This is a genomic window from Caulobacter sp. FV2ps19 (assembly GCF_058681035.1).
Genome location: NZ_CM178729.1, coordinates 676,240 through 786,750 on the forward strand (window position 1 = coordinate 676,240; position 110,511 = coordinate 786,750).

Here is a 110,511-nt window from a genome sequence, read left to right on the forward strand (position 1 = left end):
GCTCGTTCAGCTGGCTTGGGAACTCCACATAGTCGCGCGCCACGTTGGTGCCCGACACCGTCGGATAGGTGGCGTTGGCGTTGAGGCCATGGATGGCGTGGCCAAATTCGTGGAACAGGGTGGTGGCGTCATCCCACGAGATCAGCACCGGCTCGCCGGGCGCGCCCTTGATGAAGTTGGAATTGTTCGAGACGATCGTGGTGATCTCGCCCCGGAACCGTTCCTGGGTGCGATAGGCGTTCATCCAGGCGCCCGAACGCTTGCCCTCGCGGGCATAGGGATCGAAGTACCACAGGCCCACATGCTTGCCGCCACGGGTCACCTCATAGACGGTGATGTCCTCGTGATAGACTGGCAGGCCTTCGACCTTGCTGTACTGGAAGCCATAGACCTCGCCCGAGGCCCAGAACATCGCCTCGCGCAGCTTGTCCAGCTGCATGTACGGCTTCACCTCGTTCATATCGAGATCGTACTTGGCCTTGCGGACCTTCTCGGCATAGTAGCGATAGTCCCACGGCTCGATCTTGAAGCCGCCGCCTTCCTGGTCGACGATGGCCTGCATGGCCGCCACGTCGATCGCCACCTGGGCGATGGCCGGCGTCCACACCGCCTCCATCAGGCCCATGGCGCTTTCAGGCGTCTTGGCCATGGCGTTTTCCAGGCGCCAGTGGGCGTGGGTCTTGTAGCCCAGCAGCTTGGCGCGCTCGACGCGCAGCTTCAGGATCTTGGCGATCAGGGCGTTGTTGTCGGTGGCCCCGCCATTGTCGCCGCGATTGACGAAGGCCTTCCAGACCTTTTCGCGGGTGGCGCGCACCGGCGAATAGGTCAGGTAAGGATCCACGCTGGAGCGGGTGTTGACGATGATCGACTTGCCCGGGAGCTTGCGCTGGGCGGCGCTGGAGGCGGCGTTGGCCTTGAGCGACTCCGGCAGGCCGACAAGGTCGGCGGCGGTCAGCTCGATGAAGGTGTTCTCATCGGCCAGCAGGTTCTGGCTGAACCTGGTGAAATAGCCGGCCATCTCGGTGTTGATCGCCGCGACCCGGGCCTTGGCGGCCGGATCCAGCTTGGCGCCGGCCCGCACGAAATTGGTGTAGTAGATCCACAGAACCCGCTGCTGTTCGGGCGTGAGCTTGGCCTTGTCCGGCGAATTGTAGACCGCCTCGATGCGTTTGAAGAGCGCGGCGTTCTGGGTGATCTTGTCGCCCAGGCTGGCCAGTTTGGTGTCGAGTTCTTCCTCAACGACCTGAAACTCGGGCGAGCTCAGGTTTCCGCCCCAGATGCCGTAGAAACAATAGAAGTCCGACAGGGCCCGGCCGCTGTCTTCCAGGGCGGCGATGGTGTTTTCAAAGGTCGGCGGCGCGGGATTGGCCGCGATGGCGTCCACCTCGGCAAGGTTCATGGCCATCGCCGCCTCGGCGGCCGGTTTGAAGTCGGACACCTTGACCTTGTCGAAAGCGGGCACGCCGCCATAGGGACCGGTCCACTTGGCGAGCATCGGGTTGGTCTCCGCGGCCAGGGTCAGGCCGGGGTTGAGGGTCGCGGCGACGCCGGTGGCGGCGGCCGAGGCGAGAAAGGTACGACGTTGCACGGAGGATCTCCGGTGGATGTTGGCCCAGACCCTAGGCCAGCCCCGGGCGCGCGTCACATGACAGGACCGTAACCTTTGCGCAAAACCGGCGGGGCCGTGGACGAAAATCCCGGGTCGGTCTAAAGCACGGGCATGTCCATCGGTGTTTTTGACTCTGGCGTAGGCGGGCTGTCCGTCCACCGCGCCCTCGTGCAACGCCTCCCGCAGGCGGACTTCACCTATCTGGCCGACCAGGCCAATGCGCCCTATGGCGGCCGGTCCGGCGAGGAGATCGTCGATCTCACCCGCGCGGGTTGCGAGCGCCTGTTCGACACCGGCGCCAGCCTGGTGGTCCTGGCCTGCAACACCGCCAGCGCCATCGCCCTGCGCCGGCTGCAGCAGACCTGGCTGCCCGGCTATCGCAAGACCCTCGGCCGCCCGGCCAATATCCTGGGCATCATCGTGCCGACCATCGAGGCGGCCACCGGCCTGCCCTGGGAGCACGAGGCCGAACGACGCGGCGACAAGGTCGAGCAGCTGGACGTGCTGGGCGTGTTCTCGACCCCGGCCACCACGCGCTCGCGGGTCTATGAGATCGAGATCGACAAGCGCAAACAGGACCTGGCGGTGTTTTCCCAGCCTTGCCCCGACCTCGTCCCGATGATCGAGGCCGACGCCGGCGTGGTCGACCTGGCCAAGGCCGTCGAGGCCCATGTCGAGACGCTGAAGAGCCGCATCGGCCGCTATCCTGACCGCGTGGTGCTGGGCTGCACCCACTATGAGATCATCGCCGACATCTTCCGCGCCGCCCTGCCGGCCGGCACCCCGCTGATCCAGCAGCCCGCCGCCACGGCCGACGCGCTGGAGCTCTATCTGTCGCGCCATCCGGAGTTTGATCCCGGAACCGGCGGCTCGCGGACCTTCCTCACCACCGGAACCCCGGGCCCGCAGAACGGCCTGGTCGAGAGCTTCTGGGGCGGCCCGCTAAGGCTGGAGGCGGCTTAGGGGCGGCCTGCGCCAGGGCTTTTCAGGCGGGAAGGCCGCCGAAGCGGCCTACCGACAGGTTCTCGCTGTCCGGTCGATGGCCCCGGCGACCGCGGCATACAGTTGGGCCGGAAGGTCGTGCCCCATGCCTCCGATGAGCATAAGCTCCGCGCCGGGAATCGACGCGGCCGTATCCTTGCCGCAGGCTGGCGGAAAAAGCGGATCATCGCTCCCGTGAATGACCAGCGTCGGCGCGGTCACCGTCGCGAGTTGCGGCCGGCGGTCGCCGGCCACGGCGATCGCCGCGATCTGCCGCCCGAAGCCCTGGCGATCGCCGGCGCGACGCAGCTCCTCGAGAAGGAGACGGCCGGCGGCGGCCTCATCGAACGGGTAGCCGCCGCCGGCGATGCGGCGCGCGAAGGCGAGGCCATGGGCCACGTATCCCGCTTCGTCCAAGATGGGGTCCGGGGTCGGGCCCGCCATCATCGCCATGACATCCGGCGCGGGCTGCGGAAGCGCTGGATTGCCGGTGCTCGACATGATCGAGGTCAGAGAAAGGACGCGGTCGGGATACTCACACGCCATGATCTGCGCAATCATGCCGCCCATGGATCGACCGACGAGGTGGGCTCGGCCGATGGCCAGGGCGTCAAGCAGCCCGACCGCATCCGCCGCCATATCGTGGAGCGTGTAGGGGACGTCCGGTAGTCGTCCGGCCCTGAGCGCGGCCGCCAGATCACCAAAATCCGGCGGGGCCCGGCCGCTGATATGCGTCGAGCCGCCGGCGTCGCGATTGTCGAAGCGGATCACATGGTAACCGCGCGCCGCGAGTTCGAGACAGAAGGGCGCGGTCCATCGGATCATTTGCGTGCCCAATCCCGCAATCAGCAGAATGGTCTCGTCGGACGGCGTTCCGAACGCGTCGCAAGCCAGTTCGACGCCATTGGTTTCCAAGCGCTTCATCGCTGGCTTCTCCTGAAGTCCCGTGACCGCTCACAGGGATGTGAATTTATTTACCCGGATAAAAACGGCCGTCAATATCATCCGGGTGAAATATCGCGGCCGAGGGCCCACAGACTCGACGTACACACCACCGCATCGCCAGGGCCGTGTTTGCGCTCGGGAACCTGAAGGCTTGCGGTCCAAGGGCGTGACGTCGGCGTTGTTCGAAGCCGTGATCGGCGATTTTCTGAATCGCCCGCAAACGAACGCCGTAAACGCCCCTTAACCCTCTTGGCGCATAACATCCGCGTTTGGACTTGGTACCTGGGGCATTTCATGGCGCGAGCGGCGCGGCGTACAACGACGGAGCTCTTCTGGGATGCGGTCCGCTATGGCTGGGATCAGCCCTGGTCGGCGCGTTTCCGGGGGGGCCTGGTCACCGTGGTCGGCGGCGGCCTGCTGCTGGCCGTCGCCACCTATAATCCCGCTGATCCCAGCCTGAACGCCTCGACCGGCGCCGACGCCACCAACGCCCTGGGCGGAACGGGCGCCGCCATCGCCGACGTCATGATCCAGTCCATGGGTCTGGCCGGCTGGGGCGCCGCCCTGCTGATGCTGGTGTTTGGCGTCACCCGGGTGTCGCAGGCCGATCCGGCCGGCGCCCGTCGCGACCTTCGCCTTCGGGCCGGGATCGGCGTCCTGGGCCTGATGGCCCTGGCCGGTCTGCTATCGGCGCCCCGCCCCCCCGCAGCCTGGCCTCTGGAAAAGGGTCTGGGCGGATTCTGGGGGGATGGTCTGCTGCACATGCTGGCCGGCGTCTTCCACTTCGCCCGCATACCGGGCGCCACCGTATTCGCCGCCCTCGTGCTGGCCATCGCCGCCGCGGTCGCCCTGGGCTACGCCATCGGCTTCCGTCGCTTTGATCCCGAAGCCATCGTCCAGGCCGTGGGCGGCGCCCTGCAGCCGCGTCTGCGGCCCGAGCCCGAGCCCGCTCCGGCCCCCAAGCCCGCTCGCGCCCGCAAGAGCGTCGAAACGCCGGCGCCGCCGCGCCGTCCCGCCCGACCGCAGGCCGAACCCCCGGAACAGGCCTATACCCCGCCGCCGGTCGTCTCTGATGATCACGATGACGACGACGATATCGACGCCATCTCGGCCCGGCCCCTGGCCATCGCCAAGCCCAAGACCTTGCCCAAGGACAGCGGCCGCGAACAGCGCGAACAGCAAAAGGCCTTCAATTTCAACGACGACGGCGGCTTCCAGCTGCCGGAACTGGCCATGCTGGCCAAGGCCAAGCCGCGCTCGTCCGAGGTCGACGCCGCCGCCCTGCGCCAGAACGCCCGCCTGCTGGAAAGCGTGCTGGCCGAGTTCGGGGTCAAGGGCCAGATCGACCAGATCCGCCCCGGCCCCGTGGTCACCATGTACGAGCTGGTGCCGGCCCCCGGCGTCAAGACCGCCCGGGTCGTGGCCCTGGCCGACGACATCGCCCGCTCGATGAGCGTCATCTCGTGCCGCGTGGCCGTGGCCCAGGGCCGCAACGCCATCGGCATCGAAATGCCCAATTCCAAGCGCGAGACCGTCTATCTGCGCGACCTGCTGTCCAGCAACGACTACGACAAGTCCACCTCGATCCTGCCCATGGCCCTGGGCGAGACCATCGGCGGGGAGCCCTATATCGCCGACCTGGCCAAGATGCCCCACCTGCTGATCGCCGGCACCACCGGCTCGGGCAAGTCGGTCGGGGTCAACGCCATCATCCTGTCGATCCTCTACAAGCTGCCGCCGGACAAGTGCCGCTTCATCATGATCGACCCCAAGATGCTGGAACTGTCGGTCTATGACGGCATCCCGCACCTGCTGGCCCCGGTCGTCACCGATCCCAAGAAGGCCATCGTCGCCCTGAAATGGACCGTGCGCGAAATGGAGGACCGCTATCGGCGGATGTCCAAGATCGGCGTGCGCAATGTCGCGGGCTTCAACGACAAGGCCAACGAGGCCCTGGCCAAAGGCGAGCACTTTGAACGCACCGTGCAGACGGGTTTCGACGACGCCGGCCGGCCGATCTACGAGACCGAGCAGATCCGTCCCGAGCCCATGCCGTATCTGGTTGTCGTCATCGACGAGGTCGCCGACCTGATGATGGTGGCGGGCAAGGATATCGAAGGCGCCGTGCAGCGTCTGGCCCAGATGGCCCGCGCCGCCGGCATCCACCTGATCATGGCCACCCAGCGCCCGTCGGTCGACGTGATCACCGGCACCATCAAGGCCAACTTCCCCACCCGGATCAGCTTCCAGGTGACCAGCAAGATCGACGCCCGCACCATCCTGGGCGAGCAGGGCGCCGAGCAACTGCTGGGCCAGGGCGACATGCTCTACATGGCCGGCGGCGGGCGGGTCACTCGTCTGCATGGCCCGTTCGTCAGCGACGGCGAGGTCGAGGCGGTGGCCAAGTTCCTGCGCGACCAGGGCACGCCCAACTATCTGGAAGAGGTCACCGCCGGCGGCGACGAAGAGCAGGAAGAGGCCATCGAGGGCGCCTTCGCCGGGGAGGGCGGGGCCAATGACCTCTATGACAACGCCGTCGCCGTGGTCACCCGCGACCGCAAGGCCTCGACCAGCTACATCCAGCGCCGTCTGCAGATCGGCTACAACCGCGCCGCGTCCCTGATGGAGCGGATGGAAAAGGAAGGCGTGGTCGGCGCCGCCAACCACGCCGGCAAGCGCGAGATCCTGGCGCCGCCGCCGCCGGGGCTTTAGCCACGGATCATTATGGCTCCGCTTGCGTTTGACAGCTCTGATCAAGCCTCAAGCGGAGTTTCGACCATGACCCCCCTGCGCAATCCGTTCCTCGCCCTGACTCTGACTCTCACGATGGCCGGCTTGGGCGCCTGCGACCGCGACGCCGGCCGCAAGCAGGAGACGGTCGGCAAGATCGAGTCCGGCGTCGGCACGGTGATCGGCGACAAGGACCTGAAGAAACAGGGCAAGACCGATCAGGTCGTCGGCAATGTGAAGCAGGGCGAGCTGAAGGACGCGGTCAAGGACGCGAAGAAGTAGGCACGGCGCTCAAACGAGCCCGAGTATTCCCAGTCTGGACGTCAGCTCGCCAAAACCCTTGGTGAGGTGCGCCTCCATGCCCGCTCTTCGCGCCGCCTGAACATTGCTCGGCGAGTCGTCGAAAAAGCAGATCGCGCCCGGCTCGACATCCAGTTCGGAGATCACGAAGTCGAAGACGTCTGGGTCGGGCTTTACCAGGCCACAGAGGTGGGACGAAAAGGCCCGATCGGCGTACGGGAGGATCGTTGAAAATCCAGCCCAGTGCAGGGCGTTGGAATTGCTGAGATAGGCGACCTGATGCCTGCGTCGCAGCGCGGTCAGGAGATCGGCGGCGCCCGGATAGAGGCCTTTGGGCCACGCGGCCACCCGGTCCAGGAAGGCGCTGGGCGTGAGCGCCAGGTTCCACTCGCTCACGAACCGTGCGGAGAACGTCACGGCGTCAATCTGGCCCCTCTCGAACTGCCGCACCGCCGGAGAGCTGAGCCAGAGGTCATGCAGATCGTTCCGGGGGAGATGATCGGGAACAAGGCTCGGCAGGTCGTCGAGGTGGGTGTTCTCGACCAGAACGCCGCCAAGATCGAACAGCAAGGTTGCGAAGCGGGGCATGTCGACCCTCCGGGACGCGTTGCCGGCTTCCGTCCCTAGGACGGAGCCATCCTTAAATCTCACGGCGAGACGATCGCAGGGCGGATCAGGTCACTCAAGGCCGACGCTTCGCGTCGCCGCGAAGCGGCCGGTCGCAGACCGGGCCTTGACTGACCTGATCCGCCCTGCACGCTGCAGCCTCCAAGAGATTTAAGGATCGCACCGACCGCGAGGGTCGGCTTGGAAACCGTTACAGATGCTGATCAGGCCAGTCACAATCAGCACGAGCTTCTAGAGATCTAATCGGTATGCATGCGCGCCGTATTCTACTGGCTGTGGGTTGGATCGCGGCCTCACCTTTGATCGTGGCGGCCGCCGCGCTGCCCCTCATTGCGGTCGCGGTGATTGTGCTTGAAATTTGGGTGGGATCCAGCACCACCGTTTTCGAACGATCTCAATCGCCAAACGGGCGCTATGAGGCGCGCATCGAGTTTAGCGACTGTGGCGCAGGCTGTTCACTTAGCCGGGACGTAGTTGTTCGGCGTGTCGACGTTCCCTTCTCGGAGTGCACCGCCTTCACCGTCCACGGTGAGTGGCCTTTATCCCTCCGGTGGCGGGACAACACTCACCTGGTGATTGGCGATCCGGCGCCTTCGACTGAACGCCGATCCCAATCTGAACGTTGCGGACCTATAGGTATCAAGGTCGAACCCAAGCGCTGAAGGCTGGCAACCCACGGCCCCGCTCCTGCGTTCCTCACCGACCCCAACCTGAACGGCGCTTCATCGCACCGCCGTCAAATGGCCCCGGATCAGTCTTTCGCTCGTCACCGCGTCAGGGCAAAGGTTCACGTTCAAGGAGATCGCATGACCGACACCCCGACCACCCGCCGCGCCCTGATCGCCGCCGCCGGCGCCAGCCTGGCCGCCGCCGCGTTCGGCGCGCCAGTGCTCGCCCAGTCTGGCGCCCCCAAGCCCGCGACCCTGACGGCCGAACAGAACGCGCTGGTCCAGAAGGCCACCGACTATATCCAGGGCCTATCGTCGGCCAAGGGCCGGTTCATTCAGACAGACCAGCGCGGCACGGTCACCCAGGGCACGCTCTATCTGCAGCGTCCCGGCAAGGCGCGCTTTGACTATGAAGGCGCGTCCGGCCTGCTGGTGGTTAGCAACGGCAATAACGTCAACATCTTCGACAGCCGCCTGAAGACCTTCGAGAGCTATCCGCTCAGCCGCACGCCCCTGGCCCTGCTGCTGGCCCGCGAGGTGCGGCTGGATCGCGGCGTGATCATCACCGATGTGCGCAAGCTGGCCGACGGCTTCACGATCGTGGCCCAGGACGCCAAGCGCCAGACCCTGGGCAAGATCAGTCTGGATTTCAGCAACGGGCCGGTCTCGCTGATCGGCTGGACCATCAATGACGTCAAGGGCGGCCAGATCCGCGTGCGTCTGGTGGATCTCGAAAAGACCGGCGCCCTGGATCCCAAGCTCTTCGTCCTGACCGATCCTCGCCGCCGCCCCTACAAGGGGTAAAATGTGACATTCTCACAACATGCAAGAATCAACGCGCTTTTCACTTGACTAAAAATTAGGCCGTGGCATATTTAACACGCATGGCGACGAGCGCCCGACCCGCTCTTCGCAAACCGTGCCGGATACTATCCCCTCCCGGCCGCGGCATGAGAGACCCCACTTTCGCCCGGACGCCTGACGCGTCCGGGCGTTTTTGTGTTCAGCGCCCGGCGACCGCGAAAACCGGCTTTCCCTTTGGCCGGTCGCGCTCTAGAGCCAGACCATGCGCCTGCGTCTCGCCACCTGGAATGTGAACTCCGTCCGCCTGCGCGCCGAGCAGGTGGCCCGCTTCGTCGACGAACAGGCCCCCGACGTTCTGTGCCTGCAGGAGATCAAGTGCCAGGAGGCCGAGTTTCCGCGCGAAGCCTTCATCGCCGCCGGCCTGCCGCACCTGAAGATCGCCGGGCAAAAGGGCTGGCATGGGGTGGCCATCGCCTCGCGCCTGCCGTTCGAGGACGTCCCGACCCTGATGAACTGCCGCGAGGGCCATGCCCGCTGCGTGGCGGTCAAGGTGGCCGGCGTCGACATCCAGAACTTCTACATCCCGGCCGGCGGCGACACGCCCGACCGGATCGGCAATCCCAAGTTCGACCACAAGCTGGACTTCTACGAGACCCTGACCGCCGCCCTGAAAAAGCGTGATCCCCGGGATCCGCTGATCGTCACCGGCGACCTCAATATCGCCCCGGGCGAGAACGACGTCTGGAGCCACCGCCAGATGTTGAAGGTGGTCAGCCACACGCCGGTCGAGCTTGAGGCCTTCGACGCGATGATCCAGTCGATGAACCTGCTGGACCTGCCCCGCCTGGCCACGCCCGAGCCGGAAAAGCTGTTTTCGTGGTGGAGCTATCGCGCCGCCGACTTCCGCAAGTCCAACCGCGGCCTGCGCCTGGACCACATCCTGGCCAGCCCCGGCCTGCGCGACGCGGCCTTTGTCGACGGCAAGGTGTCGTCGAAGGTGCATGACACGGTGCGCGAATGGGAGCGGCCCAGCGACCATGCGCCGGTGACGGCGGATCTGAAGCTTTAGACGCGCTGCGTCCTTCGAGGCTCGGCTGCGCCTCGCACCTCAGGATGAGGACTTCAGAGAACGGACCTCATCCTGAGGCGCCCGCCCCTTCTTGCTTGGGGCGGGCCTCGAAGGACGCAAGGCGGCTGAGATATCTAACGCCGCCCTCGCGCGATCAGCGCGGACAGATAGCTCTCCATCAACAGCACGAACTCGTCCTCCAGGACGGCCGGCGACAGGGCCAGGTCGGGTTCCGCCGCCGCCGCCCGCAGCAGGCTGGCCACGGCGTGGGTCAGGACAAACAAGGACTCCGGCGACAGATCCAGATTGAGCTGCGCCTTGCCGCCGATCGCCGCCAGAAAGGCCTGGTGGTGCTGCAGCATCACCGTCTCGCCGCCGCGATGGAACAGCGCGTCCAGCAGAGCCTTGCGGGTCTCGGGGGAGCCCTCGAACGTGGTCATCAGGGCCTGGACGATCGGCCGGACGCTGCCCAGCTGCGGCGCGGCGATCAGGGTCTGGGCGATCTTGCCCCGCGCCGCCTCGGCCCGACGCTGGGCCATGGCCGTCAGGATCTGCTGCTTGTCGCCGAAATATTGGTAGAGCGTGCCGATGCTCACCCCGGCCCGCTGGGCGATGTGGTTGGTGGTCAGGGCCTCGACCCCGCCGGCCTCCAGAAGTTGAAAGGTCGCGTCGAAAATCGCCTCGACCGTGGCTTCGGCGCGCGCCTGTCTCGGCGTTCGTCTATATTTTTCAGTCACTTGATCAAGGCCTTCCCGCGAAACGCGCTCGCCCGTCAAGGCGAGTAGAAACATGAGCAATGCTTACATAAGCTCGGAATCAAGGCGAGGGACCGTCTTTCATCGAGAGGATTTCGAGCATGAACGGCACGATCGCGCAGGTCCGGGCCAGGATCGCGGACCAGAAGACCCGCCAGCCCGAGCTCTATGGCGATATCGATTTCGACCACACGCCCGAGCGCTATACCGACGATCCGGCCGACAGCGTCGCGCCCAGGGGCGTGGCCGGGGCCGAGCCGACGCCCGACCAGATCGCCCTGGTCGCCGCCTATACCCTGCTGGGCGACCGGGTGGCCGACGCCTATGCCGGCCTGATGCCGCAATACGGCTTTCGCGGCCTGATCGGCATGCTGACCCTGGCCTGCGACAAGGGGATTGAGGCGGTTGCCGACGCGCCGCCGGAGCTGATCGCCTTCCTCCGCGACCTGGAGCACGTGCCCGACTGGGTGGACATGGACCTGGTGCGCGAAGGCGCCCGGCTGGACCGCAACGCCGCCGCCAATCTCTCGCCCTTCGCCATTCGCGGCGCGTTCGTCGCCACCTTCATGAACAAGTATGCGGCCCTGCCCATGGCCCTGACCGGAACCCTGGGGGCCGAAACGGCCGCCCGGCGGGTCAATGAAACCGCCAGCTTCTTCACCACCACCCTGCTGCCGGACGCGCTGGAGCGGCACGGTGAAGGCTTCAAGGCCGCCGCCATGGTGCGGCTGATGCATTCGATGGTGCGCTTCAACGCCCTGCGCCGGCCCGGCGCCTGGGATTCGAAGGTCTATGGCGTGCCGATCCCGCAGGTCGACCAGATGCCGGCCGGGCTGATCCCGATCTTCCTGCTCAGCTACAAGCTGCTGCGTCAGGGCCGAACCACCTTCACCCCGGCCGAACGCGCCAAGGTCGAGCTGAGCCGCTATCGCTGCTATCTGCTGGGCCTGCCCGAGGACCTGCTGGCCGACACGCCGGTGGGCGTCGTCCAGACCATGACCGCCCGCAACCAGACCCTGCGCCGGGGCTTTGATGACGAAACCTGCGGCGCCCTGGTGCGCGCCACCCTGGCGGCCTATCTGCCGCCCGACCGGTCCTGGCGCAATCGCCTGTTCGACACCGTCGAGCGGGGTTTCGCCAAGGCCTTCTTCCTGCGCCATTTCCTGGGGGGCGACGTGCAGGCGGCCGCCCGGATGGGCGTGCGGATCACGCTCGCTGACCGCGCCCTGTTCCTGCTCGTCGCCGCGATCATCACCAGCCGCATGGCCGCCTATGGCCTGGCGCTGAAGATCCCCGGCCTGAGAGATCTGGCCGACCGCGATCTGGTGCGCCAGCTGCGCCGCAATCTGGCGCGCTACGGCCACGCCGAATTCACCACCGACGCCGCGCAATATCGTCCGACCAAGGGCGTGGCGACGCCGGCGGCGGCCTAAGGTCTGACTGCGAAGACAGCTGTCATCCCGGACAAGCCGGGCGAAGCCGGGCGCCGATCCGGGACCGCCGGAAGCGCTGAGTTCAGGCGTCGGTCCCGGATCTTCGCGCTGCGCGCTCGTCCGGGATGACAAACGTTGTGGTCATAGGCGATAGCGCTCCCCCTTCAGGGGAGGAGCGCCGCAGGCGCGGAGGGGGCAAGAGGACGGATTGCGCCAGACGACGACCTTCAGGAGCCCACGATCAGTGCGGCAGGTTGACCAAACCCAGCTTCACCCAGACGGCCTTGTCCTTCAGGGTGGACTGGATCCATTCGACATGGATCTCGCGCTCCGCCTCGGTGGACCGAGCCGCCAGGGGCCGGGGGCGGGCGCCGTAGGCGCCGGCCGTCAGCTGGGCGGTCATCTCGGCGGTGACGACGGCGGTCAGTTCCAGGGCGCGTTCCTTGCCGCCCTGCAGCTCCAGATAGACCTCGGCCAGCAGGTGGGCGTCGATCAGGGCCCCGTGCTTGTCGCGGCTGTCCAGGCTGATCTTGTAGCGCTTACAGAGGGCGTCGAGGGAATTGTACATGCCCGGAAAACGCTTCTTGGCCATGGCCAGGGTGTCGACCCACTGGCTCTCGGGCAGAATGCCGCGTCCGCATTTCTGCAGCTCGAAATTGACGAAGCTGCGGTCGAAGGCGGCGTTGTGCGCGACCACGACGGAGTCACCGACGAACTCCAGGAACCTGTCGGCGATCGCCTCAAACTTCGGCTTGCCGGTCAGGAAGGCGCTGGACAGGCCGTGGACCTTCTCGGCCTCGGCCGGCATGTCGCGCAGGGGATCGCAATATTCGTGGAACGACTTGCCCGTGGGCATGAAGTCGAGGACCTCGATACAGCCGATTTCGACCAGACGGTCGCCCGTCTTCGGATCAAAGCCGGTGGTTTCGGTGTCGAGGATGATTTCCCGGGCCATGGCGATTCAATGGGCCGGTTCGGCGGCCCCATCAAGTCACCCAGGATGTCGCAGGCTGTGGAGGATCGCCACAACCTGTTTACGGGCGGACTCCAGGCCCTGGCTGGTGTCGATGACGAAATCGGCACGGGCCCGCTTTTCAGCGTCCGGCGTCTGGCGGGCCAGGATGGCCTCGAACTTGGCGGCGTCCATGCCCGGCCGGGCCAGGACCCGGGCTCGCTGCACCTCGGCGGGGGCCGAGACCACCACCACCTTGTCGACCTTCTTGTCGCCGCCGGTCTCATAGAGCAGCGGCACATCGAGCACGACGATATCGTGGCCGTCGGTCTTGGCGTGTTCGAAAAAGCCCAGGCGATGGGCCCCGACCAGCGGATGGACGATGGCCTCCAGCTTGGCCAGCGCCTCGGGATCGCCGACCACCGCCGCGCTGAGCCGGGCCCGGTCAATGGCCCCGTCGACCACGACCCCGGGAAAGGCCGCCTCGACCGGTCCGACCGCCGCGCCCCCTTCGGCATAGAGCGCATGCACGGCGGCGTCGGAATCATAGACCGGAACGCCCAGGGCCTCGAACATCGCCGAGGTGGTCGACTTGCCCATGCCGATCGAGCCGGTGAGACCCAGGATGATCATGGCCTAGACCTCGCCCAGATGGCGCAGGGCCATCGCCCGGACATCGACCGAAGCCGGCGGGGCCTGACCGTAAAAGGCCTCAAAAGAGGGGACCGCCTGGCGCAACAGCATCTCCAAGCCATCCACCGTGCGACGACCGGCGGCGGCCGCGCGATGCAGGAACTCGGTGCGCAGGGGCTTATAGACCATGTCGACGATCACCGCCTCGATGGGGGTCAGGTCCAGCTGAGCCGCTGGGCCATCGCCGCCGCCCAGGCCCAGGGACGTGGCGTTGATCACCAGCCCCGCCTGCGTCAGGTGATCGGCCAGGTCCTCTTCCGGCACGGCCACGACCCGCGAGCCGAAGGTTTCCACCAGCGCGTGGGCCCGGGCCAGGGTGCGATTGATCAGGCTGACCTGGGGCGCGCCGGCCAGCAGCAGGGCCGCGATGGCGCCGCGCGCCGCGCCGCCGGCCCCCAGCACCACCACCGGCGCCGAGGCGACATCATAGCCGGAGGCCTGGGCCTCGATCGCCCCCAGCAGGCCGGGACCGTCGGTATTGTCGGCGCGGATCGTTCCGTCGGCCTCGAAGATCAGCAGATTGGCCGCGCCGGCCATCCGGGCCAGGTCGCTGGCGGTGTCGGCCACGGCCAGGGCGCGTTCCTTGAAGGGGATGGTGACGTTCAGTCCGCGCACCGCCCCGCCGCGCAAACCCTCGATGAAGGTCTCGAAACGATCCGGCGTCGGCGCGAAAGGCGCATAGACCGCGTCCAGGCCGGCGGCGGCGATCCAGGCATTGTGGATCAGCGGGCTCATCGAATGGCGGATCGGCGCGCCGCACACTCCAGCGACGGTCGCCGCGCCAGTGATCGCGGGTCTAGTGATCGCGGGTCTGTCGATCGCGGCCCCAGGGGACGAACTCATGTCTCGAGGGCTCCATGAAGACGCAGGAAATCCAGCAGGCCCACCAGAGGCAGACCCAGTATGGTGAAATAGTCGCCGTCGATGGCGTCAAACAGCTGCACGCCTTCGCTTTCCAGCTCGTAGCAGCCGACGCAGTGCAGGATGTGTTCGCCGCGCCGCGCCAGATAGCCGTCGAGCCAGGCGTCGCTGAACGGCCGCACCGACAGCTTGGCGCTCTGCACCACCCGCCAGATCGGCCGGCCGCCCTGGGCCACGACCACGGCCGAGTGCAGCTTGTGGGTCTGGCCGCGCAGCTCCTGAAGCAGGGCGCGAGCCTGATCCAGGGTTTCGACCTTGTCGATCAACCGCCCGGCGAAATCCAGGGTCTGGTCGGCGCCGATCACCAGGCCCGGTCGCTTGGTCGAGACCTTGACCGCCTTCATCTCGGCCAGGGCGTCGGCGACCTCGCGCGGACTGCCGCCCTCGGCCAGCAGCCCGGCCTTGGCGGCGTCTTCGTCGACGCCAGCGACGACCGCCTCGAATTCGACGCCGGCATTGCGCAGGATCGCCTGCCGCGCGGCGCTCCTGGACGCCAGGGTGACGGCCGTGCGGCTCATCCCAGCACCTCGACCTGGCCGCGACCGCCCGACAACAGGTTGATGATCGCCGCGGCGGTCTCCTCGACCGAACGGCGGGTGACGTCGATGATCGGCCAGCCCATCTTCTCGAACAGGCGTCGGGCGGCGATGATCTCGGCGCGCACCGAGTCGGTGTCGATATAGTCGCTCTCGCGATCTTCCTTCAGGGACAGAAGCCGGTTGCGCCGGATCTGGATCAGCCGGTCTGGCGTGGTCATCAGGCCGACGATCAGGGTGTTTTTCAGCTCGAACAGCTCGCTGGGCGGCGGCCGGCCGGGCACCAGCGGCACATTGGCGGCCCGCACCCCGCGATGGGCCAGATAGATGCAGGTCGGGGTCTTGGAGGTGCGCGACACCCCCACCAGAATGACATCGGCTCGGGTCAGGTCCTGACCGCCCTGGCCGTCATCATGGGCGATGGCGTAGTCGAGGGCGTCGATCCGGTCGAAATAGTCGTTGTTCAGCGTGTGCTGCGCGCCGACCCGCGTGGAGATCCGCGCGCCCAGATAGCGCGACATGGCGCTGACCACCGGGTCCAGCGCCGCGATACAGGGCATCTCAAGCCGGCGGCAGCCTTCCTCCAGCGCGGTGCGCAGGCCCGGATCGATGATGGTGTGCATCACCACGCCGGGCGCGCCGGCGATCTCCTCGAGCGCCCGGTCAAGCTGCCGGGTGGAGCGCACCAGGGCGTAGATGTGCTCGATGGGCAGGATATCGGTAAACCGCGCGCAGACCGCGCGAGCCATGGCGTTGAGGGTCTCGCCGGTGGAGTCCGAGACCAGGTGAATATGGAAATAGGTCGCGAAACGGGGCGTGGGACTGTCGCCCTCGGCTCCGGCGCTCGCACCTTCCTGTGGATCATCCGTTAACGGTTGCTTAACCACTTGGCCTGCCTCTGGGGACACCCGGGCGCCAAAACCGTCCCTGGGCGTCATGTCCTGTCGCCGCTGTGATCAACGGCCGTTTTGACCGCGTAACATCCCCAAGCCCAGGCCGCATCCCTCGATCTTGGATCGACGTGATCCCGCGTCACGGGAAAAAAGGTTAACGAGACCCTAATCGGCCTCGGTGTCATTAATCATTCATTAAGAAACGCAAGGCCGTAGCCATCCATCCCCGGACTTCACAGGGCTTGATCCCCTTGTGGGGGATCGTGGGCAAAAGGCGGGATGGGGTGTGCGAGTCCGCCGCCGACAGCGGGTTTTCCCCAGTTCGCACTTGCCCAGCCTCTCCTGCTTCCAAACTTAAGATCTTATTAAGAAATGAAGATTGGCCTTCGGGCTTGAGCCCAAGCGCGGGACGGGATTTAACGCCCTGCATGACGCTCTCCGTAACACCCAAGCTGTTGTCGGTCCTCTCGGGCCAGTCCTTCGAGCACCCGCCCGTCTGGTTCATGCGCCAGGCGGGTCGCTATCTGCCGGAGTACCGGGCCGTGCGGGCCACCGCGCCGGATTTCATCAGCTTCTGTTTCGATCCGGAAAAGGCCGCCGAGGTGACGCTGCAGCCGATGCGGCGCTTTCCTTATGACGCGGCCATTGTCTTCGCCGACATCCTGCTGATCCCCGGCGCCCTGGGCCAGAAGGTGTGGTTCGAGCCGGGCGAAGGCCCCAAGCTGGGCGAGCTCCCTTCCCTCGAGTCGATGGCCGATCTGGCGGGTAACGCCGGCGCCGCCTTGTCCAGGGTAGGCGAGACCCTGACCCGGGTTCGCGCGGCCCTGGAGCCCGAGCGGGCCCTGATCGGTTTCGCCGGCGCGCCCTGGACGGTGGCCACCTACATGATCGAGGGCGGATCCAGCGACCGGACCGGCGCGCGGACCTATGCCTATCAACACCCCGAGGCGCTGGATCGGCTGATCGCCATCCTGGTCGAGGCGACCATCGACTATCTGGCCATGCAGGTAGCGGCTGGGGCTCAGGTGCTGAAGCTGTTCGAAAGCTGGGCCGAAGGTCTTTCCGAACCCCAGTTCGAGCGTTTGGTCATCCAGCCGCATACCGCGATCCTCAGGGGTCTGCGCGATCGCGGGATCATGGTTCCGGTCATCGGCTTCCCGCGCGGGGCCGGCGCTCTGGTCGAGGCCTATGCCGAGATCGTGCCGGTTCAGGGCGTGGCGCTGGACACCCAAATCAGCGCGGCCATGGGTCAGAGAATCCAGAAGATCAAGCCGATCCAGGGCGCCCTGGATCCGCTGCTGCTGCGGGCCGGCGGCGACCAGCTGCTGCGCCGGGTGGATCAGATGATCGAGCAGTGGGGGCAGGGCCCCTATATCTTCAATCTGGGTCACGGCATCCTGCCCGATACGCCCATCGCCCATGTCGAGCATGTCCTGGCCCGGGTGACCGGCCGATGAGCCCGCGCCGCAAGATCGCCGTCGTCCTGTTCAATCTGGGCGGACCAGACGGACCGGATGCGGTGCGGCCTTTCCTGTTCAACCTGTTTCGCGATCCGGCGATCATCGGTGCGCCAGCGATCATCCGCTATCCGATCGCCGCCCTGATCTCGACGACCCGGGAAAAGTCGGCCAAGGCCAATTACGCGATCATGGGCGGCGCTTCGCCCTTGCTGCCGGAAACGCAGAAGCAGGCGGCCGCGCTTCAGGCGGACCTGGCCAAGGTCCTGCCGGACGCCGAGACCCAGTGCTTCATCGCCATGCGCTACTGGAAGCCGTTTACCGAAGAGACGGCCAAGGCGGTGAAGGCCTGGGCGCCAGACGAGGTGGTGATCCTGCCGCTCTATCCGCAGTTTTCCACCACCACGACGGGCTCGTCCTTGAAGGCGTGGAACAAGGCCTATCGGGGTCCCGGCCAGACCCATGTGGTGTGCTGCTATCCCACCGATGAGGCGCTGATCGAGGCCCATGCCCGGCTGATCCGCGAAACCTATGAAAAGGCGGGCAGCCCCAAGCCCGCTCGACTGCTGTTTTCGGCCCATGGCTTGCCGGAGAAGGTGATCGAGGGCGGCGATCCCTATCAAAAGCAGATCGAGGCCACCGCAGCTGCGGTCGCCGCTCGTTTGGGCGAGGGCTGGGACTGGAAGGTCAGCTATCAGAGTCGGGTCGGGCCGCTGAAATGGATCGGCCCCTCGACCGATGACGAGATCCGCGCCGCGAGCCAGCAGGGTCTGGCCCTGGTGGTGACGCCTATCGCCTTCGTCTCCGAGCATATTGAGACCCTGGTCGAACTGGATCACGAGTATCGCGAACTGGCGATCAAGGACGGTTGCCCCGCCTATATCCGGGTCCCGGCCCTGGGCGTTGAGCCCGGCTTTGTCGCGGGTCTGGCCAGGGCGGTGGTCGAAGCCCTGCCCCGGGACGGCGTACAGCCGGCCTGCGCCTGGCGCTGCAGCGCCGATTTGACGAAATGCCCTCGCAAGACTGGAGCCACGGCGTGATCGATTTTCTGGTCCAGCATTTCAACCTGGTGCGCGGCCTGCATATCATCTCGGTCATCGCCTGGATGGCCGGTATGCTGATGCTGCCCCGGATCTTCGTCTACCACATGAGCGTCGAGCCCGGCACGAAGATGGACACGGTGTTCAAGGAAGCGGAACGGCGGATCCTGCGGATCATCATCAATCCCGCCATGATCCTGTCCCTGCTGTTCGGGCTGGGCCTGATCTTCGCCGATAGCGCCATTCGCGGCTGGGGTTTCCTGCTCCAGCCCTGGATGCTGACCAAGATCGCCGCCCTGCTGTTTCTGTTCGGCTGGCACGGCTTCATGGCCGGCGCGCGCCGCAAGTTCGCCAATGACCAGAACACCCGCACGGAAAAGTTCTGGCGGATGACCAATGAACTGCCCTTTATCGCGGCGATCATCATCGTGTTGTCGGTGACGACCAAGTTCCTGAACCATTAGCGTTCAGGACGGGGAACAGCGGGCGCCGCTTGACCCGACCTCTGGCTTGTGGTTCCCATCACCGTCGGACCTGACGGCACGCGTTTGGTCTGATGTCTTTCACGGACTGGCGCCCGTCCTGGCGCGCCCCCTGGAGCCTGGCTCCGAAGGTCCGTTCCCCAATCGATCCGCGTCGTCGTCATGACGCGCTCGCCGAGCTTTAGGGTTTGGCGTGAGAATGAAATCCTTTTCGGCCGGACCGTGTCTCGCGCGGTTCGCGCCCCCGTTTGAGTCTGACCATGACCGAGAACACCGAAAACGAAGTTTCCGAGACTGTGGAAACGCCCGTCGACACCACCACCCTGGCCGAAGCGCCCGGCGCCGAGTCCGAGGACGGCGGCGACGACGACAGCTCGGGCGTCAGTGACGCCATCGCCGCCCTGGGCCTGAAGACCATGTCGCTGCAGGAGCTGAAGGAGAAATCCCCGGCCGACCTGCTGGCCTTCGCCGAGACCTTCGAGGTCGAGAACGCCAATTCCATGCGCAAGCAGGACATGATGTTCGCGATCCTCAAGACCCTCGCCGAGGAAGGCGTGGAGATCTCGGGCTCGGGCACCATGGAAGTCCTGCAGGACGGTTTCGGCTTCCTGCGCTCGCCTGAGGCCAACTACCTTCCGGGTCCTGACGATATCTATGTCTCGCCCTCGCAGATCCGCAAGTATGGCCTGCGCACCGGCGACACGGTCGACGGCGCCATTCGAGCCCCGCGCGAAGGCGAGCGCTATTTCGCCCTGACCGGCGTCGGCCTGATCAATTTCGAGAGCCCCGACAACGTCAAGCACAAGATCCACTTCGACAACCTGACGCCGCTCTATCCTGAAGAGCGTCTGAACATGGAGCTGCCCGATCCGACCGTGAAGGATCGCTCGGGCCGGATCATCGATATCGTTGCGCCCCTGGGCAAGGGTCAGCGCTGCCTGATCGTCGCCCCGCCGCGGGTCGGCAAGACGGTGATGCTGCAGAACATCGCCAAGTCGATCGAGACCAATCACCCCGAGTGCTATCTGATCGTCCTGCTGATCGATGAGCGCCCGGAAGAAGTCACCGACATGCAGCGCACCGTGAAGGGCGAGGTGATCGCCTCGACCTTCGACGAACCGGCCACCCGCCACGTTCAGGTGGCCGAGATGGTCATCGAAAAGGCCAAGCGCCTGGTCGAGCACAAGCGCGACGTCGTCATCCTGCTGGACTCGGTGACGCGTCTGGGCCGGGCCTACAACACCACCGTCCCGTCGTCGGGCAAGGTGCTGACCGGCGGCGTCGACGCCAACGCTCTGCAACGGCCCAAGCGCTTCTTCGGCGCGGCGCGGAATGTGGAGGAGGGCGGCAGCCTGTCGATCATCGCCACCGCCCTGATCGACACCGGCAGCCGCATGGACGAAGTGATCTTCGAAGAGTTCAAGGGCACCGGCAATTCGGAAATCATCCTGGACCGCAAGGTCGCCGACAAGCGGATCTTCCCGGCCATCGATGTGCTGAAGTCCGGCACCCGCAAGGAAGAACTGATCACCCCACGCGATCAGCTGCAGAAGACCTATGTCCTGCGCCGCATCCTCAACCCGATGGGCGCCTCGGACGCCATCGAGTTCCTGCTTGAGAAGATGCGCCAGTCCAAGACCAATGGCGACTTCTTCCAGTCGATGAACACCTGACCGGTCACGGTAGGGCTGAAATGCAAAGCGCCGGGGTCATACCCCGGCGCTTTTTTCTTGGACGGACCGGTCAGGTCCTACGGCAAAAGCAGGGTAGCGCCGGTCGTACGCCGGCCTTCGAGCGCTTCATGCGCGGCCCGGGCCTCGGCGAGCGGGAAGGTCTGGCCGATATCGATCTTCACCGCGCCGGACGCCAGAACCGCGAACAACGCCTGGGCGCTTTCGTCCAGTTCCTCGGTCGTGACGATGTAGTCGAATAGTCGGGGGCGGGTCACGAACAGGGACTTGGGGCCCAGATCCAACGGCGAGAAGGGCGGTACGGCCCCTGAAGCATTGCCGAAGGTGGCCAGAACGCCGCGTCGCGCCAGGCTCTTGAGACTGGCGTCGAACGTATCCTTGCCGACGCCGTCATAGACCACGGCCACGCCCTGTCCGCCGGTGATCTCCGACACCCGGGCGGCGACGTCTTCGTCGCGGTAGAGGATCACGTGATCAGCGCCGAGGTCGCGGACGATGGCGGCCTTGTCTGGCGAGCCGACCGTGGTGATGACAGTGGCCCCCAGGGCCTTGCACCATTGCACCAGGATCTGGCCGACCCCGCCCGCGCCGGCATGGATCAGAACCGTGTGGCCCTGTTCCACGTGAAAACATCGTCGGACCAGGAACTCGGCGGTCATGCCCTTGAGCAGAACCGCGGCCGCGATCTCGAGGCTGACGGCGCCGGGAACCTTGACGGCGCGATCGGCCGGAACGACGGCTGCCTGGCTATAGGCCCCGATCGTCCCGTTATAGGCGACGCGATCGCCGACGGCGAAACGGCTGACGTCTGGGCCGAGCGCCTCAACAACCCCGGAGGCCTCAAGTCCCAGAACGGCCGGTAGCTTCATCGGATAGAGGCCCGAGCGGTGATAGGTGTCGATAAAGTTCAGACCGACGGCCTGGTGGCGGATCAGGATCTGGCCCGCGCCGGGCGTGGGGACGGGAAGGTCGACGACTTCCAGCACCTCGGGGCCGCCGGTCTTGTGGATCTGGATGGCTTGCATCGGTTCAGGCCAGGTTGGTCTTGAAGAAGGTCAGGCTGCGGCCGTTGGCCTTGGCGGCGTCAGCGGCGTCATAATGCGCGCCGCCCTCCCGGGCGAAGGCGTGGTCGCGACCGGCATAGGTATGGATCTCGATCTGCGGATGATCCTTCAGCGCGGCGAGGATCACCTGCTGGGCTTCCGGCGGCACGAACTGGTCCTTTTCGGCGATGTGCATCAGCAGCGGCCGAGCCAGCTTGTCGGCTTCGCCCACGTGCTTCTCCAGGCCTACGCCGTAATAGGAGACGCAGGCGTCGGCGTCCGTCCGGGTTGCGGTCAGGAAAGCGAGCAGGCCGCCCAGGCAATAGCCGACCGCGCCGACCTTGCCCGACACGCCGGGCATCGCGCGCGCGGCGGCGATGGTCGCGGCGATGTCCGCCACACCGGCGTCCACGTCGAACGCGTTGAACAGCTCAAAGGCGCGCTTCCATTCGGCTTCGGACTGGTCGGTGATGTCGATGCCGGGCTCGATCCGCCAGAACAGGTCCGGACAGATCGCGATGAAGCCCGCGGCGGCTAGGCCGTCGCAGATGTCGCGCATCACCTTGTTGACGCCGAAGATCTCCTGGATCACGACGATGGCGGGTGCAGGACTTGACGGGGGCCGCGCCACATAGGCCGAGAAGGCGCCGTCAGGCGTGGTGATGGTGAGGGTGTCGCTCATCGGGGCTCTCCGTCGGATGGGGTCGATGTGACTTTCGACCAAAGCGCTCTAACGTGACATGCCGGGCCTGGCCCATAACAATATCGTGCCCCGACCTAAGGGAACCGCCATGAAGATGACCATTGAGATCGATTGTACGCCGGTGGAGGCGCGCGCCTTTCTGGGCCTGCCCGACGTCAGCAGCCTCAACGACCATCTGGTCAAGGAGATGCAGTCGCGCATGGACGCCAATATGGCGATGCTGGCCCCTGAGGAGCTGATGAAGAACTGGATGGCGTTCGGGGCCGGGGCCCAGGACCAGTTCCGCAAGCTGATGACGGCTGCGGCGGGCGCGGCGGCGACCAAGCGCGACTGATGATCCAGACGATCTTTGCCCCGGCCACGGCGGCCGGGCGCGCGGCGGTGGCTGTGGTGCGCGTATCAGGACCCGCCACCCGTAAAGTCGTGGCGGCGCTCGCGGGCAAGGTCCCGCCGCCCCGTCAGGCCGCCCTCCGGCGTTTGCGCCATGACGGGGTCGAGCTCGACGAGGCTCTGGTGCTCTTTTTCGAAGGACCGGCCAGCTATACGGGCGAGGACGCCGCCGAGTTTCACGTGCATGGCGGACGGGCTGTGGTCGAGGCGGTCCTCGAAGCCCTGGCCGCTCATGGCTTGCGTCTGGCCGAGCCGGGCGAGTTCACGCGCCGCGCCTTCGAGAACGGCAAGCTGGACCTGGCCCAGGCCGAGGGCGTCGCCGATCTGATCGACGCCGAGACCGAGGCCCAGCGGCGGCAGGCCCTCGGCCAGGTCGGCGGGGCGTTGAGCCAGCGTTACGACCGGTGGCGCGACCTGTTGATACAGGCCCTCGCCATGCTGGAAGCGGCCGTCGACTTTCCCGACGAAGATCTTCCGGAGGACGTGGCGGCGCGCGCCCGGCCGGGGCTGGATGTTTTGAAGGCCGAGATCGGTGCCGCTCTGGCGGATGCGTCACGGGGAAGACGGGTGCGGGACGGCTATCGCATCGCCCTCGTCGGTGCGCCCAATGCCGGCAAGAGCACCTTGCTCAATGGTCTGGCCCAGCGCGAAGCCGCGATCGTCACCGATATTGCCGGAACGACCCGGGACATCATTGAGGTCCCGATGGTGCTCGGGGGCTATCGGGTGCTTCTGGCCGACACCGCAGGGCTACGCCAGACCGGCGATGCGATTGAGGCCGAGGGGGTTCGCCGCGCCCGCGCCTGGGCGGCTGAGGCGGATCTGCGGATCTGGGTGGTCGACGGCTCCCACGGGGAACGGCTGGACGGAGAGGGACGGGACCTTCTGACGCCGGGCGACTGGGTGGCGATCAACAAGCTCGATATCGCCGAGCCCGGCTTGGTGGCGAAAGCGGAAGGCGACCCTGCCGCTCAGGGACTGACCGTGGAGCGGCTCACCGCGCGCTCTGCCGACGCGGTCGACGCCTTCAGGACGCGCCTGACGACCCACGTGGTTTCAGCCCTGTCGGGATCAGAGTTTCCGGCCGCCACCCGGCTGAGGCATGCGGAACGTCTTCGGGAGGCGCGAACCTATTTGGAGCGCGCCTTGTCTGATGTGGGTCTGGCGGTGGAGCTGGCCGCTGAAGATGTGCGGCTGGCGGCGCGATCCCTGGCCAAGATCACGGGGCGCATCGACTCTGAGGATGTCTTGGATCGGGTGTTTTCAAGCTTCTGTATCGGCAAATAGTGTTCCACGTGAAACATCGACAGCTTATCCACAGGCTGATCACAGCATCGCGCACCGGTGTTTCACGTGAAACACCCTCGACTCGCGTCGACCTTTTCGCCTGGAGCGCGTATATGTGACTCCAGCGCCCCCGCCAGACCCGGGGGCGTTCGCATTGAGGCGCGTAACTTTGTCCAGTACCTGGGATGTTATTGTCATCGGCGGCGGCCACGCCGGCTGCGAGGCGGCCTGCGCCGCCGCGCGCACGGGCGCCCGCACCCTGCTGCTGACCCACAAGCTTGAGACCATCGGCGAGATGTCCTGCAACCCGGCCATCGGTGGTCTGGGCAAGGGGCATCTGGTCCGCGAGATCGATGCTCTGGATGGCGTCATGGGGCGCATGGCCGACAAGGCGGGCATCCAGTTCCGGATGCTCAATCGCTCCAAGGGGCCTGCCGTGCGCGGACCCCGCGCCCAGATTGATCGCAAGCTTTACCGCGAGGCCATGCAGGCCGAGCTGAACGCCACGTGTAACCTCGACATCATCGCTGCGGCCGCCGAGGACCTGATCGTCGAGGACGGCAAGGTCGCCGGTGTCGTCGACGGGGCAGGGGTGTCCTATCGTGCGCCCCGCGTCGTGCTGACCACCGGCACCTTCCTGAAGGGCCTGATCCATCTGGGCGAGACCCGCACACCGGCCGGCCGGGTGGGCGACGCCCCCTCCATCGGTCTGTCGGACCGGCTGTATGGCCTCGACTTCCACATGGGACGACTGAAGACCGGGACGCCGGCGCGGCTGGACGGTTCGACCATTGCCTGGGACCAGCTGGAGATGCAGGCGGCTGACGCCGAGCCGATCCCGTTCTCGTTCCTGACCGACAAGATCGACGTGCCGCAGATCCAGTGCGGCATCACCTATACGACCGCCGCCACCCACCAGATCATCGCCGATCGTCTGGGCGAGTCCGCCGTCTATGGCGGCCGCGCCACAGGGATCGGTCCGCGCTATTGCCCGTCGATCGAGGACAAGGTCGTGAGGTTCGCCGACAAGACCAGCCACCAGGTGTTCCTGGAGCCTGAGGGCCTGGACGACACCACGGTCTATCCGAACGGCATCTCGACCTCGGTCTCGGAAGAGACCCAGCTTCTCTTTCTGCGCACTATTCCCGGTCTCGAGAATGTCGAGGTCAAGCGCTACGGCTACGCGATCGAATATGACTACGTGGACCCTCGCGAGCTGTATCCCACGCTGGAAACCAAGCGCTTGCTGGGCCTGTATCTCGCCGGCCAGATCAACGGCACGACGGGCTATGAGGAAGCTGGAGCTCAGGGCCTGGTCGCTGGCCTGAATGCCGCCCTGGCCGCGCAGGGCAGGGAGCCTGCCGTCTTCGCGCGGGACGAGGCCTATATCGGCGTGATGATCGACGACCTCGTCACCCGGGGCGTCACCGAACCCTATCGGATGTTCACCAGCCGGGCCGAGTTCCGCCTCACGCTGCGCGCCGACAATGCCGATCAGCGCCTGACCGATCGCGGGATCGCTCTGGGCGTCGTGGGTCCGGTTCGCGCAGAGGCCTGGGCCGGCAAGAAGGCTCAACTGGAAGCCGCCCGCGTCTTTGCCCGTTCGGTCAGCCTGACCCCGCCCGAGGCGATCAAGGCCGGGTTCAAGGTCAATGCCGACGGTCAGCGCCGCGACGTCTTCGCCATGCTGGCCTATCCGGATGTCACCCTCGACGACCTTTCCCGTGTCTGGCCCGAGGTTTCCACGTGGAACATCATGGTCCGCGAGCAGATCGAGATCGAGGCCGCCTATGCCGGCTATCTGGATCGTCAGCGGGCCGACGCCGAATCCTTCCGCAAGGAGGAGGACCTGCGTTTGCCGGCCGACCTCGACTACCGCGCGGTAGGCAGCCTTTCCAACGAGGTCCGTGAGAAGCTTGAACGCGTGAAGCCCCTGACCCTGGGCCAGGCGGCCCGTATTGAAGGCGTGACGCCGGGTGCGCTGAGCGCCTTGCTGGCCCACGTGCGACGCCATGCAGCCTGAGCCCATGACCCTCGACACCGCCCTCGCGCCCGAGCCTGTTCTGGACGCCGCCGGCTATCAGGCCCTGAGCGGCGTGACAGACCATCAGCTGGCCGATCTGGCCCAGTTCCAGACCTTGCTGGCCGACTGGAACGCGGTGATGAACCTCGTCGGGCCGGCCACAATCGCCACCTACTGGACGCGCCACGTGCTCGACAGCGCCCAGCTTCTGGCCCTCGCGCCCGGGGCCAGGACCTGGGCCGACCTCGGCGCCGGCGCGGGTCTGCCCGGGGTCGTACTGGCCATACTGCTGAAAGACACACCCGGCGCGAAAGTCCATCTGGTCGAGAGCATGGCCAAGCGCTGCCGCTTCCTGTCCGAAGTCTGCGCCGCCCTCGACCTTCCGGCCGAGGTGCACAATGCCCGGGCCGAGGATCTGGCCCTGAAGGTGGATGTCGTCACGGCCCGGGCCTGCGCGCCGATGACCAAGCTGTTCGGTTTCGCCTCGCCCTATCTGCAACGCGGCGCCCTGGGCCTGTTCCTGAAGGGACAGGATGTCGCCGCCGAGCTGACCGAGGCCGAAAAGGCCTGGAAATTCGACGCTGAATTGCGACCCAGTCAAAGCGACCCTCGCGGTCGGATTGTTCAAGTTAAGAGGCTGTCCCGTGTCCGTTAAGCCCTCCCAGCCGCGCCCGCCGCTTCGCGTTTTTGCCGTCGCCAACCAGAAGGGCGGAGTGGGCAAAACCACGACGGCCATCAATCTGGGCACCGCCCTGGCCGCCTGCGGCGAGCGGGTTCTGCTGATCGACGCCGATCCCCAGGGCAATTGTTCGACCGGCCTGGGCATCACCCGCCAGCAACGGCGCACCACCCTCTATGATGTGCTGATGGGGGAGTCGCCGGTGGTGGACGCCGCCGTCGCCACCAGCCTTCCGGGCCTGGACGTCGTACCGGCTGACGCCGATCTGTCTGGCATCGAGCTGGAACTGGGTCAGACCGCCCGGCGGTCCTACCGCCTGCGCGACGCCCTGGAGCCCCTGCGGGCCAGCGGCGATTACAGCTATGTGCTGATCGACTGCCCGCCGTCGCTGAACGTCCTGACCGTCAACGCCATGACCGCGGCCGACGCTGTGTTCGTGCCGCTGCAGTGCGAGTTCTTCGCCCTGGAAGGCCTGACCCAGCTGATCCGCACGATTGAGCGGGTGCGCGGCAGCCTCAATCCGAACCTGGAAATCCAGGGCGTGGTGCTGACCATGTATGATCGGCGAAACAGCCTGTCCGAACAGGTGGCCAAGGATGTTCGCGCCCACTTCGGCGACAAGGTCTATGACGCCGTGATCCCGCGCAATGTCCGGGTGTCGGAAGCCCCGTCCTTCGGCAAGCCGGTCCTGCTCTACGATCTGAAGTGCGCGGGCAGCCAGGCCTATCTGAAGCTGGCGCGCGAGGTGCTGAGCCGGGAACGCGTCCGCCAGGCCCAAGCCGCCTGAGATCAGCCGCCTTACTGAGCCGATAATCGAAATTTGTTGTGATGGAGTTCGCCGTGGTGGGAGAGCCAGGTATGGCCGAAGGGCGCAGGGGTTTGGGACGCGGTCTGTCCGCCCTCCTGGGCGAGGTGGATGCGGCCCCGGTCCAGGCGCCGGGCGAGCGCCTGGGCGGGGCCAATGAGGCGCCGATCGAACTGCTGCGCCGCAATCCCGACCAGCCCCGCCGGACCTTCCGCGAGGAGGATCTGGTCGAGCTCTCCAATTCGATCCGCGAAAAGGGCATCCTTCAGCCCATCCTGGTGCGCCCAGCGCCAGGCGCGGCGGGGGAATACCAGATCGTCGCCGGGGAGCGCCGCTGGCGGGCCGCCCAGCGCGCCGGCCTGCGCAGCGTGCCGATCCTGGTTCGCGACCTGGATGATCTGGCCGTCCTCGAGATCGGCATCATCGAGAACGTTCAGCGCTCTGACCTCAACATCCTGGAAGAGGCGCTGTCCTACCGGATCCTGATGGACAAGTTCGAGCGCACCCAGGAAAACATCGCCCAGACCATCGGCAAGAGCCGCAGCCACGTGGCCAATACCCTGCGGCTGTTGGCCCTACCGGATGAAGTCCAGGCGCACCTGGTCAGCGGCGAGCTGACCGCCGGTCATGCCCGCGCCATCGCCGCCGCCGAGGATCCCGCCCAGCTGGCGCGCGAGATCATTGAACGCGGCCTGTCGGTTCGCGACACCGAAGCCCTGGCCCGCAAGACGCCCGACACCCGTCCGGCCAAGAGCAAGGGAGGCCGGCCGCCGCGGGTGAAGGACACCGACACCCAGGCGCTGGAAAGCGATCTCTCCTCGGTGCTGGGCCTCGAGGTCGTCATCGACCATCGCGACGGCGCCGGCTCTCTGACCATCAGCTATGCGACGCTGGAACAGCTCGACGACCTCTGCAACCGCCTGACGCGCGGAGTCTGATCGGACGCACGCAATGCGCTCTCAAAAGGTGTGAAGCCACACTTTTTGGACGGCCTCTGTCGCGCACAGAACGGCGCCTTTCCGTACTCCGGGAGGCGCCGTTTTCGTGAGGCGAGGGCGATTTTCGGGTTTTTCGCCGCAAGGCCCTGTTCCATAAGGCTTTCCGGAAACTCATCCACAGGTGCGCAAAGCCCCCTATTTCGGGGTCTTTCGGGCCTAGAGCCCCAAACGTCGCGCGCGGCCGGCGATCATCAGGGCGAGGCGCTCGGAAATCAGCTGGTCGGGCGAACCAGAGGTCTTGCAGGCGCGATCCGCCGAGAGGATCTCGCCCTGGATGTCCAGAAGCGTCTCCAGGGTCCAGGCGCGGGCCTGACGCAGGAACTCCCGCTCTTGCTTCCAGAACACGCCGGAGGCCTTGGCGGCGGCGGCGAGGTCGATGCCGTTCTTGTGCAGTGTCAGGGTGCGGCGCAGACGGCCCAGATAATAGCCCATGGCCCGTACGGCGGCCGGACCGCCTTCGCCCTCGGCGGCCGCGCGTCTGAGGCCGGCCTGGGCGGGGCCCAGGCGACCGCCAAAGGCGTCCGCCGCGGCGTCGCTCAGCGAGGCCTCGGGCTCGACGCCCAGAAAGTCTGTCAGATCCGCCGCCGTGGCGTTGGCGCCGCTGCCGGGGCCCAGGAACAGCGCCAGGCGCTCGATCTCCATCCGGGCCACGCCGCGTTCCTTGGGCAGGCGTGAAACAAACAGGTCGAGCGCCTCGCTGTTGAGGCTGACCTTGTCCTTGGCCAGGGTCTCGCGGGCGAGGCGCGCCATGTCGCCGGCCTCATCCTCGTAGCAGGGGATCACCGCGCAGCCGCCGGCCTTTTCGCCGGCCTTGCGTAGGGCGGAGTCACGGCCCAGGGCGCCGGCCTCGATGATGAACAGGGCCTCGGGATTGAGTTCGCCGGCGGCATGCCGCACCAGGGCCTCGGCCGTCGCCTTGTCGGGCCCGGCCTTCTCGCCGGTCAGGCGCAGGCGCACCAGGCGCCGGCCGCCCATCATCGACAGGGCCGAAAGCTCTTCCTCGAGCTTGCCGGGGCTGGACTCGACGTCGCTTTCGGTGAGTTGGGCGGTGTCAAACGGATCGTCGGGGCGGGCAAAGAGCCGTTTGGCCAATTGGTCGGCCCGGTCGCGGACCACGCCGCGGTCGCGACCATAGATCACGACCGCCCGGATATCCGGGGCGGGGTCCTTGAGGAAGCGTTCGACGTCCGGCCGCTTGGACAGGATCATGGCGTGGGGGCGACGCCCTTGGCCTTGACGGCTATCCAGGTGGCCAGCTCCAGCTGGATCTTGCGGGCCGCCTCGGCGGCGGCGCGCTCCTGGCCATCGTTCTGGGCCGTGATCGCCGCATAGGGCTGGTCGGCCGAGTCATAGGTCACGGACGCCTCGGTTCGGCCCTTGCGGATCTCTGCCCCGGTCTTGGCGTCGGCCAGACGCCAGTTCACCGTCATCTGCAGCTCATAGCGGTTGGCGATGTTGTCGACCCGCACGCCGCGCGCATAGCGCTTCTCGTCGACCCCCAGGGTGAGCCGATAGGCAGGCTGGGTGTCGGAGCGGTACGCAAAGGCGTCGTCCAGCTGCTCGCGCAGCAGGAAGCCGGCGCGACCGTCCGGAGCGATGGTCTGGATCGAGGCCAGGCCGGGGGTGACGCCAGGCGTCGCGTACAGCGGCGTGAAGCCACAGCCGGATGATGCGACGGCGACTACGGCGAGCGCGCCGGCCAGGAAAATGCGTTTCATCGGTCAGTTGGCCACGATGTTGACGATACGGTCCTTGACCACGATCACCTTGCGGACCGTGACCCCTTCAAGGTGGGCCAGAACGGCCGGATCGGCCAGCGCGATCTTCTCGACTTCGGCCTCGGCCAGCCCGGCCTTGACCTTGATCTCGCCACGACGCTTGCCGTTGATCTGGATCGGCAGCACACGCTCGTCGTCCGCAGCCAGGGCGGGATCGGCCTTGGGCCAGGGCGCATCGACCACCAGACCTTCGCCGCCCATCGACGCCCAGGCTTCTTCCGCCAGGTGCGGCGTAAACGGCGCCACCAGACGGGCCAGGATCGACAGCGCCTCCTTGCGGGCCGCCAGGACGCCCTGGGAGGCGCCTTCAGCCGGAGCCGCCTTCAGGGCGTTCAGGAACTCGTACAGGCGCGCTACGCCGCTGTTGAAGCGGAAGCCTTCGATGCTGTCGGTGACAAAGCCGATCAGCTTGTGGGCGGACTTGCGCAAGGTCAGGGCCGCTTCATCCGAGGCGTCCTGGGCGAAATCGCCGGCCGGTTGGCTGTCAAATTCGTTCCAAAGACGGTGGGTGAAGCGCCAGGAGCCCTCGACGCCCGAATTGGTCCACTGCACGTCACGCTCGGGCGGGCTGTCGCTCATCACGAACAGGCGCGCGGCGTCGACGCCGTAGGCTTCGAAGATATCCTCGGGCGCGACGACGTTCTTCTTGGATTTCGACATCTTCTCGATGTCGCCGATCAGGATCTCTTCATCGGTATGGACGTGGCGAGCGCGGCGATTGCCGCCATCGGCATAGATCTTGACGTCGGCCGGCTCGACCCATTCGCCGGTCAGCGATTTGTAGGCCTCGTGGGTGACCATGCCCTGGGTGAACAGACCCGCGAACGGCTCCTCCACCGACAGCATCCCCTCGTCCTTCAGGGCGCGGGTGATGAAGCGGGCATAGAGCAGGTGCAGAATCGCGTGTTCCACGCCTCCGATATACTGGTCGACCGGCATCCAGTGATCGGCGGCCGCCTTGTCCACCGGCTCGGCGGCGTCGGGATTGGCGAAGCGCGCGAAGTACCACGAACTGTCCATGAAGGTGTCGAGCGTGTCGGTCTCGCGCTCGGCCGCGCCGCCGCAGGTGGGGCAGGTGGTGTGCTTCCAGGTCGGGTGGCGCACCAGCGGATTGCCCGGCTTATCGGCCTCGAAGGTGACGTCCTCGGGCAGCACCACCGGCAGCTGGTCGTCCGGCACGGGAACCGGGCCGCAGATCGGGCAGTGGATGATGGGGATCGGGCAGCCCCAATAGCGCTGGCGCGAGACACCCCAGTCGCGCAGGCGATAGACTGTCGCGCCCTGGCCCTGGTCCATGGCCTCGATACGGGAGACGACTTCGGACTTGGCCGACTCGATGTCCATCCCGTCCAGGAATTGCGACCTATAGATCGCGCCGGGGCCGACATAGGCTTCCTTGCCGACCGTGAAGGTCGCCGGATCCTCACCGGGCGGCAGAACCACCGGCAAAACCGGGAGGTCGTACTTGCGGGCGAAGTCCAGATCGCGCTGGTCATGGGCCGGGCAGGCGAAGATCGCGCCGGTCCCGTAGTCCATCAGGATGAAGTTGGCGATCCAGACGGGCAGGGTGATGGACGGATCCAGCGGATGGACCACGCGCAGACCGGTGTCGCGGCCCAGCTTTTCGGCGCCTTCGATATCGGCTTCCGACGTGCCGCCCTTGCGGCATTCGGCGATGAAGGCCTGCAGGTCGGGGTTCTCGACCGCCAGCTGTTCGGCCAGCGGATGTTCGGGCGCGATGCCCACGAAGCTGGCGCCAAACAGGGTGTCAGGGCGCGTGGTATAGACCTCCAGGCCTTCGGCGTGGCCATCCGGTGCTTCAGCGCCATTGGAATTGTTGGCGAACTTGAAGGTGAAGCGCAGGCCCTTGGATCGGCCGATCCAGTTTTCCTGCATGATCCGGACCTTCTCAGGCCAGCGATCCAGGGTTTTCAGACCGTCGATCAGGGCGTCGGCATAGTCGGTGATGCGCAGGAACCACTGGGTCAGCTTGCGCTTCTCAACCGGGGCGCCCGAGCGCCAGCCCTTGCCGTCGATGACCTGCTCATTGGCCAGGACGGTCATGTCGACCGGATCCCAGTTGACCGAGGCTTCCTTGCGATAGACCAGGCCGCGTTTCAGCAGCTTCAGGAACCAGGCCTGCTGCTTGCCGTAATATTCGGGGTCGCAGGTGGCGAATTCGCGCGACCAGTCGATCGACAGGCCCAGGGCCTTCAGTTGCTCGCGCATGGCGGCGATGTTGTCGTAGGTCCAGCCCTTGGGATGAACGCCGCGCTCCATGGCGGCGTTCTCGGCGGGCATGCCAAAGGCGTCCCAGCCCATCGGGTGCAGAACACTGAAGCCCTGGGCGCGCTTGTAGCGGGCCACGACGTCGCCCATGGCGTAGTTGCGCACATGGCCCATATGGATGCGCCCCGACGGATAGGGGAACATCTCGAGCACATAGTACTTCGGCCGCCCGTCCGAGATCTCCGCCGTCTTGAAGACGTCGGCCTTGGCCCAGGCGTTACGCCATTTGGGCTCGGTGTCTTTGGGATTGTAGCGGGCCATGGAAACCAGTGTCTTGATATGCGGAAGCGCCCCGGTGGGCGCGGCCGCGAGACAATAAGCGGTTTCGCGGCCGGAGCGCGCTGAAAGTACGGGCGATGAAACCTCCGCCGCGAGCGGCGGAGGTCAGATCGGGGCCGTTTAGCCCTTGATGTTCGACAGTCGAAGCTGACGCGCGCGCGTCAGGATCGCGTTCTCGATGTCGGTCGCCGTCTGGTCAGCGGTCGGGGCGTCGGTCCATTCGCCGGCGGCGTCCTTGGCCTGCTTGAACACGGTCACGTTCAGGCCATCGGCGCGGAGGCGGGTGTCCAGAATGTAGATGGTCGCCTTGAAGCGCTCATCGGGCTTTTCCGGGTTCACGTACCAGTCCGTGAGGATCACGCCGCCGTAAGGGTCGGCAGACGCCAGGGGCATGAAGGCCACGGTGTCGAGCGAAGCCCGCCACAGATAGCCGTTGACCCCGATCGAGCCTTCGCTCTCGGGGGCCTTCTTGCTCTTGCCCAGGCCCAACAGGCTGAAGCCGCTGTCTTCCTGGCTGGTAAAAGTCTTGGGCCCCTTGGTGCTGCCGCAGGCGGACACGCCCAGAACCGATAGCGCCAGTACGCCGGCGGCGACGCCGCGCAACATTGACCCACGTTCAAACGCCATAGTACCTCGCTCCAATGTCTCGCCGGCGCGGTCGCGCACTCGGGCGCGCCCCCGCAGCCGGAGCCCGTCTATAGCATGGCCGCGCTGCCTCAAAACAGGAATCGCGTGACACGTCCGCCACAGGCGTCCTGATAATCGCGGTGATTGCAGCTTGATGCGACTAAACGCCGGTTGACCGCGTTAGACCCTAGCCTTTAATCGAATTGTAGGGCGCGCCTTCCTATATTGAGGGCGTGGGGTTTGGGACAGGTGACGAGTAGCGATGACCGCGACGCGTTTCATTACAGCCGGTGCAGCAGCGTTGATCCTGACAGGATCGGCGACGATGGCCCATGCGCAGCTCAAGACCCGCTCGGCGACGCCTGATTTCACCGTCAAGAACGACTTCACCACCACGCCCAAGGGCGTTTTCTCGCCGCAAGCCGGCAAGAAGACGCTGCAATGGGACGCCAGCAAGGGTCGGTGGGGTCTCAAGCTCGACCTTGACCAGCCCGTCGGGCGTGAAATGGAACTGAAGGACGTCGAAGCCGGCGCCTATTTCAAGGTCACGCCGTCGATCCGCGTCGGCGGCGCCGTCGCTCTGGGCGACGCCAACCCCGCCCTGGCCGCCCGCAAGGCCGAGCCGGCCGAGCCGGCGCCGCGCGTGCGTCTGGAAACCGCCTTCAAGTTCTAGAGCGCCAGCGCCTCCACGGCCGCGAGGCCGACAATCCCCGTATTTTTCAGCCGTTCCACCGTTTTGGCCCGGATTCCGCCCAGGGCGTAGACCGGCTTGTCTGTGGCGGCGACCAGCGCGCGCAGGCCTTCGACACCCAGGGGCGTTCCGGCCGACGGGCTGTTGCTCTCGAAAATCGGCGAGATCACCAGGGCGTCGATATCCCCGCCGCGTCCCGCCAGCACTGCGTCCCGATCATGGGCGGCCAGGGTGGTCAGCCCGTTCGGCCGCTTCGCTCGCCAGGCGGCGGCTGTGTCGCGCAGCCGTTCGGGCAGGTGGAGGCCGTCCGCGCCGATCGCTTCAGCCAGATCAATGTCAGCGCCGACCAGCAGGATAAGGCCCCGGGCGTCGCTGATGGCTCTCAGTCTCAGGCCTCGCTCATGGGCGTCAGCGGCCCCGAAGGCGCGAAACACCACCCCCGCGCCGCGCGGCAGGCGTTGAGCCACCGCTTCCGGCTCGGCGATGCGGGCGGGATCGGTGAAGAAAAGCAGGGATGGCAGCCGGAGTCCGCGCGCTGTCCTTGGCGGAAAGGTCGCAGCCGTCCTAGACAGGATCTCCAGTTCACCCGCCGCGCTCAAGCGATCCCCCTCATGTCCGACGCCCTTGCCTCCATCCAGTCCCGCATCGCCGTCGCCGAAACGGCCGCCGGGCGCCCAGGCGGCGCTGTCACCCTGGTGGCGGTGTCCAAGACCCAGCCCTGGGACCATATCGCCCCGGTTCTGGCCGCTGGCCAGCGGGTCTTTGGTGAAAATCGCGTTCAGGAGGCGATGGAGCGCTGGACGCCGCACCGTCAGAGCGTCGAACTGCATCTGATCGGACCGCTGCAGACCAACAAGGTCCGTGACGCGGTGGCGTTCTTTGATGTCATCGAAACTGTCGATCGCGAGAAGCTGGCGCGGGCCCTGGCCGGCGAAATGGCCCATCAGGGCAAGGCCGTGCGCCTCTACATCCAGGTCAATATCGGCCAAGAGCCGCAAAAGGCCGGGGTGGCGCCCGCGGAGGCGGACGCCTTCATCGCCCTGTGTCGCGGCGCGCTGGGCCTGACCCTCGAGGGCCTGATGTGCATTCCGCCTGCCGGGGAGGATCCCGCGCCCTATTTCAGGCAGTTGCGTGCCCTCGCAGAGCGCAATGGCCTGGCCAGGCTGTCGATGGGCATGAGCGACGATTTCGAGATCGCCATACGCGAGGGCGCGACCTCGGTGCGGGTGGGCTCGGCGATCTTTGGATCGCGAACCTATCCGCCGTCCTAGTCGGCGGCGATCTCGATCGCGTCTCCGGGCCTGGCGATGGCCAGCAGGGCTTCAAGATCGTCCCGCGCCAGGGCCACGCAGCCTTCGGTGCCCGGATAGCCGTCTCGCGCCAGGTGCAGGAAGATCGCCGAGCCCAGGCCCGGAACCGGCGGATCGTCGTTGTGGGCCAGTACGCCCACCAGGTCATAGACGGCGTCGTCGCGCCACATCCGCTCGGCGCTGGCCGGATAGGGCAGCTTGATCAAACGGTTATAGGCGGGGTCGTCGGGCGCGTCACACCAGCCATCGTCAGCCGCCATCGGCTTGACCGGCAGGGCGGTGGTTGGACCCTCGGGATAGACATCGGGCCGATACAGCACCTGGCGGATCGCCCAGACGCCCACAGGGCTGCGATTGTCGCCCTCGCGCTTGTCGTCTGCGGCGACGACGCCGGCCTTGCCCAGAGCGCATCGAACACGGCGCCCGTTGAGCTCGATATGGCCGTCCGGCCGGGCCTTGAAGATCATCGACGGCTTCTCTTGCTCGCAAGGCTTGGCGCCAGGGCCCGCAGCGGTGCATGTTCCGGCCCATGACGCAACGCAAGACCCTTCTGCTCATCGACGACGACGACGATCTGCGCGGAGCGCTGGCCGAGCAACTCGCCCTCCATGAGGAGTTCGCGGTCGCCGAGGCCGCCACGGCGGGCGAGGGCGTGCGTATGGCGCGCGAGATCAAGCCCGACCTGATCCTGCTCGACGTCGACCTGCCCGACATGGACGGCCGCGAGGCCTGCCGGCTGATGCGCAAGAACGGGGTGATGGCCCCGGTGATCATGCTGACGGCGGCGGCCAGCGACTCCGACGCCATATTGGGCCTGGAGTCCGGGGCCAATGACTATGTCACCAAGCCTTTCCGCTTCGGGGTGCTTCTGGCCCGCATTCGGGCCCAGCTGCGCAGCTACGAGGCCTCGGAGGATGCTCTCTTCCGCATCGGTCCTTATGAATTCCGCCCGTCGGCCAAGCTGCTGGTCGACGAAAAGCAGAAGAAGGTGCGGTTGACCGAAAAGGAAACCAATATCCTGAAGTACCTCTATCGGGCCGGCTCCAAGCCGGTGTCCCGCGAGGAGCTGCTGACCGAGGTGTGGGGCTATAATGCCGGGGTCACCACCCACACCCTGGAAACCCATGTCTATCGGCTGCGCCAGAAGATCGAGCCTGATCCGGCCATGGCCAAGATCCTGATCACCGAGATGGGCGGCTATCGGCTGCAGCCTTAAGGTCGATCAAAAAAGAAAAACCCCGGCCGCATCGCTGCGCCGGGGTTTCTCAAATCTCTCAGATCGATTGAACGCCTCAGGCGTTGCCGATCACCACGCCTTCGGCCTGGGCCTTGCGGGCGGCATAGACGCCGGCGAAGTCGATCGGGTCGATCAGGAAGGGCGGGAAGCCGCCTTCGCTGGTGATGTCGGCGATCACCCGGCGGGCGAACGGGAACAGGAAGCGCGGGCATTCGATCAGCAGAACCGGCTCGAGATCGGCTTCCGGCACGCCGGCGATGTGGAACAGGCCGCCATAGACCACTTCGACATGGAAAACCGGCTGGTCTTCGCGCGTGGCGCGGGCCGACAGCTTCAGATCCACCTCGAACAGGCCGTCAGGACGACCCCGGGCGTTCATCTCGACGCCCATGTCGATGGCCGGCTGGGCGGCGCCCGAACGCAGGCTGTCGGGGGCGTGAGGGCTCTCGAACGAGAAATCACGAATGAACTGCGCCATGATGCGGATGCCCGACTGAGCGGCCGCGTTATCGTCTGCAAGGCCCTCGGGGGCGGCGGTCGTGTCGGTCATTAGCAATAATTCCGTACTCGGCGTCTAAAAAGGCCGCTAGGAGAGAGCGGCGCTGCTAACACGCGGGAAGGCTTGGCGCAACGCTAGGCGCCTGACGCGGGAGCTCGCTTCGCCTATATAGGCATGACACCCAGCGTGTCGAACCAACCGCGGATACCCAAGTGTTCATTCAGATTCTCGTTCTTGCGGTCATCGCCGCCGTCGTTCTCTACCAGCTCTACGCGACGCTGGGCCGCCGTGTCGGGCGTCAGCCCGAAGATGCGACCCCAATGGCCAAGACGGTTCCCGCCACTGCGGGGCCCGTCGACCCCGGGCTCAAAGCGCCCCTGGAGGGTGTCGCCGCCCTGCGGGCGCGTCAGCCCGACTTTGACACAGCCCGATTCCTGGGCGGCGCCAGCGCCGCCTATGAGATGATCGTCAAGGCGTTCGCCACGGGCGATCGCGAGACGCTGAAGCCTCTTCTGGCGGATGACATCATGGCCAATTTCGAGACGGCCATGGTGGAGCGCGAGGCGGAGGGGCGCACAGAGGTCATCGAGATCCTGTCGCCGCCGCGGGTCGATCTGGAAACCGTCACGGTCGTGGGCGATCTGGCCCGGGCGAGCGTTCGGATCCTGGCCGAGGTTCGGGCCCGCTCGACCAGCGCCGCCGGCGACGCGGTCGACGATCGCCGAACCGCCGAACTCTGGACCTTCGAGCGCGACCTGAAATCCGCCAACCCCAACTGGGATCTCGTCCACGTCGCCGCCGCGGAGGCCTGAATGTCGCGCCTGGGTCTGATCGCCGTCTTCGCCGCCCTGGCCCTGGCGGGCTGTACGACCACGTCGCCGCCGCCGCCGATCGCAACTGGGCCGACACAGCTCCCCATCTCACAAGCCCCAACCGGGCCAACCCTGACCCTGGCCGCCCTGACCGGCTGGTCGGAAGAAGACCATCTGGCGGCGCTTGACGCCTTTCGGGCCGGCTGCGGCGTCGCGCGCGACCCGGACATGGCCCGCGTCTGTCGATCCGCCCGGGAAAGCGGTCTGCGCGACGAGCAGGGCGCGCGTCTGTTCCTGGAGGCCAATTTTCGGCCCCAGGCCGTGGGCGACCAGGGCCTTCTGACCGCCTATTTCGCCCCAAAATATGAGGCGCGCATGTCGCGCTCGGCCGAGTTCAGCGCCCCTGTGCGCGGGCTTCCCGCCGATCTGGTGTCGATCAATCTGGGCGCTTTCGATCCTGCTCTGGCCGGCAAGCGGATCGTCGGCCGCATGAACGGCGGCAAGTTCGAGCCCTATCCCGACCGCGCCGCCATCGAAACCTCGCCGATCGAGACGCCCCTGGCCTGGATGCGGCCCGAGGAGCTGTTTTTCCTGCAGATCCAGGGCTCGGGCGTCCTGGTTCTGCCGGATGGCCGGCGTGTCCGCGCCGCCTATGCCGGCGGCAATGGCCGGCCCTATTTCGGCATCGCCATCGTCATGCGCGACCGGGGCCTGCTGCCCGACAACAACACCTCTGGCGACACGATCCGCGCGTGGCTGGCGGATAATCGCGGGCCCAAGGCCGACGAAATCATGCGCCTGAACACCAGCTATGTGTTTTTCAGGGTCAGCGAGGATGACGGCAAGGAACCGGTCGGGTCAGCCGGCGTGCCGCTGCCGGTCGGTCGCGCCATCGCTGTCGACCCCAGCCGTCACGCCATGGGCGGGCTCTACTGGCTGGACGCCAGCGCGCCCAAGCTGGCGGGGGCCTTTCCGGTCTATCGCCGCCTGGCCGTGGCGCTGGACGTCGGCGGGGCGATCAAGGGCGATGTCCGGGCCGATCTCTATACCGGCAGCGGGCCTGACGCCGGGGCTGAGGCGGGCCGGGTTCGCCACGATCTGCGGCTTTACCGCCTGATCCCGTTTTCCCCTGGTTCTGGCCCCAAGTCCTGAACGATGAAACGGCCGCCGCGACCGGAAGAGCTGCGCCTGTGGGGCATGGTCGCCGACACGGTGCGCATTCGGCCGGGTGAGAAGCCGCTCAAGCTGAGGGCCAAGGCCAAGGTCAAGCCGGTCAAGGGCCCCAAGGTCGCGGCGGCGCATCCCACCTATCTGGCCTCGATCGCGCCGCTGCGCATCGATCCGTCGGAGATCCGGCCGTCGCCGGCCAGGATCGCCAAATCGGCGCCGGAACACATTGAACCCAACCGCCGTCGCCGCCTGATCAAGGAGCATGATCCGATCGGCGCCCGTCTGGACCTTCACGGCTTCGATCAGGATCAGGCTCGCCCGGCCCTGGAAGCCTTCATCCGACGCGCCTATCACGACCGCCATCGCGCCGTTCTGATCATCACCGGCAAGGGCAAGATCGGTCACGGGGTGTTGAAGAAGCGCACGCCCGAATGGCTTTCGGCCCCGGCCCTGCGTGAGATGATCGCCGGGGTCTCCCAGGCCGACCAGCGACACGGGGGCGAGGGCGCGCTGTACGTGGCGCTGAAACGCCGGCCTTAGGGCCTACGCGCGTTATTGAGGCCGCGACGCCTTCTCAGCCAAACCCGAGGTCCCCTCGCGGGCCGCCAGCTTGTCGGCCACGGCGTCCAGCGAGACTCCCGAGGCGGCCAGCAGCACCAGCCAGTGATACAGCAGGTCAGCGCTCTCCGAGGCCAGGGCATCGGGGCCCTGGGCTACAGCGGCGATGACGGTCTCGACCGCTTCCTCGCCCAGCTTCTTGGCGGCCAGAGACGGATCGGCCAGCAGCTTGGCGGTGTACGACGCGGCCGGATCGCCGCCCTTGCGGCTTTCGATCGTCGCCGCCAGGCGCTCGAGGGTCTCGAACAGCTTGGTCATGCCGCGCCTTTCAGATCGTCCAGGCGCACGGGGATGCCGGCGTCGGCCATGGCCCGCTTGGCCTCGCCGATGCTGATTTCGCCGAAGTGGAAGATCGAGGCGGCCAGAACGGCGGCGGCGTGGCCGTCGCGGGCGGCTTCGACCAGGTGCGCAGGGCTACCGGCCCCGCCCGAGGCGATCACGGGCACGTTCACGGCGCCGGTCACAGCCTTGAGCAGGGGAATGTCATAGCCGATCTTGGCGCCGTCGCGGTCCATCGAGGTCAGCAGGATCTCGCCCGCGCCGCGCTCGACCACCTTGGCGGCCCAGTCGACGACGTCGAGACCGGTGTCCTTGCGGCCGCCATAGGTCCAGACATTCCAGCCCGAACCGTCCGGGCGCAGCTTGGCGTCGATGGCCACGACCACGCATTGCGCGCCGAACGCGTCGGCGCCGGCGGCGATCAGGTCGGGGTTTTCGACGGCGGCGGTGTTGGTCGAGACCTTGTCGGCCCCGGCCAGCAGCAACCGGCGCATGTCCGACACCTGCCGCACGCCGCCGCCGACCGAGACCGGCATGAAACAGACCTCGGCGGTGCGGGAAATCACGTCCAGGATCAGGCCGCGGCCTTCGCTGGAGGCGGTGATGTCCAGGAACATCAGCTCGTCGGCCCCGGCGGCGTCATAGGCCCTGGCCTGCTCTACCGGATCGCCGGCGTCGCGCAGGGCGACGAAATTGACGCCCTTGACCACCCGCCCGTCCTTCACGTCGAGGCAGGGAATGATCCGGGTCTTCAGCATCAGGCGGCCGCCACCGTCAGGGCCTCGGCCGGCCGGATGGTGCCGGCATAGAGCGAGCGACCCAGGATGGCCCCGGCGATCTTGACGCCCTTGCGGGCCTTCAGGCGTTCGATATCGGCCACGGCGGCGACGCCGCCCGAGGCGATGACCGGGATCGAAACGGCGTCGGCCAGTTCGCCCACGCCCTCGACATTGACGCCGGTCAGGGCGCCGTCGCGGCTGATGTCGGTGATGATCAGGGCCGCCACGCCGGCGTCCTCGAAGCGACGCGACAGGTCGATGGCCGAAAGCTCCGACAGGCCGGTCCAGCCGTCGACCGCCACCTTGCCGTCGCGCACGTCGACGGCCACGGCGATCTGCTCAGGCCACAGGCGGGCGGCTTTCCTGACCAGGTCCGGGTCATGCACGGCCACGGTGCCCAGGATCACGCGCGACACGCCGGCCTCGATCCAGGCCTCGATGCCTTCCAGGGTGCGAATGCCGCCGCCGAGTTGGACGGGGATCGAGATCGATTCCAGGATCGACTGCACGGCGGCCGTATTGACCGACTTGCCCTCGATGGCGCCGTTCAGATCAACCACATGCAGCCAGGAGAAGCCGTCCTTGACGAAGCGTTCGGCCTGGTCGGCGGGCGAGGTGTTGAACACCGTGGCCTTGTCCATGTCGCCGTGCAGCAGACGCACGCATTGGCCGTCCTTCAGGTCGATGGCGGGATAGAGGATCATGGGCGCCATTCCAGGAAGTTGGCGAGCAGGGCGAGCCCGGCACTTTGTGATTTTTCAGGGTGAAACTGTACGCCGGCCACATTGTCCTTGACCACCGCCGCCGTGAACGGGCCGCCGTGGTCAGTGGTCGCCAGGACGTCGGCCGGATCGGTCGGCGTCAGGGCGAAGGAGTTGGCGTAGTACATGTGGGCGCCGTCGGCGACGCCCGAAAACAGTGGGTGATCGCGTGTCAGTTTGATCGCGTTCCAGCCCATGTGCGGAATGGTCAGGGACGGGTCGCCGGGCGCCAGTTTCCTGACCTCTCCGGCGATCCAGTCCAGGCCCGGCGTGACGCCGAATTCCAGGCCGCGCGTGGCCAGCAGCTGATGGCCGACGCAGATGCCCAGGAACGGCGCGCCCTTGCCGTGGACGGCGGCGTTCATGGCCTCATAGACGCCAGAGGCGTCCAGGCCGGCGCGGCACGACGCGAACGCCCCCACGCCGGGCAGGACCACCCGGTCGGCGTTGGCGACAATATCGGGATCGGCCGTGACAACGATGTCAGCGGCGATCCCCTGGCGACGGGCCGCCTCGCGCAGGGCCTTTTCGGCCGAACGCAGGTTGCCCGACCCGTAATCGATCAGGGCGACGGTCTGCATGAAATCAGCTTCCTACAGCACGCCCTTGGTGGAGGGGGCATGGCCGCCGGTCTTGGGGTCGATCTCGACCGCCTCACGCAGCGCCCGGGCCAGGGCCTTGAACCCGCTTTCGGCGACGTGGTGGGTGTTGTCGCCGTAGAGGGTTTCCAGGTGCACGCACGCCCCGCAGTTCATCGCGAACGCGTGGTGGAATTCCTTGAAGAGCTCGGTGTCCATCTCGCCGACCTTGGGTCGCTTGAAATCGACCTTCCAGATCAGATAGGGCCGGTTGGAAAGATCGATGGCGCAGCGCGTCAGGGTCTCGTCCATCGGGATATAGGCCGCGCCAAAGCGCCGGATACCCTTGAAGCCGTCCAGCGCCTTGTGGATCGCCTGGCCCAGCACGATGCCGGTGTCCTCGACCGTGTGGTGCATGTCGATATGCAGGTCGCCCTTGGTCTCGACCTTCAGGTCAAAGCCGCCGTGGCGCGCGAAGCTCTCCAGCATATGGTCGTAGAAACCAATGCCGGTGGAGATCGTCGAGGCGCCGGTCCCGTCGAGATCGATCCAGACCCGGATCTGGGTCTCCTTCGTCTCGCGGACCACTTCAGCGGTGCGGGCCATGGTGTTCCTTAGAGTCCGTTTTGGGCCGCGAGGTCCCGCAGGCTGACCTGCGGACGCGGACCATAGTGAGCGATCACCTCGGCGGCCGCCAGGGAGCCCAGCTGACCGCAGACCGGCAGCGAGCGGCCCTGGGACAGGCCAAAGAGGAAACCCGCCGCGTATTGGTCGCCTGCGCCGGTGGTGTCCACGACTTTTTCCACGGGACAGGCCGAGATGTCGTGAACCTGCCCGCCGGCGACCACGACCGAGCCGTGTTCGCTGCGGGTGACGGCGCCGATGGTGACCTTTTCCGACAGGGCCTTCACGGCGGCGTCGAAATCGGTGGTTTCGAACAGGGCGCAGACTTCGGCGGCGTTGGCGAAGACGATGTCGCACTGGGTTTCGATAAAGCCCAGCAAGCCGGCGCGGTGACGCTCGACCACGAAACTGTCCGACAGGGTGATGGCGATCTGGCGACCGGCGCCGTGGGCCAGGCCGGCGGCCTTGGCGAAGGCGCGGCGGGCTTCGGGGGGATCGAACAGATAGCCTTCCAGATAGGAATAGCGCGCCGCCTCGATGATCGCCGGATCGACATCGGCGCTGGTCAGCTCGACGCAGGCGCCCAGATAGGTGCTCATCGTGCGCTGGGCGTCCGGCGTGACATTGATCAGGCTCTGGGCCGTGGCCGGGCCTTCGGCCAGGGACGGGGTGGTGAAGGCGCAGCCAATGGCCTTCATGTCGTGGCGGAAGACGTTGCCCAACTGGTCGTCGGCGACCTTGCCGATGAAGGCGCCGCGACCGCCGAAGCTGGCGACGCCGGCCACGGTGTTGGCGGCCGAGCCGCCCGACGCCTCGAGGGCCGCCGCCATCACATCATACAGGCTAGACGCGCGCGCCGGATCGATCAGGGCCATCGAGCCCTTCACCAGACCTTCGCGCTCAAGGAAGGCGTCGTCGCACTGGGCGATAACGTCGACGATGGCGTTTCCGATGGCGGCGACGTCGTACAGAGCGGTCATGGAGATCGGCAAGCCTTTGAAAGCACGGAGTGTGGAAAGCGTTTAGGGGGCGGCAAGTAAAGGAACCGTGCGGTCAAGGCAACGCAAGGCTTGCCCCGCCGGCTGCGACATTCTAACCGCAAAGCCATGAGCTCGACGACCGCTGATATCCTGATCCTGGCGCCGGCCCCCGACGAGCCGCGCTTCGCCACGGGCTGGGGACCGCTGTTCGAGCGCCTGGCCGCCCCGCTTCGCGCCTACGGCCTGACCGTGACGGCCCAACCGTGGACGGAGGCTATCGATCCCGAGGCGCAGCGCCTGATCCTGCCGTCGATCGCCTGGGGCTATCACCTCCGGCAGGCCGACTGGTTCGCCCAGCTGGACGCCCTGGAGGCGGCCGGCGCGCCGGTGATCAATCCTGTCCCGATCCTGCGCTGGAACACCACCAAGACCTATCTCGTTGAACTGGAGGGCAAGGGCGCGCCCGTGGTCCCCACCCACGCGCATGAGCGCCTGACGCCGGAAGCCCTGGCCGAGGCGTTCGACGCCTTCGGGGTCGACGAGTTGGTGGTCAAGCCGCAGATCTCGGGCGGCTCGCAGGACACCGTGCGGTTCAAACGGCACGAAACCCTGGACGGCGGCCCGCCCGGGGCGGCCCTGATCCAGCCTTTCCTGCCGGCGGTGGGGGAGGAGGGCGAGCTGTCCCTGTTCTATTTCGACGGCGTCTTCAGCCACGCGGTGTCCAAGGCGGCGACCGCCGGCGATTTCCGCGTCCAGCCCCAGTTCGGCGGACGGGTCATGGGCGTCGCGCCCGAGCCGGAAGCCCTGCGCGCGGCGCAGATGGTGCTGGAAGCGGCCGACCTGTCCCTGACCTATGCCCGCATCGACCTGATCCGGGGCCTGGACCACACCCCGCAGCTGATGGAGCTGGAACTGATCGAGCCTGATCTGTTCCTGGAGCACGCCCATGATCACGGCGCAGCTTTCGCGGCGGCGGTGAAGGCCCGGCTCTAGCGGAACCGCTGTTGGAGCCTATCTAGGTTGCAGCAGCAGGAGCGCTCGATGTCCGATCTGTCCGCCTTCCCGATCACCCAGCGGTGGCCGGCCCAGCACCCCGACCGCCTGCAGCTCTATTCGCTGACCACGCCCAACGGCGTGAAGGTGTCGATCATGCTGGAAGAGATCGGTCTGGCCTATGAGCCGCACCTGATCGATATCGGCGCCAACGAGACCTGGACGCCGGAATACCTGTCTCTGAATCCGAACGGCAAGATCCCGGCGATCCTTGATCCGGATGGCCCGGACGGCAAACCGCTGGCCCTGTTCGAATCCGGCGCGATCCTGCTCTATCTCGCTGAAAAGACCGGCAAGCTGCTGCCGGCCGACCCCGCGCTGCGTTACGAGACGATCCAGTGGGTGTTTTTCCAGGTCGGCGGCGTCGGGCCGATCTTTGGTCAGCTGGGTTTCTTCCACAAGTTCGCCGGCAAGGACTATGAGGACAAGCGTCCCCGCGACCGCTACGTGGCCGAGAGCAAGCGCCTGCTGGGTGTTCTGGAGGATCGCCTGGACGGCCGCGCCTTCATCATGGGCGCCGAGTACACCATCGCCGACATCGCGCTGCTGGGCATGGTGCGCAATCTGATCGGCTTCTACGACGCGGGCGACCTGGTCGACTATGCCAGCCTCAAGCATGTCCCGGCCTGGCTGGAGCGCTGCCTGGCCCGCCCGGCCGTCCAGCGGGGCCTGAACATCCCGGCGCGCGGCTAGGCGCCCAGGAACAATTCCCGCGACGGGCACAGGTCGGCGATCTTGCAGAGCTCGCACTTGGGTTTGCGGGCCACGCACACATAGCGGCCGTGCAGGATCAGCCAGTGATGGGCCCGGGTCTGATAGGGCCCGGGCACGATCCGCATCAGGTCCTGCTCGACCGCATCGGGCGTCTTGCCGGCGGATAGTTTCAGCCGGTGGGCGACCCGGAACACATGGGTGTCGACGGCGATGGCCGGCTCGACATCCAGTTCGTTGAGCACCACGCTGGCGGTCTTGCGGCCCACGCCGGGCAGGCTTTCCAGATCGGCGCGGTTCAGCGGCACCTGGCCGCCGTGGCGCTCGACCAGGATATGGGCCGAGGCGATGACGTTCCTGGCCTTGGTGCGGAAAAGGCCGATCGAGGCGATGTAGCCGATCAGTCCCGCCTCGCCGAGCGCCAGCATTTTTTCCGGACTGTCGGCGACCCGGAACAGCGGGCCGGTGGCCTTGTTGACCTGCACGTCGGTGGCCTGGGCCGACAGGGCGACGGCGGTGACCAGTTCATAGGCGTTGTTGTAGTTCAGCTCGGTCTTGGGGCGCAGCTCCAGGCTCTCGAAGCGATCGAACAGCACCGCGACCCGCTCACGCTCGGCGGGCGAGATCCGCTTGGCGGCGGGACGTTTTTTCGCGGGTGTCTTGAGCAGGGCCATTGGCCGGACCATGCCGTGATGCGGGCCCCTCGCCAAGGCGGCGTCGCGGGCCTAAATCCTTAAGCATGGCCGCGATGCTGTATATGGACGCCGTGATCTCGCCCAACCGGTCGCTGAGCCGGACGGGCCTGCATGTGCTGCTGGGCGTGGTGATCGCCTTCAACCTCGTGATCGCCGTCTTTCTGCTGGTGCTGGGCGCGCCGCCGGTGCTGCCGTTTCTGGGGCTGGACGTCCTGGCCCTGTGGCTGGCCCTGCGCGCCAGTTTCCGGGCGGCGGAGCGCCGCGAACGGGTTCGGGTCACCGCCGAGGCCGTCACCGTCAGCCGCGAGGACGAGAAGGGCGCGCGCGTGGTCTGGACCTCGCCCACCGCCTTCACCGGGGTCGACATCGATCAGCCCGGCGAGCACGAGGCCCGGGTGCGGCTGCGCATCCATCGCCGTCGCCTGACCCTGGCCCGGGCGCTGAGCCCGCCCGAGCGCGTGGAGTTCGCCGACGCCCTGCGGCAGGCCATCCGCAACGCCCGCGCCGAGCGCTACGGGTGAGCAAGAACCGGGCGGACAGGTTTTCGGGGCGGGTTTAGGGTCTGATCATGGCTCTCGACATGTCCCCCTCGCAAACCTTCGCCCAGCTGGCCGAGCGATCGGCCGATTATCACCGCATGGCCGTCGCTCTCGACTGGCTGGCCGAGCGCTGGCAGGACCGTCCGTCTCTGGACGAGGCCGCCGAAGCGGTGGGCCTGTCGCCGTTCCACTTCCAGCGGGTGTTCACGCGCTGGGCGGGGGTCAGCCCCAAGACCTTTGTCTCGGCCATCGCCCATGCCGAGGCCCGGCGGTCGCTGGAGGCCGGAGCCAGCGTGCTGGACGCGGCCTATGACGCAGGGCTCTCGGGGCCCTCGCGCCTGCACGACCTGTTCATCGCCCAGGAAGCGGCCACACCCGGCGAGGTGCGTCGTCGCGGGGCCGGTATGACCCTGCGGTATGGCTGGGCGCCGACGCCGTTCGGCAAGGGTCTGTTCGTGATGGCCGAGCGCGGTCTGGCGGGCCTGGCCTTTTCCGACGGCGACGATGAGGCGACCTATGACGACATGCATCGCCGTTTCCCGGCCGCCGACTGGGTTCGCGACGATGAGGCCGCCGGCCGTACCGCTGTCCACGCCTTTGCGGACGGGCAGGGGCCCTTGCCGATCGTGTTGATCGGTTCACCGTTTCACATCCAGGTCTGGAAGGCCCTGCTGCGCATCCCGGTGGGCGAGACCAGCACCTATGGCCAGGTGGCCGACTGGGCCGGCAAGCCCAGGGCCTATCAGGCCACCGGCGGGGCCATCGGGGCCAATCCGATCTCGCTGCTGATCCCCTGCCACCGGGCCATCGCCAAGGACGGCCGGCTGACCGGCTATCACTGGGGCCTGGCCCGCAAGGCCGCGATGCTGGGGATGGAGGCGGTTCAGGCGGCGGGCTAGTCAGACTTGCCCCCTCCGCGCCTTCGGCGCTCTTCCCCCTCCGGGGCAGGGCTATCGCATATGGCCGAGTAGGGAGAAGAGGAAGGTGTCGTCCCAGCCGGCGCGCTTGATCTTTCCCTTTATGGAGCCCTTGTCGGGGTGCTGCCTGAGGGTGTTGAGAGCGAGTTTTCGCAGGAGGGCGAGGTTCTGGGGGGCATGGTCCTTTCGGCTTCGGGAGGCGTCTTCATCGAGGGCGACATCGAGGACCCAGTGGAGTTGGTTCTCGATGGTCCAGTGGGCTCGGGCGACCTGCAGCACCCTTTGGGGGGACAGTGGAGTCGAGAGCAGGAACCAGCGTACGATGGTATCCTGAGGCTGATCAGTTGGCTTTCGGCGGGTCTCGACGCGAGCGACAGCGGCCAGGCCAGGAAAGTCCATATCTGTCGCCGCAACGACGATGGCGGTGCGGCCCTCAAGCCGGTCGTGGGCGCGTTCAGGCCCATCGACGGCGCCGCAAGCGGCGTCGGCGGCCTGGGTCAGGACTTGAGCCTGGGCCAGCAGCTTGGGCTGGTTGGCCTTCAGCGCCAGGGCATAGTCGGCGCCAGCGTCGAGGATGGCCTGAGCGGTGTCCCTGCGGCAATGCAGGGCGTCGGCGGTGACGATGCAGCCCTGAAGATCCAACAGGGCCAGGGCCTGCTGGGCTCCCAGCACCTCGTTACGGCCCGGCGCCAGGCGCTGGCCGATGACCAGTCGAGCTTCGACGGCCCAGACATTGACCAGATGCAGTGGCGTGGCCTTGCGCCCGCGCTCATAGGCCCCGCGCAGCGCCTTGCCGTCGATGGCCACCACGCCCTTCAGAGCCCCGGCGAAGGCGGCCGTGAACTTGGCGAAGGCCGCCTCGAAGGGTTCGGGCTCAAGGTGGCGGAACACCCGACTGAAGGTGTCGTGGCTGGGCGGACCATGCTCCAGCTTCAGAACCTGACGCAGGCAATCAAGCTTGGCGCGCGCGAACAAGGCCATGTCGGTGCAGTCCTCGGCTCCGCACAGCAGCGCCGCCAGCGACACGAACATCAGCTCCAGCAGATCGTGCCGGGCATTGCCCGCCCGAGGATCTTCAACTTCCGAAAAAAAGCTCGAAAACGTCTCCACCGCGCCGTCTCCACACAACAGAAGACGCCCTTCAGAATCCGCTTCGACCTAAAAAATCGACTCCAAATCCATATGCGATAGCCCTGCCCTCCGGGGGAAGACGGCTGCGCAGCAGCCCGTAGGGGGCAAGTGTCCGCCGTTAAAGAATGAACCGGCTCAGATCGGCATTGGCCGCCAGGGCTCCGACCTTGTCGGTGACATAGGCCGCGTCGATGATCACCGTTTCGCCCGAGCGATCCGCCGCCGAGAAGCTGATCTCCTCGACCACCTTTTCCAGAATGGTCTGCAGCCGTCGCGCGCCGATGTTCTCGACCGAGCTGTTCACCGCCACGGCCGCGTCGGCCAGGGCGTCGATGGCGTCGTCGGCGAACACCAGGGTGACACCCTCGGTCAGCAGCAGGGCCTGGTGCTGGCGGATCAGATTGGCTTCCGGCTCGATCAGGATCCGGCGCAGATCGTCGCGGCTCAGACCTTTCAGCTCCACCCGGATCGGCAGGCGGCCCTGAAGTTCGGGCAACAGATCCGACGGCTTGGCGACGTGGAAGGCGCCCGAGGCGATGAACAGGATGTGGTCGGTCTTCACCGGTCCGTATTTGGTCGACACCGTCGTGCCCTCGATCAGCGGCAGCAGATCGCGCTGCACGCCCTCTCTGGAGACGTCAGCCCCGCCGCGCTGGCTGGACGAGGCCACCTTGTCGATCTCGTCGAGGAAGACGATGCCGTGGTTCTCGGTCAGGTCGATGGCTTCCTGGGTCAGGGCCTCCTGGTCGAGCAGCTTGTCGCTTTCCTCGGCGATCAGCGGCGCGTGGGCGGCGGCCACTGTGGTCTTGTGGGTCTTGGTGCGCCCGCCGCCGAAGGATTTCATCATTTCCGACAGGTTCAGCACCGAGCCGCCCGGCTGGCCCGGGATCTCGAACATGCCGCCGCCGCCGGTGTCGGCCAGTTGCAGCTCGACCTCCTTGTCGTCCAGCTCGCCGGCGCGAAGTTTCTTGCGGAAGCTGTCGCGGGCGGCGGTGGAGCCGGGGCCGGTCAGGGCGTCGAGGATGCGTTCCTCGGCGGCGGCCTCGGCTCGAGCGCGGACGCCGGCCCGGCGCTTGTCGCGGATCATGCCCAGGGCGTTCTCGACCAGGTCGCGGACGATCTGGTCGACGTCGCGGCCGACATAGCCGACCTCGGTGAACTTGGTGGCCTCGACCTTCAGGAACGGGGCCTGGGCCAGCTTGGCCAGGCGGCGGGCGATCTCGGTCTTGCCCACGCCCGTGGGGCCGATCAGCAGGATGTTCTTGGGCGTGACCTCGTCGCGAAGCTCGGCCGGCACGCGGCGACGGCGCCAGCGATTGCGCAGGGCCACGGCGACGGCCTTCTTGGCGTCGGTATGGCCGACGATGAAGCGGTCGAGCTCGGAGACGATTTCGCGGGGCGAGAACTCGGTCATCTAGAGGGTCTCTCCAAGCGTTTCCACCGTCAGGTTGCCGTTGGTGTAGACGCAGATCTCGGCGGCGATCGCCATCGCCTTGCGGGCGATCGCCTCGGCCGAAAGGTTCTGATCGATCAGGGCCTTGCCGGCCGCCAGGGCGTAGTTTCCGCCCGAGCCGATGGCGGCGACCGAACCGCCGCCGGGGCTTTCGCCCGGCTCCAGCACGTCGCCGACGCCGGTGACGGTGTAGATGGCGGTGGCGTCGGCCACGAGCAGCATGGCTTCCAGCTTGCGCAGATAGCGATCGGTGCGCCAGTCCTTGGCCAGCTCGACACAGGCCCGGGCCAGTTGGTCGGGAAACTGTTCGAGCTTGAGCTCCAGCCGCTCGATCAGGGTGAAGGCGTCGGCCGTGGCCCCGGCGAAGCCGGCCACCACCTTGCCGCCGGCCAGACGGCGCACCTTCTTGGCGTTGCCCTTGACGATGGTTGGGCCCATGGAGACTTGGCCGTCGCCGGCGATCACCGTCTGTCCGTTCTTGCGCACCGCCAGAATGGTTGTGCCGTGCCAGTCTGGAAAAGAGGCGGCGGGGAAGGAATTATTGTTCTGCATGACCTCGCATGTGGCGAGGCGTGCGGCGGAGATCAAGCGCGATGAGCTTTTCGCAGGACGAGGTCGAACGCTATGCGCGCCATCTGGTGCTGCGCGAGATCGGCGGGCCGGGCCAGCAGAAGCTGAAGGCGGCGCGGGTGCTGCTGGTCGGGGCCGGCGGCCTGGGCGCCCCGGCGGCGCTCTATCTGGCCGCGGCCGGGGTCGGAACCCTGGGGCTGGCCGATCCCGACACGGTGTCGCTGTCCAATCTGCAGCGCCAGGTGCTGTATCAAAGCGCTGATGTGGGCCGCGCCAAGGTCGAGGTCGCCGCCGAGCGCCTGACCGGCCTCAACGCTCACGTCTTGGTCGAAACCCATCCGGTATGGCTGAACGCGGACAATGCCGCAGACCTGGTCTCGCGGTATGACCTGGTGCTGGACGGCGCCGATGATTTCGCCACCCGCTTCGCGGTCAGCGACGCTTGTGTTCAGCACGGCAAGACCCTGGTTAGCGGCGCCCTGGGGCGCTGGACCGGTCAGGTCGGGGTGTTCCGGGGCCAGCCCTGCTATCGCTGCCTGGTGCCGGAGACCCCGCCGGACGCCGAGACCTGCGCCCTGGTCGGGGTGGTCGGCGCCCTGGCCGGGGTGATCGGATCGATGATGGCGCTGGAGGCCGTGAAGCTGATCACCGGCGCGGGCGATCCGCTGACCGGCCGGCTGCTGATCTATGACGCCCTGTCGGCCGAGACCCGCACCGTGCGCATCGGCCCCGATCCCGCCTGCCCCGCCTGTGGTCCGGGGTCGGCGACGCCCTGATTGTGGTGACTACGGAGGCGAAGTGCGGCCGCCCGTGCGTTAAGGGAGCTGCGTGAGCTTCCGGGACGGTCCTGGACGGCGTTGCGGGAGTGAACGTGATGCGTCAGCCCATCCAGTGCGAAGCCCTGAAGTCCAGGGTGACCAGCGCCGAAGCCGCCGCCGCGCTGATCGCGCCCGGCAGCACGGTCGGCATGAGCGGTTTTACCGGCTCGGGCTATCCCAAGGCTGTGCCCATGGCGCTCGCCGCCCGGATCGAGGCCGAACACGCGGCGGGCAACCCCTTCAAGCTGCGGGTCTGGACCGGCGCCTCGACAGGCCCCGAGCTGGACGGCGCCCTGGCGCGCAGCGACGGCATCGAGTTCCGGCTGCCCTATAATTCCGACCCCATCGCCCGCGAGAAGATCAATCGCGGCGAGATGGAATATTTCGACATGCATCTGAGCCAGGTCGCGCCGATGGCCTGGCAGGGCTTCCTGGGTCCGCTGGACACGGCGGTGGTCGAGGTGTCCGGCATTCGACCCGACGGCGCGCTGATTCCGTCCTCGTCGGTGGGCAACAACAAGACCTGGCTGGATCGCGCCAGCCAGGTGATCCTTGAGGTCAATCGCTGGCAGAATCCGGCGCTGGAGGGCATGCACGACATCTATTACGGCACCGCCCTGCCACCCAACCGCGTGCCGATCCCGCTGATCCGGCCCGACGACCGGATCGGGGAAGCCTGTTTCCGGGTCGATCCGGCCAAGATCGTCGCCATCGTCGAGACCGAGGCGCCCGACCGCAACCTGCCGTTCGCGGCCCCCGACGGCGCGGCCCTGGCCATTGCCGGTCACCTGCTGGACTTCTTCGCCCACGAGGTCGCCAAGGGGCGGCTGCCGGCGTCGCTTCTGCCCCTTCAGTCAGGGGTGGGCAATATCGCCAACGCCGTGCTGACGGGCCTGGTCGACGGGCCGTTCGAGAACATGACCTCCTATACCGAGGTGATTCAGGACGGCATGCTCGACCTGTTGGACAGCGGCAAGCTGCGCATGGCCTCGGCCACGGCCTTCTCGCTGAGCCCCGAAGCCGCCGCCCGGCTTAATGCCGACATGGGCCGTTATCGCGACCGGATGATCCTGCGGCCGCAGGAGATCAGCAACCATCCCGAGCTGATCCGTCGCCTGGGCTGCCTGGCCATGAACGGCCTGATCGAGGCCGACATCTATGGCAACGTCAATTCCACCCATGTGATGGGCTCGCGCATCCAGAACGGCATCGGCGGGTCCGGCGACTTCGCCCGCAACGCCTATGTCTCGATCTTCATGACGCCCTCGACGGCCAAGGGCGGCAAGATCTCGGCGATCGTGCCCCAGGCCTCACATGTCGACCACATCACCCAGGACGTCCAGGTGCTGGTCACCGAACAGGGCCTGGCCGATCTGCGCGGTCTGTCGCCCAAGCAGCGGGCCCAGGTGATCATCGAGAACTGCGCCCATCCGGACTACCGGCCGGCGCTACAGGACTATTATCGTCGGGCGCGGCTCGGTTCCTACGGCCAGCAGTCGCCGTCCCTGCCGGGCGAGGCCCTGTCCTGGCACCAGCGGTTCATGGACACCGGCACGATGCGCGCCTGATCTCCAGGCCTCGCGTCGCTTGACGGCGATGCGAGGCGGGGTCTTCTCTTCCCGCAAGAACAAGAAGGGGCGGGGAGAAGCGCATGAAGACGCTGGCGCGTGGTCTGTTGATCGCGATGGGCCTGATCGGGGTTCTGGCGGTGACGGGATGGTTGGTCCTGCAACGCCCGGACATCCCCTATGACGTTCTGGAGGCCAAGTACGAAAGTCCGGCCTCGCGGTTCATGGACCTGCCGGGCGGGTTGCGGGTCCACTATCGCGACGAAGGGCGCCGCGAAGGTCCGACCCTGGTGCTGGTGCACGGCTATTCCGCCTCGCTGCAGGCCTGGGAGCCCTGGGTTCGCGCGCTGTCCAGCGACTATCGCGTCATCAGCCTGGACCTGCCTGGCCACGGCCTGACCCGGTCCGATCAGGGCTATGTGGGCGGCCGGGAAGGCTATGGGGCGGTCATCGATCAGGTCGCCACGCGTCTGGGTGTTGAGCGGTTCACCGTGGTCGGCAATTCCATGGGCGGGGCTGTGGCCTGGAACTACGCGGTCAATCATCCGGACCGGATCGACGGCCTGGTTCTGGTCGACGCGGCCGGCTGGCCTTCACAGGGCGACAGCCAGGTGATGATCTTCAATGTCCTGCGGCATCCTGTGGGCCGAGCCCTGCTGAAGAACACGGACGCCCGCCCGTTGATCCGCCAGGGCCTGCAGGCGGGTTATGTGGATCCCAAGCTGGTGACGACCGAACTGGTCGACCGCTATGTCGAACTGGCCCGGGGGCCCGGGCATCGCGATATCCTGCTCAGTCTGCAGACGGGCCCGCGTCGCAACGCTACGCCGGCGCTGCTGGCCCGGATCACCGCTCCGACGCTGGTGATGTTTGGCCAGCAGGACAAGCTGATCCCCGCGGCCGACGGTCAGCGCTTCGCCGACGCCCTTCCGGACGCGACCCTGATCACCTATCCCGGCGTGGGCCACGTGCCGATGGAGCAGATCCCCGATCGTTCCGCCGCCGATCTGAAGGCGTGGCTCAAGGCGAAGGTCTATCCGGGCCCCGGTTGAGCGCCGTTCAAGGCCTCACAGCATCGACGGAATCACCCGGTCCGGCGGGCGGTGGCCGTCCATGAAGGTCTTCACGTTGACGATGACCTTCTCGCCCATGTCGATGCGGCCCTCGACCGTGGCCGAGCCCATATGGGGCAGCAGCACGACATTGGGCAGCTTCAGGAGCTTGGGATTGATCGCCGGCTCGTGCTCATAGACGTCCAGGCCGGCGCCGGCGATATCGCCGCGGGCCAGCATGTTGGCCAGAGCGCCTTCGTCGATCACCTCGCCACGGGCGGTGTTGACCAGGATGGCGTGCGGCCGCAGCAGCTTCAGCCGGCGGGCCGACAGCAGGTGATAGGTGGCCGGGGTGTGCGGACAGTTGACCGAGATGAAGTCCATCCGGGCCAGCATCTGGTCCAGGCTTTCCCAGTAGGTGCAGCCCAGTTCCTCGGCGATGCGCGGACTGACCGGCTTGCGGTTGTGATAGTGCACCTGCATGCCGAACGCCTTGGCGCGGCGGGCCACGGCCTGGCCGATGCGGCCCATGCCGATAATGCCCAGGCGCTTGCCCCACAGGCGGCGGCCCAGCATCCAGGTCGGCGACCAGCCCTGGAAACCGCCGCTCTTGACCACTTCGGCGCCTTCGACGATGCGGCGCGAGGCGGCCATGATCAGGGTCATGGTCAGGTCGGCGGTGTCCTCGGTGAGAACGCCGGGCGTATTGGTGACGATGATGCCGCGCGCATTGGCGGTGGCCACATCGATATTGTCGACGCCGGCCCCAAAATTGGCGATGAGCTTGAGCCGATCGCCGGATCGCGACAGAAGACGCGAGTCGATGCGGTCGGTGATCGTCGGCACCAGCACGTCGCACCGGCTCATGGCGTCGGCCAGTTCATCCGCCGTCAACGGTTTGTCGGTCACGTTGAGTTCGGTGTCGAATAGCTCGCACATTCGCGTCTCCACCGGATCGGGGAGTTTGCGGGTGACGATGACCTTGAGCTTGCGGGCTGCCATGGGCGGTTTGAAAAGCTCTCTCTGACGGGCGTTTGAAAACCTGTAGCAAAGGGGCCCGGTGGGGCCAAGCAAGATGCCGTCGAATTCCAAACATCGTTCGCTTGGCGCCCTGGCCGTTCTGGCCGGGATCGGCCTGGCGACCCGCGCCGGCGCCGCCGATCCGCCGCGCATCACGCCGTCGGGCCTTGATGTGCCGCGCTACGTCTCGCTGAAGTACGACACGGTCAATGGGCGCAATGGTCCCGATGAGGGTCATCGCCTGCTGTGGGTCTATCGCGCCAAGGGCCTGCCGGTGCAGGTGGTGGCCGAAACCCGGGAATGGCGGCGCATCTGCGATCCCGAGGGCGGCCTGGCCTGGGTGCACCGGCGCACCACCGATGGTCATCGCACCGCCATGCGCACCCAACCCACGCCCCTGGCCCTGCTGGCCAGCCCCAAGCCCGGGGCGAAGATAAACGCCTGGCTGCGTGGCCGATCCACCGCCAATCTCGACAAATGCGAAAAAGGCTGGTGCCGACTGAAGGCCGAGGGCGCGCATGGCTGGGTGCGCGAAACCGAGATCTGGGGCGCATCGCCCGAGGTTCAGTGCAAATCCTAGAGGCCGATCTGCCCGGCCGCGGCGCACAAAGGTTCACAAGCGTTACTGAAAGTAACATTGAGGCCCGCCCCGCCCTCGTGCTAGGGCGTGGCCATGCAACAGAGCTCCTTCACCTTCGACGAACTCCTGGCCTGTGGTCGGGGCGAACTGTTCGGCCCCGGCAACGCCCAGCTGCCCGTCCCGCCGATGCTGATGTTCGATCGCATCGTCCGCATCGAAAAAGACGGCGGCAAGTACGGCAAGGGCTATGTCGAAGCCGAATTCGACATCAATCCCGACCTTTGGTTTTTCGGCTGTCACTTCATCGGTGATCCGGTCATGCCCGGCTGCCTGGGCCTGGACGCCATGTGGCAGCTGGTCGGGTTCTTCCTGGGCTGGTCGGACGCGCCGGGCCGTGGCCGCGCCCTGGGCGTCGGCGAAGTGAAGTTCACCGGTCAGGTCACGCCGGTCGTCAAGAAGGTGACCTACAAGATTGATCTCAAGCGGGTGATCATCCGCAAACTGGTCATGGGCATCGCCGACGGCGTGATGGAAGCGGACGGCAAGGCGATCTACGAGGCCCACGATCTCAAGGTCGGCCTGTTCACAGCGGACCAAATGGCGTCGTGATCCGACAGTAGGGCGGCCGCATCAGAGCCCGCCCCTTTCGGATCATGGGGAGAGAAGAGGAAGTATCATGCGTCGCGTCGTCGTAACCGGACTGGGTATCGTCTCGTCCATCGGCAACACCGCCAGCGAGGTTCTCGCCTCGTTGCGCGAAGCCAAGTCGGGTGTGGTCGCCGCCCCGGACTATGCCGAGCTGGGCTTCCGGTGCCAGGTTCACGCCACGGTCAAGCTCGACTCCTGGGAGGCCCTGGTCGATCGCCGCGCGGCGCGTTTCCTCGCGCCCGGCACGGCCTATGCCCACATCGCCATGGAACAGGCGATCGCCGATTCCGGCCTTGAAGAGTCGGAGATTTCCAACGAACGCACGGGCCTGATCGTCGGATCGGGCGGCCCGTCCACCCGGGTGATCGTCGAGGCCGCCGCCACGACCAAGGAAAAGGGCCCCAAGCGCATCGGTCCGTTCGCGGTGCCCAAGGCCATGAGCTCGGGCCCGTCGGCCGTGCTGTCGACCTGGTTCAAGATCCGCGGCATCAACTATTCGATCAGCTCGGCCTGCGCGACCAGCGCCCACTGCATCGGCGCGGGCGCCGAGCAGATCCAGATGGGCAAGCAGGACATCGTCTTCGCCGGCGGCTGCGAGGAGCTGGACTGGACCCTGTCCAACCTGTTCGACGCCATGGGCGCCATGAGCAGCAACTTCAACGACCGGCCGGCCGTGGCCAGCCGCGCCTATGACAAGGATCGCGACGGCTTCGTGATCGCCGGCGGCGCCGGGATCGTGGTGCTGGAAGACTACGAGCACGCCAAGGCGCGCGGGGCCAAGATCTATGGCGAGGTCGTCGGCTACGCCGCCAATTCCGATGGGTTCGACATGGTCGCGCCGTCGGGCGAGGGCGCGGCCCGCTGCATGAAACTGGCCATGGGCGAGGCCGGCGGCCGGACCATCGACTATCTGAACCCGCACGGCACCTCGACGCCGGTGGGCGACAGCAAGGAGATGGGCGCGGTTCGCGACGTGTTCGGCGACAAGGCCCCGTTGATCTCCTCGACCAAGTCCTTGACCGGGCACAGCCTGGGCGCGGCCGGGGCGCAGGAGGCGATCTATTCGATCCTGATGCTCAACAACGATTTTGCCGCCCAGAGCGCCAATATCGAAAACCTCGACCCCGAATTCGCCGATCTGCCGATCCTGCTGGAGCGCGCCGACCGCGAACTGACCACGGTGATGTCCAACAGCTTCGGCTTTGGCGGCACCAACGGCACGCTGATCATCAGCAAGGTCTGATGGTCGGCGCGGGGCTTCGGTGACCGCGCGCCAGGCCTAGGATCTGTTTAGAGCGGGCCGCCCCGCCGCGACCTGAGATTGATCTTTTCCCCCGGGACCGTTTAAGGAACGACAGGTGACCACCGGGGGCGGCGGACAATGCGTTTTCATAGCGAGCCACCGGCGCCATGGGCCGAGGGCGACGAGATCGAGGCCTATCTCATCGCTGTCGGCGCCAGTGAGGCCGAGCGCCAGTTCGTGGCCGATCTGCACCGCGACGGCGTCGCGATCATCGACCTGGGCCCCGAGGGCGTGGCGCTCTGCGACGCGGTGATCGCTCAGACCGATGGCTATTTCGCGTCTGGCGCGCGGCGCGCCCAGGACGCCTGGCGGCGTTCGCCGGCGGTGCGGGCCCTGTCGACCCTGCCGATCATCGAGTCCCGGCTTCGTCTGGCCTATGGCCGCAAGCCCTTCGCGTTCCAGACCCTGAACTTCCTGGTCGGCAGTGAGCAGCGGGCCCACAGCGACACCGTCCATTTTCACAGCGAGCCGCAAAGGTTCATGTGCGGGGTGTGGATCGCTCTGGAGGATGTGGAGCCTGACGCCGGGCCGCTGTTCTATCATCCGGGCAGCCACCGTCAGCCGGTGCTGGGCATGGAGGCGGTCGGGGTCGCCGACCGCGTGGCCACGGCCGAGGACTATGAACGCTTCTATGAGCCGGCCTTCGCCCGCCAGCTGGACAACGCGCCGCGCCGGGCCCTGCTGAAGAAGGGCCAGGCTCTGGTCTGGGCCGCCAACCTGGCCCATGGCGGCACGGCCATAGAGCGTCAGGGCGCGACCCGCCGGTCGCTGGTGGTCCACTATTTCTTTGAAAACTGCCTCTATTACACGCCGCGCCTGTCGCATGAGGCGAGGGGCCGCCTGTACCTGCGTTTGCCGTCGAACCTGCGGACCGGCGGCTGGGTCTGGCCCAGGGTGGACGGCCGGCGGGTCCGGCTGGGGCCACGCGCGATCCTCGGCTTCATTCGCCAAACCCTGCTGCGGACGGTCCGCGTCCATTAGGCCGGGGTTCCAAGGCGCGATGGGTCCTGCTAGCTAGCGACGAGACTTTCAGGAGAGCCAAGCCATGGCCGACGAATACGCATTCCCCAAGGGCGAGCTGATGCGGGGCAAGAAGGGCCTCGTCATGGGCGTGGCCAATCACAACTCCATCGCCTGGGGCATCGCTTCTCAGCTGGCCGCCCAGGGCGCCGAGATGATCTTCACCTATCAGGGCGAGGCCCTTGAGCGTCGCGTCCGGCCGCTGGCCGAGAGCATCGGCGTGACCACCCTTGTCCCCGCCGACGTCACCGACGACGCCTCGATGGACGCGGCTTTCGCGACCATCGAAGAGACGTTCGGCACGATCGACTTCGTGATCCACTCGGTGGCCTTCGCCAACAAGGACGAACTGAAGGGGTCGTTCGTCGACAACACCACCCGCGAGGGTTTCCTGCTGGCCATGAACATCTCGGCCTTCAGCTTCGTCGACGTCGCCAAGCGCGCCGCCAAGCTGATGCCCAACGGCGGCTCGCTGATCACCATGACCTATCTGGGGTCGGAGCGGACCATCCCCAACTACAACACCATGGGCGTCGCCAAGGCGGCGCTGGAAGCCTGCACCCGCTATATCGCCCGCGACCTGGGTCCCAAGGGCATCCGCTGCAACGCCATCTCGGCCGGCGCCATGCGCACCCTGGCCCTGGCGGGCATCTCGGGCGGCCGGGGCATGATCGCCCAGGGCCGCGCCTTCAGCGCCATGAAGGAAGACACCTCTATGGAAGGCGTCGCGGGCTGCGCCCTGTGGCTGGCTTCGGACCTGGGTCGTTCGACCACCGGCGAAGTGGTTCACGTCGACGCCGGCTTCCACATGATGGGCATGCCGGACGAAGCCGAAGCCTGATTTTTAAGGGGCATAGGCCCGGATGAAGCGCTCGGCGGCCTCGCGCGCGAGGCTGTCGAACTCTTCCGGAGTCTTGTCCGGGGGCAGACGCAGCAGGGACCGCAGCTGGCTGTGGCCCAGGACCATGCCCGTGAAGAACTCCGCGGCCTGATCGAAATTTTCAATCTTCAGGCGACCCAGGCGGGTCTCGGTTTCCAGGAAGGCGGCCAGCTGCCGCCGTGCGTGGCGCGGCCCGGCCTCGAACACCTCGTGAGCGACGTCGGGCATTTCACCCGCCCCCTGGATGATCACACGCATCACCGAATGACCCTTGGTCGAGATCACGGTGTCCAACACTGAACGGGCATAGGCTGTCAGCGCCTGGCGCGGATGGTTGTCGGCGATGGCGTCGCGCAAGGGGGCGGTGATCACAGCGACCCGCCGCGCCATCAGCGCCCGGATCAGCTCGGCCTTGCAGCCATAGTGATTATAGACCGTCTGCTTGGACACGCCCGCCTGCCTGGCGATGGCCGCCATGGGGGCCGACAGGCCACGCTGGCCAATGACCTCGATGGCTGCGTCGAGAATGGCCTCGGTCTTGGCGACGTCGATCTGTCCCGGAACCCTGGGCATCAGTGCGCGTCCGAGGGCGGCGCCGCCGCGCCGGCCGCCGGCTGGGCCAGCAGCGACACGCCCGCGGCGATGAAGCAGCCTATGGCCAGCAGGGTGAAGCTGTCGCCGAAGGCCAGCACCGTGGCCTGTTGCTCGAGCATGCCGGAAAAGGCCTTGCGGGCGGCGCCGTCCGGGTTGGCGACGCCCAGCTGGGTCATGCGGGCGACCAGGGCCGTCATCATGCTCTGCGCTCCGCCGCTGCCGGCCGTGACGCTGGACGACAGGGAATTGTAGTAGAGCGCCGTCTGCTGGGTGATGGTGGTGGCCAGCATGGCCAGCCCCATGGCCCCGCCGGTATTGCGCGCCAGATTGACCAGGCCCGAGGCGTTCTTGACCATGTGCGGGGGCAGGGTGCTCATGGTGATCTGCTGGGTGGCGATCATCGCGATCATCACGCCGACGCCGCGACAGGCCTGAACCCCGGCAAACTCCCAGAAACCCCATTCCGCGGTCACGCCGTGGGCCATGTACATGCCCCAGCCGGCCAGCAGGAACCCGACGACCATGGGCACGCGCGGGTCGGTCTTGCGGACCAGTCGGCCCGCGATCGGACCGGTCAGAAACATCGAGAGACCGGAAATCACCATGGTGGTGCCCACCTCGGACGCCGAATAGTGGCGCACCCGGCCCAGGAACTGCGGCAGCAGGAAGGTGCCGCCAAACAGGCTGGCGCCGGACACGGCGGTCATCAGCACCCCGACGGAGAAGTTGCGGTTGGCGAAGGCCCGCAGCTCGACGATCGGATTGTTGTAGGTCAGGGATCGCCAGACGAAGACCACGCCGGTGACGGCGGCCAGAACGGCCAGGCCCAGGATCACGTCGTCCTGGAACCAGCTGTTCTTGGCGCCTTCTTCCAGCACGAACTGCAGGCTCATCAGGAAGGTGGCCATCACGCCCAGGCCGAACCAGTCGAAACCCTGGGAGAGGCTGGGGTCGCCCTTGTCGAACTCGCCCCAGCGCGCGACGCCGAACAGCACGATCAGGCCGGTCGGCACATTGATGAAGAACAGCCAGCGCCAGGACAGCCACTCGGTCAGATGGCCGCCCAGGGTGGGACCCACCGTCGGGGCCAGGGTGACGATCAGGCCCATGATCACGCTGGCGGTGATCCGACGCTCGGGCGGGAAGGCGGTGAAGGCCACGGCGAACACCGTCGGGATCATCGCCCCGCCGATGAAGCCCTGCAGGGCCCGGGTCACGATCATCATGTCGATCGACGAGGACAGACCCGTCAGGACGCTCATGATGATGAAGCCGGCGCACGAGGCCAGATAGACCTTCTGGGTGCCCCACAGACGCGACAGATAGCCCGACAGCGGGATCATCACGACTTCGGGGATCAGATAGGCGGTCTGGATCCAGCTGACCTGGTCGGCGCTGGCGCCCACGCCGGCCTGGATCTGCGGCAGGGAGGCCGCGACGATCTGGATGTCGAGAATGGCCATGAACTGGCCGATGACCATGGCGCCGAAGCCGAGGAACAGCTTGGTCCAGTCGATCTGTGGCGTCGCGGGCGGCGCGCCCGCGCCCGATGAGGACGACGTGGCGCCGGAGGCGGGGAGAGCGGCGGCGGTCATGGCCGGGCGCTAGCGCGCGGCCCCTTCGCGCGCGACCTGCGGCGAGACCTGACCGGCTTCAGCGAAGGAGGGGCCCGAGCGGTCGCGGACATCGACCTTGATCTCGACCGACAGGCCCGGACGCAGGGCCGCGCCGTACTTGGAGGGGTCAACGGCGATCTTCACCGGCAGGCGCTGGGTGATCTTGGTGAAATTGCCCACCGCGTTCTCGACCGGGATCAGGGCGAACTCCTGGCCGGTGGCCGGGGCGAAGCTGTCGACCTTGCCGCGGATCGTCTGCTTGCCGAAAGCGTCGGCCTTGATCTCGACCGGCTGGCCCACCCGCAGGCGGGAGACCTGGGTTTCCTTGAAATTGGCGATCACATAGCTCTGGCCCAGGGGCACCACCGACATCAGCGAGACGCCGGGCTGCACCAGTTGCCCCGGACGGACCGACCGGGCCCCGACGACGCCGGCGACCGGCGCGCGGATGACGGTGTGGTCCAGATCCAGCCTGGCCTGCTCGACCGCTGCATGGGCGGCGGCGGCCTGGGCGATGGTCTGCGCCTTGGCGGACCCCAGCGACTGGGCGGCGCGTCGTTCGGCTTCAAGCGCGGCCTGGGCGCTGACCACGGCGGCCGAGCTCTGGGAGGCGGTCGCGCGCGTGGTCTGGATCTTCTGCTGCGAAACCCAGCCCTCGCCGGCCAGGCTGCTATAGCGGTCGAGATCGGCCTTGGCCCGGCTGGCGTCAGCCTGGGCGGACGACACCCCCGCCGCCTTCTGGGCGATCAGGGCCTGTTCGAGCATGGCCTTGTCATCGACGGCGCTGATGGCGGCGTCCAGGGCCTGGGCGTTGGCTATCGCCTGATCAAGCCTGGCCTGGAAGGTCGAGGGATCGATACGGGCCAGGACCTGGCCGGGTTCCACCCGCTGGTTGTCAGCGACCAGAACCTCCTGGACAGCCCCGGAAACCTGCGGGCTGATCTGCACGGTGTCGGCCTGAACAAAGGCGTTGTCCGTGGACTCGAACCTTTGCTTGTCGATGAACCAGAGCGTTCCGCCGACCACGATCGCCAGGGCGGCGACGCCGCCGACAACCATGGGAACAAGCTTCTTGTTTTCCGGAACAGCCATGACCCAAACCCTGACAAACCCAACAGCGCGACGCGCCCGATAAAGGCCGCCTGCCTCAGCGGCAAGTGATAAATGGACGCAGGCGTCCAAAAATCAAGAGGTTCGCCCGCGCCAAGGGCTCCCGTGACAACGGGTCGCAATTTCGCCTTGCGCTAGAATCAATAGACACTAGAAGCCGTCCCCCACCGCAACCAAGCGACGGGGAGCGCGTATCTCTATTGCGGTCTCTGTCCGCCGCCCTCGTTACGCTCGCGCCAAAGGATGCGCCGATGAATATTCAGCCCCCGCTCGGTCAATCGCCCCTGGCCATGTTCCGGCCCGTGCTCTGGCTTGCCGCTGCAGCCTTCGCCGCCGGTTTCGGCGGCTATCTGGTCGTGGGCCTGCGCGCCGTCAACGGCTAGGGCCTAGAGCATCGTGCGGAAAAGTGGACGCCGGTTTTCCGCAAAACCGATGCGAAAACAAAAACCTGGAGCAAGGCGCGAGAGTCCGATTTCACGCGCCTTGCTCTAGACGCCCGTTGAGCCGAACCCGCCCGCGCCCCGGTCGGTGGCGTCCAGGCTGTCGACCTCGACCAGCATCCACTGCGGCGCGGCGGCGATGACGCCCTGGGCGATGCGATCGCCGCGGCGGATCGTGAAGTCCTCTTCTCCCAGATTGATCAGCAGGACGCAGACCTGACCGCGATAGTCGCTGTCGATGGTGCCCGGCGCATTGGTGACCGTGACGCCGTTCTTGAACGCCAGGCCTGAGCGCGGCCGCACCTGCATCTCGAACCCGTCCGGGATCGCCACCGAAAAGCCGGTGGGGGCCATGCAGCGTGCGCCGGGCTTCAGCACGATCGGCTGATCCTCCGGCACATGGGCCCGCAGGTCGAAACCCGCCGCGCCCGCCGTGGCATAGGTCGGAACCGGCAGGTCGGCATTGTCGTCCCAGCGTTTGAAACGGATCGTGAGCGCAGGCATCGTCAGGGTCCTGAAGGGCGAAGCGCCCCGGCTGTAGCTGATTTGGCGGGTTCGGGGCCAGCCCTTCGGGGGCCAGTCCTTGGGGAGTCAGGCCTTGGGGGGGGGTCAGGCCAGGGCGGCGGCGATCCGCAGGGCGATGGCGCGCGCCACCTCGTCCTTGGAGGTCCGGTCCCAGCGCTCGGTCTTCTCGCGGGTGACCAGCAGGACGGCGTTCTCGTCGCCGCCCATCACGCCGGGCTCAGTGACATCATTGGCGATGATCCAGTCGCAGCCCTTTCGCGACAGCTTGGCGCGGGCGTGCATCTCGACATCATTGGTCTCGGCGGCGAAGCCGATGACCAGGCGCGGACGACGGGGCCCGGTGGCTGAAACGGTGGCCAGGATGTCGGGGTTTTCGACGAAGGTCAGGGCCGGCGGGCCGCCCTTTTCCTTCTTCAGCTTGGTTCCGAAGGCCTCATCGACCCGCCAGTCGGCGACGGCGGCGACGAAGACGCCGACATCGGCGGGCAGGGCGGCCTGGCTGGCGGCCAGCATCTGGCGGGCGGTCTCGACATCGACGCGGGTCACGCCGGGCGGGGTGGGCAGGAACACGGGGCCGGCGATCAGGGTGACCTCGGCCCCCAGCCGGGCCAGGGCCTCGGCGATGGCGAAGCCTTGCCGCCCGCTGGAGCGGTTGGTGACGCCGCGCACAGGATCGATCGGCTCGAAGGTCGGACCGGCGGTGACCAGGGCCCGCTTGCCGGCCAGGGGCTTGTCGATCGGGCCGTCCAGGGCGTCCATGATGGCGGTGAAGATGACGTCGGGCTCGGCCAGACGGCCCGGGCCGAACTCGCCGCAGGCCATGGCCCCCTCGTCCGGGCCGACAAACCGCACGCCGTCGGCTTTCAGGGTGGCGATATTGCGCTGGGTGGCCGGGTGCAGCCACATTCGCACGTTCATGGCCGGCGCCATCAGCACCGGCTTGTCGGTGGCCAGCAGGGTGGTCGAGGCCAGGTCGCCGGCCAGGCCGTGGGCGGCCTTGGCGATCAGGTCGGCGGTCGCCGGGACCACCACCACCAGGTCGGCTGAGCGCGACAGCTGGATGTGGCCCATCTCGGCCTCGTCGGTCAGGGAGAACAGCTCATCATAGACCCTGTCCTCGGCCAAGGAGCCCAGGGACAGGGGCGTGACGAACGCGGCCCCGGCCTTGGTCAGGATCGGTCGCACAGCGACCCCGGCCTTGCGCAGCAGGCGCGTCAGCTCCAGCGCCTTGTAGGCGGCGATGCCGCCGCCGACGATCAGAAGAACCCGTTTGTCACCCACAGCCGGTCAGTCTCCGCCTTGCTCATGGCCCTTATGGCCCATGCGCGGCGATCCGACAAAGGACAAGCGTGTGACGGACTCGACTCGTGTTCCGTTTTCGTTCATATATCGGAAAGGTTGATCAAATGGGATAATGGAGCCATGAGGTTGAACGGATTTCAGATCGGCGCCGCGTCGTTGCTGGCGATCGGCGCTCTGGTTCTGGCGGCGTGCGATGGCGGCGCCTCTGCGGTGCGCGCGCCCAAGGCCGGCGAAAGGGCCGAGTCCGGCAGGGCGGATCCCTCGCCGCCCGCGCGGACGGATCGAAGCGACCCGCGCGACGCCCCGGTTCGCCTGGTGTCGGGCAAGCCGTTCTGGGCGGCCAACCGAACCCGCACCGCCGAGGAAAACGCCCAGCGCGGCTTTGAGCGCAACGGCGCGGCCTTCGGCGCCGAGACGGTCGACGACTATGTCGCCGCCGCCCACAGGTTCGTCAGCGATCCGCCCAAGGGCGTCGAGACCCTGACGCGGGCCAATGGCGACACCCTGATCTATGATCCCAAGGGCAATGTCTTCGCGGTGGTTTCCAAGGCGGGCGCGCCCCGGGCCCTGTTCAAGCCCGACGACGGCGCGCTCTATTGGGACGCGCAGAAGGCGCGCGAGGCGCGTCGCGCCACAGCCGCCCGTGAGCGAGAACCGTCAACCAGCGGATAGTCTGCGCTCAGCCGAAGGCCCGGGCGCCGGCCAGAAAGGCCAGAACCGCCACCAGCGCGCCGGTCGCGAACCAGGCCAGCGGGCTGCCGGTCCTGGGCGTGACGACGGCCACGGTCGCCGGCGGCGTCTCGGCCAGGCGGGCCAGGGCCCTCAAGGCCTTCAGCGCCTCGTCGGCGAAGTCGCGAACCTTGGCGGCGGGTGACAGCTCGCGGGTGATCCAGCGACGGACCACGGGATCGGCGGCGGCCCAGATGTCATGAGCCGGATCGATGCGCCGGGCCACGCCCTCTACGGTGACCATGGTCTTCTGCAGCAGAACCAGTTCGGGCCGCAGGGCCATTTCGAACAGGGCGGTGATCTCGAACAGCTGGGCCAGCAGCTTGCCCATCGACACCTGGCGGGCGTCGCGGCCGAAGATCGGCTCACCGACTGCGCGCAGGGCCTGGGCGAAGGCGTCGACATCGTGGTGGGCGGGCACATAGCCGGCCTCGAAATGGATCCGCGCGATGCGCGCATAGTCGCGGTTCAGGAAGCCGTACAGGATCTCGGCCAGATATTTCCGCTCGCCGGGGCCCAGGCGACCGATGATGCCGTAGTCGACAGCCACCACTTTGGCCGGCGCCGCGACGAACAGATTGCCCTCGTGCAGGTCGGCGTGGAACAGCCCGTGGTCCAGGGCCTGGGCCAGGAAGCCGCGGGTGATGTTGTCGGCCAGGGCCTTGCGGTCCAGGCCCGGCAGGTTGAGCGTTTCAGGGTCCGACAGAGGCTCTCCGTCGGCCCAGCTGAGGGTCAGGACCCGTTTGCCGACGCCGTCCCAGACCACCGCCGGGGCGGTCATATAGGCGTCCCGGGCCATCACCTCGCCCAGCTCGGCGCAGCCGGCGGCCTCGAAGCGCAGGTCCATCTCCAGGTCCAGGGCCCGGATCACCACCTCGACGAAATCGCGGGGCTTCAGGCGACGGGCTTCAGGGACCAGCCGATCGGCCAGGGCGGCGGCCAGGCGCAGTACGGCGCTGTCCTCGGCCACGCGTCGCTCGATCCCGGGGCGCAGCACCTTCACCGCCACCTTTTGGCCGTCCAGCAGCCAGGCCGGATGGGCCTGGGCCAGGGAGGCGGCGGCGACCGGTTCATCCAGCTGCGAGAACAGGGTCTCGAGCGGTCGGCCCAGGCTGAGTTCGATCGCGATGCGGGCCTGGTCGAGCGGGAAGGGCGGCAGGCGGTCCTTCAGGCGAGACAGGTCGTCGGCGAACGGGGTCCCGAAGATGTCGGCCCGGGTCGACAGGAACTGGCCCATCTTGATCGCGGCGGGGCCCAGGGTTTCCAGAACGCCGGCCAGCCTCTGGCCGGGTCGGCCCAGCCGGGCGCGGGGTCCGGAGAAAAGCCGCAGGGTCCGTGCGGCCAGCCGCGCCGAAGGCGGGAGCAGGGGGTCGATCTCGCGGGGGATCAGGGCGTCGGCCCGCACCAGCACCCAGCCCGCGCCGATCAGGCGCCAGAAGGCGGACAGTCTGGAGCTCATCGGCGCGGCTCAGCCCGGTGATCGGGGCCTCGGCCCTCGCTGGGGCGATCGGGTGAGGAAGGCATAGGTCGCGGGAAACAGCTCAACTCAGAGCGCCCAGCCCTGGTGCATCGCCGCGACGCCGCCAGTGAAGTTTGAGTAGGTGGCCCGCTTGAAGCCAGCCGCTTCCATCATCGCCAGGAAGGTCCGCTGGTCGGGGAAACGGCGGATGCTCTCGACCAGGTACTGATAGGCGTCACGGTCCTTGGCCACCCATTCGCCGACCTGCGGGATGACCTTGAAGCTGTAGGCGTCATAGGCTTTCGCCAGAAACTCGGTGGCCGGGCGCGAAAATTCCAGACAGATGAACCGTCCGCCGGGCTTGAGCACCCGGCGCGCCTCGCGAAGGGCCGCATCGATATCGGTGACATTGCGAATGCCGAACGAGATGACATAGGCGTCGGCATAGGCGTCGGGCAGGGGAAGGCGCTGAGCGTCGCCGACGGTCCAGGTGATCTCGGGCTCGCCGCCCTTTTCGATGCCGGCGGCGATCATCTCGGCATTGTAGTCGATGATGTTGATCAGGGCGTCGGGACCGCCGCGGCGCTCCTGGGCGCGGCGGGCCATTTTCGCGAAGCGGCGGGCCATGTCGCCGGTGCCGCCGGCGCAGTCGATGATCACCTCGCCCGGTTGCGGATTGAGGCGCGCGGCGACGGCGTCCTTCCACAGACGGTGCACGCCCCCGCTCATCAGGTCGTTCATCAGGTCGTAGTTCTTGGCGACGCGGTCGAACACGCCGCGCACGAGGCCGGCCTTCACCGAAGGATCGACGTCCTTGAAACCGAATGTAGCGGCAGGCTTGCTCATGACGTCTTTCGACCAGGCTCTATATAGGTTCGTCCGCTCTTAGACCGCCGACCGCGTCGCGTCACCTTCTTGAGGCCCAACCTTGCCCGAATTACCCGAAGTCGAGACGGTCCGCCGGGGCCTTGAGCCGGTGCTGAGCGGCGCGCGCCTCAGCCGCGTGCGGGCCAACCGCCCCGATCTGCGCTTTCCGTTGCCGGATGGCTTCGTCCAGCGCCTGACCGGCGCCAGGATCCTGCGGCTGGACCGGCGGGCCAAATATCTGCTGGCCCCGCTGGATCGCGGCGACACCCTGGTGATGCATCTGGGCATGACCGGGCGTTTTGAGATCGCCGCGCCTGAAGGCGCAAACCCAGCAAGAATTGGCCGCCCCGGCGACTTCGCCCGCGAAGTCCGGCCCGACGACAAGCACGCCCATGTGATCTTCGAAACGGAAGAGGGGGCGGTGGTCACCTATCACGACCCCCGGCGCTTCGGGTTCATGGACCTGATCCCCACCGACCGCGTGGATCACCATCCCTGGTTCGCGACCATGGGCCCCGAGCCTCTGGGCGAGGGTTTTGACGCCAGGACCCTGGTGAAAGCCTTCGCCAATCGCAAGCAGGGGCCCAAGACCCTGCTGCTGGACCAGAAGACGGTCGCGGGCCTGGGCAATATCTATGTGTGCGAGGCCCTGCACCGGGCGCGGATCTCGCCGTTCAAACCGTCGGGCATGATCGCCGGCAAGCGGCTGGGGCCTCTGACCACGGCCATCAAGGACGTGCTGGCCGAGGCGGTCGAGGTCGGCGGCTCCACCCTGAAGGACTTCGCCGCCGCCGACGGGGCCCTGGGCTATTTCCAGCATCGTTTCCGGGTCTATGACCGCGAGGGCCAGCCGTGCCCGACGCCGGGTTGCAAGGGCGTGATCGCCCGCGAAGTCCAGGCGGGGCGCTCGACGTTCTTCTGTCCGGAATGCCAGGTCTGAAGGGTCAGTCCGCCGCCGCGAAATGAGCCATCTGGTCGGCATGGGCCTTCACGAAGGCGGGGCGGGCCGTGGCGCGGGCGACGTAGTCGCGACAGGCGGGATAGTCCGCCAACCCGTCGAACCGATCGACGAGGCGCAGGACGTCGGCCATCAGGATGTCGGCGATGGAGAACGTCCCGGCCAGCCAATCGCGGCCGGCCAGCACCGGCTCCAGGTGTCTGAGACGGTGGGTCTTGAGGAAATCGTCCATCATCTTCCAGGCCGCCGTATCGCGGCTCTCTCCAGAGAACACCAGAATGGACCAGGGCAGGCTCGCCGCCTCGACCGAGTTGAGGGCCGCGAAGAGCCACGCCTTGGCGTCGCTTCGGCCGCGCGGATCGGTGGGCAGCAGCGCGTCGCTCAGCTCGCCGAGATGCAGCAGGATCGCGCCGCTTTCGAAAATCGACAGGTCCCCGTCGGTCAGCCACGGCGCCTGGCCAAAGGGCTGATGCGCGAAGTGCTCGGCCGTCTTGTCGCGGAAGGGCGTGCTCTCGACGCGATAGGACAGGCCAGCTTCCTCCAGCGCCCAGCGCACGCGCAGGTCGCGCACAAAGCCGCGCGGCGGTTCGGGCGCCCAATCGAAGGTGGTGAGGGTCAGGTCGCTCATGGGGCGTCTCCAAGAAATACCGGGAGCTTGTCGAGCAGGCCGCTCCAGCCGGCCTCGTGGCTTTGGCGCGCGTCTTCGTCTGGCAGATGGTCGTGGATCAGGGTCAGTTCGGTTCCGCCGTCCAGTGGCTCAAGCTGGAACGTGACCAGCGACTCGCGTTCCGGCATGCCGGGCCAGTCCCAGGTGAAGACCAGTTTCTTTTCGGGAACCACCTCTCGATAGAGTCCGGTCGGGTTGTGCTCCTGGCCGTTCAGCAGCCGGAACACGATACTGAACCGCCCGCCCGGGCGAACATCGGCCAGGGCGCTGAGTGTCGGCCCCGCATCCGGCCCCCACCACAGCATCATCTGCTCAGGCCGGGTGATCGCCGCCCACACCCTGGCGGGCGGGGCCTTGATCCTGCGCACAAGGGTCACGCTGGGAAGGTGAGGGCTCATGGCTCGCCATCCTCTTCAACGAGCGCCACCAACCGGTCGAGGCTTACCGTCCAGAGGCGCTCATACCGTTCGAGCCAGGCCATCGCCTCGCGCATCGGCGCGACGGAAAGGTGAACCGATACGGTCCGGCCGGTCTTGGTGCGTGTGATCAGTCCCGCATCGGACAGTACATCCAGATGCTTCATCATGCCGGGAAGCTTCAGCGACAGCGGCCGTGCGAGCTCGCTCACCGACAGTCCGGGCTCGTCCTTCAGGCGCAGCAGCAGATGCCGCCGGGTGGGGTCGGCGAGCGCCGCGAACGTACGATCGATATCGGAGGCCTGATGCTTCACCATGTAGTGAAGTGTTGTTCATTTGCCTGGCGGAGTCAATCTCCGGCGCGAGGCGGGCCGAGCACCCCAAAGCCTTCGTCATCCCGCCGCGGGGCGGGCATGACGGAGGCTTTGGGGTCGGCAGAGGGGGGAGCCCCGATCACTTCACTGGATGGGCCAGACCGATCGGCTCGGCCGGCGGGTCCTCACCATGGTCGCCCTCGGGAACGATCTCTGACGGCTCTTCTTGTCTGGCCAGGTCGCGGGCCCCGACCCCGCCGCCGTCATGGATATTGCGGTTCGCATCGGGGGTGGTCGGATCGTAGGTGTCGTCGCGGTCGGCCATGAAGTCTCTCCTGATACTGCGGATCAAACGGTCCGGCGCCCGGGGCGTTCCGCGCGGGTGGTCGATGGGCGAGGCTTCCCGCCGTCAAGGGCTCCCCTTGCGCCCGACGCGCTCTATAACGGCCGTCCATCATCAAGGAGCATGCGCGTGGCCTACGAGACCCTGATCGTCGAAACCGCTCCGGAGGGCGCCGCCGGCGTCGTGCTGATCCGGCTTAATCGGCCTGAAGCCCTCAACGCCCTGAACGCCCAGTTGCTGGGCGAACTGGCCGTTGCTTTGGGCGAAGCCCAGGCCGACGATGCGGTCGGCTGCATCGTGCTGACCGGCTCGGCCAAGGCCTTCGCGGCCGGGGCCGACATCAAGGAGATGGCCGACAAGTCCTATGCCGAGATGTTCAAGGCCGACGTCTTTACCGCCGGCGCGCGGGCCATCGAACAGTGCCGCAAGCCGATCATCGCCGCCGTATCCGGCTACGCCCTGGGCGGCGGCTGTGAGCTGGCGATGATGTGCGACGTCATCATCGCCGCCGACGGCGCCAAGTTCGGCCAGCCCGAGATCACCCTGGGCGTCGCGCCCGGCATCGGGGGCACCCAGCGTCTGACCCGCTTTGTCGGCAAGTCCAAGGCCATGGACATGATCCTGACCGGGCGGATGATGGGCGCCGAGGAGGCCGAGCGCTCAGGCCTGGTCAGCCGGGTCTTTCCGGCCGACATGCTGGTGGGCGAGGTCCTGGCGATCGCGGCCAAGATCGCGGGCCAGTCGCCCCTGGCCGTGGCGATGAACAAGGAACTGGTCCTGGCCGCCTATGAAACCACCCTGACCACCGGCGTGGCCCTGGAACGGCGCCTGTTTCACTCGCTGTTCGCCTTCGAGGATCAGAAGGAAGGCATGGCGGCGTTCGTCGAGAAACGTAAACCGGTGTTTAAGGGGCGCTGAGGCCGGGGCGCGACCGCTCGTCGCACCCCGTGGGGATTCCGTAGCGACAGCCGTTGACCGATCCCTTGGCTTCCCGTATATCCGCGCGCTCAAGATTTTTCCTGCTTCGCGGCTCTTCCGCGCGGCTGTCCGTTTCGAGGTCCAACCTATGGCCAATAATCCCGGCGCCAAGAAGGCGATCCGCAAGATCGCCCGTCGCACCGAGGTCAACACCGCGCGCCGTTCGCGCGTGCGCACCTTCCTCCGCAAGTTTGAAGACGCCCTGACGGCCGGTGACGTCGCCGTCGCCAAGGCCGCCTTTATCGAGGCGCAATCGGAACTGATGCGCGCCGTTTCCAAGGGCGTGGTTCATCCGAACACGGGCTCGCGCAAGGTGTCGCGCCTGGCCGCTCGCCTGAAGAAGCTGGACAAGGCCGCCGCCTAGTCCAAATTCTTGACGAACACTGTTCGTTTAAGAATTTCAAGATCTTACGAGAGCCGGTTGGAGCAATCCAACCGGCTTTTGCTTTGCGCTCAATTGCACGCTTCTCAGAAATAACAACGTCCGAAAAAGAGCGCACTTAACTATTCCCTTGCCAGGCGAGGAGCTCTCGCGAGTCAACAGAAATATCCGCGATCGGACTCAAGTTTTCCGTTTGACCGGCAGGGTCGGCTGGCTAATTTAGGGGTCTCAGCGCTCTTCCAGCCTTTGGAAAAAAACGGTGGCGGCGAAACCCTAGTGTTCGCCGATCGAGCCCCCGTGTGCGCTGAAAAACCGATCGTCGGCCTGTGGGGGGGCGGCGACTGGATGCGGGCGGTTTTTGTACGAGGCGGTGGACGAATGTCGATTAAGGGCGGGGTGGCGAGCCAAACGTTCTCAGCTGCAATTCCAGCGGTGGCCTGTGAGCCGGCCGGCGGAGTCTGGCAGAAGGTCTGCGTGAGCTTGAAGCGTGAGCTGGGTGATGCCGCCTTCGGGTCATGGATCGCCCCGGCGATCCTGCGCGAAGGACCTTCGGGCGACGTGGTCCTGGTCACGCCGACCGGGATCGCCCGCGACTGGGTTCGTCGTAGCGCCTGGCGTCGCATCGGCGAGCTGTGGACCGCCAATGATCCGATGGCGCGGCGCATCGATCTGAAGTCGCGTCAGGAATTCGAAGCCACGGCCGGCGCCTATGTCGACGCCGCCAAGGCCGAGCCCATCGAGATCGTTCTGCCCGTCTCGTCCGACACCCCCAGCCTGGCCCCGGCGTCCGGCGGCAAGCCGTCGCGGACCCAGGGTCTGCAGGAACGCTTCACCTTCGACACCTTCGTGCCGGGCCCGGCCAATGAATTCGCCCACGCCGTGGCGCGCCGCGTGGCGTCCTGGGCCGACGGCCACTTCAATCCGGTGCTGTTCCACGGCCCCTACGGCTTTGGCAAAACCCACCTGCTCAACGCCCTGGCCTGGGAGGCCATGCGTCAGGCCCCGACCAAGCGCGTGGTCTATCTGACCGCCGAGCGCTTCCTGTCGACCTTCGTGCGCGCCGTGATGGATCGCCAGACGGCCGCCTTCAAGGAAGAGCTGCGGGCCGCCGACCTGCTGATCATCGACGATGTCCACTTCATCGCCGGCAAGCAGTCGACCCAGGAAGAGCTGTTCCACACCCTGACAGCGCTGGTTGAGGAAGGTCGCCGCGTCGTGTTCTCGTCGGACCGTCCGCCGTCGGCCATGACCGAGATGGACGCCCATCTGCGCTCGCACCTGTCGGCGGGCCTGGTCTGCGGCCTCGAGCCGGCCGACCGCTCGCTGCGGATGGGCATTCTGGAGCGCAAGATCCAGACCCTGTCGATCGCCCACGGCTCCGAGCCGACCATGCGTCCCGACGTTCTGCAGTTCCTGGCCGACCGCTTCACCGACAGCGTCCGCGAGCTGGAAGGCGCGCTCAACACCCTGTCGGCCCGGGCCGGCGAAGGCCTGTCGCGTCTGTCGCTCGAAGAGGTGCAGGCCATCCTGCGTCCGCACCTGCGCTCGGGCGAGAAGCGCATCACCATCGACGACATCCAGAAGGCCACCGCCGACCACTACGGCATGAAACAGGCCGACCTGCTGTCCGAGCGCCGCAACCGCGCCATCGCCCGGCCCCGCCAGGCGGCCATGTGGCTGGCCAAGCAACTGACCACCCGCTCGCTGCCCGACATCGGCCGGCGGTTCGGCGGTCGCGACCACACCACCGTCCTGCACGCCGTGCGCCGCATCGAGGCCCTGCGCGTCGAAGACAGCGCCCTGAACCAGGACCTGGAGACCTTGACGCGCAAGCTGCGCGGCTAGGCCGGGCGGGCCGGTTTCTGTTGCGTCAGGTTCAAGACTTGAAAGAGGGGCCGCTCCGGATGGGGCGGCCCTTTTTTCTTGGGGCGGGCGCAAGCCGAAGGTCGGGAGTCTCGGCGGCCCCAGGGGCGTTCAGGGGGCCTTTGGTTGCTCTCGCCTCTTTGCAGAGACAACCAAACCTGAGCAGGCTCTTGGCGGACCGCAGTTGAAAGTTTGAGAAATGAAGTGGGCCGTCATCATTCTCATCCTGGGCGTCGCCGCCTGTTCTCCCGGCGTGTCATCTGAGACCGCGCAGGGGGCGTATAGTTACACGGAAGGTTTGCCTGGCGAGCGTCTGACTCTGGGTCCGAGAGGCACGTACGAGCACGTGTGGAACAATGGGGGGCGGCGCGAGCAAGGAAATTGGCGCCTTAGACGTGAACCCTACGATGACTGCGATAGGGTTGAGATGCGGGGCTTTACGGTGACGAACGGTGGCCGTGTGGATCGGAGAACCGACATTTTCTCAGCGTGCATAAGCCGAAACTTGTTTGGAGGACTAGACATAGCCATGCAGGCTGACGAGGGCGTCTACCTGACAAAAGTCGACTAGGAGGGGGCGGATGCGCGAACGGCCTTCATCCCGCCTGCTTGTGATCGACCCCGAGGGTCGACTGCTTCTGTTCCGGTTCGCGCACAAAACCGGGCCGTTGGCGGGACAGGCGTTCTGGGCGACGCCCGGCGGCGGTCTGGATCCCGGCGAAAGCTATGAGGACGCCGCGCGCCGGGAGCTGCTTGAAGAGACCGGTCTCGAGATTGACGATCCCGGCCCTCAGCTCGCCCGCCGTCAGGTGGAATTCAGCAACCCGGATGGCGAGAGGGTGAAGGCCGACGAACGGTTCTTCTTGGTCCGCGTAGAGGCGTTCGAGCTGTCGGTCGCGCGATGGACCGAGCTGGAGCGCGCGGTCATGGCCGAACATCGTTGGTGGTCGGCGTCGGACTTGCGATCGACCGTCGAGCAGATTTGGCCGGACGACCTGCCGGACCTCTTGGCGCGGGCGGGAGTCTGGGCCTAGCCCGCCCGCGCCCGCCGCAGCGTCACATTGATCCGCCCGCCGCCCGGAACCAGGCTGGAGGAGCCTGGGATCGTGCGGTCGACGCCGTGAAAGGCCAGGCGCGCCGGGCCCGACAGGCGGCAGACGTCGCCGGAGGTCAGGCGCAGGCTGCGGGTCGGGTCCTTGCGCGACGTCCCGCCGATCCGGAACACCGCCGTGTCGCCCAGGGAGATCGACAGCACGGGAAAGCGCGGATCGGCCTCGTCGCGATCCTGGTGCAGGCCCATGCGGGCGTCACCGCGATAGAGGTTGATCAGGCCAGAATCCGGCGGGGTCTCCGGGTCGCCCAGGGTCGTCCAGAGATCCAGCAGGGCCTGGGGTATGGAAGGCCAAGGCTGGTCCGTGCCGGGATGACGGTCGGCGTAGCGATAGCCCGAGGCGTCGCTGACCCAGCCTTGCGGGCCAAAGCTGGTCATGCCGACGCTCATCGCCTTGCCCTGGGCCGTGGCGTAGTGGGCGAAGGGCGCGACTTCAGCAGCTTGGAGCGCCGCGGCGACGAGGGCCGCCTGGGCCTCGCGATCCAGGGCCTGGGGCCAGAGATCGAAGCCCGGAAGGATGGCGATCGATGTCATCATTACGACGAATTAATGCTCCACTGACGCTAACCCGGTGTTCGGTCCCGCGATCGGGCGCTAGCACCGCACAATTATTTCACAAAGGGGCGAGCATGCGCCGACTTCTTTCTTCCGCCGCCGCCGTCGCGCTGCTGCTGGCCTCCGGCTCCGCCCTCGCTGCGCTCCCCGCTCAGGCCGCAAAGTCGCCAGGCGTCTCGGCCGCGACGGTGACCACCCAGTTGCCGCGCAACGTGCGCCCCTCGCACTATGATCTGGCCTTTACCCCCGACATCGCCAACCTCACCTTCACCGGCAAGGTCAAGATCGCCGTCGAGGTGGTCGAGCCGACCCGGACCATCACCCTGCAGGCCGCCGACCTGACCTTCGCCAAGGCCGAGATCGCCGGTCCCCACGGGGAAAAGCTCGCGGCCGCCATCAAGACCGACGCCGACGCCCAGACCGCCAGCTTCACCTTCGCCAAGCCGCTGGCCAAGGGCCAGTACGTGCTGGCCATCGACTATGCCGGCAAGATCTTCACCCAGGCCGCCGGCCTGTTCGCCCTCGACTATGAGACCGAGGCCGGCAAGAAGCGGGCGATCTACACCCAGTTCGAAAATTCCGACGCCCGCCGCTTCATCCCCTCGTGGGACGAGCCGTTCTACAAGGCCACGTTCAGCGTCGAGGCCACCGTGCCGACCGGTCAGATGGCCCTGGGCAACATGCCCATTGCGAAGACCACCGACCTGGGCAATGGCCAGTCGCGGGTGACGTTCGCGACCTCGCCCAAGATGTCGACCTATCTGCTGTTCTTCGGCCTGGGCGACTTCGATCGCGCCTCGGTCAAGTCCGCCGGCGTCGACGTCGGGGTGGTCACCAAGACCGGCGACACGCCCAAGGCCCAGTTCGCCCTCAAGTCGGCCGCCGACATCCTGCCCTGGTACAACGACTATTTCGGCACGCCCTATCCGTTGCCGGTGCTGGACAACATCGCCGCGCCCGGCCGCAGCCAGTTCTTCAGCGCCATGGAGAACTGGGGCGCGATCTTCTATTTCGAATACGCCCTGCTGCTGGATCCCAAGATCTCGACCCAGAGCGACAACCAGCGCGTCTTCACCACCGTCGCCCACGAGATGGCCCACCAGTGGTTCGGCGACCTGGTGACCATGGCCTGGTGGGATGACCTGTGGCTGAACGAGGGCTTCGCCTCGTGGATGGAAGGCCGGGCCACCGAGCATTTCCATCCCGAATGGAACACCGCCCTGGCCGCCATCGGCGGGCGGGAATACGCCATGGGCCTGGACGCCCTGTCGACCACCCACCCGGTGGTGCAGCATGTCGAGACCGTCGAGCAGGCCAGCCAGGCCTTTGACGGCATCACCTACCAGAAGGGCGAGGCGGTCATCCGCATGCTGGAGGCCTATGTCGGGGCCGACGCCTGGCGGGCGGGCGTGCGCGCCTACATGAAGAAGCATGCGCACGGCAACACGGTCAGCGACGACCTGTGGCAAGAGATCGAGGCCGCCGCCGGCAAGCCGATCACCGACATCGCCCATGACTTCACCCTGCAACCCGGCGTGCCGCTGATCACCGTCACCGACCAGACCTGCGCGGCGGGCAAGACCACCCTGACCCTGACCCAAAGCGAGTTCAGCAAGGACCTGCCGGGCAAGACCCCCCTGACCTGGCGCGTGCCGGTCACGGTCAAGACGCTGGACGGCGGCGAGGCCAAGACCCTGGTCACCGGCGGCAAGGGCGCGGTGACGGTCGACGGCTGCGGCCCGGTGATCGTTAATGCCGGCCAGGCCGGCTATTTCCGCACCCTCTATGGCCCGACCCGCTTCACCGGCGTGGTGCAGAACTTCGCCCGGCTGCCGGCCATCGACCAGTTGGGCGTGATGTCCGACGCCTGGTCGATGGGGTTGTCGGGCTATCAGCCGGCGACCGACTTCCTGGACCTGGCCAGCGCCACCCCGGCCAGCGCCGACTCCCAGGTGCTGTCGAAGATCGCCGGCGTCCTGAGCACGATCGACGGCTATTATGAGGGCATGCCCGCCGAGCGCGCGGCGTTCCGAAAGGTGGCCGTGGCGCGTCTGAACCCGATGTTCGCGGCGGTGGGCTGGACCCCGAAGGCGGGCGAGCCCGACACCACGGCCATCCTGCGCGGCAAGCTGATCGATGCGCTGGGCGGCATGGGCGACGCGGCTGTGGTCGCCGAGGCCAACCGCCGCTTCGCCGCCGACAAGACCGACCCTTCGGCCATCCCCGGCCCACTGCGCAAGACGATCCTCACCGTGGTCGCCCAGCATGCCGACGCCGCCACCTGGGACGTCTTGCGCGCCCAGGCCCAGGCCGAGAAGACGCCCCTGGTCCGCGCCCAGCTCTATTCGTTGCTGGCGTCGACCGAGGACGAGGCTCTGGCCAAACGGGCTCTGGATCTGGCCCTGACGCCGGAGCCGGGCGAGACCCTGTCCAGCACGATGATCTCGCGGGTGGCGGGCAATCACCCGGACATGGCCTTCGACTTCGCCGTGGCCCATAGGGACGCGGTCAACAGCAAGGTGGATTCCAGCTCGCGCACGCGGTTCATCCCCGGCCTGGGGGCTGCGTCGTCCAATCCCGCCACCGCCGAGAAGATCCGGGCCTATGCCGCCGCCAATCTGGCGGAGGGCTCGCGCAAGGAAGCCGACAAGGCCATCGCTTCGGTGTTGAACCGCGCCAAGATCCGCCAGGATCGCCTGCCGGCCATCACCGCCTGGGTCGCCCAGGCCCGATAGCCGCCGACAAGCCGACCCCTCCCCCGGTTTCATCAGAAAGACCGGGGGACCAGCGGCCTTGCGCCACAGGCTCTGGACTTCAAGACAGACGCGTCCCATGGCGCGGCCTTTTCCGCGGCAGTATCGTCGATTCCCCTTCTTTCCATGAGGGAATGGGCTTGCAGCGCCGTCCCCATCCCCCATATCGGCTCTGAAGGGGTTGACGGGCTCGTCAACTTCGAAGAACGCATTCTGCCCGCTCGGCATTTGCCGCTGTGGCAGGATTGGATCAACCGTTAGAGAGTTCGACCAGACGGGGACGGAGCGAGAATAACCGGGGCGCTTGCGTCTAAGGCCCTTGTCACCGCCGTCCGCCATTCAGGAGCGACAGGTTCGTATTATGAGCAAGATTATTGGTATCGACCTTGGCACCACCAATTCGTGTGTGGCCATCATGGACGGCAAGAACCCGAAGGTGATCGAGAACGCCGAGGGCGCCCGCACCACCCCGTCGGTGGTCGGCTTCCTTGAGGACGGCGAGCGCCTGGTTGGCCAGCCCGCCAAGCGTCAGGCCGTCACCAACCCCACCAACACCCTTTTCGCGATCAAGCGGCTGATCGGCCGTAACTTCGCCGACCCCGTCGTGGCCAAGGACAAGGCCATGGTCCCCTATGACATCGTCAAGGGTCCCACCGGCGACGCCTGGGTCAAGGCCCAGGGCAAGGACTACTCGCCGCAGGAAGTCTCCGCCTTCATCCTGCAAAAGATGAAGGAAGCCGCCGAAACCCATCTGGGCGAGCCGGTGACCAAGGCCGTGATCACCGTTCCGGCCTATTTCAACGACGCCCAGCGTCAGGCGACCAAGGACGCCGGCAAGATCGCCGGCCTGGAAGTCCTGCGCATCATCAACGAGCCCACCGCGGCCGCCCTGGCCTATGGCCTGGACAAGAACGACGGCAAGAAGATCGCCGTCTATGACCTCGGCGGCGGCACCTTCGACGTCTCGGTCCTGGAAATCGGCGACGGCGTCTTCGAGGTGAAGTCGACCAACGGCGACACCTTCCTGGGCGGTGAGGACTTCGACCTTCGGATCGTCGACTACCTGGCCGACGAGTTCAAGAAGGAGCAGGGCGTCGACCTGCGCAAGGACAAGCTGGCTCTGCAGCGTCTGCGCGAAGAAGCCGAAAAGGCCAAGAAGGAGCTGTCCTCGACGGCTCAGTACGAAGTCAACCTGCCCTTCATCTCGATGAACGCGTCGGGCCCGCTGCACCTGAACATCAAGCTGTCGCGCTCCAAGCTCGAAGCCCTGGTGGAAGACCTGATCGCCCGCACCATCGGTCCGTGCGAGATGGCCCTGAAGGACGCCGGCCTCAAGAAGAGCGACATCGACGAAGTGATCCTGGTCGGCGGCATGAGCCGCATGCCCAAGGTTCAGCAGGCGGTGCAGGACTTCTTCGGCCGCGAGCCGCACAAGGGTGTGAACCCTGACGAAGTCGTGGCCCTGGGCGCCGCCGTTCAGGCCGGCGTTCTGCAAGGCGACGTCAAGGACGTGCTGCTGCTGGACGTGACCCCCCTGACCCTGGGCATCGAGACCCTGGGCGGCGTGTTCACCCCGCTGATCGAACGCAACACCACCATCCCGACCAAGCGTTCGCAGACCTTCTCGACCGCTGACGACAACCAGTCGGCCGTGACGATCCGCGCCTTCCAGGGCGAGCGTCCGATGGCTGTCGACAACAAGTTCCTGGGTCAGTTCGACCTGCAGGGCATTCCGCCGGCGCCGCGCGGCATCCCGCAGATCGAGGTCACCTTCGACATCGACGCCAACGGCATCGTCAATGTCCACGCCAAGGACAAGGCGACCAACAAGGAGCACTCGATCCGCATCCAGGCCAATGGCGGCCTGAGCGACGCGGACATCGAGCGCATGGTCAAGGAAGCCGAGGCCAACAAGGCCGGCGACGAGAAGAAGAAGGCGCTGGTCGAGGCCAAGAACCAGGGCGAGGCCACCGTGCACGCCACGGAAAAGGCCATGGCTGAGCACGGCGACAAGGTCTCGGGCGACGACAAGACCGCCATCGAAACCGGCCTGACCGACCTGAAGTCGGCTCTGGAAGGCGAAGATGTCGAGCTGATCAAGACCAAGACCGACGCCCTGCGTCAGGCTTCGATGAAGCTGGGTGAGGCGATGTACGCCGCCCAGCAGGACGCCGGCGAAGGCGATGACGCCGCCGCGGACGATGGCGTCGTCGACGCCGAGTTCGAGGAAGTCGACGAAAACAAGCCGGCGAACTAAGCTCGCCATGCGCGCGCCGCGAAACGTTTCCCTATCGACCGTTTCGCGGCCGCCTTGGCTGGGTGTGCGGGCTTTTGACGCCTTGCGTCAGCCCGCCCGCCTTCCCACCTTTATCCCTATCAACGCCTCTCCCGTGGGCCTTTTGGGCGCCAGACGCTGACGATGCGCGACTACTATGAAATCCTGGGCGTGACCCGGACCTGCGACGATGCGGGCCTGAAGTCCGCATTCCGCAAGCTGGCGATGGAGCACCATCCCGACCGCAATGGCGGCTGCGAGGAGGCGGGCGGCCGCTTCAAGGAAATCAACGAGGCCTATTCGATCCTGTCGGATGCGCAGAAGCGCGCGGCCTATGACCGCTTCGGCCATGCCGGCGTCAACGGCCAGCAGGGCGGCGGCGGTTTCAGCGGCGACCCCAGCGATATTTTCAACGACGTCTTCGGCGATGTGTTCGGCGAGATGTTCGGCGGCGGGCGTCGCCCGTCCAACGGCCCCCAGCGCGGCCAGGACCTGCGTTACGATCTGGAGATCTCCCTTGAGCAGGCCTATGCCGGCGCCGAGGTCGAGATCAAGGTTCCCGCCGCCATCACCTGCGAGGTCTGCGACGGCTCGGGCGCCAAGCCCGGCACCAGCCCGACGGTCTGCGGCACGTGCGGCGGCGCCGGCCGGGTTCGCGCCACCCAGGGCTTCTTCGCGGTCGAGCGCGGCTGCCCGCGCTGCGGTGGTTCGGGCCGACTGGTGCTGGACCCCTGCCAAAACTGCAATGGCCACGGCCAGGTGCGCCGCGAGCGCATCCTGTCGGTGCGCATTCCCGCTGGCGTCGATGACGGCGCCCGCATCCGCCTGACCGGCGAGGGCGACGCGGGCGCCCGCGGCGGCCCGCGCGGCGACCTCTACATCTTCCTGTCGGTGATCCCGCACGAGCTGTTCGAGCGCGATGGCCTGGACCTTTTGTGCACCGTCCCGGTGCCGATGACCGTGGCGGCCCTGGGCGGCGACATCGAGGCCCCCTGCCTGCTGGGCGGCGAGACCTGCGACGGCGCCTGCCGTGTGACGGTCAAGGTCCCTGAAGGTTCCCAGACCGGCAAGACCGTTCGCCTCAAGGGCAAGGGCATGCCGTCCCTGCGCAGCCGCCAGCGCGGCGACCTGGTGGTGGAGCTGTTCGTCGAAACCCCGACCCACCTGTCGGCCCGCCAGAAAGAGCTGCTGAGCGAACTGGCCGAACTGTGCGGCGAGAAGCAGAACCCCAAGTCGGCCAACTTCGTCGGCAAGGCCAAGCGGTTCTGGGACGAGGTTACGGGCAGCTAGGGGGCGCGTCCGCCTCGCCCGGCCCGACCTGACGCCGCGAACACCAGCGCCAGTAGCGCGAGGGCCATGGCCGCCACGCCGGCGAGCAGGATCATGTCACCGGAATCCAGCGGCGCCAGAGCCGGTTCCGCCTGTTTTGACCGGGCGACCGTTCCGGGCTCGGCCTTGAACCGCGGTCCGCTGTCCTGCGGCATCTGGAAGACGACCGGGATCGTGACCTCGGCGGGCCTGGCGCCCTGGCCCTCGGGCGGCGGCAGCATGCGGAATTTCTGCGACAGGGCGATGGCCGCCACGCCGAAGTCCTCGCCCGTGGGGCTTTCCGAGATCACCCGGCAATCGTTCAGGCGACCGTCATAGGCGACCTTGCAGGTGATCGTCGCCTTGCCCTCGATCTCGCGGCGCTGGGCATGGGCCGGATAGGCCCATTCCATGTCGTCGCCAGAGGGTTTCTCCAGCCAGTCGGGCTTGTAGCGGCCCATCACGGCGGGCCGCTCTGGACCCGCGCCGGCCCCTGTGGATGCAGACATGCTCAACCCCCAGCCCTAGCGCGATCTGGCACGAAGTTCCGGCGGTGGGCAACGGGGTAGTTCGTCAGGCTTTTGGTCTGGCGCTCAAGTCAGGGTTGTTCTACTCTTGTTCTTGTTTGGGCAAGCGGGAACACGGGCATTGGAACAGGACGACAGCACGCCGGTGCGTCTGCTTGAGGACGCGGACACCGGTCACCGTTTCCTGATCTACGGAACAGAAGCGGGCCTCAGGGTTGAGCTTCGCCATGACGGCGACGCGCTATGGATGACCCAGGCCCAGATGGCTGGACTGTTCGGCCGCGACGTCTCGGTTATATCTCGCCATATCGCCAACATCTTGGAAGACGGCGAGCTGGCTGAAGAGAGCAATTTGCATTTTATGCAAATTGCTCGGTCGACTAAACCGGTCGCGCTCTACAGCCTCGATATGGTGATCTCGGTCGGCTACCGGGTCAGCTCCAGCCAAGCCACCCTGTTCCGCAAATGGGCCACGGGCGTCCTCGTCCAGTTTGCGACCAAGGGCAGCGCTGCCGCTGCACGGGGGCGTCATTTGTGGCGTCCTATGATAAGGCGAGATGGCCCTAGGCTGGGCTCCTGTACCCAGCGCTTCGCGTAAGAGGTCAATTTGAACCCCGCTCGCCTGTTCGCAATCGTTGAAAATCTTCGACGCCATACAGCCGAGGCTAACTGGTTCGAGTTTAAGGCGAACAACACCAATTCAGAGATGATTGGTCTTACGGTTTCTGGGCTCGCCAACGGAGCTAGGCTGGCGGACCGCGAAACAGCCTACCTGATCTGGGGCATTGAGGACGGCAGCCGCAAGGTCGTCGGCACTACCTTCAAGCCGGATGTTCAGACCGTAGGAAACCAAGGCCTACAGATTTGGTTGGCCCAAAAACTAGACCCCTGTCCAAACCTCCAATTTCAGGAGCTAATTCATCCGGACGGGCGCCTAGTTGTTCTCGAGATACCATCGGCTACCAGTAACCCTGTCGCCTACGACCGTACGGCGTATGTCCGCTTGGGTAGCGCTACACCGAAGTTGGTCAACTACAAGGAAGTTGAAGCTGCGCTTTGGGCGAAGCTAAGGCCATTCGTTTGGGAACAGGCTGGCGCGCTTCCATTTGTTACCGGTGACGATATTCTCACCACTCTCGACTACGCGGCCTACTTCGATCTTTCTAAGCAGCGGCTTCCGGACAATCGAGCTGGAATTTTCGACCGCCTGGAAGCGGACAGACTCATCCGTAGGGAAACGGAAGAGCGCTGGGACATTACCAATCTGGGTGCGATCCTCTTCGCTAAGAGACTTTCTCTCTTCAAGGGTCTGGATCGCAAAGCGGTTAGAGTGATCCAGTATGTTGGGAATGATAGAACCGAGACGCTGCGACGGTATGAGGATACCCGAGGTTATGCAGCTGGTTTCACGGCTGTAATCGACCACATCGACGGCCTGCTGCCACGCAATGAGGATATCGGGAAGGCGCTACGTCAAGAGCGCTCGCTGTACCCAGACATCGCTATTCGCGAATTAGTCGCTAACGCCCTAATTCACCAAGACCTGACTGTTACCGGCGCCGGTCCGATGATCGAACTCTTTAGTGATCGGGTTGAGATCACGAATCCAGGCAAGCCGCTGGTCGAGCCAGCCCGGTTCGTAGACATGCCGCCCAGATCTCGAAATGAGAGTCTCGCGGCCTTGATGCGCCGTATGGGAATCTGCGAGGAGCAAGGCAGTGGCGTTGATAAGGCGCTAAAATCCGTAGAACTCTTTCAACTCCCGCCGCCAGATTTTCGTGTGGACGGCGATAGCGTTCGCGTAGTGCTCTACGGGCCGCGAAGCTTCGCATCAATGACCCCGACAGAGCGGGTGCGAGCCTGCGCACAACACGCTGCGCTCCGTTGGCTCGCAGGCCAGAAAATGACAAACGCAAGCCTGCGCGATCGCTTTGGCCTTAGCAGCACCAATGCCGCAGCGGTGTCGCGAATTATCCTGGCGGCCATTGAAGCCAGCGAAATTAGGCTCGCGGATCCACACGCCCCTAAATCGGGCTACGTGCCAGCCTGGGCGTAACATTTGCTCGCGATTTGCTAAACGTCAGCGTTGTTCACATATTGTTCCGGCCGTTCCAGCCAATGGCTTGTTTTATATGTGTTTTCAAGGTTAACGAATGGTTAATGGGATTTGCTCGTGATTTGCTAGGCTTTTGCATTGGCCTAGATTTTCCGGAATTGATCGCCTCGCTGTAGCGTCAATGCCGCTGGTTCTAAAATCTAGGCGAACGAGCCCTTCCCCCTCTTCTGCCCCGACCCTAACATCACCCCTTAACGCGACGCGCGACGCTCTGTAGTTTCCCGGGCGATGAACGCCCCTGCTTCCCAGACTTTCCAGACCTTTGACGCCACCGGCGCGACGCCGGTGATGCAGCAGTTCTTCGAGATGAAGGCGCGGCAGCCCGACGCCCTGATCTTTTTCCGGATGGGCGACTTCTACGAGCTGTTCTTTGACGACGCCTACAAGGCCGCGGCCGCTTTGGGTATCTCCCAGACCTTTCGCGGCACGCATGGCGGCGAGCCGATCCCGATGGCCGGAGTCCCGCAGCACGCGGCCGAGGCCTATCTGTCCAAGCTGATCCGCCTGGGCTTCAAGGTCGCTGTCTGCGAGCAGATGGAAGACCCGGCCGAGGCCAAGAAGCGCGGCTCCAAATCCATCGTCCGCCGCGACATCGTGCGGGTGGTGACGCCCGGCACCTTGACCGAGGATGGCCTGCTGGACGCCCGGGGCGCCAATCGTCTGGCGGCGGTCGCCGTGCGCGCCGGTCAGGCGGCGGTGGCGTCGGTGGAGCTGTCGACCGGCGAGGTCGAGGTGTTTTCGGTCAGCAAGGACGGGGTCGCCGCCATCCTGGCGGCCCTGGCGCCCTCCGAGACCCTGATCGCCGACCGTCTGCTGTCGGATGACAGCCTGTCCCAGACCCTGAAGATCTGCGGCGGGCTGGTCCAGCCGATGCCCTCGGCCCTGTCCGAGCCCCAGGCGTCGGAGGCGCGGGTCAAGAGGCTGTACGGGGTCGACACCCTGGACGGCTTTGGCGGTCTGTCGCCGGCCGAGATCGGGGCCCTGGGCCTGATCGCCGCCCATCTGGAAATGACCCAGGCCGGCAAGCTGCCGGCCCTGCGCGCGCCGCGCCGGGCGGCCGACGCCGACGTCATGGCGATTGATCCCGCGACGCGCGGCAGTCTGGAGATCGACCGCACCCAGGCCGGCGACCGCAATGGCTCGCTGCTGGCGGCCATCGACCGCACCATCACCGCCGGCGGCGCCCGGATGCTGGCCTCGCGCCTGGCCCGGCCATTGCTGGACCCCGCCGCCATCGACCAGCGCCTGGACGCGGTGGACTGGTTCGTCGAGCACCGCGCCCTGCGCCAGCGCCTGCGCGAGGCCCTGAAGGGTTCCGGCGACATGGCCCGCGCCCTGTCGCGCCTGGCCCTGGGCCGGGGCGGTCCCCGCGACCTGGGCTGCCTGCGCGACACCCTGAAGGTCGGCGAGCAACTGGCCGCCCTGGCCCAGGGCTCGAGCGATCCGCTGTCGGCCCCGCCGTTCGAGCTGGAGCATGCCTTCCGGGCCCTGACGCCGTCGCTGCAGGAAGACCTGGCGCGGTTCCTGGCCGTGCTGGACCAGGGCCTGGGTCCCGACCTGCCGGCCCTGGCCCGGGACGGCGGCTTCGTGGCGGCCGGCGTCCTGCCCGATCTGGATGAGGCCCGCGCCCTGCGCGACAACAGCCGCCGGGTAATCGCCACGCTGGAATCCCAGCTGGCGCTGGACAGCGGCGTGCCGCTGAAGATCCGCCACAACGGCGTGCTGGGCTATTTCGTCGAGGCCACGGCCGGCAAGGCCGACCCGCTGTTCCAGCCGCCCCTGAACGCGACCTTCATCCACCGCCAGACCCTGGCCAACCAGGTGCGCTTCACCACCGTGGAGCTGGCCGACCTGGACGCCCGCATCGCCCAGGCCGGCGAGCGGGTTCTGGCCATGGAGATCGCCGCCTTCGAGACCTGGCGCGAGGTGGCCCGCCTGCTGGCCGACGCCATCCAGATCGCCGCCGAGGCCCTGGCCCGCGTCGATGTCGCCGCCGCCCTGGCCGAATGGGCGGAAGACAGCGGGGCCGTGCGCCCGATCGTCGACCGCTCCCTGGCCTTCGAGGCCCAGGCCGCCCGCCATCCTGTGGTCGAGGCCGCGGTCAAGCGGGCCGGCGATCCCTACACCCCCAATGACTGCCGTCTGGACGGGGCCGGCGAGGTCGCGGCGCGGCTGTCGATCGTCACCGGGCCCAACATGGCCGGTAAGTCGACCTTCCTGCGCCAGAACGCCCTGCTGGCGATCCTGGCCCAGTCGGGCTGCTTCGTGCCGGCCGCCAGTTTCCGGCTGGGCGTGGTCGATCGCCTGTTCAGCCGCGTCGGAGCCGGCGATGACCTGGCCCGGGGCCGCTCGACCTTCATGATGGAGATGGTCGAGACCGCCGCCATCCTCACCCAGGCCACGCCGCGCAGCCTGGTGATCCTGGACGAGATCGGCCGGGGCACGGCCACCTATGACGGTCTGGCCATCGCCTGGGCCTGCGCTGAGGCCCTGCACGACACCAACCGCAGCCGGGCCCTGTTCGCCACCCACTATCACGAGCTGGCCACGCTGGAAGACCGCCTGGCCCATGTCTCCAACCTCAGCCTGCGGGCCAAGGAGTGGAACGGCGACCTGGTGTTCCTGCACGAGGCCGCGCCGGGTCCGGCCGATCGCTCCTACGGCGTGCAGGTGGCCAAGCTGGCCGGCGTCCCGGGACCGGTTGTCGCCCGGGCCCGCGAGGTGCTGGACCGGCTGGAGACCCAGGCCGAATCACCCGCCCGGCTGGACGACCTGCCGCTGTTTGCGATGAGCTCGGCGGCCCAGACGCCCGTCCAGGCGGCCCCCAGCGGCGTCGACCTGGCCCTGAGTGACCTGGATGTGGACGGAATGTCGCCCCGCGAGGCGCTTGAGGCGCTTTATCGTCTTAAGGGACTGCTCAAGACCTGACCCTTATAGTGAATGCGTGATGGTCGCCAAAACCGGCCTCCACTTTTGGCTATCACGCTTGGATATACCATATCCCCATCATGTCCCGTCGCCTCCGCCCAACCCCGCTTGAACACGTCGTCGACGGACACGCCCTGCGCGCCCGGCTGTCGGCCGCCGCTCTGGACGCCCTTGGCGACGAGGCCGCCCAACGCGCCCGCGCCATCGAGATCCTCAAGCAGGCGCTGTTTCGCGGCCGGATGATCGCCAAGGAGCGGCTGGAGAACGGGGCCGGCGGCCTGGAGACCTCGCGCCTGCTCAGCGGCGTCACCGACGAGGTGATCACCGCCCTCTATGACTTCACCACCGTCCACGTGTTCCGGGCCCGCAACCCCACCGAGGGCGAGCGCCTGTGCCTGCTGGCCGTGGGCGGTTACGGCCGTCGCACCCTGGCGCCCTACAGCGACATCGATCTGCTGTTCCTGCGGCCCTACAAGACCACGCCCCACGCCGAGAGCGTGATCGAGTTCATGCTCTATGCGCTGTGGGACCTGGGCTTCAAGGTCGGCCACGCCTCGCGCACGGTCGAGGAATGCGTGCGGCTGTCGCGCGAGGACTTCACCATCCGCACCTCGATCCTGGAAGCCCGCCGCCTGACCGGCGACGAGCGCCTGGGCGAGGAGCTCAAGCGCCGGTTCCGCGACGACGTGATGAAGGGCACCGAGGCCCAGTTCGTCGCCGCCAAGCTGAAGGAGCGCGACGACCGCCAGGCCCGGGCCGGGGCCAGCCGCTACATGGTCGAGCCCAACGTCAAGGAGGGCAAGGGCGGGCTGCGCGACCTGCACACCCTGATGTGGATCGCCGAATATCTGCACCCCGTCGATCGCCCCGAGGACGTCTTCAAGCTGGCGGTGTTCGACCGCCGCGAGGCCAAGGTGTTCATCCGGGCCTTCGATTTCCTGCACGCCGTGCGGGCCCACCTGCACTTCACCACCGGCCGGCCCGAAGAGCGCCTGACCTTTGACCTGCAGCCCGAGATCGCCCGCCGCATGGGCTATGGCGACCGGGGCGACGCGCCGGCGGTCGAGCGCTTCATGCGCCGCTACTTCCTGATCGCCAAGGAGGTCGGAGCCCTGACCCGCGCCTTCTCGGCCAAGCTGGAAGCCGACAATTTCAAGAACGCCCCCAAGGGCATTTCCCGCTTCCTGCTGGGCGGCGGGCGCCCCAAGCGCAAGGCGCTGGATGTCGAGGGTTTCTTCGAGGACGGCGGCCGGCTGAATATCGACGGGCCGCAGGTGTTCGAGGCTGATCCGGTCAATCTGATCCGGCTGTTCAAGATCGCCGATGAACGGGACCTGGACCTGCATCCCGACGCCTTCACCGCCGTCACCCGCTCGCTGGGTCTGATCACCTCGCGGGTGCGCCGCGACCCGGAGGCGACCAAGGCCTTCCTGCAGCTGCTGGCGCGGGGCAAGCGCTCCTACCGCACCCTGACCCTGATGAACGACGCCGGGGTGCTGGGCCGTTTCATCCCCGAATTTGGCCGCATCGTCGCCCAGATGCAGTTCAACATGTACCACTCCTATACGGTGGACGAGCACACCCTGCGGGCCGTGGGGGTGATCGGCGACATCGCCGCCGGCCGGCTGGCCGACGACCATCCGCTGGCCGTGTCGATCATGCCGCTGATCGAGGACCGCGAGGCCCTGTTCCTGGCCATGCTGCTGCACGACACCGGCAAGGGCGGGGTGGGCGGCCAGGAAAAGGCCGGGGCCCGCTCGGCCCGCAGCGCCTGCGAGCGTCTGGGCGTCGACCGGCTGAAGGTCGAGCTGGTGGCCTGGCTGGTCGAGAACCATCTGGTGATGAGCGATTTCGCCCAGAAGCGCGACGTCTCCGACCCCGGCACCGTCGCCGCCTTCGCCCGCATCGTCGAAAATCCCGAACGCCTGCGCCTGCTGCTGGTGCTGACCGTGGCCGACATCCGGGCCGTGGGGCCCGGCGTCTGGAACGGCTGGAAGGGCCAGCTGCTGCGCGAGCTCTACAACGCCACCGAGGCGGTGTTCCGGGGCGGACGGGGCAGCGACGCCGCCGCCAGCGTCAAACGCCACCAGGAGGCCGCCGCCGAGGCCGCACGCGCCGCCCTGATCGCCGACGACCCGGCCGCCACCGGCTGGGCCGCCGCGATGGAAGACGCCTATTTCGGGGCCTTCAACACCCAGGAGCTGAGGGATCACGCCGCCCTGGCCCGCCGCGCCGCCATCCAGGGCGGGGCCGCCGCCGAGGGCCAGGTGACCCCGGGTTCCAACGCCGCCGAGATCGTGGTCGCCGCGCGCGACCGCCGTGGCCTGTTCGCCGATCTGGCCCAGGCCATCGCGGCCCTGGGCGGCAATGTCGTGGGGGCTCGCGTCTTCACCTCGCGCCAGGGCCAGGCCCTGGACGTGTTCTATGTGCAGGACGTCACCGGCGCCCCGCTGGGCTGCGAAAACCCCCGGGCCCTGCATCGCCTGGCCGAGGCCCTGGAGGCCGCCGGCAAGGGCGAGACCCTGCGTCTCGAACCGCGTCGCGGCGCCGAGCCGTCGCGCATGGCCGCCTTCTCGATCGCCCCCAGCGTCAGCCTCGACAACGACGCCTCCCATGACGCCACGGTGGTCGAGGCCTCGGGCCGCGACCGCCCCGGCCTGCTGCACGCCCTGGCCCAGACCCTGGCCGGCAACGGCCTGTCGATCCAGTCGGCCCATATCGACGGCTATGGCGAGCGCGCGGTCGACGCCTTCTATGTGCAGACGGCCGAAGGCGGGAAACTGGCCGAGACCCGCAAGATCACCGCCCTGAAGGCCGACCTGCTGGCGGCCCTGGAAGCCAACGAAGCCGGCGCGCCGAACACGCGGCCGGGGCTGAAGCGGGCGCGGGCGAGCGAGGCGCGGTAGGGGGTGGGGGGAGACTGCCTATGCCACGAGGGATGGGGTCAACTGTGTGTTACCGGCACCGAACTACAGTAATTCAATTTCGTCGAAGCCGTTACCAAGCTCTTTGACTTTGGTGGCAAATTTCACATCAACATTCTTTGTGGCGCTATCGACCAGTACACACAGAATGTGGCTATCGCCGTCTGCCAGTGGTAGGCGATGGATTGACAACAACCTCACAATTTTATTCCGCCACTCGCGGATTTCATTGAAGTCCTTCAACACCGGCGATTGCGCCTTGAGCAAGCCTTTGAGTTTACCCTTGTGCAGGATGCCGCCTGTCTTCACGTACAGGATTTTGAGGTCTGCTCGCGTTAGGAACGGCTCGGTCACGTCTGTGAAATGAAAGCTTCCGGGTTCGTTGCGAACTTGGTCGTGCGGCTTTGGGTAGAAGTCCGGGTGGAGCTTTTCAAGTTCGGTGCAAATCCTGTCGGCCGCGTACTCGTTCACAAGCTTGGTGTTGGCGGTCACGTCACCATGGGCCACGAGGCATCCAAGGGCGATCAGTTCGCAGATCAGGCGAAACTGTAGAAAGCAAACTTCGCGTACAAGCTGACCATCGAGCTCGTTTCTGCCATTGACCGCATCCTCGATCCATCCGACGCGGATCTTCAGCTCTTCCATGATCCCCGCGTAAAGGGCCATGGCATCCGTCTGTGACTTGGTCGGTAACGACATGTACGGCTAAGCTTTCCTGAAGCCCTTCACGATCCAGTACGCAGCCTTCCAAAGGCCCCAGAGCCCCATCAAGTAGAAGGCTGACATCAGCGCCAAGGGCGCTGTTCGCTTGAAAGCCTCAGCAGGGCTGAAATAGCTGGTTGAACCGTCTTCGACCACGAGGGCAAACTGACACCACGGCTTGTCGTTCTGGCCGATCTTGTACTTCGTGCGCACACTGTCCCCGGTTCTTGCCCGCAAGAGGCGCTGTGCGTCCTCCGCGTTGCGCGCTCTTACGCTATAGCACTCTCCATTTCGCATCAGGTCGAAGGGTACTTTCGAAACTTGGCCTTGCTCGCTGGCATAAGCGAAAAGGAATAGAGCGGCGGCGCCTACGTAGATGACCGTTAATGCGATGCCGATGCGTCGTATGCCTTCCGCAACGTTCATCGCATTTCCCCCAGCGCTAACTCGTTGAAATGCGTAGGCCCGCGCAGAGCCATCCCTTCATCTCTTGGAGGCAGCAGCGTGCCGGACTGTCCAGGTCAGTCAAGGCCCGGTCTGCGACCGGCCGCTCCGCGGCGGCCCGGAGGGCCGGCCTTGAGTGACCTGGACAGTCCGGCGATCGTCTCGCCGTGAGATGAAGGGAGGGCTCCCTTCGCTGAGCGAAGGTCTCTCAACAACAGCACAAACCCTTGTCATCCCGGCGCGCCGCTGCGCTACGGCCGGGATGACAAGCGTTGGTTGGCGGGAATGGGGATAAACCGCGCTCTATCCCCATCGAATCCGAACCAGACCCCAGCCAGATCAATAGCTTACAAAAAGAATGATCGTGCTTATCCCCCGCGTCAAAACCGCCCGCATAATGGTCCCACCTCGTCGCACGGGAAGGGCGCAAGGCCAGCGACCATTGCGGCGGCGGGGGGCGATCGAGCGGGAGTCGAAGGCGGCGCGGGGCGGGTTGCTCCGATGCCCTGCAAAGGGTGGAGGTCTCAGAAGGAGGCCTTCGTCGCCGGGTCACATGAAACAGTGGGCGAGGATCTTAAACTTGCCCGCCGGGGACCTTCACGCTGGAAGGCCCGACCGCCCGAAGGTTAATGCGGCGCCGGACGACTGGAGACCGGCGGCGGTCCATAAGGATGCGCCGGCCAAGGCCCAGGGACAGGGATGACCGTGCGGGGTGGAGGGCTGACAAGGCCCAAGCTGCCCGGCCTGAGGGAAAACGATCGCGCGGAGCGCACGGCTTCGTCGAAACGGTATTTTTCTAACTTCTTCCGGGCGAGGCCCGGGCGCTCCGCAGCCCTTCCCATCCCTTCAGCGAGAGATCGCGTGAGGCTGATGACACTTGCCCCCACCGGACCGCTTCGCGGTCGTCCGCCCCCGGAGGGGGCGGACGAAATCATCTTCTCCCTCCGGGGGAGGAGCGCGAAGCGCGGAGGGGGCGAGTCCGCAGCGCCCACCTTGACGCCCCCCACGGCAGGCCGCAGAAGCCAGACGTGACCGACATCGCCCCCCCGCCCGAAGCCGCCGCCGTAACGCCGCCCAAGAAGAGCGGCATGATCCGCTCGTCGATGGTCTATTCGGGCCTGACCCTGGTCAGCCGGTTCATGGGCCTGGCGCGCGACCTGGTGGTCACCGCCCGGCTGGGGGCCAGCGCCACCTTCGCGGCCGACGCCTACAACACCGCCCTGATGTTCCCCAACCTGTTCCGGCGGATCTTCGCCGAGGGCGCCTTCGCGGCGGCCTTCGTGCCGGCCTATTCCAAGGCCCTGGAAACCGACGGCGAGGTCAAGGCCGATGAACTGGCCGCCGACGCCATGGCCACCCTGGCGGCCGCCACCATCCTCATCACCGTCGTCGCCCAGCTGGCCATGCCCTGGCTGATGTACCTGATCAGCCCCGGCTTCGCGGCCGAGCCGGCCAAGTTCAAGCTGGCCGTCACCCTGACCCAGATCTCCATGCCCTATCTGCCGTGCATGGCCATCGTCGCCCACCTGTCGGGGGTGCTCAACGCCCGGGGCCGCTTCGTGCTGTCGGCCGGCGCGCCGGTGCTGCTGAACCTGATCATGCTGGTCGCCATCTGGCCGCAGAAGAGCAGCCACGACGCCGCCTTCGCCGCCTCGTGGGCGATCCTGGCGGCCGGGGTCGCCCAGGCGGCCCTGCTGACCTGGGGGGTCAACAAGTCGGGCGCCAAGGTCCATTGGCGGCTGCCGCGCCTGACGCCCGAGATCAAGACCCTGCTGGCCCTGGCCGTGCCCGGCGCCATCGCCGCCAGCGCCTCGCAGGTCAATGTGTTCGTCTCGACCGTGCTGGCCAGCCATGTGAACGGCGCCCGCTCGTGGCTGGCGACCGCCGACCGCCTGTACCAGCTGCCGCTCGGTTTGGTGGGCGTGGCGATCGGGGTGGCCCTGCTGCCGCGCCTGTCGCGGGCCGTGCAGGCCAAGGACGGCGACGAGGCCCAGGCGGCGATGGACCAGGCGGTGGTGTTCGCCATGGCCCTGACCCTGCCGGCCGCCACGGCCCTGGTGGCCATGCCCAACTTCCTGATCGACGGCCTGTTCCGCCGCGGCGAGTTCAACGCCTTTGACGTGTCATCGACCGCCGCCGTGCTGCTGTTCTACGGCCTGGCCACCCCGGCCTTCGTGCTGCTGCGGGTGCTGTCGCCAGGCTTCTTCGCCCGGGGCGACACCAAGGCGCCGATGCGCTTCGCCTTGATCTCGGTGGCGGTGAATGTCGGGCTGGGCATCGCCCTGTTCTATGCGATCGGCGTGCCCGGCATCGCCGCCGCCACGACCGTGGCCTCATGGGTCAATGTGGGCCAGATGATCTTCACCCTGCGGGCCCGCAGCCACTATTGGCCCGCCGCCAAGGCCTGGGGCAAGCTGATCCGGGTGTTGGGCGCCAGCGTTGCGCTGGGCCTGATGCTGGCCGCCGCCTCGCACTTCCGGCCGGTGATCGAGGCGCCGCTGGCGGGCTTCCACCTCGTCGGGATCGGGGCCAAGGAGATCGCGGTGCTGGGAACCTGCGGCCTGGCCGCCCTGGTCTATCCGCTGCTGCTGCTGGCCCTGGGCGGGGTGACCCTGGCCGAGGCCAAGATAGCGTTGAGGCGCAAGCGATAACACCTCCACCGCCCATCCCCGCGACAGCGGGGACCCAATCGGCGTTTCCGGGGATTATGGGTTGGCTCGGCTTGGGTCCCCGCTTTCGCGGGGATGAGCGGATTTAGGAGAGGCTGTGAGGACATCTTGCTCTAAAGCCCGCAGGGCGATATTCAGCGCCCATGGCTATGATCGGTCCTTCCGCCTCGCGATGGCGCGGCTCCAACTGACACCGACCGCCGCGCGCCCCGCCTTTGTCTGGGCTCGCGGCTCGCACCGCTGTGCGCTCGCCATTTCAAGTTTCCAGTTTCAAGGCTGAAGCCATGACCGATACTGCTCCTGCCGCCCCCGTTGGCGCCTATGCGGGTCCCGCCCGCGTGCTGTCTGGCGTGCAACCCTCCGGCGCCCTGCATCTGGGCAATTATCTGGGCGCCCTGGTGAAGTTCGCCCGCCTGCAGCACGAGATCGACACCTTCATCTTCGTGGCCGACCTGCACGCCATCACCGTGTGGCAGGAGCCCGCGGCCCTGGCCCAGCAGACCCGCGAGATCGCCGCCGCCTATCTGGCCGCCGGCCTCGACCCGGCCAAGGCGACGATCTTCCCGCAATCGGCCGTGCCCGAGCACGCCGAGCTGGCCTGGATCTTCCAGTGCGTGGCCCGCCTGGGCTGGCTGGACCGCATGACCCAGTTCAAGGAAAAGAGCGGCAAGCACAAGGAGCGCTCCAGCGTCGGCCTCTACACCTATCCGGTGCTGCAGGCCGCCGACATCCTGATCTACAAGGCCACCCAGGTGCCGGTGGGCGAGGATCAGAAGCAGCATCTGGAGCTGACCCGCGACATCGCCGCCAAGTTCAACCACGACTTCGGGATCCCCGGGGGCGCGCCGAACTTCTTCCCGCAGCCCGAGCCCCTGATCCAGGGGCCCGGCGCGCGGGTGATGAGCCTGCGCGACGGCTCCGCCAAGATGAGCAAGTCCGATCCTTCGGACTACAGCCGCATCAACCTGACCGACGACGCCGACGCCATCGCTGCGAAGGTCAAGAAGGCGCGCACCGATCCCGAGCCCCTGCCGGAGACGCTGGAAGAACTGGCGACCCGCCCCGAGGCCGACAATCTGGTCGGCATCTTCGCGGCCCTGGACGGCCGGACCAAGGCCCAGGTGCTGGCCGAATACGCCGGCAAGGGCTTTGGAACCTTCAAGCCGGCCCTGGCTGAGCTGGCGGTGGAAAAGCTGGCGCCGGTCGGCGAGCGCATGCGTTCACTGCTGGCCGATCCGGCCGAGATCGACCGCATCCTGGCGGCCGGCGCGGCGCGAGCTCGGGAGGTTGCGGCCCCGACCGTGGCCGAGGTCAGGAAGCTGGTCGGGTTCTGGGGGGCATGAGACTCGCCCCCTCCTGACCGCTGCGCGGTCGTCCTCCCCCGTAGGGGGAAGACGAAGCCGTGCTGATCCCATCTTCCCCCTACGGGGGAGGAGCGCCGCAGGCGCGGAGGGGGCAAGTGTTCGCCGCTAGATCCGCTCGGGGATCCGCACCGTCAGGGTCTCATAGCCCTTCACGAAGCTGGAATAGACCCGGCGCGGTTCGTCCAGCACCTCGATCTTCGGGAAGCGCTTGAGGATCTCTTCCCAGACGATCTTCAGCTGCATCTCGGCCAGGCGGTTGCCCACGCAGCGGTGGATGCCGAAGCCGAACGACAGGTGGCGGCGGGGGTTTTCGCGGTCGATGATGAAGCTGTCAGCATCTTCGATCACGGTGTCGTCGCGGTTGCCCGAGACGTACCACATGACGACCTTGTCGCCCTTCTTGATCGACTTGCCGCCCAGTTCGACGTCTTCCAGCGCGGTGCGGCGCATGTGGGCCAGGGGCGTCTGCCAGCGGATGATCTCCGAGACCATCGACGGGATCAGGTCGGGATTGGCCCGCAGCTTGGCTTCCTGGTCCGGGTTCTTGGACAGGGCGTAGAGGCCGCCGGTCAGGGAGTTGCGGGTGGTGTCATTGCCGCCCACGATCAGCAGGATGATGTTGCCCAGATATTCCATGGGCGGCATGTTCTTGGTCGCCTCGCCCTGGGCCAGCATCGAGATCAGGTCGCCGCCGGGCTCTTCGGCATTGACCCGCTCGTTCCAGAGATTGGTGAAATAGGCCAGGCACTCCAGCAGCTCGGCGCGGCGGGCGTCCTCGCTCTCGACGATGCCGCTTTCCGGCGAGGCCGTGGCCACGTCCGACCAGCGGGTCAGCTTGCGGCGCTCTTCCCAGGGGAAGTCGAACAGGGTGGCCAGCATCTGGGTGGTCAGTTCGATCGACACGCGGTCGACCCAGTCGAAGGGCTCGCCGATCGGCAGGCTGTCGAGGATCAGATTGACCCGCTCGCGGATGACCCCTTCCAGCTTGGCCAGGTTCTGCGGCGAGACGATCGGGCTGACGGTCTTGCGCTGGATGTCGTGCTTGGGCGGGTCCATGGCGATGAACATCGGCAGGACGAAGTCCTCGTCGAAGTCGCGGATGGTGATGCCGCCCAGATGGGCGTCGGACGAGAACACCGCGTGGTTGGTGTCGACGGCCATGATGTCGTTGTACCGGGTCACCGACCAGTAGGGGCCGGTCTCCTCATTGCCTTTGGACCAGTGAACCGGGTCTTCTTTCCGCAGGCGCTCGAAATAGGCCCACATGGCGTCGGCCTGGAACAGGACCGGATCGGCGACATGAAAGTCTTCCAGCGGCGTGGACCAGGCGGCGGCGCTGAGCGCGCCCTTGCTGAGATCGATCGAACCGTCGCTCATTGCGGACCCTCCCAAGGATCATTGTTTTCCGTATCACGCCAGAAAATGACGCCTGTGTCACCTTTCTTTATGGCCCGTCCCGCATCTTGCGCCGGCGGCTTGGGAGGTCCATTTCTCGGTCATGTTCATCCAGACCGAAACCACACCCAATCCCGAGGTGCTGAAGTTCCTGCCCGGCCGCGAGGTGCTGGGCGCGGGCGCGCGCGAGTTCAAGACGCCGGAAGAGGGCGAGTCCTCGCCGCTGGCCAAGGCGCTGTTCCAGCTGGGCGACGTGACGCGGGTGTTCTTCGGTCCCGATTTCCTGACCGTAACCAAGGACGCCGACGCGCAGTGGCCGCACCTGAAGGCGCCGATCCTGGCCGCCATCATGGACCACTTCACCAGCGGCCGGCCTCTGCTGCTGGATGCGGCCGAGAGCGGTCACGACGATGACGGCGTCTATGACGACGAAAACAGCCAGATCGTCGCCGAGATCAAGGATCTGCTGGACACCCGCATCCGCCCGGCCGTGGCCCAGGACGGCGGCGACATCGTGTTTTCAAAGTTCGAGCCGGCCACGGGCGTGGTGTGGCTGCACATGCGCGGCGCCTGCTCGGGCTGTCCGTCCTCGTCGGCGACCCTCAAGGCTGGCGTCGAGAACATGCTCAAGCACTATGTGCCCGAAGTGACCCGCGTCGAGCAGACGCTGTAGGTGCAAAAAAGAGGGCCGCGCTAGGAGGCCCTCAGGGTCTTGCGGGTTACTCAGGCGAACGTGATCACCAGCGTTTGGAGACGCTGAACAGCACCTGCCGTTCGGCCTTCAACCCGGAGACACCCTTGGTCTGGGCTTGACGTTCCTGCAGAAGATTCTGTCCGCTCAGGGCTAGGGTAATGCCCGACTTCAGGTCGTAGCCGACCCGGCCCGCCACCGTCGTATAGCCTTTTACGGGATCGAGTTTCTGGCTCGAGGTGTAGGAATTGAACTTGGAGACCGCATGGAGGTTGGTGTCCACGGTCCAGCGCTCATCAGTCCAGCCCAGCCCCAGATTGCTCCGCCATTTGGGCGAGGTTGAGCCAAAGGCCACCAGTCGGGTGACGGCATTGTAGCCGGCCGAAGGGCTATCGGTGATGTCGACATAGGTTGTGTCGGCGTTCCAGCGGAAGCCCTTGCCCAGCTTGCCCTTCCCCGAAACCTCGACGCCCTTCATCTTGGATTTGCCGACGTTCAGATAGGTGAGGGCCGGATAGGTCGTCGCGGTCGCGGGGATGTCGATCTGCAGTTTCGACACGCCGCTCTTCACGTCGTCGGTGCTTTGCGCCATCAGCTTGACCGCCACGCTGGCCCCCAGCTTGGGCAGGGCGCGCTCATAGGCGACCTCATAGCTGGTGACCATGGACGGCTGCAGTTCGGGATTGCCCAGGGTCGCGACGCCGCTCGGTGGCGCGGTGGTCGGCATCACCTGGCGTGCGCCTAGCTCGACCAGGGTCGGCGCCTGCACGCCGCGGGCTGCGATCAGGCGAACGATGTCGTTGTCGGAGACCGTGATCACCGCGCCGAGATTGACGCTGACCTTGTTGAAGGAGCGATCCCAGTCGCTGTTCTGGGTTCGCGTGACGCCGATCGGGAAGACGCCTGACCGATGAAGCTTGAGGCTGTCCAGGCGTGTAGCGGCCGTCAGGGTAACCTTTTCTGAGGTGCGCCAGTTCCACATGACGGATGGGGCCAGAACACGGTATCCGACGGTCCCGCCGGTCACGGGCGTCGTATTGACCTTGTTGTCGCGATATTCGAGCGCCATGCGCACCGTGTGCGCCGACCCGATCTTGATCAGGTCCTGGATTTTGGCCACCCAGATCGCGTTCTCGTAGTGGAGGGGCCGAGCCGTCGAATTGAGTTCGTTGCGATAGATCTGGGCCTGGATCGCGCCATAGGGGGTGTCGGAGTCCAAGGTCGCCTTGAACGCGTTGGTTTTGACCTGGTGACGAACATAGCTGTAGCTCGACAGCATTTCGGTTTGACCGGAATTGGACCAGGAGGCCTCGACCCGCAGGTCGGTGGCCGGCGCCAGGCTCGCCACGGCGTCAACCGATGCAAACACCTTCCAGGGGTCTGCTAGCAGCGAGGAGGCGACGGTCGTTCCCTTGTTGCTCCATTCGTCCTGCTGGTCCGCGCCGATCGACAGCCGAGCCTGGATGGGGCCCAGGTCCACGGTGTTGATCAGGCTGGCCGAGGCGTAGCCCAGATTGCCGGCCTGCACGGAGACGCTGTTGGTCTTGTCGAACTTGGGGTTGAAGGTGATGATATTGACCACCCCCGAGACGGCGTTGAAGCCGAACAGGGCGCTGTTCGGGCCCCGCACCAGCTCGATCTGGCGGATTTCTTCCAGCGCCACCGGCAGGGTGTGCCAGTCGGTATAGCCGAAGTGGTCCAGATAGACTTGGCGGCCATTGATCAGAACCAGCATCCGCGGCGAGCGGGCCTGATTGTAGCCGCGCACGCTGATCTCGGACGCGCCGGCGGAGAAGGGCAGGATGTCGACCCCAGCCGTCCGCGACAGGATCGTGGGAATGTCCGTCGCGCCCGAACGGCGGATATCCTCGGCCGAGATGATGGTCATATCGACAGGGGCTTCCGAGGCCCGCTGCGGCGAGCCGGTCGCCGAGGTGGTCACCGGTTCGTCAAACATCGTTTGCAGCGCGGCGTAGTCGATCGACTGGGCGTGGGCGGCGCTACCGGCGAACGCCAGGCCAGCTGCCGCCATCAGGATTGATTTTTTCATGGCATGTCCTTTGGGGGCTGACCTAGATTTCGCGGATCATCATGCGAAAGGCGGCTTTGAAGGTCGCTCCGACCGCCGCGGCGGCGGCGCGATTGACCACGATCTCGACCTTGGGGTCAGCCGACACGCTGATCGCGCAGCCACCCGATGTGGCGCAGGCCGTGTCCGAACCGATGGTGATCAGATTCTTGCCCTTGGCGGCCGCGCCGACGGCGGCGTAGGCCACCCCCGTGGTCACGTACAGAACGGTGACTCCGGACACCGACCCCACCGAACCGGCCTCGACCGGCTTGGCGGTTACGGTCAGACCACCGGCGCTATAGCCGCCGCCGATGGCCGCCATCACGGCGTTCTTTTCCGCCACCGAGCCGGGCTTTGAGGGGTCGAACACGACGCCCATGACGGCAGATCCGCTGGGCGCCTTTTCCAGGAAGGTCAGGGCGCGGACCGCAACCTGCAGGTCCTTCTGGGTGTCGGCATGGGCGATAATCGGCGCCGTTAACAGCGCCACCGCAGCGATGACTGCCCCAGGCGCATTCTGTTTTTTGATCATAGGTCTCTCCAGGCCACGTTTGTTGGCGGGGCGCGGAGATGTTCATCAGTTTGTATATCTATTAGTAGATGTCACATTGTCGCAGGGTTAATACGTCGTCAGTATTAAAAGACTGAAATATAAAACCGGACATACCTTGGGAATTACCCGGCAATACCAAAACAGTAAATCGATGAAGCTTTCTATATAAGGGAATAAGGCTGAATTGAGGCATACATTATATATATAGATATACGCCTGTCTTTAAAAAACACCAAGCGCCTCTTGGTGATATTTGGCCATACCGACCAAGGGCATTGAAAGGAATCTGCGCTACGTCGAGGGTTCAATGGCGCGCGATGATTTTGCATTGTCGCCCTGAGGTGGCGCGCGCCTTGCTTTGCCTTGGCGCGCCGCTATATCGCAACTCTTCAGGTTACGGTTTTCGAAGGTTTGAAGCCATGTCCAAGCTATCCGATCAGTCGCTCGCCCAGCTCTTCACCGAAGCCCGCACGCGCAATGGCTGGAAGTCCGATCCGCTGCCCGAGGCGTTGCTGCGCGAACTCTATGATCTGGTGAAGTTCGGCCCGACGGCCGCCAACACCACCCCGGCCCGTTTCGTGTTCGTCACCAGCCCCGAGGCCAAGGCCCGGCTGGCCAAGCTCTCGTCGGGCTCCAACGGCCCCAAGATCCTGCAGGCCCCGGTGACAGTGATCATCGGCTACGACCTGGATTTCCCTGAAACCCTCGACAAGCTGTTCCCGCATGCGCCGGGAGCCAAGACCTGGTTTGGCGACCCCGTGGCCAAGGAAGTCGGCGCGCTGCGTAACAGCTCGCTGCAGGGCGGCTACTTCATCCTGGCGGCGCGCGCCCTGGGTCTGGATGTCGGGCCGATGTCGGGCTTCGACAACGCCGGCGTCGACGCGGAATTCTTCGCCGGGACCAACATCAAGTCCAATTTCATTGCTTCGATCGGCTACGGCACTGACGAGGGCCTCTTCCCGCGCAGCCCGCGGCTCGACTTCGAAGAAGCCGCCCAGATCCTCTGATCTTGCCCACCCGTTTGCCCGATCCGCGTGCGTATGGATCGGTCCGACCTGAGTCTCCGGTCGTTTCGGCGATCGGAGGCGAGGGTTGCTTTGTGCATCCGCCGCACTCGCGCTAGAACCGTCTGATGATCCAGCGCATCGCCCCCTTCGCCCTGTCTGTCCTGCTGCTCGCCGCCTGCGGCCCGGCCGAGAAAAAGGCCGATGAGGCCGGTAAGGGCCCAGCGTCCGTCTCATCAGGACATGCCGGGTCGGTCGCTGTCGCGGTAACCCCCCACGACGGCGGTGTGCTGAACATCCGCGCCGATGGGGTCGGACCCATCACCGCCGCTACGGCCTTTGACGCCCCGACCCTGACGGCCCTGTTCCCCAAGGCGGTGGTCAAGAGCGCGTTCCTGCATTCGGGTCCCGGTCCGGCTCAGCCGATCATCACCGTCGAGCAGGACCAGATGACGCTAATGGAGATCAGCAAGGGCGAGGATGGCGGTCTGGGCGCGATCCGCCTTGAAGGCGGGGATGTGCGCGGGCCGCAGGGCGAGACCCTGCTGACCAAATGGCCCGCCCTGGGTCTGGACATCGCCAATTGCCGGGCCGGCGAGGGGCGCGAGATCAACACCGTGGTCTGCGCCCGTCCCGAGGCGCCCAATGTCGCCTATCTGATCGGCGTGCCCGGCTGGACCAAGGGCGGGCTGCCCCCGGTTGCGACCCTGAACGCCAAGGGGCAGCTGAACGGCTTTGTCTGGCGCCCCGTCGAGGGTCCTGCGGTTGGCTCGGCCTGATCACCGCATGCGGGGCGTCGCTCTGATCCTGGTTCCGCTGGCGCTGCTCGCGGCGTGCGGCCCGGCGGACAAGTCCGCTTCGGCCAGCGCCATGACGAGCCCGTCGGCGCCTGTGGCGGCGCCGACCCTCGCGCTCGACGAGTACGCCGTCGGCCCGATCGTGGCGCAGACGCCGTTCACGACCGAGGCCCTTCAGGCGCTGTTTCCCAAGGACAAGGTCGAGGCGCGCGATGGCGTGATCACGGTCCTTCGCGATGACGTCACCCTGCTGGAAATCCACGGCGAACGCGGCCTGCCGACGGTGGGCGAGATCCATATCGCCGGCCGGGCGGGGTTGGGGCCGCGCGGGGAGGTCTTGGGCATGGCGTGGTCCAAACTCGACGTGCCGCTCAAGCGATGCTGGAGGGGCCGGGACGCCTATCGCCAGGCGGTGATCTGCACCCAGCCTGGTGAGCCCGTTCTCCGCTACGTGTTCGACGTGCCCGACTGGAAAAGGACCACCATGCCGCCGAGGGAGGTCCTGACCCAAGCGACCCTGAGCCGCTTCATCTGGAAAAGCGGCGCGGGCGGCGTCGCGGTGTCTCCAATCTCATGATCCTGGCGATCGATACCTGTCTGGGTGCGAGTTCCGTCGCGATCCTTGAAGGCGACCGCGTCCTGGCGGCGCGCAGCGAACCGATGACCCGCGGCCATCAGGAGCGCATCGGCGTCCTGGTCCGCGAGGTCGCCGCTGAAGCCGGCGTCACTTTTCCGCAGCTCACCCGGATCGGCGTCACCGTGGGCCCGGGATCGTTCACTGGCCTGCGCGTCGGCCTGGCTTTCGCCAAGGGCCTGGCGACGGCGCTGTCGATTCCCTGCGTGGGGGTCAATACGCTGGAGGCCCTGGCGGCCGGCGTCGAAGGCGGCGGTTTCGTCGCCGCCGTGCTCGATGCGCGGATGAGCCAAGTCTATCTGCAGGTCTTCGATGGCGGTGTCGCCCTGATGGCGCCCGACGCCCTCGATCCGGGCTCGGCGGCGGCGCGGCTGGCCGAGCTGCATGGCGGTCAGGCCGTGACCCTGGTCGGTTCGGGCGCGCCGCTGCTGGCCGAGATCTTCGCCGGCGCGACCGTGTTGACCCCGGCGTCTCCCGATCCGGTCGCCGTCGCCCGCCTGGCCGCCGCCCGGCCCGCGCCGTCCCACTCGCCCCGGCCGCTCTATCTGCGCGCGCCCTACGCCACCTTGCCCGCGACATGATCCTTCGTCCCGTTGGCCTCGAGGCCTGCTTCATTCTGGCCGACCTGCACGACCGCGCCTTCCCAAGGCCGTGGAGCGCGATCGAGTTCGAGGCTCTGTTGAAATCACCGGGCGTCTTCGCGGTGCTGGGCGAGGCGGGCGAGCCGGCCGTCGAGAAGGGCTTTATCCTTTGCCGGTCCATCGCCGGCGAGGCCGAGATCCTGACCATCGCCGTCGATCCCGCCGCCCGTCGGCGCGGCTGGGGCGCGGCCCTGGTGGAGATGGCGGCGGGGATCGCAACCGAGACCGGCTCCGAGGCGATGTTCCTGGAGGTCGCGGCCGACAATCAGGCCGCCATCGGTCTCTATGCCGCCACCGGCTTTGCGCGGGTTGGCCTGCGCAAGGGCTATTATCGTCACCCGGATGGGGACACTGACGCCCTTGTCATGCGCCGGGCGCTTAACACATGAGACGAGGCCGCCTATCGTGGCGCGACTCAGACGGAGGGGCCGCCTTGGATCGACTTGAAAAGCTGTGCATCGAGAAGGGCATGCGCATGACCGACCAGCGCCGCGTGATCGCGCGCGTGCTGTCGTCGGCCGATGATCATCCGGATGTCGAGGAACTGCACCGCCGCGCCCACGCCGTGGATCCGCACATCTCGATCGCCACGGTCTATCGCACCGTGCGGCTGTTCGAGGAGAGTGGCATCATCGAGCGTCACGACTTCCGCGACGGCCGCTCGCGGTATGAAGAGACGCCCAGCCATCACCATGACCACCTGATCGACATGAAGACCGGCAAGGTCGTCGAGTTCGTGGACGAGGAGATCGAGGCCCTGCAAAACGCCATCGCCCGCAAGCTGGGCTACAAGCTGGTGGATCACCGGCTGGAGCTCTACGGCGTGCCGATCGAGGAGTGATCGGGGGTAGGGTGATCACTCGCCCCCACCGGGCTGCTTCGCAGCCGTCCGCCCCCATAGGGGGCGGATGAACCCATCTTCCCCCTCCGGGGGAGGCGCGCCGAAGGCGCGGAGGGGGCAAGTGTGTCCGCGGTGATCTTGCGCCCGGGCCCCCGCGCCCTCATAACCTCGCCCATGAGCGAGACCCCGCAAAAGCGCCTCTATATCAAGACCTACGGCTGTCAGATGAACGTCTATGACAGCGAGCGCATGGCCGATGTCCTGCGCCCGCTGGGCTATGGCGTCGTCGATGACCCTGAAGGCGCCGATCTGGTGGTGCTCAACACCTGCCATATCCGCGAAAAGGCCACCGAGAAGGTCTATTCGGAGCTTGGCCAGATCAAGCTGATGAAGGACCGCAAGGCGGAAGGCGGCGGTCGTATGACCATCGCCGTGGCCGGTTGCGTGGCCCAGGCCGAGGGTCAGGAGATCATGCATCGCCAGAAGGCGGTCGATCTGGTGGTCGGGCCGCAATCCTATCACCAGTTGCCCGAGCTGATCGCTCGCGCCCACCGGGCCACCGGCGAGCGGCTGTCGACCCATTTCGCCGCCGACGAAAAGTTCGACGCCCTGCCGGCCGAGCGCCAAGTCAAGGGCGTCACCGCCTTCCTGACCGTGCAGGAAGGTTGCGACAAGTTCTGCACCTTCTGCGTGGTGCCCTATACGCGCGGCGGCGAGTGGTCGCGGCCGCCGGAAGCCATCGAGGACGAGGCCAAGCGCCTGGCCGACCAGGGCGTGCGCGAGCTGACCCTGCTGGGCCAGAACGTCAACGCCTACAATGGCGGCGGTTCGACCTTGGCCAAGCTGGTGCGCCGGCTGGCCAGGATCGAGGGCATCGACCGCATCCGCTATACGACCAGCCATCCGCGCGACATGGGCGATGACCTGATCGAGGCTCATGGCGAGCTGCCCGAGTTGATGCCCTATCTGCACCTGCCGGTGCAGGCGGGATCGGACAAGATCCTCAAGGCGATGAACCGCGACCACACGGCCGAGAGCTATATGCGGCTGATCGAACGCATCCGCGCCGCCCGGCCCGACATCGCCCTGAGCGGCGATTTCATCGTCGGCTTCCCCGGCGAACGCGACGGCGATTTTGAAAAGACCCTGGAGCTGGTTCGCGAGGTCGGCTTCGCTTCGGCCTTCTCGTTCAAATATTCGCGCCGCCCCGGCACCCCGGCCTCGGCCATGACCGGCCAGGTCGACGAGGCCGTGAAGGCCGAGCGCCTGGAGCGCCTGAACCAGCTGCTCGACGCTCAGCAGAAGGCCTTCAACGCCACGCAGGTCGGCAAGGTCCTGCCGGTGCTGTTTGAAAAAAGTGGCCGCCACGCCGGTCAGGTCGTCGGCCGCAGTCCCTATCTTCAGGCGGTTCACGCCGAAGGCGGTGAACAATTGATCGGGACGATCGTTCCGGTCCGTATCGAATCCGCCGCCAAGATGAGCCTGGGCGGCGTCCTGGAATCCTCTGCCGTTCTGGAGACCGCTTGAGCCGCACCCCCGAGTTCCTGCCGCTGTCGGATGACGCCGTTCACGCGGTCTCCGGCCCCAGCGGCCGTCACGCCGCCCTGATCGAGGACGCCTTCAGGGTGCTGATCGAGACGCCGGGCGGCGGCGTCACCATCACCGGCGACGTCAAGGGCCGCACGGCGGCCAAGCGGGTGCTGAGCGCCCTGGCCCACCGCGCCGACGCCGGCGAGGAGGTGGTCGAGGCCGATGTCCGGATCGCCGTGGGCGAGTCCCAGAGCACCGGCGGCCAGGCCTCGCCACGCACGATCCGCAAGGGTTCGGTCTCGCCCAAGACCAAGGGCCAGGCCCGCTATATGGAAGCCATGGCCAGCCATCCGCTGAGCTTTGGCCTGGGTCCGGCCGGCACCGGCAAGACCTTCCTGGCCGTGGCGCACGGGGCCGGCATGCTGCTGCGCGGCGAGGTCGATCGCCTGATCGTCACCCGGCCCGCCGTCGAGGCCGGCGAGAAACTCGGCTTTCTGCCGGGCGACCTGAACGAGAAGGTCGATCCCTATATGGCCCCGGTCTGGGAGGCCCTGACCGACATCATGGGCGCCGAACAGCTGCGCCGCCGTCGGGAAAAGCTGGAGATCGAGGTCGCACCGATCGCCTTCATGCGCGGCCGCACCCTGGCCCACGCCTTCGTCATCGTCGACGAGGCGCAGAACTGCTCGCGTCTGCAGATGAAGATGGTCCTGACCCGCCTGGGCGAGGGCTCGCGCATGGTGGTGACCGGCGATCCCACCCAGGTCGACCTGCTCAATCCCCGGGATTCAGGCCTGGCCCACGCCGTCTCGATCCTCGAAGGCGTCGAGGGGGTGGCGGTGTCGCGCTTCACCGCCGCCGACGTGGTGCGCCATCCGTTGGTGGAGCGCATCGTCAAGGCTTATGACGCCGACGCCCTGCAGACGACCACCCGATGACCCTGACCGTCGACATTGAAATCGAGGACCCGGCCTGGACGACGGCCGAGCCCGAGACCGAGGCCCTGGTCTGGCGCGCCGCCCAGGCGGTGCTGGATGCGCATCAGGATATCGAGGGGCAGGGGATCGTCATCCTGTTGACCGACGATGACAGCGTTCAGGCCCTCAATCGCGATTTTCGCCAGAAGGACTACGCCACTAACGTCCTGTCCTTTCCTTCACCGCCCAATCCCGAAGCCCAGATCGGCGACATCGCCCTGGCCTTTGGGGTGTGTCAGCGCGAAGCGATCGAGCAGGGCAAGCCTCTTGCGCACCATTTGCAACATCTGGTGGCGCATGGGGTGCTGCATCTCTTAGGATACGACCACGAAGGCGACGAAGAGGCCGAGTCCATGGAAGCCCTGGAACGCGAGATCCTGGCGACCCTGGACGTGCCCGATCCCTACGCCGCCGATCAGACCCAGCAGGGGTGACTCCGAAGGCCATGCCAAGCGACGACTCTAGTCAAAAGCCCGCCGGTCCAGCTCGACAGAGCCGGGGCGTGCGGGCGTTCCTTCGCAGAATGCGCAAGCGACTGTCGGCCCCGGTCGAGATCGCTCGCTCGTCGGAGCCGTCGCAGGACGGCGCGGTCGACATTGTCGATCAGGCCGAGGCCTTCAAGACCCTGCGGGTGGCCGACGTGATGACGCCGCGCGCCGACATCGTCGCGGTCGAGCTCTCCACCCCTTTCGAAGCCCTGGTGGCCCAGTTCACCGAGGCCGAGCACTCGCGCATGCCGATCTATCGCGAGTCGCTCGATGACCCCGTCGGCGTGGTGCACGTCAAGGACGTCTTCCGGCTGCTGGCGGCGGACGCCAGGCGCCCGTCCGCCGCCGATGTCGTGCTGCACAAGGTGCGACGTGAAGTCCTCTACGTGCCCGCCTCGATGCGCGCCGCCGACCTGCTGCTGCGCATGCGCACCAGCCGCATCCATCTGGCCCTGGTGATCGACGAGTTCGGCGGCACTGACGGGCTGGTGACCATGGAAGATCTGATCGAGGCGGTGGTCGGCGACATCGACGACGAGCACGACGACGCGGCTGTGGCCGGTATCGTCGCGCGCCCCGGCGGGGTGTTCGAGGCCGACGCCCGTGCGCCGCTGGAGGAACTGGAAGCGGCCCTGGGTCGCGAACTGGCCCCGCCCGACATGGAAGAGGACATCGACACTGTCGCCGGCCTCGTCGTGGCCCTGGCGGGCCGTGTGCCGCAGCGGGGCGAGGTGATCACCCATCCTGACGGGTTCGACCTGGAAGTCGTCGAGGCCGATCCGCGCCGGGTGCGCCGGGTGCGGGTGCGGCCCGCCGCGATCCCTGGCGCGCCGGTTCCGGCGACGGAAGCCGCCGCCTCGTGAATCTGCAATTGGCTTCGCTGTGGCGCGATCGGGGTCTGGCCCTGCTGGCCGGGTTGGCCGCCGCCCTGGCCCATCCGCCGTTCGGCGTCCTGCCGGGTCTGCTGGGCTACGCCGTGCTGATGGGCCTACTGGACGCCGTCGAGGGGCCAAGACCGCTGCGGTCGGCCTTTCTGCGCGGCTGGCTGGCGGGTCTGGCCTATTTTGGTCTGGGCACCTGGTGGATCGGCGAGGCCTTTCTGGTCGACGCCGCCCATCAGGGCTGGATGGCGCCGTTCGCGGTCACGGCCATGGCCGGAGGCCTGGCCCTGTTCTGGGGCGCCGCGGCCGTCCTCTATCGCCTGGTCCGCCCGCCGGGCGTGCGCCGCGTGCTGGTGTTCGCCGGAGCCTTCGCCGCCCTGGAGTGGGTGCGCGGTCATGTGCTGACCGGCTTTCCGTGGAACCTGCCGGGCGAAACCTGGAAGGCCGGCTCGGCCCCTTCCCAGGCGGCCGCCCTGGTCGGCGCCTATGGCCTGACCTGGATCACCCTGGCCATCGCCGCCGCGCCGGCGGTGTGGCGCGAAGGCCTGGCCGGCCGCAAGGCGGTCGCGGCGGCGGCGGCGATGCTGGCGGCGCTCTACATCAATGGCTGGATGCCGTCCGCCCCGGCCCCGCCCTCGGCGTCGCCGACCGTTCGCATCGTCCAGGCGGGCATCGAACAATCGGTCAAGTGGGACGCTGACCACTTCGCCCAGGTGGTCGAGGCCTATGTTTCCCTGACCGCGCGACCCTATGCCGGCGACAAGCCCACCGACATCGTCATCTGGCCGGAGGGCGCGCTTCCGGCGGCTTTGAATGACTATCTGGCGCCCGGAACCTGGGTGCGTCAGGCCATTGTCGACGCCCTGCAACCTGGCCAACTCCTGTTGATCGGCGGCTATCGCTATGAGGGGCCGTTCGACAAGCCGGTCTATTACAACAGCCTGGTCGTCCTGCGCCGCACGCCGACCGATATCGAAGCCGTCGGAGTTTATGACAAGCATCGGCTGGTGCCGTTTGGCGAATACCTGCCGATGGACGCCTTGCTGACCCGGCTGGGGATCAAGAGCCTGACGCATCTGGGCGACAGCTTCGCGACCGGCCCGCGTCCGGCCCCGCTGCGGCTCTCGCCTGACCTGATGGTCCAACCCTTGATCTGCTATGAGAGCCTGTTTCCGGGCCTGGCCAAGCCGGACCCCAGGGTCCGGGTTCTGGTCAATGTCTCGAACGACGCCTGGTTTGGGGCCACTTCCGGGCCGCTGCAGCACTTAAATCTGGCCAGCTATCGCGCCATTGAAACGGCGACCCCGATCCTTCGGGCGACCCCGACGGGCGTCTCGGCCGTGATTGACGCCAGAGGCAAGATCGTGCGCGGAGCCCGGCTCAATCTCGGCCAAACCGGGGTAATCGATGGCATTTTGCCGCAAAAAGGTAAGATTACACCCTTCTCACGTCTGGGCGACAGTCTGTTTTTGCTCCTGATCGGCCTGTCTGCGGCCGCCGCCTTTCGCCCGTCAGCGGGTGGGCGCTTTGCAAGTGTTACGGATTTGTTAGAGAAGGGCTGAATTAAAACCGCAATTTCAGCTATCAAGCGTAGGTATGAGCCTTACTTCCGATCAAGAGCGTCACCCCAATCCCATCGACCTCCATGTCGGCGCCCGGATTCGCATGCGTCGAAAGATCCTGGGCATCAGTCAGGAACGCCTGGCCGAGGATCTGGGCCTGACCTTCCAGCAGGTCCAGAAATATGAGCGCGGGGCCAATCGGGTCAGCGCCAGCAAGCTCTATGAAATCGCGCGCAGCCTGCAGTCCGCGGTCTCCTACTTCTTCGAGGGTCTGGCCGATCCTGAGGATCAGGAGGGCATGGCCGAGAACGGCGCTCAGCAGTTCGTTCACGACTTTCTGATGACCCCGGAAGGCCTGGAGCTGGCGAGCCTGTTTCCGAAGATCGCCCGCGCCAAGGTTCGTCGCCGGATCCTCGACCTGGTT

The 110,511-nt window shown here is 66.7% G+C and carries 110 protein-coding genes and 2 pseudogenes (2 of these 112 cut by a window edge); 64 read left to right on the forward strand and 48 right to left on the reverse strand.

What is annotated here, in order from left to right; genetic code table 11:
- Positions 1-1,588: the 5' portion of a M3 family metallopeptidase gene (locus ACW18B_RS03195; RefSeq protein ID WP_492049488.1), read on the reverse strand. 539 nt of this gene lie to the left of the window's left edge; the window shows 1,588 of its 2,127 coding nt (coding positions 1-1,588); its start codon is at positions 1,586-1,588; the stop codon falls past the left edge of the window.
- A 132-nt stretch (positions 1,589-1,720) separates the two neighbouring features.
- Here ACW18B_RS03195 and ACW18B_RS03200 point away from each other — a divergent pair, with 132 nt between their 5' ends.
- On the forward strand, positions 1,721-2,572 hold the full coding sequence (locus ACW18B_RS03200) for a glutamate racemase (RefSeq protein ID WP_492049490.1): 852 nt from the start codon (positions 1,721-1,723) through the stop codon (positions 2,570-2,572).
- A gap of 48 nt (positions 2,573-2,620) precedes the next feature.
- Here ACW18B_RS03200 and ACW18B_RS03205 read toward each other — a convergent pair whose 3' ends face one another.
- Entirely contained in the window at positions 2,621-3,514 is an 894-nt protein-coding gene (locus tag ACW18B_RS03205; RefSeq protein ID WP_492049492.1) for an alpha/beta fold hydrolase, read from the reverse strand.
- Positions 3,515-3,829: 315 nt separating this feature from the next.
- On the opposite strand from ACW18B_RS03205, the gene ACW18B_RS03210 reads away from it, so the two are divergent.
- Both ACW18B_RS03210 and ACW18B_RS03215 read left to right on the forward strand, forming a co-directional pair.
- Positions 3,830-6,247 (forward strand): FtsK/SpoIIIE family DNA translocase, encoded by a 2,418-nt coding sequence (locus ACW18B_RS03210; RefSeq protein WP_492049494.1) that lies wholly within the window; start codon positions 3,830-3,832, stop codon positions 6,245-6,247.
- Between the two features lie 66 nt (positions 6,248-6,313).
- The gene (locus tag ACW18B_RS03215; protein ID WP_492049496.1) at positions 6,314-6,547 is read left to right on the forward strand and encodes a hypothetical protein; all 234 of its coding nucleotides are present in this window, start codon (positions 6,314-6,316) and stop codon (positions 6,545-6,547) included.
- A gap of 9 nt (positions 6,548-6,556) precedes the next feature.
- On the opposite strand, the gene ACW18B_RS03220 is transcribed toward ACW18B_RS03215, so the two are convergent.
- The gene (locus tag ACW18B_RS03220; protein WP_492049498.1) at positions 6,557-7,153 is read right to left on the reverse strand and encodes an HAD-IA family hydrolase; all 597 of its coding nucleotides are present in this window, start codon (positions 7,151-7,153) and stop codon (positions 6,557-6,559) included.
- Between the two features lie 845 nt (positions 7,154-7,998).
- On the opposite strand from ACW18B_RS03220, the gene ACW18B_RS03225 reads away from it, so the two are divergent.
- The 3 genes and pseudogenes from ACW18B_RS03225 to ACW18B_RS03235 all read left to right on the forward strand — a co-directional run.
- Positions 7,999-8,664, forward strand: a complete 666-nt coding sequence (locus ACW18B_RS03225; protein ID WP_492049500.1) for an outer-membrane lipoprotein carrier protein LolA — start codon at positions 7,999-8,001, stop codon at positions 8,662-8,664.
- Between the two features lie 262 nt (positions 8,665-8,926).
- Positions 8,927-9,733 carry an exodeoxyribonuclease III gene (locus tag ACW18B_RS03230; protein ID WP_492049502.1) on the forward strand — a complete coding sequence of 269 codons (807 nt, stop codon included), beginning with the start codon at positions 8,927-8,929 and terminating at the stop codon, positions 9,731-9,733.
- Positions 9,734-9,758: 25 nt separating this feature from the next.
- Positions 9,759-9,861: pseudogene (locus ACW18B_RS03235) on the forward strand (hypothetical protein); the annotation flags it as partial.
- Positions 9,862-9,867: 6 nt separating this feature from the next.
- Here ACW18B_RS03235 and ACW18B_RS03240 read toward each other — a convergent pair.
- A complete protein-coding gene (locus ACW18B_RS03240) occupies positions 9,868-10,470 on the reverse strand; it encodes a TetR/AcrR family transcriptional regulator (protein WP_492049504.1) in 603 nt (200 codons plus the stop codon).
- A 119-nt stretch (positions 10,471-10,589) separates the two neighbouring features.
- Here ACW18B_RS03240 and ACW18B_RS03245 point away from each other — a divergent pair, with 119 nt between their 5' ends.
- Positions 10,590-11,921, forward strand: a complete 1,332-nt coding sequence (locus ACW18B_RS03245) for an oxygenase MpaB family protein (protein ID WP_492049506.1) — start codon at positions 10,590-10,592, stop codon at positions 11,919-11,921.
- Positions 11,922-12,162: 241 nt separating this feature from the next.
- Here the strand turns inward: ACW18B_RS03245 and dnaQ are convergent, their stop codons facing one another.
- From dnaQ to ACW18B_RS03270, 5 genes are read right to left on the reverse strand one after another with little or no spacing between them, the layout of a single operon-like run.
- Positions 12,163-12,876 (reverse strand): DNA polymerase III subunit epsilon, encoded by a 714-nt coding sequence (gene dnaQ / locus ACW18B_RS03250; protein WP_492049508.1) that lies wholly within the window; start codon positions 12,874-12,876, stop codon positions 12,163-12,165.
- Between the two features lie 36 nt (positions 12,877-12,912).
- Positions 12,913-13,506, reverse strand: coding sequence for a dephospho-CoA kinase (gene coaE, locus ACW18B_RS03255; protein WP_492049510.1), 594 nt, complete (start codon positions 13,504-13,506; stop codon positions 12,913-12,915).
- Positions 13,507-13,509: 3 nt separating this feature from the next.
- Positions 13,510-14,409, reverse strand: coding sequence for a shikimate dehydrogenase (aroE, locus tag ACW18B_RS03260; RefSeq protein WP_492049512.1), 900 nt, complete (start codon positions 14,407-14,409; stop codon positions 13,510-13,512).
- Positions 14,406-15,005, reverse strand: coding sequence for a Maf family protein (locus ACW18B_RS03265; RefSeq protein WP_492049514.1), 600 nt, complete (start codon positions 15,003-15,005; stop codon positions 14,406-14,408). Before ACW18B_RS03265 ends, aroE begins: the two co-directional genes overlap by 4 nt.
- Positions 15,002-15,910, reverse strand: coding sequence for a pyruvate, water dikinase regulatory protein (locus ACW18B_RS03270; protein ID WP_492049516.1), 909 nt, complete (start codon positions 15,908-15,910; stop codon positions 15,002-15,004). Before ACW18B_RS03270 ends, ACW18B_RS03265 begins: the two co-directional genes overlap by 4 nt.
- A 434-nt stretch (positions 15,911-16,344) precedes the next feature.
- Between ACW18B_RS03270 and hemE the strand changes: the two genes are divergently transcribed.
- The 4 genes from hemE (at position 16,345) to rho (ending at position 20,568) form a co-directional block, all read left to right on the forward strand.
- On the forward strand, positions 16,345-17,373 hold the full coding sequence (gene hemE, locus ACW18B_RS03275) for a uroporphyrinogen decarboxylase (RefSeq protein WP_492049518.1): 1,029 nt from the start codon (positions 16,345-16,347) through the stop codon (positions 17,371-17,373).
- On the forward strand, positions 17,370-18,413 hold the full coding sequence (gene hemH / locus ACW18B_RS03280; RefSeq protein WP_492049520.1) for a ferrochelatase: 1,044 nt from the start codon (positions 17,370-17,372) through the stop codon (positions 18,411-18,413). The genes hemE and hemH overlap by 4 nt, the downstream gene beginning before the upstream one ends.
- Positions 18,410-18,877 carry a CopD family protein gene (locus ACW18B_RS03285; RefSeq protein ID WP_492049522.1) on the forward strand — a complete coding sequence of 156 codons (468 nt, stop codon included), beginning with the start codon at positions 18,410-18,412 and terminating at the stop codon, positions 18,875-18,877. The genes hemH and ACW18B_RS03285 overlap by 4 nt, the downstream gene beginning before the upstream one ends.
- A 278-nt stretch (positions 18,878-19,155) precedes the next feature.
- Positions 19,156-20,568 (forward strand): transcription termination factor Rho, encoded by a 1,413-nt coding sequence (rho, locus tag ACW18B_RS03290; RefSeq protein WP_492049523.1) that lies wholly within the window; start codon positions 19,156-19,158, stop codon positions 20,566-20,568.
- A gap of 77 nt (positions 20,569-20,645) precedes the next feature.
- On the opposite strand, the gene ACW18B_RS03295 is transcribed toward rho, so the two are convergent.
- Together ACW18B_RS03295 and ACW18B_RS03300 are read right to left on the reverse strand one after the other, a co-directional pair.
- Positions 20,646-21,611 (reverse strand): quinone oxidoreductase family protein, encoded by a 966-nt coding sequence (locus ACW18B_RS03295; RefSeq protein WP_492049525.1) that lies wholly within the window; start codon positions 21,609-21,611, stop codon positions 20,646-20,648.
- Between the two features lie 4 nt (positions 21,612-21,615).
- Positions 21,616-22,311 carry a dienelactone hydrolase family protein gene (locus ACW18B_RS03300; protein ID WP_492049527.1) on the reverse strand — a complete coding sequence of 232 codons (696 nt, stop codon included), beginning with the start codon at positions 22,309-22,311 and terminating at the stop codon, positions 21,616-21,618.
- 109 nt (positions 22,312-22,420) lie between these two features.
- Here ACW18B_RS03300 and ACW18B_RS03305 point away from each other — a divergent pair, with 109 nt between their 5' ends.
- The 6 genes from ACW18B_RS03305 to ACW18B_RS03330 all read left to right on the forward strand — a co-directional run bounded on the left by ACW18B_RS03305 (position 22,421) and on the right by ACW18B_RS03330 (position 28,454).
- A complete protein-coding gene (locus ACW18B_RS03305; RefSeq protein WP_492049529.1) occupies positions 22,421-22,666 on the forward strand; it encodes a DUF6489 family protein in 246 nt (81 codons plus the stop codon).
- Positions 22,666-24,009, forward strand: coding sequence for a tRNA uridine-5-carboxymethylaminomethyl(34) synthesis GTPase MnmE (gene mnmE, locus ACW18B_RS03310; RefSeq protein ID WP_492049531.1), 1,344 nt, complete (start codon positions 22,666-22,668; stop codon positions 24,007-24,009). Before ACW18B_RS03305 ends, mnmE begins: the two co-directional genes overlap by 1 nt.
- Positions 24,010-24,178: 169 nt before the next feature.
- The gene (gene mnmG / locus ACW18B_RS03315; RefSeq protein WP_492049533.1) at positions 24,179-26,032 is read left to right on the forward strand and encodes a tRNA uridine-5-carboxymethylaminomethyl(34) synthesis enzyme MnmG; all 1,854 of its coding nucleotides are present in this window, start codon (positions 24,179-24,181) and stop codon (positions 26,030-26,032) included.
- A gap of 4 nt (positions 26,033-26,036) precedes the next feature.
- Positions 26,037-26,687, forward strand: a complete 651-nt coding sequence (rsmG, locus tag ACW18B_RS03320) for a 16S rRNA (guanine(527)-N(7))-methyltransferase RsmG (RefSeq protein ID WP_492049534.1) — start codon at positions 26,037-26,039, stop codon at positions 26,685-26,687.
- Complete coding sequence (locus ACW18B_RS03325) at positions 26,677-27,498, forward strand: ParA family protein (RefSeq protein WP_492049536.1); 822 nt, start codon at positions 26,677-26,679, stop codon at positions 27,496-27,498. The genes rsmG and ACW18B_RS03325 overlap by 11 nt, the downstream gene beginning before the upstream one ends.
- Positions 27,499-27,539: 41 nt before the next feature.
- On the forward strand, positions 27,540-28,454 hold the full coding sequence (locus tag ACW18B_RS03330; protein WP_492051862.1) for a ParB/RepB/Spo0J family partition protein: 915 nt from the start codon (positions 27,540-27,542) through the stop codon (positions 28,452-28,454).
- Positions 28,455-28,670: 216 nt separating this feature from the next.
- Here ACW18B_RS03330 and holA read toward each other — a convergent pair whose 3' ends face one another.
- The 4 genes from holA to ACW18B_RS03350 all read right to left on the reverse strand — a co-directional run bounded on the left by holA (position 28,671) and on the right by ACW18B_RS03350 (position 33,502).
- Complete coding sequence (gene holA / locus ACW18B_RS03335; protein WP_492049537.1) at positions 28,671-29,723, reverse strand: DNA polymerase III subunit delta; 1,053 nt, start codon at positions 29,721-29,723, stop codon at positions 28,671-28,673.
- On the reverse strand, positions 29,720-30,232 hold the full coding sequence (gene lptE, locus ACW18B_RS03340; RefSeq protein WP_492049538.1) for an LPS assembly lipoprotein LptE: 513 nt from the start codon (positions 30,230-30,232) through the stop codon (positions 29,720-29,722). The genes holA and lptE overlap by 4 nt, the downstream gene beginning before the upstream one ends.
- A 3-nt stretch (positions 30,233-30,235) precedes the next feature.
- The gene (leuS, locus tag ACW18B_RS03345; protein WP_492049540.1) at positions 30,236-32,842 is read right to left on the reverse strand and encodes a leucine--tRNA ligase; all 2,607 of its coding nucleotides are present in this window, start codon (positions 32,840-32,842) and stop codon (positions 30,236-30,238) included.
- A gap of 138 nt (positions 32,843-32,980) precedes the next feature.
- On the reverse strand, positions 32,981-33,502 hold the full coding sequence (locus tag ACW18B_RS03350) for a DUF3576 domain-containing protein (RefSeq protein WP_492051863.1): 522 nt from the start codon (positions 33,500-33,502) through the stop codon (positions 32,981-32,983).
- Positions 33,503-33,749: 247 nt separating this feature from the next.
- Between ACW18B_RS03350 and ACW18B_RS03355 the strand changes: the two genes are divergently transcribed.
- Entirely contained in the window at positions 33,750-34,160 is a 411-nt protein-coding gene (locus tag ACW18B_RS03355; RefSeq protein ID WP_492049542.1) for an NtrZ family periplasmic regulatory protein, read from the forward strand.
- Here ACW18B_RS03355 and ACW18B_RS03360 read toward each other — a convergent pair.
- Complete coding sequence (locus ACW18B_RS03360) at positions 34,157-34,777, reverse strand: thiamine phosphate synthase (protein WP_492049544.1); 621 nt, start codon at positions 34,775-34,777, stop codon at positions 34,157-34,159. The genes ACW18B_RS03355 and ACW18B_RS03360 overlap by 4 nt on opposite strands.
- A 12-nt stretch (positions 34,778-34,789) precedes the next feature.
- On the opposite strand from ACW18B_RS03360, the gene ACW18B_RS03365 reads away from it, so the two are divergent.
- On the forward strand, positions 34,790-35,449 hold the full coding sequence (locus ACW18B_RS03365; RefSeq protein ID WP_492049546.1) for a YggS family pyridoxal phosphate-dependent enzyme: 660 nt from the start codon (positions 34,790-34,792) through the stop codon (positions 35,447-35,449).
- Here ACW18B_RS03365 and ACW18B_RS03370 read toward each other — a convergent pair.
- On the reverse strand, positions 35,446-35,955 hold the full coding sequence (locus tag ACW18B_RS03370; RefSeq protein WP_492049548.1) for a L,D-transpeptidase family protein: 510 nt from the start codon (positions 35,953-35,955) through the stop codon (positions 35,446-35,448). The genes ACW18B_RS03365 and ACW18B_RS03370 overlap by 4 nt on opposite strands.
- 62 nt (positions 35,956-36,017) lie before the next feature.
- Here ACW18B_RS03370 and ACW18B_RS03375 point away from each other — a divergent pair, with 62 nt between their 5' ends.
- Positions 36,018-36,704 carry a response regulator transcription factor gene (locus ACW18B_RS03375; protein WP_492049550.1) on the forward strand — a complete coding sequence of 229 codons (687 nt, stop codon included), beginning with the start codon at positions 36,018-36,020 and terminating at the stop codon, positions 36,702-36,704.
- A gap of 76 nt (positions 36,705-36,780) precedes the next feature.
- On the opposite strand, the gene secB is transcribed toward ACW18B_RS03375, so the two are convergent.
- Entirely contained in the window at positions 36,781-37,275 is a 495-nt protein-coding gene (gene secB, locus ACW18B_RS03380; protein WP_492049552.1) for a protein-export chaperone SecB, read from the reverse strand.
- Positions 37,276-37,436: 161 nt separating this feature from the next.
- Between secB and timA the strand changes: the two genes are divergently transcribed.
- The 3 genes from timA to ACW18B_RS03395 are packed head-to-tail and all read left to right on the forward strand — an operon-like array spanning position 37,437 to position 39,746.
- Entirely contained in the window at positions 37,437-38,036 is a 600-nt protein-coding gene (gene timA / locus ACW18B_RS03385) for a TIM44-related membrane protein TimA (protein WP_492049553.1), read from the forward strand.
- Positions 38,037-39,188, forward strand: coding sequence for a murein transglycosylase A (mltA, locus tag ACW18B_RS03390; protein WP_492049554.1), 1,152 nt, complete (start codon positions 38,037-38,039; stop codon positions 39,186-39,188).
- Between the two features lie 3 nt (positions 39,189-39,191).
- Positions 39,192-39,746, forward strand: coding sequence for a Smr/MutS family protein (locus ACW18B_RS03395; RefSeq protein WP_492049555.1), 555 nt, complete (start codon positions 39,192-39,194; stop codon positions 39,744-39,746).
- A gap of 12 nt (positions 39,747-39,758) precedes the next feature.
- Here the strand turns inward: ACW18B_RS03395 and ACW18B_RS03400 are convergent, their stop codons facing one another.
- The 6 genes from ACW18B_RS03400 to ACW18B_RS03425 are packed head-to-tail and all read right to left on the reverse strand — an operon-like array spanning position 39,759 to position 43,825.
- Complete coding sequence (locus tag ACW18B_RS03400; RefSeq protein WP_492049556.1) at positions 39,759-40,082, reverse strand: phosphoribosyl-ATP diphosphatase; 324 nt, start codon at positions 40,080-40,082, stop codon at positions 39,759-39,761.
- Positions 40,079-40,861, reverse strand: a complete 783-nt coding sequence (gene hisF / locus ACW18B_RS03405) for an imidazole glycerol phosphate synthase subunit HisF (RefSeq protein ID WP_492049558.1) — start codon at positions 40,859-40,861, stop codon at positions 40,079-40,081. The genes ACW18B_RS03400 and hisF overlap by 4 nt, the downstream gene beginning before the upstream one ends.
- Entirely contained in the window at positions 40,861-41,595 is a 735-nt protein-coding gene (gene hisA, locus ACW18B_RS03410; RefSeq protein ID WP_492049560.1) for a 1-(5-phosphoribosyl)-5-[(5-phosphoribosylamino)methylideneamino]imidazole-4-carboxamide isomerase, read from the reverse strand. The genes hisF and hisA overlap by 1 nt, the downstream gene beginning before the upstream one ends.
- Entirely contained in the window at positions 41,583-42,224 is a 642-nt protein-coding gene (gene hisH, locus ACW18B_RS03415) for an imidazole glycerol phosphate synthase subunit HisH (RefSeq protein ID WP_492049562.1), read from the reverse strand. Before hisH ends, hisA begins: the two co-directional genes overlap by 13 nt.
- A 12-nt stretch (positions 42,225-42,236) precedes the next feature.
- Positions 42,237-42,827: an imidazoleglycerol-phosphate dehydratase HisB gene (gene hisB / locus ACW18B_RS03420; protein WP_492049564.1), complete on the reverse strand. Its 591-nt coding sequence runs from the start codon at positions 42,825-42,827 to the stop codon at positions 42,237-42,239.
- Between the two features lie 8 nt (positions 42,828-42,835).
- Positions 42,836-43,825 carry an adenosine kinase gene (locus ACW18B_RS03425; protein WP_492049565.1) on the reverse strand — a complete coding sequence of 330 codons (990 nt, stop codon included), beginning with the start codon at positions 43,823-43,825 and terminating at the stop codon, positions 42,836-42,838.
- Positions 43,826-43,951: 126 nt separating this feature from the next.
- On the opposite strand from ACW18B_RS03425, the gene ACW18B_RS03430 reads away from it, so the two are divergent.
- Together ACW18B_RS03430 and ACW18B_RS03435 are read left to right on the forward strand one after the other, a co-directional pair.
- On the forward strand, positions 43,952-44,818 hold the full coding sequence (locus ACW18B_RS03430; RefSeq protein WP_492049567.1) for an ATP-grasp domain-containing protein: 867 nt from the start codon (positions 43,952-43,954) through the stop codon (positions 44,816-44,818).
- A gap of 48 nt (positions 44,819-44,866) precedes the next feature.
- Positions 44,867-45,571 carry a glutathione S-transferase N-terminal domain-containing protein gene (locus ACW18B_RS03435; RefSeq protein ID WP_492049569.1) on the forward strand — a complete coding sequence of 235 codons (705 nt, stop codon included), beginning with the start codon at positions 44,867-44,869 and terminating at the stop codon, positions 45,569-45,571.
- Here ACW18B_RS03435 and nth read toward each other — a convergent pair.
- Positions 45,568-46,275 carry an endonuclease III gene (gene nth / locus ACW18B_RS03440; protein WP_492049571.1) on the reverse strand — a complete coding sequence of 236 codons (708 nt, stop codon included), beginning with the start codon at positions 46,273-46,275 and terminating at the stop codon, positions 45,568-45,570. The two genes, ACW18B_RS03435 and nth, sit on opposite strands and share 4 nt — an antisense overlap.
- 53 nt (positions 46,276-46,328) lie before the next feature.
- On the opposite strand from nth, the gene ACW18B_RS03445 reads away from it, so the two are divergent.
- Together ACW18B_RS03445 and ACW18B_RS03450 are read left to right on the forward strand one after the other, a co-directional pair.
- Positions 46,329-46,805: a DUF2244 domain-containing protein gene (locus ACW18B_RS03445; RefSeq protein ID WP_492049573.1), complete on the forward strand. Its 477-nt coding sequence runs from the start codon at positions 46,329-46,331 to the stop codon at positions 46,803-46,805.
- 47 nt (positions 46,806-46,852) lie between these two features.
- Entirely contained in the window at positions 46,853-47,722 is an 870-nt protein-coding gene (locus tag ACW18B_RS03450) for a methylated-DNA--[protein]-cysteine S-methyltransferase (RefSeq protein WP_492049575.1), read from the forward strand.
- A 51-nt stretch (positions 47,723-47,773) separates the two neighbouring features.
- Here the strand turns inward: ACW18B_RS03450 and ACW18B_RS03455 are convergent, their stop codons facing one another.
- The 3 genes from ACW18B_RS03455 to hslV form a co-directional block, all read right to left on the reverse strand.
- Positions 47,774-48,850, reverse strand: a complete 1,077-nt coding sequence (locus tag ACW18B_RS03455) for an ISAs1 family transposase (protein WP_492047290.1) — start codon at positions 48,848-48,850, stop codon at positions 47,774-47,776.
- A gap of 139 nt (positions 48,851-48,989) precedes the next feature.
- Positions 48,990-50,285 (reverse strand): ATP-dependent protease ATPase subunit HslU, encoded by a 1,296-nt coding sequence (gene hslU / locus ACW18B_RS03460; protein ID WP_492049577.1) that lies wholly within the window; start codon positions 50,283-50,285, stop codon positions 48,990-48,992.
- Entirely contained in the window at positions 50,286-50,876 is a 591-nt protein-coding gene (hslV, locus tag ACW18B_RS03465; protein ID WP_492049579.1) for an ATP-dependent protease subunit HslV, read from the reverse strand. It lies immediately after the preceding gene.
- Positions 50,877-50,917: 41 nt separating this feature from the next.
- Here hslV and ACW18B_RS03470 point away from each other — a divergent pair, with 41 nt between their 5' ends.
- The 3 genes from ACW18B_RS03470 to ACW18B_RS03480 all read left to right on the forward strand — a co-directional run bounded on the left by ACW18B_RS03470 (position 50,918) and on the right by ACW18B_RS03480 (position 54,332).
- Complete coding sequence (locus ACW18B_RS03470; RefSeq protein WP_492049581.1) at positions 50,918-51,670, forward strand: HesA/MoeB/ThiF family protein; 753 nt, start codon at positions 50,918-50,920, stop codon at positions 51,668-51,670.
- A 98-nt stretch (positions 51,671-51,768) separates the two neighbouring features.
- A complete protein-coding gene (gene scpC / locus ACW18B_RS03475; RefSeq protein WP_492049582.1) occupies positions 51,769-53,280 on the forward strand; it encodes a succinyl-CoA:acetate CoA-transferase ScpC in 1,512 nt (503 codons plus the stop codon).
- Between the two features lie 83 nt (positions 53,281-53,363).
- Positions 53,364-54,332, forward strand: a complete 969-nt coding sequence (locus tag ACW18B_RS03480) for an alpha/beta fold hydrolase (RefSeq protein ID WP_492049584.1) — start codon at positions 53,364-53,366, stop codon at positions 54,330-54,332.
- Positions 54,333-54,347: 15 nt separating this feature from the next.
- Here ACW18B_RS03480 and ACW18B_RS03485 read toward each other — a convergent pair whose 3' ends face one another.
- Positions 54,348-55,334: a 2-hydroxyacid dehydrogenase gene (locus ACW18B_RS03485; protein ID WP_492049586.1), complete on the reverse strand. Its 987-nt coding sequence runs from the start codon at positions 55,332-55,334 to the stop codon at positions 54,348-54,350.
- Positions 55,335-55,407: 73 nt separating this feature from the next.
- Between ACW18B_RS03485 and ACW18B_RS03490 the strand changes: the two genes are divergently transcribed.
- The 5 genes from ACW18B_RS03490 to ACW18B_RS03510 all read left to right on the forward strand — a co-directional run bounded on the left by ACW18B_RS03490 (position 55,408) and on the right by ACW18B_RS03510 (position 59,744).
- A complete protein-coding gene (locus ACW18B_RS03490) occupies positions 55,408-55,932 on the forward strand; it encodes an SH3 domain-containing protein (protein WP_492049588.1) in 525 nt (174 codons plus the stop codon).
- 93 nt (positions 55,933-56,025) lie between these two features.
- A complete protein-coding gene (gene fabA / locus ACW18B_RS03495) occupies positions 56,026-56,541 on the forward strand; it encodes a 3-hydroxyacyl-[acyl-carrier-protein] dehydratase FabA (RefSeq protein WP_492049590.1) in 516 nt (171 codons plus the stop codon).
- Between the two features lie 67 nt (positions 56,542-56,608).
- Positions 56,609-57,823: a beta-ketoacyl-ACP synthase I gene (fabB, locus tag ACW18B_RS03500; protein WP_492049592.1), complete on the forward strand. Its 1,215-nt coding sequence runs from the start codon at positions 56,609-56,611 to the stop codon at positions 57,821-57,823.
- Between the two features lie 138 nt (positions 57,824-57,961).
- Positions 57,962-58,864 (forward strand): phytanoyl-CoA dioxygenase family protein, encoded by a 903-nt coding sequence (locus ACW18B_RS03505; RefSeq protein ID WP_492049594.1) that lies wholly within the window; start codon positions 57,962-57,964, stop codon positions 58,862-58,864.
- Positions 58,865-58,928: 64 nt separating this feature from the next.
- Complete coding sequence (locus tag ACW18B_RS03510; protein WP_492049595.1) at positions 58,929-59,744, forward strand: enoyl-ACP reductase FabI; 816 nt, start codon at positions 58,929-58,931, stop codon at positions 59,742-59,744.
- Positions 59,745-59,747: 3 nt separating this feature from the next.
- Here ACW18B_RS03510 and ACW18B_RS03515 read toward each other — a convergent pair whose 3' ends face one another.
- The 3 genes from ACW18B_RS03515 to ACW18B_RS03525 are packed head-to-tail and all read right to left on the reverse strand — an operon-like array spanning position 59,748 to position 63,085.
- A complete protein-coding gene (locus ACW18B_RS03515; RefSeq protein ID WP_492049596.1) occupies positions 59,748-60,356 on the reverse strand; it encodes a TetR/AcrR family transcriptional regulator in 609 nt (202 codons plus the stop codon).
- Positions 60,356-61,972, reverse strand: a complete 1,617-nt coding sequence (locus ACW18B_RS03520; protein ID WP_492049598.1) for a DHA2 family efflux MFS transporter permease subunit — start codon at positions 61,970-61,972, stop codon at positions 60,356-60,358. Before ACW18B_RS03520 ends, ACW18B_RS03515 begins: the two co-directional genes overlap by 1 nt.
- Before the next feature lie 9 nt (positions 61,973-61,981).
- Positions 61,982-63,085 carry an HlyD family secretion protein gene (locus ACW18B_RS03525; RefSeq protein WP_492049599.1) on the reverse strand — a complete coding sequence of 368 codons (1,104 nt, stop codon included), beginning with the start codon at positions 63,083-63,085 and terminating at the stop codon, positions 61,982-61,984.
- Between the two features lie 269 nt (positions 63,086-63,354).
- Between ACW18B_RS03525 and ACW18B_RS03530 the strand changes: the two genes are divergently transcribed.
- Positions 63,355-63,486, forward strand: a complete 132-nt coding sequence (locus tag ACW18B_RS03530) for a hypothetical protein (protein WP_492049601.1) — start codon at positions 63,355-63,357, stop codon at positions 63,484-63,486.
- A 105-nt stretch (positions 63,487-63,591) separates the two neighbouring features.
- Here the strand turns inward: ACW18B_RS03530 and dut are convergent, their stop codons facing one another.
- Entirely contained in the window at positions 63,592-64,047 is a 456-nt protein-coding gene (dut, locus tag ACW18B_RS03535; RefSeq protein ID WP_492049603.1) for a dUTP diphosphatase, read from the reverse strand.
- 105 nt (positions 64,048-64,152) lie between these two features.
- Positions 64,153-65,349, reverse strand: a complete 1,197-nt coding sequence (gene coaBC / locus ACW18B_RS03540) for a bifunctional phosphopantothenoylcysteine decarboxylase/phosphopantothenate--cysteine ligase CoaBC (RefSeq protein WP_492049604.1) — start codon at positions 65,347-65,349, stop codon at positions 64,153-64,155.
- Positions 65,350-65,490: 141 nt separating this feature from the next.
- Here coaBC and ACW18B_RS03545 point away from each other — a divergent pair, with 141 nt between their 5' ends.
- Positions 65,491-66,042 (forward strand): hypothetical protein, encoded by a 552-nt coding sequence (locus tag ACW18B_RS03545; RefSeq protein WP_492049606.1) that lies wholly within the window; start codon positions 65,491-65,493, stop codon positions 66,040-66,042.
- A 7-nt stretch (positions 66,043-66,049) separates the two neighbouring features.
- Here ACW18B_RS03545 and ubiB read toward each other — a convergent pair whose 3' ends face one another.
- Both ubiB and ACW18B_RS03555 read right to left on the reverse strand, forming a co-directional pair.
- Positions 66,050-67,558: a 2-polyprenylphenol 6-hydroxylase gene (gene ubiB / locus ACW18B_RS03550; protein ID WP_492049607.1), complete on the reverse strand. Its 1,509-nt coding sequence runs from the start codon at positions 67,556-67,558 to the stop codon at positions 66,050-66,052.
- A gap of 87 nt (positions 67,559-67,645) precedes the next feature.
- Positions 67,646-68,404: a class I SAM-dependent methyltransferase gene (locus ACW18B_RS03555; protein ID WP_492049609.1), complete on the reverse strand. Its 759-nt coding sequence runs from the start codon at positions 68,402-68,404 to the stop codon at positions 67,646-67,648.
- 82 nt (positions 68,405-68,486) lie between these two features.
- Here ACW18B_RS03555 and mutM point away from each other — a divergent pair, with 82 nt between their 5' ends.
- Positions 68,487-69,365, forward strand: a complete 879-nt coding sequence (gene mutM / locus ACW18B_RS03560; RefSeq protein ID WP_492049610.1) for a bifunctional DNA-formamidopyrimidine glycosylase/DNA-(apurinic or apyrimidinic site) lyase — start codon at positions 68,487-68,489, stop codon at positions 69,363-69,365.
- 4 nt (positions 69,366-69,369) lie between these two features.
- Here mutM and ACW18B_RS03565 read toward each other — a convergent pair whose 3' ends face one another.
- The 4 genes from ACW18B_RS03565 to ACW18B_RS03580 form a co-directional block, all read right to left on the reverse strand.
- Positions 69,370-70,011 (reverse strand): glutathione S-transferase family protein, encoded by a 642-nt coding sequence (locus ACW18B_RS03565; RefSeq protein ID WP_492049612.1) that lies wholly within the window; start codon positions 70,009-70,011, stop codon positions 69,370-69,372.
- On the reverse strand, positions 70,008-70,448 hold the full coding sequence (locus tag ACW18B_RS03570; protein ID WP_492049614.1) for an SRPBCC family protein: 441 nt from the start codon (positions 70,446-70,448) through the stop codon (positions 70,008-70,010). Before ACW18B_RS03570 ends, ACW18B_RS03565 begins: the two co-directional genes overlap by 4 nt.
- The gene (locus ACW18B_RS03575; protein ID WP_492049615.1) at positions 70,445-70,783 is read right to left on the reverse strand and encodes an ArsR/SmtB family transcription factor; all 339 of its coding nucleotides are present in this window, start codon (positions 70,781-70,783) and stop codon (positions 70,445-70,447) included. Before ACW18B_RS03575 ends, ACW18B_RS03570 begins: the two co-directional genes overlap by 4 nt.
- Positions 70,784-70,919: 136 nt before the next feature.
- Positions 70,920-71,105, reverse strand: coding sequence for a hypothetical protein (locus tag ACW18B_RS03580; RefSeq protein WP_492049616.1), 186 nt, complete (start codon positions 71,103-71,105; stop codon positions 70,920-70,922).
- Positions 71,106-71,246: 141 nt separating this feature from the next.
- Here ACW18B_RS03580 and ACW18B_RS03585 point away from each other — a divergent pair, with 141 nt between their 5' ends.
- From ACW18B_RS03585 to ACW18B_RS03600, 4 genes are all read left to right on the forward strand, one after another.
- Positions 71,247-72,041 (forward strand): enoyl-CoA hydratase-related protein, encoded by a 795-nt coding sequence (locus ACW18B_RS03585; RefSeq protein ID WP_492049618.1) that lies wholly within the window; start codon positions 71,247-71,249, stop codon positions 72,039-72,041.
- A gap of 148 nt (positions 72,042-72,189) precedes the next feature.
- Entirely contained in the window at positions 72,190-72,465 is a 276-nt protein-coding gene (gene rpsT / locus ACW18B_RS03590; RefSeq protein ID WP_492049620.1) for a 30S ribosomal protein S20, read from the forward strand.
- 396 nt (positions 72,466-72,861) lie between these two features.
- Complete coding sequence (gene dnaA / locus ACW18B_RS03595; protein ID WP_492049622.1) at positions 72,862-74,328, forward strand: chromosomal replication initiator protein DnaA; 1,467 nt, start codon at positions 72,862-72,864, stop codon at positions 74,326-74,328.
- A 599-nt stretch (positions 74,329-74,927) separates the two neighbouring features.
- Positions 74,928-75,380: an NUDIX hydrolase gene (locus ACW18B_RS03600; RefSeq protein WP_492049623.1), complete on the forward strand. Its 453-nt coding sequence runs from the start codon at positions 74,928-74,930 to the stop codon at positions 75,378-75,380.
- On the opposite strand, the gene ACW18B_RS03605 is transcribed toward ACW18B_RS03600, so the two are convergent.
- On the reverse strand, positions 75,377-75,994 hold the full coding sequence (locus tag ACW18B_RS03605) for an alpha-ketoglutarate-dependent dioxygenase AlkB (protein WP_492049624.1): 618 nt from the start codon (positions 75,992-75,994) through the stop codon (positions 75,377-75,379). The genes ACW18B_RS03600 and ACW18B_RS03605 overlap by 4 nt on opposite strands.
- A 92-nt stretch (positions 75,995-76,086) precedes the next feature.
- On the opposite strand from ACW18B_RS03605, the gene ACW18B_RS03610 reads away from it, so the two are divergent.
- From ACW18B_RS03610 to dnaJ, 3 genes are all read left to right on the forward strand, one after another.
- Complete coding sequence (locus ACW18B_RS03610) at positions 76,087-78,747, forward strand: M1 family metallopeptidase (protein ID WP_492049626.1); 2,661 nt, start codon at positions 76,087-76,089, stop codon at positions 78,745-78,747.
- A gap of 379 nt (positions 78,748-79,126) precedes the next feature.
- The gene (gene dnaK / locus ACW18B_RS03615; protein ID WP_492049628.1) at positions 79,127-81,022 is read left to right on the forward strand and encodes a molecular chaperone DnaK; all 1,896 of its coding nucleotides are present in this window, start codon (positions 79,127-79,129) and stop codon (positions 81,020-81,022) included.
- A 162-nt stretch (positions 81,023-81,184) separates the two neighbouring features.
- Positions 81,185-82,330 carry a molecular chaperone DnaJ gene (gene dnaJ, locus ACW18B_RS03620; protein WP_492049629.1) on the forward strand — a complete coding sequence of 382 codons (1,146 nt, stop codon included), beginning with the start codon at positions 81,185-81,187 and terminating at the stop codon, positions 82,328-82,330.
- On the opposite strand, the gene ACW18B_RS03625 is transcribed toward dnaJ, so the two are convergent.
- Positions 82,327-82,857, reverse strand: coding sequence for an energy transducer TonB family protein (locus ACW18B_RS03625; RefSeq protein ID WP_492049631.1), 531 nt, complete (start codon positions 82,855-82,857; stop codon positions 82,327-82,329). The genes dnaJ and ACW18B_RS03625 overlap by 4 nt on opposite strands.
- A gap of 139 nt (positions 82,858-82,996) precedes the next feature.
- On the opposite strand from ACW18B_RS03625, the gene rhuM reads away from it, so the two are divergent.
- From rhuM to ACW18B_RS03645, 4 genes are all read left to right on the forward strand, one after another.
- Positions 82,997-83,473, forward strand: coding sequence for a RhuM family protein (gene rhuM, locus ACW18B_RS03630; protein ID WP_492049633.1), 477 nt, complete (start codon positions 82,997-82,999; stop codon positions 83,471-83,473).
- 9 nt (positions 83,474-83,482) lie between these two features.
- Positions 83,483-84,931 (forward strand): ATP-binding protein, encoded by a 1,449-nt coding sequence (locus ACW18B_RS03635; protein WP_492049634.1) that lies wholly within the window; start codon positions 83,483-83,485, stop codon positions 84,929-84,931.
- A 288-nt stretch (positions 84,932-85,219) separates the two neighbouring features.
- Positions 85,220-87,919, forward strand: coding sequence for a DNA mismatch repair protein MutS (mutS, locus tag ACW18B_RS03640; RefSeq protein ID WP_492049635.1), 2,700 nt, complete (start codon positions 85,220-85,222; stop codon positions 87,917-87,919).
- Between the two features lie 80 nt (positions 87,920-87,999).
- Positions 88,000-90,825 carry a [protein-PII] uridylyltransferase gene (locus ACW18B_RS03645; RefSeq protein WP_492049636.1) on the forward strand — a complete coding sequence of 942 codons (2,826 nt, stop codon included), beginning with the start codon at positions 88,000-88,002 and terminating at the stop codon, positions 90,823-90,825.
- A 63-nt stretch (positions 90,826-90,888) separates the two neighbouring features.
- Here the strand turns inward: ACW18B_RS03645 and ACW18B_RS03650 are convergent, their stop codons facing one another.
- The 3 genes and pseudogenes from ACW18B_RS03650 to ACW18B_RS03660 form a co-directional block, all read right to left on the reverse strand.
- Positions 90,889-91,542, reverse strand: coding sequence for a hypothetical protein (locus ACW18B_RS03650; protein WP_492049637.1), 654 nt, complete (start codon positions 91,540-91,542; stop codon positions 90,889-90,891).
- 6 nt (positions 91,543-91,548) lie between these two features.
- Positions 91,549-91,971, reverse strand: a complete 423-nt coding sequence (locus ACW18B_RS03655) for a hypothetical protein (protein WP_492049639.1) — start codon at positions 91,969-91,971, stop codon at positions 91,549-91,551.
- A gap of 398 nt (positions 91,972-92,369) precedes the next feature.
- Positions 92,370-92,462 (reverse strand): annotated as a pseudogene (locus tag ACW18B_RS03660) (hypothetical protein); the annotation flags it as partial.
- A gap of 555 nt (positions 92,463-93,017) precedes the next feature.
- Here ACW18B_RS03660 and murJ point away from each other — a divergent pair.
- Both murJ and trpS read left to right on the forward strand, forming a co-directional pair.
- Positions 93,018-94,640, forward strand: coding sequence for a murein biosynthesis integral membrane protein MurJ (gene murJ, locus ACW18B_RS03665; RefSeq protein WP_492049640.1), 1,623 nt, complete (start codon positions 93,018-93,020; stop codon positions 94,638-94,640).
- A gap of 302 nt (positions 94,641-94,942) precedes the next feature.
- Positions 94,943-96,001 (forward strand): tryptophan--tRNA ligase, encoded by a 1,059-nt coding sequence (trpS, locus tag ACW18B_RS03670; protein WP_492049642.1) that lies wholly within the window; start codon positions 94,943-94,945, stop codon positions 95,999-96,001.
- A 126-nt stretch (positions 96,002-96,127) separates the two neighbouring features.
- On the opposite strand, the gene ACW18B_RS03675 is transcribed toward trpS, so the two are convergent.
- Positions 96,128-97,399, reverse strand: coding sequence for a cytochrome P450 (locus ACW18B_RS03675; protein WP_492049643.1), 1,272 nt, complete (start codon positions 97,397-97,399; stop codon positions 96,128-96,130).
- A gap of 121 nt (positions 97,400-97,520) precedes the next feature.
- On the opposite strand from ACW18B_RS03675, the gene ACW18B_RS03680 reads away from it, so the two are divergent.
- The gene (locus ACW18B_RS03680) at positions 97,521-98,090 is read left to right on the forward strand and encodes a NifU family protein (RefSeq protein ID WP_492049645.1); all 570 of its coding nucleotides are present in this window, start codon (positions 97,521-97,523) and stop codon (positions 98,088-98,090) included.
- A 64-nt stretch (positions 98,091-98,154) separates the two neighbouring features.
- Here the strand turns inward: ACW18B_RS03680 and ACW18B_RS03685 are convergent, their stop codons facing one another.
- Both ACW18B_RS03685 and ACW18B_RS03690 read right to left on the reverse strand, forming a co-directional pair.
- On the reverse strand, positions 98,155-100,158 hold the full coding sequence (locus tag ACW18B_RS03685; protein ID WP_492049646.1) for a TonB-dependent receptor plug domain-containing protein: 2,004 nt from the start codon (positions 100,156-100,158) through the stop codon (positions 98,155-98,157).
- A gap of 22 nt (positions 100,159-100,180) precedes the next feature.
- The gene (locus ACW18B_RS03690) at positions 100,181-100,711 is read right to left on the reverse strand and encodes a hypothetical protein (RefSeq protein ID WP_492049647.1); all 531 of its coding nucleotides are present in this window, start codon (positions 100,709-100,711) and stop codon (positions 100,181-100,183) included.
- A gap of 440 nt (positions 100,712-101,151) precedes the next feature.
- Here ACW18B_RS03690 and ACW18B_RS03695 point away from each other — a divergent pair, with 440 nt between their 5' ends.
- The 12 genes from ACW18B_RS03695 to ACW18B_RS03750 all read left to right on the forward strand — a co-directional run.
- A complete protein-coding gene (locus ACW18B_RS03695; protein WP_492049649.1) occupies positions 101,152-101,739 on the forward strand; it encodes a malonic semialdehyde reductase in 588 nt (195 codons plus the stop codon).
- Between the two features lie 125 nt (positions 101,740-101,864).
- Positions 101,865-102,515 carry a DUF1131 family protein gene (locus ACW18B_RS03700; RefSeq protein WP_492049650.1) on the forward strand — a complete coding sequence of 217 codons (651 nt, stop codon included), beginning with the start codon at positions 101,865-101,867 and terminating at the stop codon, positions 102,513-102,515.
- A 7-nt stretch (positions 102,516-102,522) separates the two neighbouring features.
- Positions 102,523-103,110: a DUF1131 family protein gene (locus ACW18B_RS03705; protein WP_492049651.1), complete on the forward strand. Its 588-nt coding sequence runs from the start codon at positions 102,523-102,525 to the stop codon at positions 103,108-103,110.
- Positions 103,107-103,748, forward strand: coding sequence for a tRNA (adenosine(37)-N6)-threonylcarbamoyltransferase complex dimerization subunit type 1 TsaB (gene tsaB, locus ACW18B_RS03710; RefSeq protein ID WP_492049652.1), 642 nt, complete (start codon positions 103,107-103,109; stop codon positions 103,746-103,748). Before ACW18B_RS03705 ends, tsaB begins: the two co-directional genes overlap by 4 nt.
- Positions 103,745-104,197: a ribosomal protein S18-alanine N-acetyltransferase gene (gene rimI / locus ACW18B_RS03715; RefSeq protein WP_492049654.1), complete on the forward strand. Its 453-nt coding sequence runs from the start codon at positions 103,745-103,747 to the stop codon at positions 104,195-104,197. Before tsaB ends, rimI begins: the two co-directional genes overlap by 4 nt.
- A 44-nt stretch (positions 104,198-104,241) precedes the next feature.
- On the forward strand, positions 104,242-104,649 hold the full coding sequence (locus ACW18B_RS03720; RefSeq protein ID WP_492049655.1) for a Fur family transcriptional regulator: 408 nt from the start codon (positions 104,242-104,244) through the stop codon (positions 104,647-104,649).
- 174 nt (positions 104,650-104,823) lie between these two features.
- The gene (gene miaB, locus ACW18B_RS03725) at positions 104,824-106,176 is read left to right on the forward strand and encodes a tRNA (N6-isopentenyl adenosine(37)-C2)-methylthiotransferase MiaB (protein ID WP_492049657.1); all 1,353 of its coding nucleotides are present in this window, start codon (positions 104,824-104,826) and stop codon (positions 106,174-106,176) included.
- Complete coding sequence (locus ACW18B_RS03730; protein WP_492049659.1) at positions 106,173-107,117, forward strand: PhoH family protein; 945 nt, start codon at positions 106,173-106,175, stop codon at positions 107,115-107,117. The genes miaB and ACW18B_RS03730 overlap by 4 nt, the downstream gene beginning before the upstream one ends.
- 14 nt (positions 107,118-107,131) lie before the next feature.
- Positions 107,132-107,590, forward strand: a complete 459-nt coding sequence (gene ybeY, locus ACW18B_RS03735) for an rRNA maturation RNase YbeY (protein WP_492051865.1) — start codon at positions 107,132-107,134, stop codon at positions 107,588-107,590.
- A gap of 11 nt (positions 107,591-107,601) precedes the next feature.
- Positions 107,602-108,507, forward strand: a complete 906-nt coding sequence (locus ACW18B_RS03740; protein ID WP_492049660.1) for a hemolysin family protein — start codon at positions 107,602-107,604, stop codon at positions 108,505-108,507.
- A complete protein-coding gene (gene lnt / locus ACW18B_RS03745) occupies positions 108,504-110,087 on the forward strand; it encodes an apolipoprotein N-acyltransferase (RefSeq protein ID WP_492049662.1) in 1,584 nt (527 codons plus the stop codon). The genes ACW18B_RS03740 and lnt overlap by 4 nt, the downstream gene beginning before the upstream one ends.
- A gap of 34 nt (positions 110,088-110,121) precedes the next feature.
- Positions 110,122-110,511, forward strand: the 5' portion of a protein-coding gene (locus ACW18B_RS03750; RefSeq protein ID WP_492049664.1) for a helix-turn-helix domain-containing protein. It continues 42 nt past the right edge of the window; the window shows 390 of its 432 coding nt (coding positions 1-390); its start codon is at positions 110,122-110,124; its stop codon lies off the right edge, out of view.

What these genes read in the sequence shown, in the direction of transcription:
- ACW18B_RS03200 (WP_492049490.1), top strand. Translation starts at nt 1,721, where the DNA reads ATGTCCATCGGTGTTTTTGACTCTGGCGTAGGCGGGCTGTCCGTCCAC.
- ACW18B_RS03205 (WP_492049492.1), bottom strand. Translation starts at nt 3,514, where the DNA reads ATGAAGCGCTTGGAAACCAATGGCGTCGAACTGGCTTGCGACGCGTTC.
- ACW18B_RS03210 (WP_492049494.1), top strand. Translation starts at nt 3,830, where the DNA reads ATGGCGCGAGCGGCGCGGCGTACAACGACGGAGCTCTTCTGGGATGCG.
- ACW18B_RS03215 (WP_492049496.1), top strand. Translation starts at nt 6,314, where the DNA reads ATGACCCCCCTGCGCAATCCGTTCCTCGCCCTGACTCTGACTCTCACG.
- ACW18B_RS03220 (WP_492049498.1), bottom strand. Translation starts at nt 7,153, where the DNA reads ATGCCCCGCTTCGCAACCTTGCTGTTCGATCTTGGCGGCGTTCTGGTC.
- ACW18B_RS03225 (WP_492049500.1), top strand. Translation starts at nt 7,999, where the DNA reads ATGACCGACACCCCGACCACCCGCCGCGCCCTGATCGCCGCCGCCGGC.
- ACW18B_RS03230 (WP_492049502.1), top strand. Translation starts at nt 8,927, where the DNA reads ATGCGCCTGCGTCTCGCCACCTGGAATGTGAACTCCGTCCGCCTGCGC.
- ACW18B_RS03245 (WP_492049506.1), top strand. Translation starts at nt 10,590, where the DNA reads ATGAACGGCACGATCGCGCAGGTCCGGGCCAGGATCGCGGACCAGAAG.
- dnaQ (WP_492049508.1), bottom strand. Translation starts at nt 12,876, where the DNA reads ATGGCCCGGGAAATCATCCTCGACACCGAAACCACCGGCTTTGATCCG.
- coaE (WP_492049510.1), bottom strand. Translation starts at nt 13,506, where the DNA reads ATGATCATCCTGGGTCTCACCGGCTCGATCGGCATGGGCAAGTCGACC.
- aroE (WP_492049512.1), bottom strand. Translation starts at nt 14,409, where the DNA reads ATGAGTTCGTCCCCTGGGGCCGCGATCGACAGACCCGCGATCACTAGA.
- ACW18B_RS03265 (WP_492049514.1), bottom strand. Translation starts at nt 15,005, where the DNA reads ATGAGCCGCACGGCCGTCACCCTGGCGTCCAGGAGCGCCGCGCGGCAG.
- hemE (WP_492049518.1), top strand. Translation starts at nt 16,345, where the DNA reads ATGACGCTCTCCGTAACACCCAAGCTGTTGTCGGTCCTCTCGGGCCAG.
- hemH (WP_492049520.1), top strand. Translation starts at nt 17,370, where the DNA reads ATGAGCCCGCGCCGCAAGATCGCCGTCGTCCTGTTCAATCTGGGCGGA.
- rho (WP_492049523.1), top strand. Translation starts at nt 19,156, where the DNA reads ATGACCGAGAACACCGAAAACGAAGTTTCCGAGACTGTGGAAACGCCC.
- ACW18B_RS03295 (WP_492049525.1), bottom strand. Translation starts at nt 21,611, where the DNA reads ATGCAAGCCATCCAGATCCACAAGACCGGCGGCCCCGAGGTGCTGGAA.
- ACW18B_RS03300 (WP_492049527.1), bottom strand. Translation starts at nt 22,311, where the DNA reads ATGAGCGACACCCTCACCATCACCACGCCTGACGGCGCCTTCTCGGCC.
- ACW18B_RS03305 (WP_492049529.1), top strand. Translation starts at nt 22,421, where the DNA reads ATGAAGATGACCATTGAGATCGATTGTACGCCGGTGGAGGCGCGCGCC.
- mnmE (WP_492049531.1), top strand. Translation starts at nt 22,666, where the DNA reads ATGATCCAGACGATCTTTGCCCCGGCCACGGCGGCCGGGCGCGCGGCG.
- rsmG (WP_492049534.1), top strand. Translation starts at nt 26,037, where the DNA reads ATGACCCTCGACACCGCCCTCGCGCCCGAGCCTGTTCTGGACGCCGCC.
- ACW18B_RS03330 (WP_492051862.1), top strand. Translation starts at nt 27,540, where the DNA reads ATGGAGTTCGCCGTGGTGGGAGAGCCAGGTATGGCCGAAGGGCGCAGG.
- holA (WP_492049537.1), bottom strand. Translation starts at nt 29,723, where the DNA reads ATGATCCTGTCCAAGCGGCCGGACGTCGAACGCTTCCTCAAGGACCCC.
- lptE (WP_492049538.1), bottom strand. Translation starts at nt 30,232, where the DNA reads ATGAAACGCATTTTCCTGGCCGGCGCGCTCGCCGTAGTCGCCGTCGCA.
- leuS (WP_492049540.1), bottom strand. Translation starts at nt 32,842, where the DNA reads ATGGCCCGCTACAATCCCAAAGACACCGAGCCCAAATGGCGTAACGCC.
- ACW18B_RS03355 (WP_492049542.1), top strand. Translation starts at nt 33,750, where the DNA reads ATGACCGCGACGCGTTTCATTACAGCCGGTGCAGCAGCGTTGATCCTG.
- ACW18B_RS03365 (WP_492049546.1), top strand. Translation starts at nt 34,790, where the DNA reads ATGTCCGACGCCCTTGCCTCCATCCAGTCCCGCATCGCCGTCGCCGAA.
- ACW18B_RS03370 (WP_492049548.1), bottom strand. Translation starts at nt 35,955, where the DNA reads ATGATCTTCAAGGCCCGGCCGGACGGCCATATCGAGCTCAACGGGCGC.
- ACW18B_RS03375 (WP_492049550.1), top strand. Translation starts at nt 36,018, where the DNA reads ATGACGCAACGCAAGACCCTTCTGCTCATCGACGACGACGACGATCTG.
- secB (WP_492049552.1), bottom strand. Translation starts at nt 37,275, where the DNA reads ATGACCGACACGACCGCCGCCCCCGAGGGCCTTGCAGACGATAACGCG.
- mltA (WP_492049554.1), top strand. Translation starts at nt 38,037, where the DNA reads ATGTCGCGCCTGGGTCTGATCGCCGTCTTCGCCGCCCTGGCCCTGGCG.
- ACW18B_RS03395 (WP_492049555.1), top strand. Translation starts at nt 39,192, where the DNA reads ATGAAACGGCCGCCGCGACCGGAAGAGCTGCGCCTGTGGGGCATGGTC.
- ACW18B_RS03400 (WP_492049556.1), bottom strand. Translation starts at nt 40,082, where the DNA reads ATGACCAAGCTGTTCGAGACCCTCGAGCGCCTGGCGGCGACGATCGAA.
- hisF (WP_492049558.1), bottom strand. Translation starts at nt 40,861, where the DNA reads ATGCTGAAGACCCGGATCATTCCCTGCCTCGACGTGAAGGACGGGCGG.
- hisA (WP_492049560.1), bottom strand. Translation starts at nt 41,595, where the DNA reads ATGGCGCCCATGATCCTCTATCCCGCCATCGACCTGAAGGACGGCCAA.
- hisH (WP_492049562.1), bottom strand. Translation starts at nt 42,224, where the DNA reads ATGCAGACCGTCGCCCTGATCGATTACGGGTCGGGCAACCTGCGTTCG.
- hisB (WP_492049564.1), bottom strand. Translation starts at nt 42,827, where the DNA reads ATGGCCCGCACCGCTGAAGTGGTCCGCGAGACGAAGGAGACCCAGATC.
- ACW18B_RS03425 (WP_492049565.1), bottom strand. Translation starts at nt 43,825, where the DNA reads ATGACCGCTCTGTACGACGTCGCCGCCATCGGAAACGCCATCGTCGAC.
- ACW18B_RS03430 (WP_492049567.1), top strand. Translation starts at nt 43,952, where the DNA reads ATGAGCTCGACGACCGCTGATATCCTGATCCTGGCGCCGGCCCCCGAC.
- ACW18B_RS03435 (WP_492049569.1), top strand. Translation starts at nt 44,867, where the DNA reads ATGTCCGATCTGTCCGCCTTCCCGATCACCCAGCGGTGGCCGGCCCAG.
- nth (WP_492049571.1), bottom strand. Translation starts at nt 46,275, where the DNA reads ATGGTCCGGCCAATGGCCCTGCTCAAGACACCCGCGAAAAAACGTCCC.
- ACW18B_RS03445 (WP_492049573.1), top strand. Translation starts at nt 46,329, where the DNA reads ATGGCCGCGATGCTGTATATGGACGCCGTGATCTCGCCCAACCGGTCG.
- ACW18B_RS03450 (WP_492049575.1), top strand. Translation starts at nt 46,853, where the DNA reads ATGGCTCTCGACATGTCCCCCTCGCAAACCTTCGCCCAGCTGGCCGAG.
- hslU (WP_492049577.1), bottom strand. Translation starts at nt 50,285, where the DNA reads ATGACCGAGTTCTCGCCCCGCGAAATCGTCTCCGAGCTCGACCGCTTC.
- hslV (WP_492049579.1), bottom strand. Translation starts at nt 50,876, where the DNA reads ATGCAGAACAATAATTCCTTCCCCGCCGCCTCTTTTCCAGACTGGCAC.
- ACW18B_RS03470 (WP_492049581.1), top strand. Translation starts at nt 50,918, where the DNA reads ATGAGCTTTTCGCAGGACGAGGTCGAACGCTATGCGCGCCATCTGGTG.
- scpC (WP_492049582.1), top strand. Translation starts at nt 51,769, where the DNA reads ATGCGTCAGCCCATCCAGTGCGAAGCCCTGAAGTCCAGGGTGACCAGC.
- ACW18B_RS03480 (WP_492049584.1), top strand. Translation starts at nt 53,364, where the DNA reads ATGAAGACGCTGGCGCGTGGTCTGTTGATCGCGATGGGCCTGATCGGG.
- ACW18B_RS03485 (WP_492049586.1), bottom strand. Translation starts at nt 55,334, where the DNA reads ATGGCAGCCCGCAAGCTCAAGGTCATCGTCACCCGCAAACTCCCCGAT.
- ACW18B_RS03490 (WP_492049588.1), top strand. Translation starts at nt 55,408, where the DNA reads ATGCCGTCGAATTCCAAACATCGTTCGCTTGGCGCCCTGGCCGTTCTG.
- fabA (WP_492049590.1), top strand. Translation starts at nt 56,026, where the DNA reads ATGCAACAGAGCTCCTTCACCTTCGACGAACTCCTGGCCTGTGGTCGG.
- fabB (WP_492049592.1), top strand. Translation starts at nt 56,609, where the DNA reads ATGCGTCGCGTCGTCGTAACCGGACTGGGTATCGTCTCGTCCATCGGC.
- ACW18B_RS03505 (WP_492049594.1), top strand. Translation starts at nt 57,962, where the DNA reads ATGCGTTTTCATAGCGAGCCACCGGCGCCATGGGCCGAGGGCGACGAG.
- ACW18B_RS03510 (WP_492049595.1), top strand. Translation starts at nt 58,929, where the DNA reads ATGGCCGACGAATACGCATTCCCCAAGGGCGAGCTGATGCGGGGCAAG.
- ACW18B_RS03515 (WP_492049596.1), bottom strand. Translation starts at nt 60,356, where the DNA reads ATGCCCAGGGTTCCGGGACAGATCGACGTCGCCAAGACCGAGGCCATT.
- ACW18B_RS03520 (WP_492049598.1), bottom strand. Translation starts at nt 61,972, where the DNA reads ATGACCGCCGCCGCTCTCCCCGCCTCCGGCGCCACGTCGTCCTCATCG.
- ACW18B_RS03525 (WP_492049599.1), bottom strand. Translation starts at nt 63,085, where the DNA reads ATGGCTGTTCCGGAAAACAAGAAGCTTGTTCCCATGGTTGTCGGCGGC.
- ACW18B_RS03530 (WP_492049601.1), top strand. Translation starts at nt 63,355, where the DNA reads ATGAATATTCAGCCCCCGCTCGGTCAATCGCCCCTGGCCATGTTCCGG.
- dut (WP_492049603.1), bottom strand. Translation starts at nt 64,047, where the DNA reads ATGCCTGCGCTCACGATCCGTTTCAAACGCTGGGACGACAATGCCGAC.
- ACW18B_RS03545 (WP_492049606.1), top strand. Translation starts at nt 65,491, where the DNA reads ATGAGGTTGAACGGATTTCAGATCGGCGCCGCGTCGTTGCTGGCGATC.
- ubiB (WP_492049607.1), bottom strand. Translation starts at nt 67,558, where the DNA reads ATGAGCTCCAGACTGTCCGCCTTCTGGCGCCTGATCGGCGCGGGCTGG.
- ACW18B_RS03555 (WP_492049609.1), bottom strand. Translation starts at nt 68,404, where the DNA reads ATGAGCAAGCCTGCCGCTACATTCGGTTTCAAGGACGTCGATCCTTCG.
- ACW18B_RS03565 (WP_492049612.1), bottom strand. Translation starts at nt 70,011, where the DNA reads ATGAGCGACCTGACCCTCACCACCTTCGATTGGGCGCCCGAACCGCCG.
- ACW18B_RS03570 (WP_492049614.1), bottom strand. Translation starts at nt 70,448, where the DNA reads ATGAGCCCTCACCTTCCCAGCGTGACCCTTGTGCGCAGGATCAAGGCC.
- ACW18B_RS03575 (WP_492049615.1), bottom strand. Translation starts at nt 70,783, where the DNA reads ATGGTGAAGCATCAGGCCTCCGATATCGATCGTACGTTCGCGGCGCTC.
- ACW18B_RS03580 (WP_492049616.1), bottom strand. Translation starts at nt 71,105, where the DNA reads ATGGCCGACCGCGACGACACCTACGATCCGACCACCCCCGATGCGAAC.
- ACW18B_RS03585 (WP_492049618.1), top strand. Translation starts at nt 71,247, where the DNA reads ATGCGCGTGGCCTACGAGACCCTGATCGTCGAAACCGCTCCGGAGGGC.
- rpsT (WP_492049620.1), top strand. Translation starts at nt 72,190, where the DNA reads ATGGCCAATAATCCCGGCGCCAAGAAGGCGATCCGCAAGATCGCCCGT.
- dnaA (WP_492049622.1), top strand. Translation starts at nt 72,862, where the DNA reads ATGTCGATTAAGGGCGGGGTGGCGAGCCAAACGTTCTCAGCTGCAATT.
- ACW18B_RS03600 (WP_492049623.1), top strand. Translation starts at nt 74,928, where the DNA reads ATGCGCGAACGGCCTTCATCCCGCCTGCTTGTGATCGACCCCGAGGGT.
- ACW18B_RS03605 (WP_492049624.1), bottom strand. Translation starts at nt 75,994, where the DNA reads ATGATGACATCGATCGCCATCCTTCCGGGCTTCGATCTCTGGCCCCAG.
- ACW18B_RS03610 (WP_492049626.1), top strand. Translation starts at nt 76,087, where the DNA reads ATGCGCCGACTTCTTTCTTCCGCCGCCGCCGTCGCGCTGCTGCTGGCC.
- dnaK (WP_492049628.1), top strand. Translation starts at nt 79,127, where the DNA reads ATGAGCAAGATTATTGGTATCGACCTTGGCACCACCAATTCGTGTGTG.
- dnaJ (WP_492049629.1), top strand. Translation starts at nt 81,185, where the DNA reads ATGCGCGACTACTATGAAATCCTGGGCGTGACCCGGACCTGCGACGAT.
- ACW18B_RS03625 (WP_492049631.1), bottom strand. Translation starts at nt 82,857, where the DNA reads ATGTCTGCATCCACAGGGGCCGGCGCGGGTCCAGAGCGGCCCGCCGTG.
- mutS (WP_492049635.1), top strand. Translation starts at nt 85,220, where the DNA reads ATGAACGCCCCTGCTTCCCAGACTTTCCAGACCTTTGACGCCACCGGC.
- ACW18B_RS03645 (WP_492049636.1), top strand. Translation starts at nt 88,000, where the DNA reads ATGTCCCGTCGCCTCCGCCCAACCCCGCTTGAACACGTCGTCGACGGA.
- ACW18B_RS03650 (WP_492049637.1), bottom strand. Translation starts at nt 91,542, where the DNA reads ATGTCGTTACCGACCAAGTCACAGACGGATGCCATGGCCCTTTACGCG.
- ACW18B_RS03655 (WP_492049639.1), bottom strand. Translation starts at nt 91,971, where the DNA reads ATGAACGTTGCGGAAGGCATACGACGCATCGGCATCGCATTAACGGTC.
- trpS (WP_492049642.1), top strand. Translation starts at nt 94,943, where the DNA reads ATGACCGATACTGCTCCTGCCGCCCCCGTTGGCGCCTATGCGGGTCCC.
- ACW18B_RS03675 (WP_492049643.1), bottom strand. Translation starts at nt 97,399, where the DNA reads ATGAGCGACGGTTCGATCGATCTCAGCAAGGGCGCGCTCAGCGCCGCC.
- ACW18B_RS03680 (WP_492049645.1), top strand. Translation starts at nt 97,521, where the DNA reads ATGTTCATCCAGACCGAAACCACACCCAATCCCGAGGTGCTGAAGTTC.
- ACW18B_RS03685 (WP_492049646.1), bottom strand. Translation starts at nt 100,158, where the DNA reads ATGAAAAAATCAATCCTGATGGCGGCAGCTGGCCTGGCGTTCGCCGGT.
- ACW18B_RS03690 (WP_492049647.1), bottom strand. Translation starts at nt 100,711, where the DNA reads ATGATCAAAAAACAGAATGCGCCTGGGGCAGTCATCGCTGCGGTGGCG.
- ACW18B_RS03695 (WP_492049649.1), top strand. Translation starts at nt 101,152, where the DNA reads ATGTCCAAGCTATCCGATCAGTCGCTCGCCCAGCTCTTCACCGAAGCC.
- ACW18B_RS03700 (WP_492049650.1), top strand. Translation starts at nt 101,865, where the DNA reads ATGATCCAGCGCATCGCCCCCTTCGCCCTGTCTGTCCTGCTGCTCGCC.
- ACW18B_RS03705 (WP_492049651.1), top strand. Translation starts at nt 102,523, where the DNA reads ATGCGGGGCGTCGCTCTGATCCTGGTTCCGCTGGCGCTGCTCGCGGCG.
- tsaB (WP_492049652.1), top strand. Translation starts at nt 103,107, where the DNA reads ATGATCCTGGCGATCGATACCTGTCTGGGTGCGAGTTCCGTCGCGATC.
- rimI (WP_492049654.1), top strand. Translation starts at nt 103,745, where the DNA reads ATGATCCTTCGTCCCGTTGGCCTCGAGGCCTGCTTCATTCTGGCCGAC.
- miaB (WP_492049657.1), top strand. Translation starts at nt 104,824, where the DNA reads ATGAGCGAGACCCCGCAAAAGCGCCTCTATATCAAGACCTACGGCTGT.
- ACW18B_RS03740 (WP_492049660.1), top strand. Translation starts at nt 107,602, where the DNA reads ATGCCAAGCGACGACTCTAGTCAAAAGCCCGCCGGTCCAGCTCGACAG.